Origin of the sequence: Achromobacter sp., assembly GCF_050285585.1 — a bacterium.
Taxonomy (GTDB): Bacteria; Pseudomonadota; Gammaproteobacteria; order Burkholderiales; family Burkholderiaceae_B; genus Achromobacter.
In genome coordinates, this window is the sequence record NZ_JBLZXF010000001.1 from 386093 (window position 1) to 499640 (window position 113548).

Sequence of the window (113548 nt, forward strand, 5' to 3'; positions counted from 1 at the left end):
GGGCGGCCTGCGTGGCCGGGTCCAGGGCGTCGAACGCCTTCTTGTTGACGATGATGGCGTTCTTCGGCAGCCAGGCCTGCGTGTCGTAGAACTTCTTGATGTATTCGTAGGTCTTGGTGTCGTAGCCCGTGGAGGCCGAGGACATGTAGGAATCGATGACGCCCGTGGCCATGGCCTGGGCCAGTTCCGCCTGCTGCACCGTGACCGGCTGAGCGCCGACCAGTTCGGCGATCTTGGCCGTCACCGGGCTGTATGCGCGCCACTTCAGGCCCTTCATGTCCGCGACCTTCTTGATGTCGCGGTTGGCGAACACGCCCTGGGGCGGCCACGCCACGGCGTAGAGCAGGGTCATGCCGTGCGCGTTCAGCTTTTTCTCCAGGAACGGCTTTTGCGCCTGGTAGAGCTTGAACGACGCTTCGTAGCCGGTGGCCAGGAAGGGCAGGCCGTCCAGTTCGTAGATCGGATCTTCGTTGGCGAAGTTGGTCAGCAGGATTTCGCCGATCTGGGCCTGATTGCCTTGCACCGCGCGCTTGATTTCGGGCGCCTTGTACAGCGACGCATTGTTGTGCAGGGTGATCTTCAGCTTGCCTTCCGACAGCGTGTCCACGTCCTTGATGAACGTGGTCAGGTTTTCGACGTGGAAGTTGCTGGCGGGATAGGCGCTGGGCAGGTCCCATTTCGTCTGGGCCTGCGCGCCGGCGCTGAACGCCAGGACGATGCTGCCAGCCAACAGGGAGATTTTCTTGTGCATGGGTGGTCCTTCTTTGCGAAATGGTGAAGCCGGGTTTGGCCCGATAGGCATTGCGAAAGAGAGCGCTGCGGTAATGACGCGCAGCTGAAAAGCCGTGCCATTCTATGTTGCCGTGCGGCAGAGGGGCGCGTGAAATCGCGACTTTACGGGTTATTCCTAGGGAGGCGGAGACGCGATCGATGCTTGAGGGTTCAATCTTTGCGCGAGCCCGGCAGGCGCGCGGCCGGCCGGCCTTTTTTCTTCTAAGATTGCGCTATCGAATGCATATGCCGAGGCTTGCGTGAATTTCGTTTTCCGTCGTGACGAGTTGTTGATTGAAGAGGTGTCCAGCGTGTTGCCGGACATGGCCTTGTGCGAGCGCATCGGCGTGCGGGCCGAGATCCTGCAGCCGCTCTGGGTGCAGCCCGATTCCCCGCATCGCACCATCCACGTCGAGCCCGGCGTCGACGCGCCCGAGGGCTACGCGTTCCGGAAGCTGCGTTCGCTGTTCGGCGTGCTGGACGAAGAGCGCATGGCGCTGGCCGGCCGCGCGTATCAGATTGCGGAATGGGCGCGCACGCACCGCTTCTGCGGCGTCTGCGGAACGCCGGCCGAACGGCTGCCCACGGAGTTCTGCCTGCGCTGTCCGTCCTGCGGCTTCTCGGCGTATCCGCGCATTTCGCCCGCCATGATGGTGCTGATCCGCAAGGGCGACAGCATCCTGCTGGCCCGGCACACCACGACGGCCACCTCCCGCTACACGGCGCTGGCCGGCTTCGTCGAGCCGGGGGAGAGCATCGAGCAGACCATACATCGCGAGGTCTACGAAGAGGTCGGCCTGAAGGTCGGCAACCTCCAGTATTTCGGCAGCCAGTCCTGGCCGTTCCCGCATTCGCTGATGGTCGCGTTCACGGCGGACTACGTATCGGGCGACATCCGGGTCCAGGAAGACGAAATCGCGGACGCGCGCTGGTTCGGCCCGGGCGACCCGATGCCGGAGATCGCCGCCCGGATCTCCATCGCGGGTTCGCTCATCCGGGCCAACCTGCCCATGGGCTGGTCCGCGCCTTAACCGCCACCCAACGAAACGCCGTCTAGGGGTATTCCCTCGAATGCGGGCGGCTACGCCGTATTCAGGTAATTTTTTATTGATGAAATATCGATAAATTATTAGTATTTTGCGCAGATAAACTCATCCTGCGCATTCCATGACACCCGCTTTGATCGCATCCTCGGCCCACCTCGCCGGTGGTAGCGCGCCCGATCTGTCCGAGGTGGAGTTCGGGCTGATGATCGCCAGCCACGCGTTCGACCGATGGACCGTGCGCTGCATGGCGGCGGCGGGCCTGCCCGACCTGACGGCGACCGACGTGATGGTGTTCCATCACGTCTATCACCGGCAGCGTCCCAAGAAGCTGGCGGACATCTGCTTCACCCTGAACGTCGAAGACACCCATATCGTCAACTATGCGCTCAAGAAACTGGAGCGCCTTGGCGTGGTCAAGGGCGAGCGCAGCAGCAAGGAGGTGTTCTACAGCGTCACGGACGAGGGCGCGGCCAGGCTTGCGCGCTACGCCGAGATCCGCGAGCAATGCCTGACCTCCGGGCTGGACGCGCCCGGGGGCGGCGGGCTGGAATTCAGCCGGCAACTGGCGCACACGCTGCGCGCGCTGTCCGGCCTGTACGATCAGGCGGCCCGCGCGGCCACCTCTCTCTGAACCGCATTCACCAACATCCGGGGCGCGGCCCCGTGATCCGCAACCGCCCGCGGCCGAGCGCGCCGTGGCGGCCTCTTGTTACCGAGGACACCTATGAAGTGGCAATTCTGGATTGATCGTGGGGGCACCTTTACCGACATCGTTGCGCGTCGCCCCGACGGCACGACCACCACGGCGAAAATGCTGTCGGAAAACCCCGAGCAGTACCGCGACGCCGCCGTCGCCGGCATCCGCAAGCTGCTGGGCATCGCGCCCGGGCAGCCCGTGCCGGCCGATCAGGTCGAATGCGTGAAGATGGGCACCACGGTCGCCACCAATGCGCTGCTCGAGCGCAAGGGCGAACGCACCCTGCTGGTGACGACCCGGGGCTTCAGGGATGGCCTGCGCATTGCGTACCAGAACCGGCCGCGCCTGTTCGACCGCAATGTCGTGCTGCCCGAGATGCTCTACGAATCGGTCTTCGAGGCCGATGAGCGCGTGGCGGCCGACGGCGAGGTGATCCGCGACCTGGACGAGGACGCCCTGCGCGCCGGCATGCAAGCCGCCTACGATTCGGGCATCCGCGCCGTCGCTATCGTATTCATGCACGCCTGGCATGCGCCGGAACACGAGGCGCGCGCCGCCCGCATCGCGCGCGATATCGGTTTCCCGCAGGTATCGGCCTCGCACGAGGTCAGCCCGCTGATCAAATTCGTTTCGCGCGGCGACACCACCGTGGTGGACGCCTATCTGTCGCCCATCCTGATGCGCTACGTGGACCAGGTGGCCGGGGAGTTGCCCGGCATCCGCCTGATGTTCATGCAGTCCAGCGGCGGCCTGACGGATGCGCACCGCTTCCGCGGCAAGGACGCCATCCTGTCGGGGCCCGCGGGCGGCATCGTCGGCATGGTGCGCACCAGCGAAACCGCGGGTTTTCCGAAGGTCATCGGTTTCGACATGGGCGGCACCTCCACGGACGTGTCGCACTACGCCGGCGAGTTCGAGCGCGAGTTCGAGACCCAGGTGGCCGGCGTGCGCATGCGCGCGCCGATGATGAGCATCCACACCGTCGCCGCGGGCGGCGGGTCCATCCTGCACTTCGACGGCGCGCGGCTGCGCGTGGGCCCGGATTCGGCGGGCGCCAACCCCGGTCCGGCCTGCTATCGCCGCGGCGGTCCGCTGGCCGTGACGGACTGCAACGTCCTGCTGGGCAAGATCCAGCCGGACTTCTTTCCCAAGGTCTTCGGCCCGGACGCCAACGAACCGCTGGACCGCGACGCCGTCGCCGAACGCTTTCAGGCCATGGCCGACGAAGTGCGCGCGGCCACCGGCCGCGACATGACGCCCGAGCAACTGGCCGAGGGCTTCCTCGAGATCGCCGTGGGCAATATGGCCGAGGCCATCAAGCGAATCTCGGTGCAGCGCGGCCACGACGTGACCGAGTATGCGCTGACCGTGTTCGGCGGCGCCGGCGGCCAGCATGCCTGCCTGGTCGCCGACGCGCTGGGCATGACGACCGTGTTCGCGCACCCTCTGGGCGGGGTGCTGTCGGCCTACGGCATGGGCCTGGCCGACCAGACCGACATGCGCCAGAAGACGGTCGAGAAGATCCTGGACGCGGACCTGATGCAGGCCCTGCAGGGCGAACTGGACGAGTTGGCCGGCCAGGCGGTCGGCGAGCTGCGCCGCCAGCACGTGGCCGAAAGCGACATCGGCGTGCAGCGCCGCCTGCACTTGAAGTACCGCGGCACGGATACGGCGCTGGAAGTGGCCTATTCGGACCTGGACCAGGTGCGCAGGGATTTCGAGGCGGCCTACCGCCAGCGCTATTCCTTCCTCATGCCCAACCGCGAACTGGTGGTGGAAACGATCTCGGTCGAAGCCACGGGCGGCGGCGAGCGCGTCGGCGAAGCCCCTGTCTCCCGCGTGCGCGAGGGGGCGCTTGCCGCGCGCCGCCAAGTGCGCATGTACAGCGGCGGCGCATGGCGCGACACGCCCCTGTACGTGCGCGAGGACATGGCGGGAGGCGATGTGGTGCCCGGGCCCGCCATCATTTCCGAGCCGAACCAGACGACGGTCGTCGAGGCCGGCTGGCAGGCCGAACTGACGCAGCAGGACCACTTCGTGATCCGCCGCGTCGAAGCGCGCCCGGAACGCCGCGCCGTCGGCACGCAGGCGGATCCGGTCATGCTGGAGGTATTCAACAACCTGTTCATGTCCATCGCCGAACAGATGGGCTACCGCCTGCAGAACACGGCCTATTCGGTCAACATCAAGGAGCGCCTGGACTTTTCCTGCGCGATCTTCGACGCCCAGGCCCGGCTGATCGCCAATGCGCCGCACATGCCGGTGCACCTGGGCTCCATGGGCGAATCGGTGCGCACGGTCATGAACGCCAATGCCGGCCGCATGATGCCGGGCGACGCCTACGTGGTGAACGACCCCTATCACGGCGGCACGCACCTGCCGGACGTGACGGTCATTACCCCGGTGTTCGACCGCGCAGGCAGCGAGATCCTGTTCTACGTGGGGTCGCGCGGCCACCATGCCGACATCGGCGGCACCACGCCCGGTTCCATGCCGCCCGATTCCCGGACGGTGGAGGACGAAGGCGTGCTCTTCACGAATTTCCAGCTCGTGAAGAATGGCGAATTCCGCGAGGACGCCGCGCGCGAGATCCTGGGCTCGGGCCGCTGGCCGGCGCGCAATCCCGATCAGAACATCGCGGACATGCACGCGCAGATCGCCGCCAACGAAAAGGGCGTGCAGGAACTGCTGCGCATGTGCGACCACTTCGGCCTGGACGTGGTGCGCGCCTATATGGGGCACGTGCAGGACAATGCCGAGGAGGCGGTGCGCCGCGTGATTTCGGTGCTGAAGGATGGCAGCTACGAGTATCCGCTGGACAACGGCGCGGTGATCCGCGTGGCGGTGCGGGTGGATACCGAGGCGCGCAGCGCCGTGGTGGACTTCACCGGCACGTCGGAACAGCTCGACAACAACTTCAATGCCCCAGGCGCCATCGCCGTCGCGGCGGTGCTGTATGTGTTCCGCACCTTGGTCAATGACGACATTCCGCTGAACGACGGCTGCCTCGTGCCGCTGTCCATCATCCTGCCGGAAGGCTCGATGCTGCGCCCGAATCCGCCGGCCTCGGTGGTGGCGGGCAACGTGGAAACGTCGATGTGCATCGTCAATGCGCTGTACGGCGCGCTGGGAGTTCTGGCCGCCAGCCAGGGCACGATGAACAATTTCACGTTCGGCAACGCGCGCTACCAGTACTACGAGACCATCTCGGGCGGCACGGGCGCCGGTCCCGTGCGCATCGATGCCGCGGGGCCGCGGGACGAAGGCTTTGCCGGCACGTCGGTGGTGCAGGCGCACATGACGAACTCCCGCTTGACGGACCCTGAGGTGCTGGAGTTCCGCTTCCCGGTGCGCCTGGAGTCGTACGAGATCCGCAAGGGCTCGGGCGGGGCGGGGCGCTATCCCGGCGGCGAAGGCGGCGTGCGCCGTATCCGCTTCCTGGAAGACATGACCGCGGCCATTCTGTCGAACAACCGCCTCTACGCGCCGTTCGGCCTGGCGGGCGGGCAGCCGGGCGCGATGGGCCGCAACTCGGTCGAGCGCGTGGACGGCACCATCGAGGAGCTGGGCCCGCAGGACAGCGCCCAGTTGCGCCCCGGCGACGTGTTCGTGATCGAAACCCCCGGAGGCGGCGGCTACGGGCAGGCGTAGGATGGGTGTAGCGCGAGAGTCCTTAAGCTAGAACATCGACCTCCGGCGCGCGAAACCCATGGGGCAGGGAATGGATTGTGCCGGGGATCGGCTGAAAACAATCCGCCCACGGCCGCATGGGTTGCGCGCGCTGGATACCTGGGTTTTCCCCCAGGAACTGCCGCGCTACACCGATCCTACGCCTCATCCGGGTCGGACATCACGTCCAGGACGATTTCCGCCTTGCGCTTGCGGTCGTAGACCCGCAGCGTGACCTCGTCGTCGCGGATCTCGAAGACCGCGGTGGCCAGGGTGTTTTCCTCGTCGGGATCGTCCTGCGCGGTGCGCAGGATGGGCAACTCGCCCTCGGTGTCGTGGAGGGCGTCCAGCAGGTCCTCGCTGCCGGCGCCGGTGGACCAGCCGTCCACGATTCTTTCGATGCGGTTCTGGCGGGCGCGGGACGAATCGGTGACGATCTGGGCCAGCCCGCGGGTCTCGGCATGCACCATGTGGTTGGAATGACCGTAGCGGGTGCCGGTCTCGAGGATGGAGATGGCGCCGGGAGCGGCCTCGACGCTGAACAGGCGCGGATCGCCCGCGGCCCCCAGCAGGTGGTGGAATCCGCCGGCGTGCGGCAGTTCGCTCAGCAACGAGAGCGCGTCGTCCAGGGTCGGGCAATCCAGCGCCGCGCGCGCGAGGAGCATGCGCGGCACGCCCGGATGCCGCTGGCGCGTGCGCAGGTTGTTGATGGTCTGGACCAGGCCCGCGCGGTTGGCGCCGAAAGTGTGGCCGGGCAGGGAGCCGGGGTAGTAGAAGCTGAGATAGCCCGGCGCGTCCTCCAGCGCGACGTCGACCAGGCAGCAGCGCCCGCGCAGATAAGGGTCGCCGTCTTCATTGTGCGCGATCCAGCGCGCGCCGTCCGGGGTCTTCAGGGCGACCGACGTGCAGCCGTCGGCCGTGCTGTGCAGGAGATCCCCGCGGCAGTTCCAGAGCAGCACGTCCTCGAACGGCAGGCGCAGGCCTTCGGCCAGCCCCTCGAGTTCTTCCCAGATGGCGGGAACGGCCGCCTGAGCCTGCTGCGCGAGTTCATCCAGGAAGCGGTGGCCGCGCCACGGCCGCAGGGCCTCCCATGTGCCGCTTTGCTCCAGATAGGCGGACATGATCGGGCGGGCCAGTTTGCCCAGCGCCAGGCCGACCTGGCGCCGGTTTCCGGCGATGCGTTCGTATTTGTAGGCCATGGGGAATCTCCGGGTGTCCTGCGGATTGTAATTTTTCTAAGCTCCACCGGGTGGGGACGGATGCGTTAAGATCGCCAGTAAGTTGCTCCGGAGACCCCGGCGTAGCCCAGGAATCATGCCCCTACAACAACCCCGGGGTGCCGACGGTCCCCAAGAGGAGAGTTTCATGATCAAACGCAAAGTCGCCGCCGCGCTGGTCGGCCTGTCCGTGGCCATGTTCGGCGCCGCCTCCGGCGCCCATGCCCAAGGCAAGGAATTGGTGGTGGCCACCGATACCGCTTTCGTTCCGTTCGAATTCAAGCAGGGGAACACCTACACGGGCTTCGACATCGATCTCTGGGCGGCAATCGCCAAGGAACTCAACCTGAAGTACAAGCTGCAGCCGATGGACTTCGCCGGCATCATTCCCGGCCTGCAGACCAAGAACATCGATGCGGCGCTGGCCGGCATCACCATCCGCGACGACCGCAAGAAGGTCATCGACTTCTCCGATCCCTACTACGAAAGCGGCCTGGCCATCCTGGTGGGCGAGAAGAACACCGACATCAAGGACGCCAAGTCGCTGTCCGGCAAGACCGTCGCGGTCAAGACCGGCACCGCCACGGTGGACTTCCTGAAGGCCCAGGTGCCGGACGCCAAGCTCAAGCTGTTCCCGAACATCGACAACGCCTACCTGGAGCTGGCCACGGGCCGCGTCGACGCCGCCGTGCACGACACGCCCAACGTGCAGTACTACGCCAACACGGCGGGCAAGGGCCGCGTGAAGGTGGTGGGCTCGGTCAAGAGCGGCGATTTCTACGGCATTGCCTTCCCCAAGGGCAGCGAACTGGTGCCCCAGGTCAACAAGGCGCTCGCCACGCTGAAGGCCAACGGCCAGTACGACGCCATCTACGAGAAGTGGTTCGGCAAGAAGCCCTGACCGCCGGCGCTGAATCGCTTCCGAGGCGCCCGCCGCCAGCGGGCGCCTGCCGTACTTGGCCGCAATGCCGGATCCAGGGGGGAATATCGTGGAGTTTGACTGGGCTGTAATCAAAGACGCGCTACCCAATTTGCTCGAGGGTACGCTGATGACCATCAAGATCACCTTCTGGGGCTTGTTCGGCGGCTTCCTGCTGGGGGCGCTATCCGGCGTGACGCGAGCCTACGGGCATCCCATCCTCTCGGCCATCGCGCAGATTTATGTCGCGGTCATCCGCGGAACGCCCATCGTCGTGCAGGTGATGTTCATCTACTTCGCCTTGCCGCTGCTGGCCGACATCCGGGTGGACGCGGAATGGGCAGCCATCGCCACGCTGATCATCAATTCGGGCGCCTACATTTCCGAGATCGTGCGCGGTTCGCTGTTGTCCGTGCACAAGGGCCTGAAGGAAGCGGGCCAGGCCATGGGCCTGCCGTTCCACAAGATCCTCTTCCATATCATCGGGCCGGTGGCGTTCCGGCGCATGATCCCGCCGTTGGGCAACCAGTGCATCATCAGCCTGAAGGATTCCTCGCTCTTCATCGTGATCGGGGTGGCCGAACTGACGCGGCAGGGCCAGGAGATCATGGCGAGCAACTTCCGCGCGGTCGAGATCTGGTCGGCGGTCGCCATCGTTTACCTGATCCTGACCGGCCTGATGGCGCTGACCCTGCATCTGGTGGAGAAGAGGATGCGCATACTATGAGCATGGTCGAATTTCACAACGTCACCAAGCGCTTCGGCGAATCCACGGTGCTCGACGGCATCTCGCTGAACATCGATGCGGGCGAGGTCGTGGTGGTGGTCGGCCCGTCGGGTTCCGGCAAGTCCACGTTCCTGCGCTGCATCAATGTGCTCGAGACCATCGACGGCGGCGATCTGCTGGTGGATGGCCTGAGCGTGAACGGCGGGGCGGCGCAAGTGCGCGAGATCCGCCGCGAGGCCGGCATGGTGTTCCAGCAGTTCAACCTGTTTCCGCAGATGACGGCGCTGGAGAACGTCATGTTCGGCCCCGTGCATACGCGGGGTCAGAGCCGCGCCGAGGCGCGCGAGCTGGCCGAGAGCCTGCTGGCCAAGGTGGGCCTGGCCGAGCGCATGAACCACTATCCGGCCGAGCTTTCAGGGGGGCAGCAGCAGCGCGTCGCGATCGCGCGGGCGCTGGCGATCAAGCCCAAACTGATGCTGTTCGACGAGCCCACGTCTGCCCTGGATCCGGAGCTGCGCCATGAAGTGCTCAAGGTCATGAGAGACCTGGCGGAAGAGGGCATGACCATGGTGGTCGTCACGCACGAAATGGAATTCGCCCGCAAGGTGGGCAGCCGCCTGATTTTCATCGACGCGGGCAAGATCGCCCACGATGGCCCTCCGGCCGAGCTGCTCGGCAATCCCCCGAGCCAGCGCCTGAAGGACTTCCTGCAGCACGTGGCCTGAGGCTGCCGAGGGGCCGCGCTAGCCCTTCACCCGCACGATCTTCTGCACCTGCGGCACATGCCGGATGGCGCGGATGACCTGCGCCAGGTGCTTGCGGCTGTCCACCTGGATGGTCAGGTGCAGGGATACCGTCGAGACCGCGTCATCGTGCATCGTGACGTGCATGATGTTCGCGTCCGCCGCGGTGACTTCCGCGGCCAGGCGTCCCAGCACGCCGCGCTCGTTGCGCGTGACGATGTCCAGGCGGGTGGCCAGGTGCTTGGCGGTGTGGGTGTCCCAGGCCACGTTGATCCAGCGTTCCGGTTCGCGCAGGCGCTGGCGCAGGGCGACGGGGCAGTCGGCGGTATGCACCACCAGCCCGTGGCCCATGCGCATGCCCGCGACGATCGGGTCGCCAGGCAGCGGGCCGCAGCAGGGCGCCAACTGCACGGCCTGGCCTTCGTTGCCCTGGATCAGGATGGGAGCGCTGCGCGCCGAGGTCAGCTCGTCCACGGCCGCGGCGGTGGTGGCGACGAGCTGGTGCTCGGGCGCGAAGCGGCGGGCCACGACGGCCGCCAGGCGCTTGCCCAGCCCGATGTCGGCCAGGATTTCCTCGCGGGAGCTGGCGCCGGTGCTGCGGGCCAGCTTCTGCCAGGCCGGGTCGTCCGTGGCGGGCAGCGGCATGCGCAGCTCCTGCAGCGCCTGGCCCAGCAGGCGTTCGCCGAAAGCTACGGACTCTTCGTACTTGACGGTGCGCAGGTAGTGCCGGATCTCGGAGCGGGCGCGGCCGGTGCGCACGTAGTTGAGCCACTGCGCGTTGGGGCGGGAAGCGGGCGAGGTGACGATTTCGACCGTGTCGCCGCTGTTGAGCTCGGTGCGCAGCGGCACGAACTCGCCGTTGACCTTGGCCGCCACCGCCTGGTTGCCGATGTCGGTGTGGATCGCGTAGGCGAAGTCCACCGGGGTGGCGCCGCGGGGCAGCGAAATGATCTTGCCGCGCGGTGTGAACACGTAGACCGCGTCGGGGAAGAGGTCGACCTTGACGTGCTCCAGGAACTCGCCGGAATCGCCGGTCTGGCTCTGGATGTCCAGCAGCGATTGCAGCCACTGGTGGGTGCGCTTCTGCAGGTCGTTGAGGGTCAGGTCGGCGCCCTTGTACAGCCAGTGCGAGGCGACGCCTTCTTCCGCCACGTGATGCATGTCGCGCGTGCGGAACTGGAATTCGACGGGCGTGCCGTAGGGGCCGACCAGCGTGGTGTGCAGGGACTGGTAGCCGTTCACCTTGGGAATGGCGATGTAGTCCTTGAACTTGCCGGGGACCGGGCGGTACAGCTGATGCAGCGTGCCCAGCGCCAGATAGCATTCCGGCAGCGTGTGCACGATGACGCGGAAGCCGTAGATGTCGAGCACGTCCGAGAAGGATTTCTTCTGGTCGACCATCTTGCGGTAGATGCCGAACAGCGTCTTTTCGCGGCCCGTGACCTCGGCCTCGATGCCGGCGGCCGGCAGGGCGGCCCGCACCGAATCGGCGATCTTGGTGATGACTTCGCGGCGGTTGCCGCGCGCGGCCAGAACGGCCTTGTACAGCACCTGGTAGCGGTTCGGGTACATCGCCGCGAAACACAGGTCCTGGAGCTCGCGGAACAGCAGGTTCAAGCCCAGCCGGTGCGCGATGGGCGCGTAGATGTCCAGCGTTTCGCGCGCGATGCGGCGGCGTTTCTCGGGATTGACCGCGTCCAGCGTGCGCATATTGTGCAGCCGGTCGGCCAGCTTGATGAGGATGACGCGCACGTCGCGCGCCATCGCCAGCAGCATCTTGCGGAAGCTCTCCGCCTGCTGCTCGGCCTTGGTGGCGAAGTCCAGGCGGTCCAGCTTGGACAGGCCGTCGACCAGCTCGGCGACTTCGGGGCCGAATTTCTCGGCAAGCTCGTGCTTGGCGATGCCCTGGTCTTCCATGACATCGTGAAGCAGGGCGGCGGACAAGGCGTTGACGTCGAGCTTCCAGCCCGCGCAGATTTCGGTGACGGCGATGGGGTGCGAGATATAGGGCGAGCCGCTGGCGCGGAACTGGCCCAGATGCGCCTGGTCGGCGAAGCGATAGGCTTCGCGCACGCGCTCTACGTCTTTCTTGTCGAGGTAGCTGCCGATGATTTCGGTCAGCGGCGCCAGCGAAGCAACCGGAGAGGAGGTCGCGTCCGCCGCTTCTTGAGCGGCGACGGACGGTGGCGCGGGGAGGTTCTTGTCCTTCTTGCCGGTGCGGCGCCCGAGACGGGAGCCGGCACGCAGCGCGGCAAGCAGACCAGATGAAGCATACTTCAGCCCGGGAAAAGCCATGCTTGCCGCCCCCCGGAAACGATCAGGTCGGAACTTTACGCAGCATTTCCACGCCGGTGAGGCCGCCCGCGATTTCGCGCAGGGCAGTGACCGTGGGCTTGTCTTTGCTGTCCAGGCGCGGGGCATGGCCTTGCGCCAGCTCGCGGGCGCGGTAGGTGGCGGCCAGCGTGAGCTTGAAACGATTGGGGATTTGATTCAGACAGTCTTCGACGGTAATGCGAGCCATTAGGACACCTGGTGCTGATGGAGGATAGGGAGAATGCGTTCGGCTCAGTGCTCGGCCGGGATGCCGAGTTGCGAGAACAACTGGCTGTGACGGGCGGCCTGAGACGAAAAACGCAGCCGCGCGGCGCTGACGATTTGAGTCAGTTCCGACAAGGCTACGCTAAATTCTTGATTAATAATAACATATTCGCATTCAGGCGCGTGGGCGATTTCGCCGCCCGCAGCCATCAGCCGGCGGGCGATGACTTGCGGTTCGTCCTGGCCGCGCGCCTTCAGCCGGCTCTCGAGTTCTTCGATCGAGGGCGGCAGCACGAAGACGCCGATCGCGCCCGGGAAGCGCTGCCTGACCTGGCGCGCGCCCTGCCAATCGATTTCTAGCAGCACGTCGCGCCCGGCGCGCGTGGCTTCGTCGATCCGGTCTCGCGGCGTGCCGTAGAAATTGCCGTGCACTTCCGCCCATTCCAGCAGGTTCTGCGCCTCGCGCAGGCGCTGGAATTCGTCCGTGGACACGAAACGGTACTCGCGGCCGTCTTCTTCGCCGGGGCGCGGCGCGCGGGTGGTGCAGGAAATGGAGAGCAGGATGGAAGGGTCTTGCTGCAGCAAGGCCTTGACCAGGCTGGACTTGCCGGCGCCGCTGGGCGCGACGACCATGAAGACGTTTCCGGGATTGGCGTGCATGAATTGTTATCGGGCTTGGTGCTAAGACTGAAAGGATAGCAAATCGCGCGGCCCGGCAGGAGGAAAACCCTGGCCGGGCCGCGCGGCGCATCCCGCGCGGCGTTCAGCCGCCGGTCTTGGCGGGGCCGGCGCCGAGTCTGCCGCCGGGCGCGGGAGCGCTGCTGCCGAGCAGGTGGCCGTTGACTTCGATCCCGTACAAGGAGTCGTCGGAGTCGTGGTACTTGGCCCGGGTCGCCGCGACCGATTCCGTGTAGCGCGGATCCTGCGGGCGCTCATGCGCGTTCATGAAATAGGCGACGTCCCACGCCTCCTGGTCGCTCAGCATGCCAGCCTGCCCGAGCGGCATGTTCGCCTTGATGAAGCCGGCGGCATTGCCGATCTGGTGCATGCCCGCGCCCCAGTTGAAGGAGTCCGGCCCCCACAGGGCGGGGAACACCCAGTGCTTGCCGTGCTTCTGGCCCTGGCCTTCCGCGCCGTGGCAGACGGCGCAATATTGCGCGTAGACCTCGCTGCCGCGCAGGTAGTCGGCCTTGCGGGCCGGGGGCGGCAGCTTGCGGTAGCCCTGGCCCTCCAGCACCACGCCGGTGGGCGCCTTGCTGGCCAGCCAGAACATATAGGTCTGCAGCGCGGTGAGCGTCGGATCGTCCGCCGGAGGCGCTTTGCCGTTCATGCTGAAGCGGAAGCAGCCCTGCAGGCGTTCGGCCAGGGTGTTCACGTGGCCGTTCTTGGCGCGGTATGCGGGGTACAGCACATAGGCGGCCCACATGGGCGCCGAATCGGGCCGCCGGCCGGCGTCCAGGTGACAGCTGGCGCAGTTCAGGTCGTTGCCGACGAACTTGCCGGCCAGTTGGGGAGTGTGCAGGAAGATCTGCTCGCCTTCGCGCACGGTTTTGCCGAAGGCGGTGTCGGGCAGCGAGGCGGCCGACGGCGGAGTGAATGCGGGGCGGGGCTCGGCGGCGTGGAGTGACGCGGAGGCGGCGAGGCCGGCGGCGGCGAGCAGGAGGCGCAGGCGGATGACGGTCATTGCTTGGCTCCCGCGGAGGCGTTGGCTTGCGCGGCAAGCGAATCGGCCGTCTTGGGCAGGCCGGCATAGTAGGCGGACACGGCGTCGATCTCGTCGTCGGAAAGCCGGGTGGCGACGGCCGGCATCAGGCCCAGCGGGCCGGGAGGGCGCTGGCCCTGCCGCCAGGCGCGCAACTGGCCCGCGATATAGGCGGCGGGCTGCCCGGCCAGGGCGGGGAAGTTCTCCCCCACGCCGATGCCGCCTGGCCCATGACACTGGTTACAGGCGGGGACGTTCTTGTCCCAGGCTCCGCGCGTGGCGAGCCACGCCCCGGTGTCCGCGGGCTTGGCCGGATGCATGGCGGTGGCGGCGAGCCGGTCGATGTCCAGCGCCGAGGGCTGCGCGGCGTAGTAGCGCGCCACGGCTTGGCGCTGGGCCGGATCCAGGGCCTTGGCGGTGGCGGCCATGACCGGGCTGACGCGCGAGCCATTGGCCATGGCGTTCAGCTGTTCCTCCAGGTAGCGCCCGCCCATCCCCGCCAATTGCGGAAAGCCGGCGGCCGGATTGCCTTCGCCACGGGCGCCGTGGCAGGTGACACAGGCGGGCGCGCCGTTCGCGCCCTGCGCGCTGATTTGCTTGCCGTCCGGCGCGGCTTGCGCGCCGGCCGAGGCGGCCAACAGCGCGCCTAGTATCAGCGCGCCGGGGAAGGATCGGGACATGAGACCTGCTCCGTAGATATTGGATTTTTGGTAATAAGCTAATTTCCAATAATTATATAAATAGTTGTGACGGATCAACACGAGGTTGTCCAATCGATGGCACGCGCGGCGCTCGATCCGGGGTAGAGGCGCGGCCATGAATCGCGACGTGGCGCGGGGTGTTCCCCAGGGCGCATCGCCCCGAGGTCCGGGGCGCCGGGTGGCGCGCCGCGGGCGCGGTCCGGCCCGGGTAATCTTTACTTGCGTGTGAAGGCTAGGCATATGTCACGGCTGGAACCTTCGCTTGCAGCATCGCCAGAACGATTCGGGTAGCATTTCGCCGATCGATAACAAGGAGAATCCGATGCAGACGAACGATATCGACCCCCCGCGCGTAGCGCTGGTCACCGGCGCCGGTACCGGCATAGGCCGCGCGGTGGCGCTGGAATTCCTGGCGCAGGGCTATCGGGTCGTGCTGGCCGGCCGCCGGCGCGATCCGCTGGAAGCGACCCGCACTGCCGCCGGCGAGGATGGCGTGCGGGCGCTGGTGCTGCCCACGGATGTGTCCGATGAGCAGGCGGTGCGCGATCTGTTCGATGCCACGCAGCGGGAATACGGCCGCCTGGACGTGCTGTTCAACAACGCCGGGCGCGGCGCCCCGGCGATGCCCATCGAAGAGCTGCCGGTCTCGCTCTGGCGCGAGGTGGTCGACACCAACCTGACCGGCATGTTCCTGTGCGCGCAGGCGGCCATCCGCGTGATGAAGGCGCAGAATCCGCGCGGCGGGCGCATCATCAACAACGGCTCGATCTCCGCGCATGCGCCCAGGCCGTTCTCCATCGCCTATACCGCCACCAAGCATGCGGTGACGGGGCTGACCAAATCGATTTCGCTGGATTGCCGGCCCTACAACATCGCCTGCGGGCAGATCGATATCGGCAACGCGGCGACCGACATGACCGAGCGCATGGCGGCGGGCATTCTGCAGGCCGACGGCAGCACGAAGGTCGAGCCGCGCATGGATGTGGCTCACGTGGCGCAGGCGGTCGCCGCCATGGCGCGCCTGCCGCTGGAAGCCAATGTGCAGTTCATGACCATCATGGCCACCAACATGCCGTTTGTCGGGCGCGGCTGAAGACGCGTCCAGCCTGCGGCAGCGCGCCAGTCGCGACGCGCCGCGGCAGGCTGCGGTGCCGCCCCCCGGGCCGCGCGTTGCGCTGCCCGATTCCCCGGTCAGCGGGGAGACGCCTGGGCCAGCATCTGGCCCTGTTTCGTATCCAGGTAGCGCCGGGCGCCGACGTAGCGCTTGGCCCAATAGGAATTCTGCATTTCGTCCACGCGGACCTTGGTGCCGCGGCGCGGCGCATGGACGAATCGGTTCTGGCCGATGTAGATGCCTACGTGCGAGGTCACGCCGCGGCCGCGCGTGGCGAAGAAGACCAGGTCGCCGGGGCGCAGTTCTTTCTTGTTGCCGACGGATTCGCCCGCCGTGCGCTGGGCGCGGGCGGTGCGGGGTAGCTCCAGCCCGGCGATCTCGCGGAACACGTACAAGACCAGGCCGCTGCAATCGAAACCTTCGGCGTCGTCGCCGCCCCAGCTATAGGGCGTGCCGATCGCTTCCAGGCCGGCCTGCACGACACGTTCGCGCAGGGTGGGGACGGTGGGCTCTTGCGCCAGGCGCAGGCCGTTGAGCGTCGGGCGGGCTTCGGACCGGAGCGAGGCCTGGGCGGCGTCCGGGATCCAGGAGAGGGTCAGGGCAAGGATGGGCGCTGACAGGAATACGGGAATGCGGAAATTGGCAATTCGGGCTTTTCGCGTGGGCGGCGTCATTACGTCACTTCAGAACTCGGAGTGGGCGGCATGGCTGTGCCTGGGAGGGCAAGCCGGCGGAAAGGGGGCGATTCCAGGACGCATGGACCCGGAATGCCATGACATTGTAATGGAATAAAGTTTCATTACATTTGTAGTGCAATGCAGCATTATTGTCCGGGGACGTTACGCGCCGCGGCGAGGGGAAGGCGCCCGCGCGGTGGCCGGGCCCGGGCGGGAATGTGACGCTTGTTCTGCCGCGGGCTCGGGCATAATCGGCAGGATCGGCCTCTTCGGCACGGCAAGCCGCGAGCGGCCGCTGAAACACACATAAGAAAGCGGAGCAGAGCTCGATGATGAACGCAGTACACCCGTTGTCCTCCATGAACCGGCCCGACCCCATGCCTTTCGAGCCTTTCCAGGACGCCGTGTCGGCGGTGGATCGGCTGATCGAAATCTATGCGCGCAATACCGCTTTCCTGCGCGCCGCCTTCCGAGACGTCCTGAAAGGGGCCGGCAGCAACGGCCGGGAACGCGCCCGCGCCTACTATCCGGCCATCCGCATCGTGGTCGAAACCTACGACCCGATCGATACCCGGCTTTCGTACGGCCACGTGGCCGAACCCGGCGTCTACCAGACCACCGTCACCCAGCCGGGGCTGTTTCGGGATTACCTGATCGAACAGGTGAGCCAGCTGCTGCAGAACCACCGCGTGGCGGTGGAAGTGGGCGAGTCCGATTCGCCGATCCCGCTGCATTTCGCCTTTCCCGAGGGCGCCTATGTCGAAGGCGAGCACCTCGAGGCGCTCAAGCGCCCCTTGCGCGACCTGTTCGACGTGCCGGACCTGGCGGTGACGGACGACGCGATCGTCAACGGTTCATGGCGCGGCAAGGAGGGCGAGCCCAAGCCGCTGGCGCCGTTCACGGCGCAGCGGGTGGACTATTCGCTGCACCGCCTGCAGCACTATACGTCGACCGCGCCGGCGCACTTCCAGAACTTCGTCCTGTTCACGAATTACCAGTTCTACGTCGACGAGTTCTGCGCCCGGGCGCGCGCCCTGATGGCCAGCGGCAACGAAGACTACGAAATGCTGGTGGAACCGGGCAACCGGATCACGCGGCGCGGGGAAAGCGGTCCGGGCGACGAGGATCAGGCGGTCCGCCTGCCGCAGATGCCGGCCTACCATCTGGTGCGCGGCGATCATTCCGGCATCACGCTGGTGAATATCGGCGTGGGCCCGTCCAACGCCAAGACGATCACCGATCACATCGCGGTGCTGCGGCCGCATGCCTGGCTGATGCTGGGCCATTGCGCGGGCCTGCGCGACTCCCAGCGCCTGGGCGACTACGTGCTGGCCCACGGCTACGTGCGCGAGGACCACGTGCTGGACGACGACCTGCCCACGTGGGTCCCCGTGCCGGCGCTGGCCGAAGTGCAGGTGGCGCTGGAGCAGGCCGTGGAGGAGGTGGCGGGGCTGTCGGGCTGGGACCTGAAGCGCATCATGCGCACCGGCACGGTCGCCACCATCGACAACCGCAACTGGGAACTGCGCGACCACGTGGAGCTGGTGGAGCGCTTTGCGCAATCCCGGGCGATCGCGCTGGACATGGAATCCGCCACCATCGCCGCCAACGGCTTCCGTTTCCGGGTGCCTTACGGCACCTTGCTGTGCGTGTCGGACAAGCCGCTGCATGGTGAATTGAAGCTGCCCGGCATGGCCAGCGCCTTCTATCGCCGCCAGGTGAACCAGCATCTGGAAATCGGCATCCGCGCGCTGGAGCGCCTGCGGGGCATGCCGCCGGAACGGCTGCATTCTCGCAAGCTGCGCACGTTCATGGAAACGGCCTTCCAATAGGCGCGGGGAGGGCCGGCGGCTGCGGCCGATCGATCCGTCCCCCAGATGCTTTCATTTCGCCTGTAGGCGCCTCTTGCGCTATTCTCGCCGGTTGCTTGGAAATCCCAAGGCACCCGGCGCGTCTCGCGCCCGTGCCTTCATGACCTGAAGGAATGCATTTTGGCACCATCGGAACACGATGAACGCCGCGCGGGCGGCACGCGCGGGGCGGAGGCCGGCCGGCCATCCGAGCTGCGCCGCTCGCTATCCGCGCGGCACCTGACGATGATCGCGGTGGGCGGGTCCATCGGCACCGGGCTGTTCGTGGCCTCGGGGGCGACCATCGCCCGTGCCGGTCCGGGCGGCGCGCTGCTGGGCTATGTGCTGATCGGCATCATGGTCTATTTCCTGATGACCAGCCTGGGCGAACTCGCCGCGGCCATGCCGGTATCGGGATCCTTTTCCACCTATGGCGCCCGTTACGTCGAGGACGGCTTCGGCTTCGCGCTGGGCTGGAACTATTGGTACAACTGGGCGGTGACGGTGGCGGTGGACCTGGTGGCCGCGCAGCTCGTCATGGCGTACTGGTTCCCGGACGTGCCGGGCTTCTACTGGAGCGCGCTGTTCCTGGCACTGACCTTCGGCCTGAACGCAATGTCGGCGCGCGGCTTCGGCGAGGCGGAATTCTGGTTCGCCCTGATCAAGGTGATTGCGGTCCTGGGGTTCGTCGCCATGGGCGTGATGATGCTGCTGGGCATCATCCGCGGCGGGGAAGCCGGCGGCCTGGCCAACTGGACGGTGGGCGACGCGCCTTTCGCCGGCGGCTTCGCCGCGCTGATCGGCGTGGCGATGGTGGTGGGCTTTTCCTTCCAGGGGACCGAGCTGATCGGCATCGCGGCGGGCGAATCCAAGGATCCGGCCCGCAACCTGCCGCGCGCGGTGCGCCAGGTGTTCTGGCGCATCCTGCTGTTCTACGTGATGGCGATCCTGGTGATCGGCCTGCTCATTCCCTATACCGACCCGCACTTGCTGCGCAACGAGGTCGAGGACATCAGCGTCAGCCCGTTCGCCCTGATCTTCGAACGCGCCGGCCTGCTCGGGGCGGCGTCGGTCATGAACGCCGTGGTGCTGACCTCCGTGCTGTCGGCGGGCAATTCGGGCATGTACGCGGCCACGCGCATGCTGTACAGCCTGGCCCGCGAAGGCAAGGCGCCCCGCATCTTCGGCCGCATCTCGCGCAGCGGGGTGCCGCTGTGGGCGCTGCTGGCCACGACCGCCGTCGCGGCGCTGTGCTTCTTCACCTTCGTTTTCAGCCCCAACGCCGTCTACATCTGGCTGCTCAACACGTCGGGGATGACGGGCTTCATCGCGTGGCTGGGCATTGCGATCAGCCACTACCGCTTCCGCCGCGGCTACCTCAAGCAGGGCCACAACCTGGCCGATCTGCCCTATGTGTCGCCGTTCTTCCCCTTCGGCCCGATCTTCGCGTTCGTGCTGTGCCTGATCATCACCCTGGGCCAGAACTACCAGGCGTTCCTGCGGGACAAGATCGATTGGGGCGGGGTGGTGGCGACCTACATCGGCATCCCGCTGTTCCTGCTGATCTGGGCGGGCTACCGCCTGGCGCGCGGATCGCGCTTCGTCAGCTACCGCGACATGCGGTTCCCGGATGCGCGGGCGCGCAGCCAATACCTGGATTCGGCGCTGCGCGGCGAGCCCGCGGCGGGCGAGGCGCGCTGAGCGCCGCACGGAGGGGGCAGGAGAACGAGCTGCTTTCTCCGCCCCCGGGCCTCACTCGATGTTCTGCGCCTGCTCGCGCATCTGCTCGATCAGCAGCTTCAGGTCCATCGCGGCGCGGGTGACGTCCATGCTGCCGGCCTTGGAGCCCAGGGTGTTGGCCTCGCGGTTCATTTCCTGGAACAGGAAATCCAGGCGCTTGCCGGCGCTGCCGGCGTGCTTCTTGCCGGATTGCTTGCCGCCGCCGTCGGTGAGCAGGTGGCGCAGCTCTTCCAGGTGCGAGCGCAGGCGCGACAACTCTTCGGCCACGTCGATGCGCAGCGCGAACAGATTGGCCTCCTGCGACAGGCGTTCCGAAAGTTCAGCGCCGGAAATGTGGGTGAAGCCGCCGGGGAAGGCGGATTCCACGCTTTCGCGCAGCTTGGCCGCCAGCTTGTCGCGATGGTCGGCCAGCAGCTGGGGCAGGTGGGCCTGCACGGTCTCGACAATGCGCGCCACGCCGTCGGCGCATTCGCGCATCATGCCGGCCAGGCGCTCGCCTTCGCGCGCGCGGCCTTCCTGCAACTGGGTCAACGCCTGCTGGGCGGCCTGCATGCAGGCCGCGCCCCAGGCTTGCGGGTCCAGCGAGTCGTTGGCGCGCTGGCCGGGCCAGTTGAACAGTTCCACCAGGCGGGGCGGGGCAATGTCGGGGACGATGCGGCGGGCCGCCTGCAACTGTTCGGCCAGGCTTTCCAGCCAGGAGGGATCCAGCTTGGACAGATCGGTGCTGGCGTTGCGGGTATAGGAAACGCGGATCTCGACCTTGCCGCGTCCGAGGTTCGCCGTCAGCAACTCGCGCAGCGGCGTCTCCACGTGGCGCAATTCGTCGGGCAGGCGGAAGTACAGGTCCAGGAACCGGCTGTTGACGCTGCGCAATTCGAGCGCCAGCGTGCCTTGTTCCAGGTCTGCTCGGGCGTTGCCGAAGGCGGTCATGCTGCGAATCATGGTGTGGGTGTCCTGGTGATGCATGTGTCGGGGCCGGTTGCGCCGATGCCCGCCGCGCCGGCGGAGGGCGTCGAACCGGATATATCGCGGCAGGATACTCCAAGCGGCGGTTTCCTGCGGCGCCACCCCGTACAATGCCGCCAATCAATGCCATGTCTGGAGCCTGCCTGTGACTATCGCCCCCTCCATCGCCCGTCCGTCGGGCCGCGCCGTCGACGAACTGCGGCCGTTCAGCCTCGAACGCGGCTACACGCGTTACGCCGAAGGCTCAGTGCTGGTGAAGGCCGGCAATACCCATGTGCTGTGCACGGCCAGCGTACTGGAGAAGGTACCGCCATTCCTGAAGGGCAAGGGGGAAGGCTGGGTAACGGCCGAATACGGCATGTTGCCGCGGGCCACGCACACGCGCGGGGACCGCGAAGCGGCGCGCGGCAAGCAAAGCGGACGCACGCAGGAAATCCAGCGCTTGATCGGCCGCAGCCTGCGAGCGGTATTCGACATGAAGGCGTTGGGAGAGCGCACGCTGCACCTGGACTGCGACGTGCTGCAGGCCGACGGCGGCACGCGCTGCGCCAGCATCACCGGCGCCTGGGTCGCGGCCGCCGACGCGGTGGCCCTGCTGATGAAGCGCGGCGACCTGGCCGCCAACCCGATCCGCGACGCGGTCGCGGCGGTGTCGGTCGGCCTGGTGGATGGACGCGCGGTGCTGGACCTGGATTACCAGGAGGATTCGGCGTGCGACGCCGACGTGAACGTCATCATGACGGGCGGCGGGGCCTTCGTCGAAGTGCAGGGCACGGGCGAAGGCGCGACCTTCACGCGCGCGGAGCTCGATACCATGCTGGTGCTGGCCGAGTCGGGCATCGCCGGCCTGGTGCGGGCCCAGCGGGCGGCGCTGGCCTGATTCGCCCAGGGAGCGCGGCTGGCGCGCCGCGAAAGACGGCCCGCCAACCCGTCCCGCGCGCCTTTACGCCTTGGGCAGCAGCATCCCCACTTTTTCCGCTTTTTCGAGGTTCCAGATCGTATCGATCAGGCCGCGCAGTTCCTGTTCGGTCGCGGCGCCGGCATAGCGGCCGAGGCTTAGCGTCTTGTCCTCGATCTCGGGGCGGCTGAGGGTATTGCCAGGATCGCCCTTGGGCTCGTCCACGCGGCTGTGCAGCTTGCGGCCGTCGCGCGTATGGACGGTGACCTTGCCGATCCAGCGCTGGGGATACGCGGCGTCGACTTCCGGATCCAGCTCCATTTCGACCTTGCCGCGGAACGCGGCGACGCCCGGGTCGTCCAGGCCGGCGTCGAATTCGGCCAGGCCCGCGCGCCCTTGCCGGGCGATCAGGGCCAGGACGGTGCCCATGGAAAATTTGGACTGGTGCACGGTCTGCGGATTCACGACGGGGCCGAGCACGTCGATGGCGCCCTGGTGCACGTGGGCGACGACGCGCTCGATGTCGGCCTCGGTCAGGCCGTTCTCGCGCAGCGCCTGCTGCAGCGCGTCGGCGGCCGGATGGGTGTGGCGGCACGAGGCATGGAACTTGAACGAGGTTTCGATCAGCGCCCAGCGCTCGCCCAGCCGGTCGCACAGGCGGCTCGGGTCGGCGTCGGTCGACATCCCGGCGGCCATGCCTTGAGGGCCTTCCAGGATGTGGCGCGCGCCGGTGAAGCCGTCCTGCGCCAGGTAGGCGGCGGTGATGCCGTCGGCCGCGGCCTTGGCGGTGTGCAGCTGCTTGGAGTCGGCGGCGTCGCGCAGGAATTCCCAGAGGCCCGCGGCCTGAGTGCCCGCGGAGCCCAGCGCATTCAGCATGGCTTCCGGGGACAGGTTGAGCAGGCGGCCGGTGGTGACGGCGGCGGCCAGGGTGCCGGCGGTGCCGGTGGTGTGGAAGATCTTGTAATGGGAACGGCCGAGGTACTCGCCCACGCGGATGCCTACCTCATAGCCGGCGACGGCGGCGACCAGCAGGTCGCGGCCGGAGCGGCCCAGGGCCTGGGCCACCGCCAGCGCGGGCGGGAACACGACCGCGGCGGGGTGGAACACCGAGCCGTTGTGCACGTCGTCCTGCTCGACCACGTGGGCGGCGGCCGCGTTCACCATGGCGGCGAACAGCGCAGTGGTGCGGCGGCGGGTGATCAGGACTTCGCTGGCGCCGTCGGCCGGGCCCATGGCGGCGGCGTAGTGTTCGATGGCCTGCACGGCCCGGGCGGAGGCGCCGGCCAGGATGGAGGCCAGGCAGTCCAGCAGCAGGTCTTCGGCGCGGCGCAGGACCGGCGCGGGGATGTCTTCGTAGCGCAGATTGGCGGCAAATGCCGCCAGTTCGGCGCTCAGGTGCGGGGTGTCTTTGGCTGCGGTCATGGATGGCTGGCTTGTCAGAAGGAGCGGGGCAGGCCCAGGATGTGTTCGGCGACGTAGGACAGGATCAGGTTCGTCGAAATGGGCGCGACCTGGTAGAGACGGGTTTCGCGGAACTTGCGCTCGACGTCGTACTCGTTGGCGAAGCCGAAGCCGCCATGGAACTGCAGGCAGGCGTTGGCCGCCTCCCAGGAGGCGTCGGCCGCCAGCAGCTTCGCCATGTTGGCCTGCGCGCCGCAAGGCTGGTGGGCGTCGAACAGGCGGCAGGCCTCGTAGCGCATCAGGCTGGCCGCTTCCACGTTGATATGGGCGCGGGCGATGGGGAACTGCACGCCCTGGTTCTGGCCGATGGGGCGCCCGAACACCATGCGCTCCTTGGCGTAGGCGGTGACCTTGTCCACGAACCAGTAGCCATCGCCGATGCATTCGGCGGCGATCAGGGTGCGCTCGGCGTTGAGACCGTCCAGGATGTACTTGAAGCCCTTGCCTTCCTCGCCGATCAGGTTCTCTTCGGGGATTTCCAGATTGTCGAAGAAGAGTTCGTTGGTCTCGTGGTTGACCATGTTGGGGATGGGCCGGATCGTCATGCCGTGCTTGACGGCGTGATGCAGGTCGACCAGGAAGATGGACATGCCTTCCGACTTGCGGGTGACCTGTTCCAGCGGCGTGGTGCGGGCAAGCAGGATCATCAGGTCGGAATGCTGCACGCGCGAAATCCAGACCTTCTGGCCGTTGATGACGTAGCGGTCACCGCGCTTGGCGGCTGTGGTCTTGATCTTGGTGGTGTCGGTGCCGGTGGTGGGCTCGGTGACGCCCATGGATTGCAGGCGCAGCTGGCCGGCCGCGATGCGGGGCAGGTATTCACGCTTCTGGGCTTCCGAGCCGTGGCGCAGCAGGGTGCCCATGTTGTACATCTGCCCGTGGCACGCGCCGGAATTGCCGCCGCTGCGGTTGATCTCTTCCATGATGACCGAGGCTTCGGTCAGGCCCAGGCCGGAACCGCCGTATTCCTGCGGGATCAGGGCCGCCAGCCAGCCTGCTTCGGTCAGGGCGTTGACGAACGCTTCGGGGTAGCCGCGTTCTTCGTCGACCTTGCGGAAATATTCGGAGGGGAACTGGGCGCAGAGATCGCGCACGGCTTCGCGGATGTCCTGGTAGGCGTGGGAGGCGTTGTGCATGAGGCTGTTTCTGGATGGGTAATGGTTCGGTACAGGGTTGAATGTGCCGCAAGGCGCCGCCCCTGCCAATTCACAATTGGTTAATACGGGGTTCCTGTTCGCAAAAGCGCGGTTTCATGACGGGAGTTTGTCAGCCCGGCCCCCGGGTTGTGTCAAGAAATTGCCAAACTGGGTGTCCATAATTCGCGCCAAGGCCGCCGGGGGCGGCCAGGTAACACACGGACGGATATGCGGAAAAACATCAGGGTCACGACGGCGTTGTCAGCCATTCTTGCGTTGTTTGTGGTGCTGTTCGCCGTCGCCGCGGCGGGCGGCATTGCCGTGCTGCGCGAGAACCGCGCGGATATCGAAGCGTTGGGCCGGGGCAGCATCGAGCGGGCCAGCGACCTGTCGGACATGACGAGCCGGCTGTTCCAGGCCCGCGCCGCGCTGACGGACGCCAAGACGGCCATGGAAAGCGGCCTGGAAGAAGCCCGCGACCAGTCGCTGGGCCACGCGGACGCGCTGCTCAAGCAGGCCGCGACCAGCCTGGCGCGCCTGCGCGCGAACCCCGACACGGGCGCGCGGGGCGCGCCGCTGTTCGACCAGGTGCTGGCGGCCCACGCCGCCTTCGCGGACCAGACGCTGGCGCCCATGCTGGCCGCCATCAAGGGCTGGAACGGGATCGAGGTGAACCGGCTGGTCGACAAAGCGCTGCCGGCCAGCGGCGCCAATTACATCAAGCAGGCGGACGCCTACCAGGCCTATGCCCGGCAGCAGGGACAGGCGGCGGTGGCGGGAGCCAGCCTGATGCTGGAGCGCGTGATCGTGGTCGCGGCCGGCGTGCTGGCGATGGTGGCGCTGCTGGCGCTCCTGATCCGGCTGGCGTTCCACCGCGGCATTCTGAGGCCGTTGAACGAGGCCGGCTCGCACTTCGACCGCATCGCCGATGGCGACCTGACGGGAGCGATCGCCATGCGTGGCGACAATGAGATCGGCGTGCTGTATTGCGCGATGCGGCGCATGCAGAGCGGCCTGTCGGCGGCCGTGTCGTCGGTACGGCAGGGGGTGGAGGAAATCCATACGGGCTCGGGCGAGATCGCCGCGGGCGGCGCGGACATGTCGGACCGCACCGCCCGCCAGGCGGGCTCGCTGCAGGAGGCCGCGGCCAATCTGATGCAGCTGGCGCATACGGTGCAACTGACCGCCGGCAATGCGGACCAGGCCAGCCGGCAGGCGCGGGGCGCCACGCAGCTGGCGCAGCGGGGGGGGCAGGCCGTCGAGGAAGTGGTGCAAAGCATGCGCGGCATCGCCGACAGCGCGCGCCGGATCGGCGAGATCGTTGGCGTGGTCGACAGCATTGCCTTCCAGACCAATATCCTGGCGCTCAACGCCGCCGTGGAGGCGGCCCGCGCGGGCGAGCAGGGCAAGGGCTTCGCGGTGGTGGCGGGCGAGGTGCGCTCGCTGGCCCAGCGCAGCGCGCAGGCCGCCAGGGAAATCAAGGGCCTGATCGAGGACTCGGCCTCGCGGGTCGAGGCCGGCGTGCGCCAGGTGGGCCTGGCGGGCGAGACCATGCGCGACATGGTCGTGTCCGTGGACCGGGTGACGCAGATCGTGGCCGAGATTTCCAGCGCCACGGCGGAGCAGGCCGCGGGCATCGCATCGGTGAATGACGCGGTGGCCGATATCGAACGTTCCACCCAGGAAAATGCCGCCATGGTGGAGCAGACCGCCGCGGCGGCCGCAGCCCTGGAAGCCCAGGCCCAGGGACTGCGCCGGGCCGTCGCGGTGTTCCGGATCGCCGCGCCGGGCGGCGCGGGGCGGGACTCAGCCGTCGATCTGCGGCAGGGGAGCGCCGGCGTAGCGCTCGGTCACCAGAGACAGGTTCCCGTGCTTGACCTTGTGCTTGACGTGGGCGGCGGCCGACGCGATGTCCTCCGGACGGATGCGCTCGCATAGGGAGGGCGTGACGGTGAGGGCGCCCACCCCCAGCGTCACGAAGGGAAAGAAGCGGGGCACGCCGTAGCGGTCCTCGGCCTCGATGCCGCCGTTGCGGCGGCCTTCGTCGTCATACAGGTCGATGGCGCGTTCGTTGAACTCCGCGATGATGCGGCGGACGCGGTCCATCCAGTCCGAACTGCGCAGCAGCACCACGAAATCGTCTCCGCCCACATGGCCCACGAAGTCGCGCTGCGGATCGCAGTGGCGCTTGATGACCTCGGCGGTCAGCATGATCATGTCGTCGCCGCGCCAATAGCCGTAGACGTCGTTGAACGGTTTGAAATTGTTCAGGTCGCCATAGCAGATCGTGAAATCGTCCGCGTCCTCCAGCAGGGTGGCGATGTGCCGGCTGATGGGAATGTTGCCGGGCAGCGAGGTCAGCGGATTGGCGTAGCGCGCGGCCTCGATGCGCATTTCGGTCACCGAGCGCACCAGCGTTTCGCCGGTGGCCAGGCCGTCGTAGCGGCCCTCGCGGGTGATGATCAGGCCGTCCATCAGGTAGCGCTGGTCCTCGGAGATCAGCACGTGGCTCAACTGGTCGATGGACACGTTCAGGTCCACCAGCACCGGTTCGGCGTTCATGAAGGTCGAGCAGGCGTCGCGGCCGAACAGTTCGCGCGTATAGCGTTGCGCGTAATGCTCCAGGAAGTCGCGCCGGTTGATGATGCCGACCGGGCGGTTGTCGGCATCCACCACCGCCACCGCATGCATGCCCTTGTGCTCGATGAAGAGCCGGTGCACGTCGTCGTTGGTGTGTTCGGGCAGCAAGGCGGCGGGCGCCTCGACGCGCAGGCTGGCGGCCGTGCCGCCGGCGGCGCGCTGCGGCGCGGACGCCGGCGTGCGCGCCCGCAATGAGTCGCGCAGGGGCGGGGCCAGTTCGGTCAGCAGCATTTCGTCCGGCCGGCCCAGGAACCAGCCCTGGGCATAGCGGATGTCCAGCTCGCGCACCACGGCCAGGTCTTCGGCGGTTTCGATGCCTTCGGCCACGATCGCGGTGCCCAGGTGCTGCGCCACCTTCAGGATGGCGCGCACCATGTTCTGCTTGCGTTCGTCCTGCCCGATGCCGTCGAAGAAATAGCGGTCTATCTTGACCAGGTCCGGCTGCATCTCGGACCACAGCTGGAGATTGGAATTGCCCACGCCATAGTCATCCAGCGCAACGCGCATGCCGTGCTCGCGCAGGCAGGCGAATGCGCTGGCCACTTCATCCATGTGCTCGGACAGCGGATCCTGCTCGGTCAATTCGACAATGATGCTGGACGGCGCGAGCGCGCAATCCTTCAATAGCCGCCGGGGCATCTCGTCGCCCCACAGCGTCCAGTAATGGATGAGGGCCGAGCCGGACAGGTTCAGGAACAGCATGCCGGAGGCGTCGTGGCGCTGGAAGCCTTGCGCGCCCGCGCGGAAACTGGCCAGTTCGAGCTGCGGGTGCAGCCCCTGGCGGCGCGCTTCGGCGAACAGCGCGTCGGGGAAATGCAGGGCCGTATCGGCCGGCCCGCGGATCAGGCTTTCGTGGCCATAGACCCGGCTGTGCGGCAGGTCAACGACCGGCTGGAAGCGCGGGCGCAGCAGCCGTTCGCGCAGGATCCCGGCGAGGTTCACGTGCGCGGACGCGCGGTCCGGGTTGGAGGAGGGCGCGCGGGCCGCGGCCGGCCGGGGCAAAGCGTGAAGAGGGTCCATCGCCGGTGCGTTCAGATACGATCAGTGACAAGTTGGCCATATTGACAACAAAATATGTCTGCGTTGTTGCGCCGACGACTGGCGCGCCATCTTCAGCCGCCGCCATGGGCCTGTCAACAACGGATTGGTTTTGCGCATCCGGCCCGCAGGGGTACCGGCCGGCGCGCGTGGGCCGCCGCTATACAATTTGCCCCATGACTGCTCCCAAGATTCCCGATTCCCTGCGCCGCGTCGTGCTGGCGTCCAACAATGCCGGCAAGCTGCGCGAATTCTCGGCCCTGTTCGCCCCCCTGGGCATAGAACTGGTCCCCCAGGGCGAGCTCGGCGTGCCCGAAGCCGAAGAGCCGCACGTTACCTTCGTGGAGAATGCGCTGGCCAAGGCCCGCCATGCCAGCCGCCTGACCGGGCTGCCGGCCCTGGCCGACGATTCGGGCCTGTGCGTGGCCGCGCTGGAAGGCGCGCCGGGCGTTTATTCGGCGCGCTATGCCCAGATGCACGGCGGCGAGAAGTCCGATCAGGCCAATAACGCGTTGCTGGTGAGCAAACTGGCCGGCATCGAGGACCGCAGCGCGTGGTACGTGGCGGTGCTGGCCCTGGTGCGCTCGGAGAACGATCCGCGGCCGCTGATCGGCGAGGGCCTGTGGCACGGCGAGATCATCGACCCGCCCGAGGGCGCCAACGGCTTCGGCTACGATCCGCACTTCTACCTGCCCGACCTGGCGCTGACCGCCGCCACCCTCGACCCGGAGGAGAAGAACCAGGTCAGCCACCGCGCCCGCGCGCTGCGCGAACTGCTGGGCAAGCTGAGCCAGGCTTGAGGAGGGCGCCCCAGGGCGCCGGGTCCAGGAATCACGCATGTCCATCATCATCCCCATCCGCAACGACATGGGCGCGCCTTCCTCGCGCCCGAAACCGCCGGCCGGCGCCGCGCTGACCAGCCTGCCGCCCCTGTCGGTCTATGTGCACGTGCCCTGGTGCGTGCGCAAATGCCCGTATTGCGATTTCAATTCGCACGCCGCGCCCGGTGGCGGGATTCCCGAGCGCGCCTACCTGGACGCCCTGCGCAGCGACCTGGAGCAAGCGCTGCCTTCCATCTGGGGGCGGCAGGTGGTCTCGGTGTTCATCGGCGGCGGCACGCCCAGCCTGCTGTCTTCGGCCGGGCTCGACGAGTTGCTGGCGATGCTGCGCGCCTACCTGAATCTCTGGCCCGACGCCGAGATCACCATGGAGGCCAATCCTGGAACCGCCGAAGCCGGCCGCTTCCAGGACTACGCGGCCAGCGGGGTGACCCGGTTTTCCCTGGGTATCCAGAGCTTCGACGACGCCCAGCTGAAAAAGTTGGGGCGCATCCATGACGCCGCCCAGGCCAGGGCGGCCATCGAGATGGCGCAGCGCGCCGTGCCGCGCGTGAACCTGGACATGATGTTCGCCTTGCCCGGGCAGACGCTGGACGCCTGTCTGGCCGACCTGCGGCAGGCCGTGGCGTTCGGCACGGAGCATCTTTCGCTCTATCACCTGACGATGGAGCCCAACACGGTCTTTGCGAAGTTTCCTCCGGAGGACCTGCCGGACGACGATACCAGCGCTGCCATGCAGGACGCGGTCGAGGCGGAACTGGCCGCGGCCGGCCTGGGCCGCTACGAGGTGTCGGCCTACGCCAGGCCGGGAGCGCGCTGCCGCCACAACCTGAATTACTGGGAATTCGGCGATTACCTGGGCATCGGGCCCGGCGCCCACGGCAAGCTGTCCTTCCACGACCGGATCGTGCGCGAGGCCCGGCTGCGCGGCCCGGATTCCTGGATGCAGGCCGCCATGGCGTGCGATGGGAGCCATATCTCGGAAAGCCGGCAGGTCGGCCCCGACGAGCTGCCCTTCGAGTTCATGCTGAACGCGCTGCGCCTGAAGGAAGGCGTGGCTTCGTCGAGCTTCGATGAACGCACCGGCCTCTCCCTCGCCGTGATTGCGCACCAATTGGAGGCAGCCTCGAAACGGGGCCTGCTGGACGCCGACCCCACCCGGCTGCGGGCGACGCCCCTGGGCTGGCGATTCCTCAACGACCTGCAGGAAATGTTCCTGTAGCGGCAATGCCCCAACATGGGGCATGCATGCCCCATGCTTTGCACCATAATGGTGCTACATTTCCTCCTGACCGCAGCGCCGTCCCTCGGGAATCCCTGGGGAAAAACCTGGCACGCATATTGCTTCCCTGATTTATGCCAGTCGACGGGCAAGGCCCTCGACCTTTTTATCTAATGGAGATGACATGGCAAGCCCGAAAGACGTCCTGAAAAAGATGGCCGACAACGAAGTGAAATTCGTGGATTTCCGCTTTACCGATACGGTTGGCCGCGAGCACCACGTTTCCGTGCCCACCAGCGCTATCGATGAAGACAAGCTGGAAAGCGGGCAGGCTTTCGACGGTTCCTCGATCCCGGGCTGGAAGGGCATCGAAGCTTCCGACATGCTGCTCATCCCCGATCTGTCGACGGCCAACATGGATCCGTTCCGCGAAGAGCCGACCCTGATCCTGTCGTGCGACGTGGTCGAACCCTCGGACCTGAAGGGCTATGACCGCGACCCGCGCTCGCTGGCCAAGCGCGCCGAAGCCTACCTGAAGTCCTCCGGCCTGGGCGATACCGCCTACTTCGGCCCGGAACCCGAATTCTTCGTGTTTGACGGCGTGACCTGGAACACCGACATGTCGGGCACCTTCGTCAAGATCAAGTCGGAAGAGGCCTCCTGGTCCACCGGCCTGGATTTCGAAGGCGGCAACACCGGCCATCGCCCCGCCGTGAAGGGCGGCTACTTCCCCGTGCCCCCGGTCGATTCCTTCCAGGACATGCGTTCGGAAATGTGCCTGCTGATGGAACAGATGGGCGTGCCGGTCGAAGTGCACCACCATGAAGTGGCCGGCGCCGGCCAGCTCGAAATCGGCACCAAGTTCAGCACGCTGGTGCAGCGCGCCGACTGGACGCAGATCACCAAGTACATCATTCACAACGTGGCCCACGCCTACGGCAAGACCGCCACGTTCATGCCCAAGCCCATCGTCGGCGACAACGGCTCCGGCATGCACGTGCACCAGTCGATCTGGAAGGACGGCCAGAACCTGTTCGCGGGCAACGGCTACGCCGGCCTGTCGGAATTCGCGCTGTACTACATCGGCGGCATCATCAAGCACGCCCGCGCGCTGAACGCCATCACCAACCCCGGCACCAACTCGTACAAGCGCCTGGTCCCGCACTACGAAGCCCCGGTCAAGCTGGCCTACTCGGCCCGCAACCGTTCGGCCTCGATCCGCATTCCGTACGTCGGCAACCCGAAGGGCCGCCGCGTCGAAGCGCGTTTCCCGGACCCCCTGGCCAACCCGTACCTGGCTTTCTCGGCCCTGATGATGGCCGGCCTGGACGGCGTGCAGAACAAGATCCACCCGGGCGATCCGGCCGACAAGAACCTGTACGACCTGCCGCCGGAAGAAGACGCGAAGATCCCGACCGTGTGCTCGTCGCTCGAACAGGCGCTGGAAGCGCTGGATAACGACCGCGAGTTCCTGACCCGCGGCGGCGTGTTCAGCAACGACATGCTCTCGGCCTACATCGACCTGAAGATGGGCGATGTGAACCGCCTGCGCATGACGACCCACCCGGTCGAGTTCGACATGTACTACAGCCTCTGATGCATTGAGGCTGTGCCTGGAGGCGGCGCGATGAGGTAGGCAGAAACCAGGGCCTGCATCGCGCGCTCCTCCAGGATGCGGTTCGACGGACCGTCCGCCAGGCCCCGCGCCCGGCGGGCCGCGGCCGGGCGCCGTCGCCGTCGCGTTCCGCTTTCCCCTCACATTCGGGTATGTTGAAAAATGAATGTAGAAGCTCTCGATCTGCTAGCCACGTCCGTTTTCCTGGTCAACGAGCGCGGTCATATCGAATACGCGAACGCCGCCGCCGAGGATCTGTTCGGCCGCTCGCGCAAGCAACTGGGCGGGCACTCCGCCGCCACGCTGTTCGACAGCCCGGAAAACATCCAATCGTCCATCGACCGGGCCGCCGCCGGGCGCTATGCGGACGTGAGGCAGCTTGCCTCCTTGCGCCGCGCCGCCGAGTCCGTGGAGGTGTCGGTGACGACGATAGGGCTGACCGGCCAGCGCTGGCCGGTGCTGATCGAAACGCGCGAGATCGAGCAGCGCGTGCTGGCCGACCGCAATCATCGGCTGGTCGACGAGATCGAAGCGCACCGGGAGCTGCTGCGCAACCTGGCGCATGAAGTCAAGAATCCCCTGGGCGGCTTGCGCGGCGCCGCGCAACTGCTGGAGGCCGAGCTTCCCAGCGCGGCCCTGGCCGAGTACACCCAGGTCATCATTTCCGAAGCCGACCGCCTGCAGGCGCTGGTGGATCGCCTGAGCGGCCCCCAACGCGTGCCGCTGAACGCGCGGCCGGTGAACATCCATGAGATCTGCGAGCGCGTCTGCGCGTTGATCCAGGCCGAGTTCCGCAACGAGGTCACGCTGCTGCGCGACTACGATGCGTCGATGCCGGACCTGAAGGGCGATGCCGCCCGCCTGATGCAGGCCGTCCTGAACGTGGCGCGCAATGCCGCCCAGGAACTGGTCGCGCGGCCCCAGGGGCCGCAAACCGAACCCGGTGTCGTCACCTTGCGCACGCGCGTGGCGCGGCAGGTCATGCTGGCGCACAAGCAGCATCGCCTGGCGCTGGTGCTGTCCATCATCGATAACGGTCCCGGCGTGCCGGACCACATCCGCGACCGCATCTTCCATCCGCTGGTCACGGCCCGCGCCGGCGGAACCGGGTTGGGCCTGAGCCTGGCCCAGGACTTCGTGCAGCAGCACGGCGGCATCATCGAATTCGAATCCCGGCCAGGGCGCACCGAGTTTCGCCTGGTCCTTCCGATGGAGCCTGCACACTGATGAAACCCGTATGGATCGTCGACGATGACCAGGCCATCCGCTGGGTCCTGGAAAAGGCGCTGGCCCGCGCCGGCATCCCCACCCGCAGCTTTTCGCAGGCGGCGGACGTGCTGGAAGCGCTGTCGCACGAAACGCCTGTCGCCCTGGTGTCCGATATCCGGATGCCCGGCGGCAACGGCCTCGAACTGCTGCGCCAGCTGAAGGAGCGCCATCCAGGCCTGCCGGTGATCGTGATGACGGCATTCGCCGACCTGGACAGCACGGTGTCCGCCTTCCAGGGCGGGGCCTTCGATTACCTGGCCAAGCCGTTCGACGTAAATGAAGCGGTGGCGCTGATCCAGCGCGCCGTGCAGGAGTCGGCGCAGCCCGAGAGCCCCGAAGGGCAGGGCGAGTCCGCGCAGAACAACGAACGCTGGATGATGACGCAGTCTTCGTCCACCGCTATGCAGGAAGTCTTCCGGGCGATCGGCCGGCTGGCGCAGTCCAAGGTTACGGTGTTGATCACGGGCGAGTCCGGCACCGGCAAGGAGCTGGTGGCCCGCGCCTTGCACGGGCACGGCGTGCGAGCGGGCGGTCCGTTCGTGGCGCTGAATGCCGCGGCCATCCCGCGCGACCTTCTCGAAGCCGAACTGTTCGGCCATGAGCGCGGCGCCTTCACGGGCGCCAATAACCTGCGCCGCGGCCGCTTCGAGGAAGCGCATGGGGGGACGCTGTTCCTGGACGAAATCGGCGATATGCCGATCGAACTGCAGACGCGCCTGCTGCGCGTGCTGGCCGAAGGCAGCTTCTATCGCGTCGGCGGCGCGCAGCCCGTGCGGGTGGATGTGCGCATCGTGGCGGCCACGCACCAGCCGCTGGAGCAGCGCGTCGAGCAAGGCCTGTTCCGGGAAGACCTGTTTCACCGCCTGAATGTGATCCGGCTGCGCCTGCCGCCCCTGCGCGAGCGGGTGGAAGACATTCCGGCGCTGGCCAGCCACTTTCTCGGCGCCAGCGCCCGCGCCCTGGGCGTGCCGGTCAAGCGCCTGACGCCCGAAGCGCTGGCGGTGCTGACCAAGTTCGATTTCCCGGGCAACGTGCGCCAGCTGGAGAACTTCTGCCACTGGCTGACCGTGATGGCGCCGGGCCAGACGGTCGAGCCCGCGGACCTGCCGCCGGAGATCCGCGCCATGGAGCACCAGCAGCACGCCAGCCCCGCCGCGCGTCCGGCGGCCCCGGTGGCGGGGGCTGGAACCGTCCTGAGGGCGTCCGAGCCCGTGGACGAGGATTCGCCGCGCAACTGGCAGGATTCGCTGCTGCGCGATGCGCAGTACCGCCTGGAACGCGGCGAACCCGCGGTCATGGCGACGTTGACGCGGCAGTTCGAGAAGATTCTGCTGCAGAGCGCGCTGGATGCCAGCCGGGGACGGCGGGTGGAGGCGGCCAGCCGGCTGGGGATCGGGCGGAACACGATTACCCGGAAGTTGCGCGAGCTAGGGATTGAGGACGAATGATCCTCCAGGCGCTTCCTGCCTAAGCATCATTGCCCGTCGGGCGGCGTCTTGTTTTGGGCGCCGCCCGTTCTTTTGACGCCGTCCGCGCCGAGCGCCTGGGGCGCGCGGATCGACGCTCGCGCACGCGAACGCGGCGAGGGTTCCGCTACGGTCCTTTAGTCTCCTTTTCCTCCTTCTCCTTTTTTGCGCCATCGTAATGGGACTTGATGGCGAGAAACATGCACGTGCCCAACACGAGGAGCTTGAATGCACCGAAGACGACAGGGACCCAAAAATCCATCATTTCCTCAAAACGCTGCTTCCGCAGCCACATTGCCTGCCCATCGGCCAGGCAAAGACAAACGACCGTAGCCGTCGCTATACTCCCTACAAGTTTTCGGATTTTACCGCTAAAATCCATACAAATAGTTGAAATGTTAGTTTTGTACGGCTTTTCTGCTTGGGAAAGTGGCATAAAACCCATACATAAAGATAGGACATGTCTCTCTCTCGCCGCCTGAAGAAAGCAAACGTGGCTTGGGTGCGGCCCCTTACCGCGGGCTCCGGCTCCCGGTACCAGCAAATCGCCGCGCAAATCGGTACAGCGGTGGAGGACGGGGTGCTTCGGCCTGGCGATCGCCTGCCCCCGCAGCGCGAACTGGCCCAGACACTGGGAGTCGACCTCACGACCGTCACTCGCGCGTACACGGCGGTTCGCCAGAAGGGGATCCTGGAAGCCCAGGGAGCGGGCGGAACCTATGTGGCCTATTCCGGGTTGGAAGCAGGCGGGACGATCGATCTGGGAATGAACATCCCTCCTTTGCTCGGCAGTGCGGAGTTTTCGCAAATGCTTGCGCAAGGCAGTGGCGCAACGCAGGCGGCAGCGAGCTCGATGGATCTGATGAGCTACCACGTGGGTGCCGGGGCCAACCGGCATCGCGCGGCGGGAGCGACATGGCTGCGGCCGATGATAGGCAGCGCGGACATCGAGCGGATCGTGGTTTGCCCAGGCGCCCAGACCGCTATCGCGGCACTGCTTCTGGCCAGGAGCCAGTCCGGAGACGCCATCGCCTGCGATGAGTTGACCTATCCAGGCTTCCTGGCCGCTGCCCGCTTGCTCCAGCGCCTGGCGGTAGGGGTGAAGTCGGATGAACAGGGAATGGATCCTGCCGACCTCGAACGAGTGTGCGAACAACATCGTCCCGCGCTGCTGTACCTGAACCCGACGATCCAGAACCCGACTGCGCTGACGCTCTCCACCGAGCGACGCACGGAACTGTTGCGGGTTGCAGAGAAATATGCGCTGCCAGTCATTGAAGACGATCCATACTGGCTGTTGGCCGAGCGTCCGCCGAGCACGATGTTTTCATTGGCCGCCAGCACGGCTTCGACTCCCGTTTACTACGTCTCGACGCTATCCAAATGTATAGCGCCGGGCCTGCGAACCGCTTACCTGGTCGTGCCTTCCGGCGAGCCGTTAAGCCCTGTTCTTGATGCCCTGCGTTCGCTGGCCCTGATGCCCGCGCCCTGGATGACTGAAATGGCGTCGGCATGGATAGAGTCGGGCGCCGCCAGTCAATGGCTCGCACAGATCAAGAGCGAGCTGCGGCATCGGCAAACGATCGCGGCATCGATCCTCCCGGGGAATATCCAGGCCGACCCGAATGGGCTTCATCTCTGGCTCCAGTTGCCGCACCACATCGACTTCTACCGGCTTACCCAAACGGCGCTGGAACAAGGGGTGAGCGTCACTGACTCGGAGTCATTTTCCACGGCGTCCTTCAGCCCCGTCGCGCTTCGTGTGTCATTGGGAGGAGCCATCGATCGAAACCGCCTGACGCACGGCCTGACCCGGTTGGCGGAGTTGCTCAAGGGCGATCTTGCCAGGCGGGTTTCGAACGTCGTCTGATCGGCAAGGCGCCAGCCGCACGCTGCCTTCTTGATTTCCCTGGTCCGCCGAGAGCCTGGCGGACCTAGCCCAGGCCCAGCAGGCTCTCGCACAGGCGCGGCGATTTCAGCTTCTGCAGCCACCATTTCAGGGCCTCGCCCGGCGGTTCTGCGCGCCAGGCATAGGCGACGTGCTCCGTCAGGGACATGCCTTCGTCGGTTTCGCATACGGTCAGCAGGCCTTGGGCGAGGTAGGGGGCGGCTAACGTCATGGGGAGGTAGCCGCAGCCCAGGCCGCGGATCTGGGCTTCGATCTTGGCTTGCATGGTGGGCATGACCAGGGTGGGCTGGTCGGCGAGGATGCCGCGGGTTTGCGGGGCGAGGTTGCGGGAGGTGTCGGCGACGACCACCGCGCAGTAACGGGTGAAGTCGGCGCGGCTGAGCGGTTGTGGCAGCGTGGCGAGGGGGTGGCTGGCGGCGACGCAGAATGCGAACTGGGATTGGCCTATGGCTTGCGAGCGGTAGGGGCCGGTGGGTTCGCCCGCGGCGCCCGCGCCGATGACGAGGTCGGCGCGGCCGGAGGTCAGCGCGTCCCAGTTGCCGCTCAGCACTTCGCTGGAAAAGCGCAGGGTGGTGGCGCTGTCCAGGGTCTGGAATTCCTCGATGAGATCGTAGATGGGCCGCCACGGCAGCACGGCGCTGACGGCGATGCGCAGTTCGACCTCCCAGCCGGTGGCGATGCGCTTGACGCGGCAGGCCAGGTCGTCGAGCGACTGCAAGACATGGCGGCCTTCGCGCAGCAGCGTTTCGCCGGCGGGGGTCAGCAGCGCGCGGTGGCCGGAGCGGTCGAACAGCAGGACGTCCAGGCCGTCTTCGAGCTTGCGGATGGAGTAGGTGACGGCCGAGGGCACCTTGCCCAGTTCGCGGGCGGCCTTGGCGAAGCTGCCATGGCGCGCGATGGCGTCAACAAGGATGAGCAATTCCGGGGTGATGGGCTGCATAGGGCGCCAAACGATTATTCAAAATATTTGAATGGTTCCGTCAAACTATAACGCCAAACAACGGACCCGGCACGCGCACAATATCACTCATGCCGGTGGTGCGGCGAGTTGTCTCGGGAAGAAGGCGACATTCACGGCCATGCCACCATTCACATTATTGAAACAGGAGTCCGCAATGCTTACGATTCGCCGCGCCGCAGAACGGGGCCACGCCAACCATGGCTGGCTCGATTCGTTTCACACCTTCTCTTTCGCCAACTACTACGACCCGGCCCACATGGGTTTCGGCGCGCTGCGCGTGATCAACGATGACCGCATCGCCGCCGGCCGCGGCTTCGGGACGCACGGCCACCGCGACATGGAGATCATCACCTACGTGCTGGACGGCGCTATCGCCCACAAGGACAGCATGGGCAGCGGTTCGACCATTCAGCCGGGCAACGTGCAGCGGATGAGCGCCGGCCGCGGCGTGATGCACTCCGAGTTCAATCCGCTGCCGGATGCTGAAACGCACATGCTGCAGATCTGGATCGAACCCGACGTGCGCGGCATCGCGCCCGAGTATGAAGAGCGCGAGTTCACCGACGCGCAGAAGCGCGGCCGGCTGCAAGCCCTGGTTTCGGCCGACGGGATCGATGGTTCGATGAAGATCCATCAGGATGCGCGCCTGTATGCCGGCCTGTTCGATGGGGCGGAGTCCGCCTCCCTGGACCTGGCCGCCGGCCGCCGCGCCTGGGTCCACGTGGCCCGCGGCAGCGTGGTCGTGAACGGCACCGAGCTGGCGGCCGGCGACGCGGCCGCCATCACCGGCGAAAGCCGGGTCGAGCTGTCGGGCGGCAAGAACGCCGAAGTGCTGGTGTTCGACCTTGCGTGATGAGCCCGCCGGGCGGAAATTTCCGCCCGGCAGACTTTAAGATGGTTCTTGGCCCCTTACATCCGGAGAATTCCACATGTCCACCCTATCCGAAGCAGGCGAAAGCCAGATTGAAACCGTCGTGGTTCCGCGCACGAGCGACCTGGGCGGGTTTTCCGTCCGGCGGGCGATCCCGTCGGCGCAGCGCCGCACCGTCGGCCCCTTCGTCTTTCTCGATCACATGGGGCCTGTCGAGTTCGCCCCGGGCTCCGGCATAGACGTGCGGCCGCATCCCCATATCGGCCTGTCCACGGTGACCTATCTGTACGAAGGGACGATGGTGCACCGCGACGGCGCCGGCCATACGCAGACGATCCTGCCCGGCGAGGTCAACTGGATGACGGCGGGTCGCGGCATCGTGCATTCCGAACGTTCGTCGCCGGAAAGCCGCCAGGCCGCGCAACGCCTCTGTGGCCTGCAGATCTGGGTCGGCCTGCCCAAGACGCACGAGGAAACCGATCCGGGTTTCACGCACTACGGGCTGGACGCGCAGCCCGTCATCGAAGGCGAGGGCGTGCGCGCCCAGGTCGTCGCGGGCTCGCTGTTCGGCAAGACTTCCGACGTGAAGACGCTGTCGCCGCTGTTCTACGGCGATATGCAATTGCAGGCGGGCGCCACCATGGTCCTGCCGGCCGAGCATGAAGAGCGCGCGGCCTATCTGGCCCAAGGTACCGTCGAGGTGGACGGGCAGGAATTCGAAAGCGGCCGCCTGATCGTCTTCGCCCCGGGCCGCCCCGTGCAGATCCGTGCCAAGACCGCGGCGCGCTTCGCGGTGCTGGGCGGCGAGCCCCTGGATGGCCCGCGCTTCATCTGGTGGAATTTCGTGTCCAGCAGCAAGGACCGGATCGAACAGGCCAAGCAGGATTGGCAGCGCAACCGTTTCGACCAGGTCGTGCCCGGCGACGAGACGGAGTACATCCCCTTGCCCGAGCCGCGCGCCTGAGGCCCGGCCCGCCGCGCACGCGCGGCGCGGCGGTATGATGCGCGTCCCGATCCAACAACAAACCGGGATGGAGACATCATGCATCGCTACACGCTCAACGCGCTGCGCGGCTTGGCCGCGCTGGCGCTGATCCACGGCGCCTCGTCGGCGCTCGCCGCCGGCTATCCGGCCAAGCCCATTACCTTCATCGTTCCCTACACGGCAGGCGGCACCACCGACCTCGTGGCGCGCACCGCGGGGCAGAAAGTGGCCGAGAAGCTGGGCCAGCCCGTTATCGTGGAAAACCGTCCCGGCGCGGGCGGCAATATCGGCATGGATGCCGTCGCGAAGGCCGCTCCCGACGGCTACACGATAGGCTTCGGGGCGATCTCCACCAACGCGCTGAATCCGTTCGTCTATCCGTCCATGCCTTTCGATCCCACCAAGGACTTCACGGGCGTCAGCATGCTGGGGGCGTCCACCGTGGTGCTGGAGACCGGCCCGGCCCTGAAGGTCGGCAGCGTCAAGGAACTGGTCGCGTATGCGAAGCAGCATCCGGGCACGTCCTTCGGCACGCCGGGCACGGGCACGTCCATGCACCTGGCGGGCGTAATGTTCGACCAGCTGACCGGCGCGGGCATGCAGCATATTCCCTACAAGGGCAGCGCCCAGGCGCTGAACGACCTGCTGGGCGGGCACCTGCCGGTGATGTTCGACAATCTGCCGGCCTCGCTGCCGCACATCAAGGCGGGCAAGGTGCATGCGCTGGCGGTCACCGGCAGCAAGCGCGCGCCGGCATTGCCGGACGTTCCCACGCTGGCCGAACTGGGCTATGAGGCGGCGGTGGTGGATCCGTGGTTCGCGGTCTACGGCCCGGCGAAAATGCCTCCCGAGGCGACCAGGGCATTAAGCGAAGCCTTCCAATGGGCCCTGGGCCTGCCGGAGGTGAAGAACAAGCTGGAACAGGCCGGCTTCATGCCCTACGGTTCCACGCCCCAGGAAGTAGAGCGCCTGACCCAGAGCCAGCACGAGGCCTTCAAGGCCTTGTCGCAGAAGGTGAAGCTGTCGGCGGACTGAGTCCGCGAATGATCAGCGGCCGCGGGCGAAGGCCTGCTCGCGCCGCTCTTCCAGGGCCTCGCGCCGGATGAAGTCGCGCACGAAGGCGTTGGCGGGATGATGGTGCAGGTTATAGGGGGTATCCCACTGCGCGATGCTGCCCTTGGACATGATGCCGATGCGGTCGGCGATGGCGAAGGCTTCGGCCTGGTTGTGCGTGACCAGGATGGCGGTGTGGCCGGTGGTCTTGAGGATGTCGCGGACTTCGAAGGCCAGCCGTTCGCGCGTGTCCACGTCCAGATTCGAGAACGGTTCGTCCAGCAGCAGCAGGTCGGGCGAGGGCGCCAGCGCGCGCGCCAGCGCGACGCGCTGCTGCTGGCCGCCTGAGATCTCGTGCGGATAGCTGTTGGCGGCATGCGCCAGCCCCACCAGCTCAAGCATTTCCTCGACGCGGCGGGCGCGATCGGCGCGCGCCATCTTGCGCAGCCCGAAGGCCACGTTCAACGCGACCGTCAGGTGCGGGAACAGCGCGTAGTCCTGGAACATCATGCCGACGCGGCGCAACTCGGGCGCCACCTGCACGGTGGGGGAGGAAATGACCGTGCCGTCCAGCAGGATGCGTCCGGCGCGCACCGGCTCGAAGCCGGCGATGGCGCGCAGCACGGTGGTCTTGCCGCAGCCGGATTCCCCCAGCAGGCAGCCGATATGTCCCACGGGCAAACCCAGCGTCAGGTCCTGCACCACGGGCTTGGGGCCGGCGGGGGTGTCGTAGGCGAGGGAAAGGTGGTCGAGTTCTAACAGATCGGGCACGATGATCAATGTCCCATTTTCAGATTGGTCCGCGCCAGCAGGATGACGGGCAGCAGGCCCGCCAGCACGATGGCCAGCGCCGCCACGGCGCCTTCTTCGTAGGTGCCGCGGGCGGCTTCGGCGTACAGCCAGGTGGCGAGGGTGTCGAAGTTCATGGGCCGCAGCAGCAGCGTGGCGGGCAATTCCTTCATCGCGTCCACGAATACCAGCAGCGCGCTGGCGGCCAGGGCGGGACGCAGCAGCGGCAGGTGCACGCGGCGCAGCGTGCCCGCCGAACTCTCGCCCAGCAGGCGCGACGCCTGTTCCAGCGACGGCGGAATGCGGGCCAGGCCGGCCTCCAGCGCGCCGGTGGAAATCGCGAGGAACCGGATGGCGTAGGCGCAGACCAGCGCGCCCATCGAGCCCATCAGGAACAGCCCCGCGCCGCCGAATATCTTGGCGGCCGCCGCGTCGATCCAGACGAAGGGCGTGAGCAGGCCGATGGCCAGCACCGTGCCGGGCACCGCGTAGCCCAGGCTGGCGATGCGGGCGCAGGCGCGTCCGGGATTGAAGCCGGCGCTTTCGCGCAGCGTGCGCCCGGCCCAGGCCACGATCAGCCCGCACAGCAGGGTGACCACCGTGGCGCTGAAGGCCACGATCAGCGTATTGCTCAGGCCGTTGATCAACTGGTCGGACACGCCGCCGACCAGGTGCAGGCGCTTGTAGGTTTCGACGACGAGATACAGGGCGGGGGCGGCGAATCCCACCAGCACCGGAATCCAGCCCAGCGCCGCCGCGGCCGCGGCCGCGGGGCCGCGCAGGCGGCGCGCCTGCATGGGGCGCATGCGCTGGGTGTTGGCGTAGCGCTGGCGTTTGCGTCCGTGGCGTTCGAGCAGGATCAGCCCGATCACGATCGCCAGCATGGTGAGCGCGATCTGGGCGGCGCCCGCCAGGTCCGAGCGCGTGACCCAGGTGGTATAGACGGAGACGGTCAGTGTCTGCACGCCCAGGAACTCGGATGCGCCGATGTCGTTCAGGGTTTCCAGCAGCGCGAGACTGACGCCCACTACGATGGCGGGCCGGGCCAGCGGCAGGGCGACGCGAAAGAAGACCGCCACGCGGCCGGCTCCGAGCGTGCGCGCGGCCTCGAGCAGGCTGGCGGCCTGCGTCATGAACATGACCCGGGTGCTGAGGTACACGTAGGGATACAGCACGAAGCCCAGCACGAAGATCGCGCCGTGGATCGAACGCAGGTCGGGCAGGCGGAACTGGCGCGGGCTGTCGTAGCCCAGCAGCGCGCGGATGGCGGTCTGTATGGGACCGATGGGATGGAGCAGGTCCAGGTAGGCGAAGGCGATGATGTAGGTAGGCACCGCCAGGGGCAGCAGCAGCGCCCAGGTTAGGACGCGACGGGTAGGAAAGTCGTAGGCGGTCACCAGCCACGCCGCGCCCGTGCCCAGCAGCGTGACAAGCACCCCGACGCCTGCCAGCAGCATGGCGGTATTCGCCAGCGCCTGGGGCAGCACGTAACTGGCGAGATGCTGCCAGTGCGCAAGTTCGCCGCCCAGCGCCCACCAGCCCAGCGTCAGGACGGGCGCCAATACGGCCAGCGCGATCAGGGCGGCGCCGGCCAGCCAGCCGGCCCCGCGTTCAGTCCAGCGCAGACGCAGCGGCCGGGGCAAAGAATCTGTGTGCATGCTTCAAAGTCGATTGCATCAATGGCAAGGCCTGCTTCCCGGGAAGGCGGGAAGCAGGCCCCGCGCGCGGACCGCCAAACCATCCGCGCGTCTGTCACTGCCGCATGGCGGAACCGCGCCGCAACGCGCCGCGGCCCATGGGCTTATCAGTTGTCGAAACCGACCTTGTCCACCAGTTCGCTGGCCTGCTTGCGGTGCTTGGCGATCTCGGTCAGGGGCAGCGGGTCCACCTTCAGTTCGCCGAAGCTGGCGATCACGGGATCGAGCTTCACGCCCTTGCGGACGGGGTATTCGTAGTTGGCTTGCGCGTACAGGGCCTGAGCGGGTTCGGACACCAGGAAGTCCAGCAGCTTGACGGCGTTGGCCTTGTTGGGCGCATGGGCCGCAACGGCGGCGCCGCTGACGTTCACGTGCGTGCCGCCGCTCTTGGCGTTGGCGAAGGTCGGGCGGATGACCTTGATGGCGTCGCCCCACTTGCGGGCGTCGGTGCCGGGTTCCGCGTTCTTCATGTGGCCGACGTAATAGGCGTTGGCCAGCCCGATGTCGCAGATGCCGCCCAGGATGTCGCGGGCGACGTCGCGGTCGCCGCCGGCGGCCTTGCGGGCCAGGTTGGCCTTGACGCCGCGCAGCCACTTCTCGGTGGCTTCCGCGCCGTCATGGGCGATCATGGACGCCACCAGGGCGGTGTTGTAGGGATGCTGGCCGGAGCGGATGCAGACCTTGCCCTTCCACTTCGGGTCGGCCAGGTCTTCGTAGCGGAAGCTGTCGAGCTTCAGGTCCTTTTCCACGTACAGCACGCGGTCGCGCAGCGACAGGGCGTACCACTTGCCATCGGCGCCGCGCAGGTTGGCGGGGATGACGGATTCCAGGGTCTGGGATTTGACGGATTGGGTGACGCCGCCGTCGACCAGATCCAGCAGGTTGCCGATGTCCACGGTCATGAGCACGTCGGCGGGCGACTTGGCGCCTTCGGCCTTGACGCGTTCCAACAGGCCGTCCTTGACGAAGACCGTGTTGACCTTGATGCCGCTTTCCTTCGTGAAGGCGTCGAGCAGGGGCTGGATCAGCTTGGGCTCGCGGGTGGTGTACAGGCTGACTTCCTCGGCGGCATTGGCCGACACGGCGAAGGCGGCGGCGCCTGCCAGCGCCAGGGCGCGCAGCAGCGAATTCAATTGGGGACGCTTGGTCATGACGAAGTGCTCCGGCTAGGGCTGCAGCGGAAAACGCGGCGGGGCGCGGGTTCCGCTGCTTAAAAAGCGGTCTGCTAACGAAAATGATTATCAAATTGGCATGCGACGATAACAGGAAGCCTTGCGCCGTTCAACTATTAGTAAGTCTAGGGTTCCTGCGCTTGATCCCCATCAATACGGCATAAGGGTATTACGGAATAATGAGAGCAGTTATCAACGAGACCTTGTAGAATAGGGTCAACCCTAATGCCGCCCCGCGCCTTTTTTGCGGTGCGGAACGACCTCGCGATGCGAAGCCGGTCCCGCCTGGAAGCCAGACCCGTCCGACTCTGTTTCGCCCTTACTTCATACGACATGGCTGCTTTCAACACTGAGCGCGTATTGAGCGTGCACCACTGGAACGACACCCTGTTTTCCTTTACCACGACGCGTGACGCGGCCTTGCGGTTCCACAACGGCCACTTCGTGATGATCGGCCTGGAGGTCGAAGGCAAGCCCCTGCTGCGGGCCTACAGCATCGCCAGCGCGAATTACGAAGAAAACCTCGAATTCCTCAGCATCAAGGTGCAGAACGGCCCCCTGACGTCGCGCCTGCAGCACCTGAAGGAAGGCGACACCATCCTGGTAAGCCGCAAGCCCGTGGGCACCCTGGTCGTGGACGACCTGAAGCCCGGCAAGCACCTGTTCCTGTTCGGCACCGGCACCGGCCTGGCGCCGTTCATGAGCATCATCAAGGATCCGGACGTCTACGAACGCTTCGAGAAGGTGATCCTGGTGCACGGCGTGCGCTGGGTCAGCGAACTGGCCTACGCCGACTTCATCGAGAAGGAACTGCCGAACAACGAATTCTTCGGCGACGTGGTCCGCGAGAAGCTCGTGTACTACCCGACCGTCACGCGCGAACCCTTCCGCAACCAGGGGCGCATCACGGAGCTGATGGAAAACGGCAAGCTCTGCGAAGACATCGGCATTCCGCAGATCAATCCCGAAACCGACCGCGCCATGATCTGCGGCAGCCCGCATATGCTGGCCGACATCAGCGCGATGCTGGACAAGCGGGGCTTCACGGTGTCGCCGGGCGTGGGCCAGCCGGGCGACTACGTCGTGGAACGGGCGTTCGTGGACAAATAAGGCGCCGCGCCGCCAGCAAACGGAAACCCATCGCGGATGCGATGGGTTTTTTGTTTTGGGCGCTCAGCACGCCAATGCTGTGATGCAGCTAAGGGTTAGCCCCCGCTGTCGCGGGCTCGGGACCTGTTCCTATAATCCGTCCATAACATAAACAATATGTCCATATTATGGAAGGATGACGAAAGATGCCTATCGACAGGCCGGACGCCGAGCCCTTGACCCCATACCAGTACCCGAATCCGCCCGAGGCCCTGCCCGAGATCGTGATCCCGCAAGCGGTGCCCACCGACGAAAGGCTGTGGGTGCCCCAGGCCGAGAACGTGTGGTTCCGGCCGCTCTGTCTGAACGCCAGCCAGGGCTACTGGACGAACCTGCTGCGCGTGCGCAAATCGGGCGTGCTCAGCCGCCATCGCCACCCGCAGGCCGTGCACGGCTTCGTGCTGAAAGGCCGCTGGCGATATCTGGAGCACGATTGGGAAGCCACCGAAGGCAGCTATGTCTTCGAGCCTCCCGGCGAAACGCACACGCTGTATGTGCCGCCGGAAGTCGAGGAAATGATCACGTATTTCCAGGTCAACGGGGTCATGTACTACACCGACCCCTGGGGCAAGGGCATGGGATACGAAGACGTCTTCACCAAGATCGACATGTGCCGCAAGCACTTCATCGACGCGGGCCTGGGCGAAGACTACGTCAAGCAATTCATCCGCTGACCGCGAGGCCGCGAGCGGCCCCGCAGCGGTTTCCGATACCTATCCGCAGCACAAGAACACCATACCGGAGACACAATGAAACGTCGCGCGTTCAATCGCTGCATCTTCTCTGCGCTCATCGGCGGCGCCGCCGCGCTGGCTGCCATTGCGGCGGCCCAGGCGCAGACCTTTCCCGGCCGGGCCATCGAACTCGTCGTGCCGTTTGCCGCGGGCGGGGGCACCGACGCGATGGCGCGCGCCATGAGCGATGCCTCGCGCACGCACCTGCCGCAGCCCATCGTGGTGCTCAACAAGCCGGGCGCCGCGGGCGGCATCGGCCTGACGGAGGTGGCCAACAGCGCTCCCGACGGCTACAAGCTGGCGCTGGTGACGGCGGACATGGTGATCATTCCGCATCTGGGCCTGACCAAGACGACGTACGAGAAATTCACGCCCATCATCCAGCTCAATGCGGACCCGTCGGCGATCACGGTCAGCGCGGATTCTCCTTACAACACCATCGAGGAATTCCTGGCCGCGGCGCGCGCCAAGCCTGAAAGCCTGCAGATGGGCAATGCGGGCATCGGCTCGATCTGGCACCTGGCGGCCGCCGCGCTGGAGGACAAGACCGGGGCCAGGTTCAATCACATCCCCTTCAACGGCGGCAATCCGGCGGTGCTGGCCTTGCTGGGCGGCCACATCGACGCGGTGGCCGTCAGCCCCGCCGAAGTCATGCAGTACGTGAAGGCCGGCAAGCTCAAGCCCCTGGCGGTCATGGCCGACGAGCGCGTGCCGGGGTTCGAGAACGTGCCCACGCTGAAGGAGCGGAACATCGACCTGTCCATCGGCACCTGGCGCGGCATCGCCGCGCCCAAGGGCACGCCTCAGCCCGTGCTGGACACGCTGGGCGCCGCGTTCCGCAAGGCGGCCGCGGAAGGCAGCCTTAAACGTTTCATGGCGGAGCAGAACCTGGGTTACGTCGTGGCGGACCAGCAGGCCTTCACCGCGCTGATGGAGCGGGATAATGCGACGTTCAAGGGTCTGATCGAAAAGTTCGGCATGCGCCCATAGATCGCCCGCCACACGACAAGGAGCACAAGATGGATCTGGGTATCAAAGGCAGGACCGCCCTGGTGGGAGGCGCCAGCAAGGGGTTGGGCTACGGCTGCGCGCTGGCGCTGGTGCGCGAAGGCGTAAACGTGGTGATCGTCGCCCGCGGCGCCGAAGCGCTGGATGCCGCGCGGGAGCGCCTGCTGCGGGAGCGCCCGAACGGCGACGGTTTCGTGAAGACCGTTGCCGCCGACATCACCACGCCGCAGGGCCGCGACGAGGTCTTCGCGGCGCATCGGGACTATGACATCGTGGTGACCAACGCGGGCGGGCCGCCGCCCGGCGACTTCCGCGACTGGGACCGGCAGGCCTGGCTGAGCGCGGTCGAGGCGAACATGCTCACGCCCATCGAGCTGATCAAGGCCACGGTGGACGGCATGGCGGAACGCGGCTTCGGGCGCATCGTCAACATCACGTCCAGCTCCGTGAAGTCGCCCATCGACATCCTGGGCCTGTCCAACGGGGCCCGCAGCGGCCTGACCGGCTTCGTGGCCGGGGTGGCGCGCAGCAGCATCGCGGCTCGCGGGGTGACCATCAACAATCTGCTGCCCGGCGCCTTCGCGACCGACCGCCTGACGTCGAGCCTCGCGGCCTCGGCGGCCAAGGCGGGGCAGGGCGTCGACGCGCTGCGGGCGGCGCGCGAGGCGGCCATTCCCGCCAAGCGCTTCGGCAACGCCGAGGAATTCGGCGCCATCTGCGCCTTTCTGTGCAGCGTGCACGCGGCGTACGTCACCGGCCAGAACGTGCTGGCCGATGGCGGCGCCTATCCCGGCACTTTCTGAGCGAGCAGGCATGACGTTCAAAGCGGATCTATTCGCGGGCAAGACGGCGTTTGTCACCGGCGCCACGCAGGGCATCGGGGCGGCGGTCGCCAACCGGCTCGCCTCGCTGGGCGCGCGCACCATCGCCGCCGGCCTGCAATCGCAGGGAGAAGACCTGGACCCCGGCATCGAAACGCGGTTCGGCGACGTGAGCCGCGCGGACGACGTCGAGCGGCTGCTGCAGGGCCTGGACGAGCTGGATATCGTGGTCAACTGCGCCGGCGTGATCCGCCGCGGAGCGGAGCACGATCCCGCGGTATTCGAGCAGGTGGTGGCCGTCAACCTCACCGGCACCATGCGCGTGTGCAGCGCCGCCCGCGATCGCCTGGCGCGGCGCGCGGGCTGCATCGTGAACACGGCCTCCATGCTGAGTTTCTTCGGCGGTTCGCTCGTGCCGGCCTATGCCGCCAGCAAGGGCGGGGTGGCGCAATTGACCAAGTCGCTGGCGCTGGCCTATGCCGCGGACGGCGTCCGCGTCAATGCCGTGGCGCCGGGATGGATCGCCACGCCCCTGACCCAGGCATTGCAGGACGACCCGCAGCGTTCGGGGCCCATCCTGCAGCGCACGCCGCTGGGGCGTTGGGGCCGCCCGGAGGACGTGGCGGACGGCGTGGCGTTCCTGTGCGCGCCCGCGGCCGCCTTCATGACGGGCGTGATCCTGCCGATCGACGGCGGCTACCTGGCCGCTTGAAGGCCGCCGCGTACGCCGACCCGCGTTTGCGGGGATAATGGCGAAGTCGCCCGCCAGCGCGGCGCGGCTTCGCTCATCCAGTCCGCCAGACTACGCCACGCTTTCCGCCATGCCAGAATCCCCGTCCGTCGCCAGACCGCCCGCCGCGCAGGTGGCGGGCACCGCCGCCTTTTCGAAGTTCATGCATGTGCTGCAGGTGGTGGCGGATACACCCGAATCCATGACCGTGGCCGAGCTGAGCAAGGTCAGCGGCTATCCGCGTCCCACGGTTTATCGCACGGTGGCCGCGCTGGTCGCCGAGCGGTTGCTGGCCGAGCATCCCGGCACGGGCAGGCTCACGCTGGGCCCGCGCCTGATCCAGCTGGCCAGCCGCAGCTGGGGACGGTCCGAGATGCGCCTGGCCGCGGTCGAGGACTTGAAGCGCCTGCGCGACGTCACCGGCGAAACCGTGCACCTGGCCGTGCCCAATGGGCCGCACATGGTCTATATCGAGAAGCTGGAAAGTCCCAGCGTGGTGCAGATGAATTCGCGCATCGGCACCAACGTGGCCATGCATTCCACGGCGGTCGGCAAGGCCTACCTGGCCATGCTGGACGAGGCCGGGCTGCAGGCCGCGCTCGACCTGCTGCCCCGGCCCTTTGAGCTGCACACGCCGAATACGGTCAAGGACGTGGCGGATTTGCGGCGGCAGCTCGAGGGCGTGCGCGCGCGCGGCTGGGCCGCGGACGAGGAAGAGAACGAGGCCGGTATCCATTGCTTCGGCGCGCCCATCTACGGCCAGAACGGGATGCCGGTGGCGGCCATCAGCGTCAGCACGCTGCGCTTCCGCCAGAAGCCGGATCCCCATGCGGCCTACGTCGCGCCGCTGCTGGAGGCCTGCCGTTCCATCACGCAGCGCATCGCCCGCAGTCCGATGCTGTCGGCGAGCGACGTGCTGTAGCGGGACCCTCCGGCTGCCGCCTACTCCGGCTGGATCCCGGCCTTCTTGATGATGTCCCCCCATTTCTTCGATTCCGCCTGCTGGAACTGCGCGAGTTCGGCGGGCGTGGAAGTGGCGGGGTCGGTGCCCGTCTGCGAGTAGAACTGCCTGGCGGGCGCGGTCTGCGTGGCTTTCACCAGCAGTTCGTTCAGGCGCTTGACCACGTCGGGCGGCGTGCCGGCGGGCGCGTAGGCGGCAAACCAGTAGCCCATCTCGTAGCCCGGCACGCCTGATTCGGCGATGGTGGGAACGTCCGGCGCCAGCGCCGACCGTGCCTGGCCGGTCACGCCCAGGGCGCGCAGCTTGCCCGACTTGACCTGGGGCAGGCCGGTGGCGGTATCGGTGATCATCATGTCGATCTGGCCGCCCAGCAGGTCGGTGATCGCCAGCGGATTGCTCTTGTACGGCACGTGCAGCAGTTGGATGTTGGCCATCTGCTGCAGCAGTTCCCCCGCAATGCGGCTGCTGGAACTGCCGCTGCCGAAGCTCAGCTTGCCCGGCTGTTGCTTGGCTTGCGCCAGGAATTCGCCCACGGTCTTGGCCGGCGAATTGGGGTTGACCACCATGATCTGGCCGCCTTTGCCCAGCAGCGTCAACGGCGCGTAATCCTTGACGGGGTCGTACGTCAGGCTTTTGTACAGGTGTTCGTTGGCGGCGTGCGTGGTGTTGGTGGTGATCAGCACCGTATAGCCGTCCGCAGCCGCTCGGGCGCCCGCGGCCGCGCCGATCATGGCGCTGGCGCCGGGCTTGTTCTCGATGACCACGGCCTGGCCTGTCTGTTCGGTCACGCCCTGGCCGATCGCGCGCCCGATCTGGTCGGTGGCGCTGCCGGCCGCGAAGGGCACGATGAAGGTGATGGGCTTGTTGGGGAACTGGGCCAGCGCCGGCAAGGGAAGGGCGGCAGCCAGCAGCAGGGCCAGCCGGCCCTTGAAAGCGATGCGCATGTGTGTCTCCTGTGGTGTTTTTTATGGGGAACTGAGATCAGGCGGCCGCGGGGCGGTCGCCGGGTATGTCTGGCAGCCGGCTGGCCAGCGCGGGGCTGACTTCCACCGTCATGTCCAGCAATCTGAAGGACAGGCTCTTGCCGTGCGTATCGAGGTTCAGGGCGTCGTTCACGCCGCCGTCCAGCACGCCGTCGAGCACGAAGTTCATGGCGTGCAGCATCGGCAGCGCGTAGCGTGTTACGCGCCGCGGGCGGCGGTAGGCGAACCAGGCCGCGACGCGCGCCTCGGTTACCTGCGCCGCCAGCACTTCGTAGCATTCCGGATCCCAGGCGATGAGGCTCAGGTTCGAGATGTCGCCCTTGTCTCCGGAGCGGCTGTGGCCAAGGCGGTAGAGCGGGACGGAGATCGATTGGGGACTCATTGCGGGGCATCCTCCAGGAAGGTCCAGCCGCCGGGCACGGCGGCGCGGGGCAGGGTGCAGGACATCATGTTCAGCCGGGGACGCAGCGCCGTGCGCACGCCGCCGCCGCCGGCCGGGCCGCAGGTGTAAAGCGCGTTGACTTCGCGCAGCACGCTCTCGGCCAGCCTGCGGTCCTGGTGTTCCGTGGCGATCCGCAGCCGCACGTCGCGCGCAAGTCCTGCGGGCAGGGCGCGGCGCATTTCGCCGGCATCGTCGGCCAGGATGCTGATGGCGCCGATCAGGTCCGCGCGCAGGCGCAGCGCCGGGTCCACGCGCTTGCGCACGATGTCTGCCGCCAGGCGGGCTCGCGCCTCGGCCTGCACTCCGGCATACGAGATCTCGGCTTCGGCCAGCCAACCTCCGTGGTAGCAGACATTGACCTTGAGTTCGTCGGGGCGGGCATGGCCGGTGACGCCGCGCACCGCCACGCGGTCCGCGCCCAGTTCGGCCACGCTGGCCTGGCTGAGGTCCGCGACCACGTCCGGCGTCAGGTAGCGCGCGGGGTCATGCACTTCATACAGCAGTTGTTCCTTGACGGTACGCGCATCGACCATGCCGCCGGTGCCGTCGGCCTTGCCGATGACGAACTCACCGTCTTCCTGGATCTCGGCGATGGGAAAGCCGGCGGCATGCACGTCCGGCACGTCCTTCAGGCCCGGCACGCAGAAATAGCCGCCCGTGACCTGCAGGCCGCATTCCAGCATATGGCCGGCCATGGTGGCGCGTCCCAGGCGCGGCCAGTCATCCAGCCGCCAGCCGAAATGGGCCAGCGCGGGGCCCAGGGTCAGCGAGGGATCCGCCACCCGGCCCGCCACCACGACCTGGGCGCCCGCGGCCAGGGCCTCCGCGATCTCGGCCGCGCCCAGGTAAGCGTTGGCGCTCACCACGTCCAGCCCGTCCAGCGACCCGCCCAGGCGCTGCCGCAGCAGGTCCCGCTGCGACGCGCTGGTCAGCGCATCTCCGTGGATCACGGCTATGCGGGGAGCGGGCAGGCCCTGCTGGCGGGCGAGTTCGGCAACGCGCCGGGCCGCGCCGGAAGGGTTCGCGGCGCCGAAGTTGCCGACGATGCTGATGCCGTGGCGCAGGCAGTCTCCCAGCACCGGCCCGATCAATTCGTCCAGCAGCGGCTCATAGCCGCGCGCCGGATCCTGATTGCGGGCCAGTTGCGCCAGGGCCAGCGTGCGTTCGGCGAGGGTTTCGAAGATCAGCGCGCCACCGCCGCGGGCGGCCAGCGTGCGTACCACGGCCGCGGCGCCGTCGCTGCGGTCTCCGGAGAAGCCGGACGCGCAGCCGATGAGCAGGGGAGATTGGGGCATGAAGAGCCTGGGTCTGTGCTTGGAGAGGTGTCGGAAACCACTATAGGCACAGCCGGATGATCAGTAAAATAGAAAGATCGGATCAATTCATAGATAAAACCCATGAATCTTTCTGCCCGCCAACTGCGCGCGTTCGTGGCCCTGGCCGAGGAAAGGCACTTCACCCGGGCGGCCCAGCGCTGCCACCTGACGCAGCCCGCCTTCAGCGCCTTGATCCGGCAGCTGGAAGACAGCGCGGGCCTGCGGCTCTTCGACCGCAACACCCGGCACGTGGAGCTGACGGCCGAGGGCAGGGTCCTGGACGCCACGGCCCGACGGCTGCTGGCCGACATGGAACTGGTCATGGGCGACCTGCGCGACCATGCGGCCCGCAGACGCGGGCGCGTGGCGCTTGCGGCCCTGCCGTCCCTGGCCGCCGGCTGGCTGCCCGGGCTGCTGGCCCGCTTCCGCGACGCCCACCCCGGGATCGCGGTCGACCTGCGGGATGCCTTGCTGGACCCCTGCCTGGACATGGTGCACGGCGGCCAGGTGGACTTCGCCGTCGCGTCCCGGCGTCCGGACATGAGCGAGCTGGAAAGCGAGTTCCTGCACGCGGACCGCTATTTTCTCGTGTGCCGGGCGGACCATCCCCTGGCCGGCGCGGGCAAGGTCCGGCTGCGCGATATCCTGCGCTATCCTGTGATACAGCTTGCGCGCGGCAGCAGCGTGCGCAAGCACCTGGACGAAGCGTTCGGAGCGGATGCGCCGGCGCCGTTGTTCGAGGTGGAGCACCTGGCCACGGCGACCGGGCTGGTGCGGGCGGGGCTGGGCATTTCGGTGGTGCCGGCGATGACGCTGTTCCATTTCGGCGGCCCGGACCTGCGCATCGTGCCCCTGGCCGGCAAGGCGCTGACGCGGCCGCTTTACCTCGTGCGGCGCAAGGGCCGCACGCTGTCGGTCGCGGCGCAGGCCTTGTACGACCTGCTGCGGGAGCATCGCGCAGACATGGATGGCCGGTAACCGGGGTGGTGCGCGCCATCTGTCCTACGGCTTCCCGCTACTTTCGCAAATGTCTATTGCTGATTAAACTCCGATAGTTGTAGCTTCTATCCGTCATCTGAAGGATTCCGCCCATGAGCAAGCAAATCATCCATACCGACGCCGCGCCCGCCGCGGTCGGCCCTTACTCGCAAGCGGTTGCCGCAAGCGGCACCAAGACTGTCTACCTGTCGGGCCAGATCGGCCTGGAGCCGGGCACCGGCGACCTGGTTTCCGAGAACTTCGACGCCCAGGTGCGCCAGGCGTTCGCCAACATGCAGGAAGTCATCACCGCCGCGGGCGGCACGCTGGACAACGTCGTCAAGCTGACGCTGTTCCTGACCGACCTGGGCAAGTTCACGGCGGCCAACGCCATCATGGCGGAGATCATTCCCCAGCCGTTCCCGGCGCGCTCCACGATCGGCGTGGCCAGCCTGCCCAAGGGCGCCCAGTTCGAGGTCGAGGCCATCCTGGTCCTCTAGGGCGCACGCGGGGACGTTTCGAACCAGGGGTTCGTTCTTTCATGCCGGCCGCGGCCGCGGCTTCCAAGCGACCCGGCGCCGACACCAAAGGCGCCGGCAAGGCCATGACGGATACGGAGCGCAAGCTCCGTAACCTGGGCCTGGTGCAGCCCGAGGATTTCGTGCTGCACCTGCCGCTGCGCTACGAGGACGAAACCCGCGTCGTCCCCATCAGCTCCCTGAGGCCGGGTTTTGCCGCCCAGGTCGAAGGCGAGATCACCAAATCCGAGGTGCTGTATCGGCCCCGGCGCCAGCTCACCGCCACCTTGGCGGACGACAGCGGCGAACTCCAATTGCGCTGGCTGAATTTCTATCCCAGCCAGCAGAAGCAGGTCAGCGTGGGCAGGCGCCTGCGCGCCCGCGGCGAGGTCCGCGGCGGTCTTTTCGGCCGCGAGATGGTCCATCCCCGCATGACCAACGCGGATGCGCCGTTGCCCACCGCGCTGACTCCCGTCTATCCGAGTACGGAAGGGCTGCCGCAGCTGACCCTGCGCCGCGCCATCGCGCAGGCGCTGGATCGCGCGGACCTGTCCGACACCTTGCCCGACGAAGCGCGCGCGCGTTACGACCTGCCGCCTTTCGAGCCGGCCATCCGCGCCCTGCACACGCCGGCCCAGGGAGAATCCGAAGCGGCCCTGCTGGATCGCGTGCATCCGGCCTGGCGCCGCATCAAATTCGACGAACTGCTGGCGCAGCAGCTGTCGCTGGCGGCCGCGCGGGCGGCGCGCCGCGTCAAGGAGGCCGAGCCGCTGCCGGTGCGCAACGAGCCCGGCGGACTGGTCGCGCGGCTGTATGAGGCCCTGCCGTTCACGCTGACGGGCGCGCAGGAGCGCGTGGTCCGGGAAGTGTCCGCCGACCTCGCCAAGCCGTACCCGATGCATCGCCTGCTGCAGGGCGACGTCGGCAGCGGCAAGACCGTGGTGGCGGCAATCGCCGCGGCGCAGGCCATCGCGGGCGGCGCCCAGGTCGCGCTGATGGCCCCCACCGAAATCCTGGCCGAGCAGCATTTCCGCAAGCTGGTCTCCTGGCTGCAGCCGCTGGGCGTGAACGTGGCCTGGCTGAGCGGCAGCCTGAGCGCCAAAGCGCGCCGCGAAGCCGCCGCCGCGGCCGCCGACGGCAGCGTGCAGTTGGTCGTCGGCACGCAGGCGTTGATCCAGGACCACGTCGAATTCCACCGGCTGGGCCTGTCCATCGTCGACGAACAGCACCGTTTCGGCGTGGGGCAGCGCCTGGCCCTCACCCGCAAGGGCGAGACCGTGCGGGGCCGCATCGTGCCGCACCAGCTCAACATGAGCGCCACGCCGATCCCCCGCACGCTGGCCATGACCTTCTTCGCCGACCTGGACGTGTCCGTCATCGACGAACTGCCGCCGGGACGCACGCCGGTCGTCACCAAGCTGGTGTCCGACGCGCGGCGCGAAGAAGTCATCGCGCATATCGCCCAGGCCGCCCGTGGCGGGCAACAGGCCTACTGGGTCTGTCCGCTGGTCGAGGAAAGCGAGGCGCTGGAGCTCCAGACCGCCGTGGACACTTATGAAGGCATGCAGGCGGACCTGCCCGACCTGCGCATCGGATTGGTGCATGGCCGCTTGCCGCAGGCGGAGAAAGCCGCCGTGATGCAGGCTTTCCGCGACGGAGAAGTGGACCTGCTGGTGGCCACTACCGTCATCGAGGTCGGCGTCGACGTGCCGAACGCCTCGCTCATGGTGATCGAGCACGCCGAGCGTTTCGGGCTGGCCCAGCTGCATCAGCTGCGTGGGCGGGTCGGGCGCGGCACCGCGGAATCGGTCTGCGTGCTGCTGTACCAGACGCCGCTGTCGCAGGTGGCCCGCGAACGCCTGCGGGCCATGTTCGAAACCTCCGACGGCTTCGAGATCGCCCGGCGCGACCTGGAGCAGCGCGGCCCGGGCGAATTCCTGGGCACCCGGCAATCGGGCATGGCGCTGCTGCGCTTCGCCGACCTGGAAACCGACGCAGCCATCGCGGAGGACGCGCGCGATGCGGCCGTGTGGCTGCGCGCCGAGCATCCGGCGGCCGTCGAGGCCCATCTGGCGCGCTGGATGCGCGGGCGCGAGGACTTCCTACGCACATGAGCATGCGGCCAGCCATGAACTTCCATCTATCGAGCGCCGGCGGTCTTGCCGGCGCACAACCCGCGGGGGCGTAGTCCACCATGACTCTCACCGAACTCAAGTACATCGTCGCGGTTGCGCGAGAGCGGCATTTCGGCCGCGCGGCCGAGGCCTGTTTCGTCAGCCAGCCCACGCTCTCGGTGGCGATACGCAAGCTGGAAGACGAACTGGGCGTTACCCTGTTCGAGCGCGGCGGCGCCGAGGTGGGCGTTACGCCCATCGGGCAGCGCATCGTCGCCCAGGCGCAGAAGGTGCTGGAAGAGAGCGCCAGCATCAAGGAAATCGCGCGCCAGGGGCATGATCCGCTGGCGGGGCCGCTGCGCGTCGGCGTCATCCACACCATCGGTCCGTACCTGTTGCCCAGGCTGGTTCCCGTGCAGATCAGCCGCACCCCGCAGATGCCGCTGCTGCTGCAGGAGAACTTCACCGTCCGCCTGGTAGAGCTGCTGCGCCAGGGCGAGATCGACTGCGCCATCATGGCCTTGCCGCTGCCCGAAGCCGGGCTGGTGATGCAGCCGCTGTACGACGAACCCTTCGTCGTCGCCGTCCCCAACGACCACGAGCTGGCGCGCCGCCAGGCGATCGACGCGCAGGACCTGAAGCAGCAGACCATGCTGTTGCTGGGCAGCGGCCATTGCTTCCGGGACCAGGTGCTGGAGGTCTGTCCGGAGCTGTCGCGATTCTCGGCCGCCAGCGACGGCATTCAGCGCACGTTCGAGGGGTCCTCGCTTGAAACCATCCGCCACATGGTGGCGGCGGGCATCGGCGTCACCGTCCTGCCCGTGACGGCGGTGCCCGAGCAGCCGCCCGCCAACAGCCTGCTGCGCTACCTGCCGTTCGAAGGGCACGTGCCCGAACGGCGAGTGGTCCTGGCCTGGCGCCGCAGCTTCCCGCGGCTGGCCGCCATCGAGGCCTTGGCGCAGGCGGTCTATGCCTGCGAGCTGCCTGGCGTCAGGATGCTGACGGAAGAGGTCGCGGCGGTTCAGGATTGATTGTTTTTGAGCGCCGTCAAAAACCCGCGCCCTCGTTGACGCGAGCCGCGGGCAGGCCCTCAGTTCCAAGCATTTGCAGTGGTATCCTTGTTTTGCACTTTCATCCATAGGAGCTAGCAATGGCCAAGTCCCCCAAGAAGACCTCAAGCGTTCCGCGCATCAATATCGGTATCTCGGACAAGGACCGCGCCGCCGTCGCCGGTGAACTGTCCAAGCTGCTGGCCGACTCGTACACGCTGTACATGATGACGCACAATTTCCACTGGAACGTCACGGGGCCCATGTTCAACACGCTGCACCTGATGTTCATGACCCAGTACACGGAAGCGTGGAACGCACTGGACAGCATCGCCGAACGCATCCGCGCCCTGGGCCACTACGCGCCCGGCACCTATCGCGAATTCGGCAAGCTGTCGTCCATCTCCGAGCCGGACTCAGTGCCGGAAGCCCTGGAGATGGTGCGCCTGCTTGTGACCGCGAACGAGTCGGTCGCCAAGACCGCCCGCGCCGCGTTCGAGAAGGCCGACGCCGCCAACGACCAGCCCACCGCCGATCTGCTGACCCAGCGCCTGGACGTGCACGAAAAGAACGCCTGGATGCTGCGCAGCCTGCTGCAGTGACCGGGGCCGCGGCCCTGGCATGAAAAAAGCCGGAACCCCAAGGTTCCGGCTTTTTTTTGAGGCGCGAGAGGGAAGGCTCCCAGCGGGGGCCTTCCGTCAGGCCGCTCAGGCGGGGTTGCTTTGCAGGAAGCGGTCCAGGATGCGGCGGCTTTCCGCGACATTGCCGTTCTTCAGATTGTGCATGGCCAGCTCGATGTTGGCCTCGCGGTCCATCGGCGAGGTCTGGATCACGCGCTGCGCGCTGGCAATGACGTCGTCGGCGTTGGCGGAGTTCGAGCGGCGGGCCAGGAACTCGCGCTTGTGCGCGTCCGCCAGCGAGCGCTGCAGGGAAATCAGCCCCTGATACGACGGATCGATCGACTGGATGCCGTTGAGGGCGTCCTCCGCGTCGCGCAGGCGTTCTTCCGTCAGGCATTTGCGGAAGTTGCGGGCCAGCGCGCGCAGGCACTTGTCGATGTGGTCATGGGCCGTATTGAGGTCCATGGCCCCGCTCTGCGAGAGTTGCGCATAGACGCGGGCGGCCGCCTGGTGGGCGCCCAGCTGCGACAGCTTCACCGCGGCCAGGGCGACCGTATCGCGTTCGGCGGGCAGGGCGGCGCCGGCCAGGCGCTGCCAGCATTCGACCGCGGCGCGGGCGTGGCCTTGCGCCTGGAGCTGTTTGGCTGCGCGCTGGACATAGCGCGGATCGACGGGCGCCAGTTGGGCCAGGCGGCCCAGCAGGGTCACGGTCTCGGTGCTGTTCCGGTATTCCGGATAGGTCTCGTAGGCCTTCAACAGGCGCCGGTAGGCCTGGTTGATCTGGTCATCCCGGTCTTCCAGGCCGTCCTGCGGCAGCGATTGCAGCGCGTAGAAGGCACTGAGCGTGGGCAGCAGGGCGCCGATGCGGCCCGTGCGCTTGACTTCGCGCGTGGCGCGCTTGAGCACCGCGGCGCGGGCGGCGTCCAGGCCGGCCTGGTCCACGCCCGGCGTGTTGGCCAGCGCATTCACCATGTTGGCGGCGTCGGCCAGCGGGGTATGCGCGCGCGAGGCAAAGCGCAAGGCGCGCTCCGCGTTGCCGCTGGCATACTTCCGGAAGGCCTGTTCGGCTTGCGAATTCTGGCCCAGCTTGGAATGGATGCGGCCCAGCAGCAGGGCGGTTTTTTCGTCGCCTTCCTTGCGCAGCGATTCCGAGGCCCAATCGCGGGCCTTGTCATATTCGCCCACTTCCATCGCGCCTTCGGCCGCCTGGCGCAGGATGTTCGCGCTGCGGTTGCTTTCGATGGACAAGGCGATGGACCACGCGTCCAGGATGTCGTCGGTCTGATCCAGCGCGGTCACGGCGCGGGCGCGCAGCACGTACGCGGTGGGGCTGCCGTTCTTGAGTTCGATTGCGCGGTTGGTCAGCAGCAGGGCGTTGTCCCACTCGTGTTCGCGGGCCGAGGTCTTGGCGCGCTCGATGCATTGCTTCCAGTCGAGGGGCTCGGTGGATTCGACCGGGTTCTGCTCGGTCGCGCCCAGCAGCTTGTCGCAGATCGAGCGGCCTACCAGCTTGGCGAAGGCCGGCGTGTAATGCGCCGTGTCGCGGCCCTCATCGGGCATGCCGCGGCTTTGGCCGAAATGCGCGAGCAGCGCGCCGGGTTCGATGACGGGGATTCCCAATGTGCTTGCCGCCAGCTTGACGGTTTCCACCATCTGGGCGCGGTCGGCAATGGGCTGGCCCTCGGCGTTGATCGCGTTGCAGTGGGTGACGAGCACGAAGGTGTTGCCCAGCAGTTGCTGGATCGACTTCAGGTCGTCCAGGATTTCCTGCGCGTTCTGCACGTGCATGACCGTGTTGCTCAGGGCGTGCTGCACGTGTTCCGGCACGTGGGCGAAGCTGGGCGCTTCCTGCAGCGCGGCGCGGCGCTTGGCCAGCGCCTCGCGCGAGGCGTTGTCGAAGAAGATCTTGAGCAGTTCGGGGCAGAAGTTCAGGGCTTCCTTGAAGCGCACCAGCTGCAGGTACTTGCCGTCCAGTTCCAGCACTTTGGTGGAGCTGATCTCGACAACGTAGCGCGAGTCGGCCGGCAGGGCGTTGGCGGGATTGGATTCGCGCAGAGGCTCGCTCGAAATGAAAGACCAGGCGCTTTCCGGCAGCGCGATCTCTCCGCGCATATAGCGGATGGCCTGAATGGTTTCCTTCGTATTGTGCGTGAAACCGTAAAGAAGGCGATTATCCAGAACGAAGTTCCGCTGCGCCTGGAGTTTTGTCATGGGGCCTGCCACGCGGCAGGATCCAATCGTTGAGATAATCATTGTTCGATACTCCTTCGTTACATCAGGGCGAAAATATATAGGAAGAAATTGCCCTTCCGGCTGCGGCGGGTGAGTATGAGTAACCAATTTTCCGCCCGTTCCGGGGGAAAGGGCGTCGCCGCGGGATGAGAAGAAACAATATAAAAAGAACTGCTGCAAATGAAATTGCGGAATAATCAAATTCCGTGAGGTTATTTTCAGCGAGTATGTTTCGGCATTATTCAGGATATTTTCATGTGCAGGAGGCGGGGCTCCGCGCGCACGCCGGAATGCGCGGCGGGCTGGGGCTTCGCGGCCTGCATGAGAAAATCGTCCAAAGCCTGTTCCAGGGGCGGATATTCGTGAGCCAGCCGCTCCCGGGCGCGTTTGCCCATGGCGCGCACAGCTTCCTGGTCCTCGAGCGAATCCAGGAGGGAATGCGCGATTTCGGCGGGGCTGCGCGAATAATCGACATGCAGACCTTCCCGTCCAGGCTCCACCAGGTCGGTATATGCGGGATTCAGGCCGACGGCGGGGCAGATGCCGTGGGCCATGCTCTCGAGCAGGCTGGCGGTCTGCGGCAAGGCCGCGATTTCGGCGCGCGTCGGAATATAGGGAAACAGCGCCAGTTCCACGCGCGACAGCAACTGCTCGCGGGAGGGCAGATCGCTTATTTCGGGCAGGAATACCAACTGGTCGTCGTGCAGGCCGATGGATACCGCATGGCGGTGCATGAGGGCGGCGGATTTCGGATCGCCCAGGACCAGCAGCACGCTGTCCGGGCGGCGCAAGGCGATCTCGGCAAAAATATCGATCATGGCGCGCGCGATGATCGGATCGGGATGGTCGTCGGTCAGGGCCAGCACGTGCTTGCCCTGCATCGCGGCAAGCGCGGCTTCGACTTCCGGGGCGGCGGCCTTGCGCGCCTTGGCCGAAGGCAGGGGCAGCGGCGGAAGAATGGTGGCTTCCTGGGTTCCGCCCAGCAGCTGCTGGGCCGCATCGTGCATCGCACGCGAGCCGAGCGCAACGAGGTCGGCGTCGACGAGCGCCTCCGATACCAGCTTCAATTCCAGGCGGCCGCGTTCCGACAGCTTGTGATTGGCAGTGGCCTTCTGGAAGTATTCCAGCCCGAGCAGAACCAGGCCGTAGGGCACGCGCAGCGTCTGCGCGGCGGTATTCGCCGCGATGGCGCAGCGCAGGCTGTTCCAGGCCAGCACGGCTCGCGGAGGTTTGCCCACCGTTGCGGCCAGCACGGCCTCCGACAGCGCGACCGCGGCGTCCTCGATGGCCTGGGTGCGTCCGGGTTCGGCGTGGACCGCTTTGTAGACCACGCCATCCAGCACGATGTCCGTCTGCGGCAACTCGGCGCGCAGATTCGCGTCGGCACGCGCCGCGTCGTCGGAGGCCAGGCTGATCACGCACACGGAGCCGTGCCGCTTGTGCAGCAGCGCCGCATGGCGATGCAGGGCGTTGCTGGCCGCGTTGCGGCCGTGCAGCAGGGACACGGGCGACACGATCACGATCGGGCCGGCGCTGTTGAAGTCGAAGGCCTGGCGGGCGCGGGGCGCGCGGCGCCTGGCGCGGTTCATCAGTTCGTGCGCGTTGCGCACCCGCCGCGCGCGGTGCTGTTCTGCCGTGCTGAATTCCGCGCCCGCGTCCTGCGCGCACGCGAGCAGTTTCGCCGGAGCGGTCACCAGGCCGGCGTCGTACAGGCTGAAGGCCAATTGCCGGACGTGCGGCGCGGTCGGCCCGAGCGTCAGGAGTTGCTCGGCGATCTGCTCGGAGATATGCGGATAGCTGCTGCGGGCCCATTTGGCGACCTCGCAATAGACCTTGACCTTGGTCTGGGCCGGCCACGGCTGCTTGGATATCCACAGGATGACCTCGGCGTCGCGGACCCGGCGGGCGTAATCCAGCGCTTCCTTGATGGCGCTGGAGGTTTCCGCGGGCAGGGCGGCCGGGACCTGGCGCTTGGCGGGCGCCGCATGGTGCCGCTCGCGCTTGTGGGCCCCGGAAAGCCTGTACAGCCGCAGCGGGAGCATGACGTAGTCGGCAAGGCTGCGCGCGCGCGTCACTTCCTGGCCGAAGCGCCAGGTCAGCGTGCGTTCCTGGCGCGCGAGCTGCTGGTTCGATTCGCGCAGCAGGGCCTTTACGCCGGCCAGGTCTTTCTCGGCCTGGAGCCGCGCGGCGCGCTCCTGCTCGAGGCGCGCGTACATCAATTCATTTTCCTGCGCGAGCTGGCGCAGCCGGTCAGGCTGCGCGGGCGGACGCCGCGTGGCGGCGTCGGCAGTGGGTGCGGGGGTGGCGAGTGCAGTGCTGGGAGGCATGGTCGTCCGGTAGTGAATGTTCAACGGGCCTGCGTGGCTTCATGTAGGTGGCCGCGCACCCACGATTCGCGGTAGGCGGTCCGCGCGCGCCGGCCTTCGGCGCTCGCAAGGCCCGAGCGCGGGGATTGCGTCAGCGAATCGGCACGGTGCAGCGCCAGCGTCTGGATGTCCGGCGTGCGCAGCAGGGCGTTCCTGCCCAGGCGCAACGCGATGCGGTGTTCGTACTCTTCGTCGGCGCCGTAGCGGGTTTCGTCGAAGTCGCCGACATCGCGCAGGACCGAGCGCCGCATCATGAGCGAGCAGGGGTTGTGACGAACAAAGGGAAAGATCCGTGGTGCTGCAAGGTGTCCATCCTCCGTGATGCGTATGAGTCTGCTGACCGTGGCGGACGCGCCGGAAAGCGCCAGCGCGCGCAACTGGGACGCGACACGCTGCGGCAACATAATGTCGTCCGCGTCCAGGAAGGTTATGAAGCTGCCACGGGCGTGGCGCATACCTATATTCCTGGAAGCGTATGCCCCATTATTCGGAAAGCGAAGTGCAGTTATACGCGGATTTTCGGACGCCAACTGCCGCATATGTTGGAATGTGTGATCCTGCGATCCGTCATCGATGGAAATAATTTCAATATTAGGATAGGTTTGGCTCAGCACGGAGCGCAGGGCGGTTCCCACGTAGGGCGCGGCATTGTACGCACAGATAATGACGGAAATAAGAGGCGGCTCCTCCCCCGGATAGGGCGCCAAGTCCCCGTTTTCCTCAATGAAATCGGCCAATCTCAACGGAGAGCCGGGGGCATTCTCCGAATTGCGAGTATTTGTCAGAATCTCGTTCAATAAATTTCTGGATTGGGAGAAATTGCCGGCCCGGCTATGCAATGCTGCAAGAATTGCATGCAAATCCTTTGATTTCCTTATCTCTGGGCGGCAGCGACGAACCGCCTCGAAGCCCGCCTCGAGGTTTCCCTCCGCCAGGGCGAACGCCGCCTTCAGCGCCCATTCTCCCGGGGCGAGCCACGCGGCCGCGGCGCGCGGATCCCAGCGCGCCAGCGTGAGGGCGTACTGGCGGCGCTCGAAGTCCGAAACGCGGCCCAGGTAGCGCCTGGGGTCGGCCGCGGCCTCGGGGCCATGGAGCTCCAGCCGGGCCCTCGCGCGCGCGAGGCCAAATTCGGAAAAATACGGCGCGGATGTATCAAGGCTTGTCTGAAATAAGCCAATTCTGTTCAAAACGACGGCATTATCCGGGGCTTTTTCATAGAGCTCATGGGCCCGCAGGCGCCGCGTAAGCCGATGTACTTTTTTTTGATAAATATTGAACAGGTGCTTGAGCAATGGCTGATCCGTTGTCGCGGGTTGGGGGCGGCGGCGCGCCCGGTCTGTCCCTGAAAAGGCGGGGATTTTGAGGGGAGAGACGCGTTGATTATAGGGCTGCATATACCGCACTTATTTTTCATTTCGGAAACGGGGCACGTTTGATTGGATTTGATAAATATTGAAATCAACGCCCAATCGCGCGCCCCGTATCATTCGTTCCGATTTTCCGGATCGCCAGTCGGTCCGTTCCACGAATATTCGCAGCCCCGGCCTGGAATATGGCTGATTATCGGGAGAGGACTACATGATTCAAGGCGGAGCAGCCGGGTGAGCACGACGGCGCTGCAAGTGCAGCTGAGGGTGGTGCTGTCCCTGATCTTCCGCGAGACGCGCGTGCGTTTCGGCGGAACGCGGCTGGGCTACCTGTGGGCGCTCATCGAGCCGATCCTGCACGTTGCCGTGCTGTCGGCGATCTACGTCGTTTGGGGCAGGATCGCGCCGATGGGAAACCTGCAGATGTTCTTCATCACCGGGATCATGCCGTTCTTCCTGTTCAGCCATACCTCGTCGCAGCTGTCGCGGGCCATCTCGTCGAATGCTTCGCTGCTGCGCCTGCCGCCCATCACGAACATGGACATCGTGTTCGCCAAGGCGCTCCTGCAAGGCCTGACCTGGATCATCGTCTTCTTCACGTTGCTTTTCATCGTGATGCTCGGCGGCAAGCTGGTGCTGCCGGAGCATGTGGAAGAGTGCGGCGCGGCGGCGTTGTTCACGTTTCTGCTGGGCTTCGGCTTCGGACTGAACAATGCCGTGCTGAACGTGATGTTCAAGTCGTGGGAGCGCATCTACAGCTCGGTCACCCGGCCGCTGTACCTGTTGTCCGGCGTGTTCTACATGGTGGATTCGCTGCCCGATCCCGCGCGGCGCGTGCTGGTCTGGAACCCGCTGGTGCACGCGATCGAGTGGTTCCGCGAAGGCTACTTCGCGAACTTCAGTTCGCTGACGCTGGACAGGTCCTATCTCATCAAGTGGTCGATCGCCAGCGTGGTGCTCGGACTGTGCATGGAGCGCGCGTTCCGCCGCCGCCTGCACTCGCGCTGATCCGCGCCTAGACCCGGTTTATGGAGGGGCATTTGCTCGAACTCAGGCATATCTCGAAGGGATTTCGTTCCAAGAAGGGCATCAAGCGCGTGCTCGACGATATTTCCTTCACGTTTCGCCAAGGCGAAAACATCGCCATCCTTGGCGGCAACGGCTCGGGAAAGTCGACGCTGGTCCGCATGATCTGCGGCATGGAGCTGCCCGATTCCGGCGGTATCCGGCGCGAAGGCACGGTGTCGTTCCCGCTGGGGTTCGCGGGAGCGATCAGCCCCAACATGACGGGCCGCGACAACGTGCGCTTCGTTGCGCGCATCTACGGCGCCAACGTCGGACAGGTCGAGCGGTTCGTCTACGAATTCTCGGAACTGGGCAGGGCGTACGACCTGCCCGTGGTGACCTACGCCAACAGCATGCGGGCGCGCCTGTCGTACGGCATATCCATGGCGCTCAAGTTCGATATGTATGTGGTCGATGAAATGGTCGCCGTGGGCGATCCGGCGTTCAAGCGCAAATGCCTCGAGGTGTTTGCCGAACGTTCCAAGGACGCGACGGTGCTCATCGTGTCCAGCGTAACTACCTCGCCGGCACGGTTCTGTTCGACCGGCATGATCCTCAAGGACGGCAAGCTCGGCGAGCTCATGCCGTTGTCCGACGCCATCGCGGCCTACAGCGGCACGGCGGAAAAGGCCGCCGTCGTCGCCTGATTCCACGCCGCCCGCGGGCGCCGCAAGCTGAAATTCTAAGAGTAGCGAAATGACGAGTACGGAGAAAGTCTATACGGGGCCCCGTTTGCCCGATAACACCACGCCGCCCACGATGAGCCGGCTGAAGTGGTCGGCGGTCCTGGTCATCGGCGTGCCTGCGGTCCTGCTGGCGATCTATCTGTTTTTCATCGCGGCGGGGCAGTACGTCTCGGAAGCGCGCTTCGGCCTGCGGGCCGGCTCGCAGACCCAGGTGGCCGGCGCGGGTTCGCAGAGCCATCCCATGGCGGGCGCGGCCGGCATTACCACGGAACTGTTCGTCGACGCCTTCGCGGTGGTCGATTACGTGAAATCGCGCCAGATCGTGCAGGAGTTGGACAAGACGCTGGACCTGCGCAAGATGTGGTCTCGTCCGGCGCTGGACTTCTGGTACAGCATGGACGAGGACGATACCGAAGAGGGCCTGTGGCGCCAGTGGAACCGAATGGTCGACATCCAGTTCGACATTTCCACGGGGGCCATCATCCTGAAGGTTCGGGCGTTCTCGCCCGAGGATTCGCTGGCGCTCGCGCAGGCCATCCTCGAATCCAGCGAAAAGCTGGTGAACAGGATGTCGGCGAAATCCCGTGAAGATAGCGTGAGGTTCGCTACCGAAGAAGTCAAGTTGGCGGAGAAGCGCCTGGTCGAAGCCCGCGTGGGCGTGCAGGAACTGCGGGCCCGGACGGGCGTGCAGGATCCGTTCAAGGAGGCGGAAGCCAACCTGGCGCTCGCAGCCAAGGTGCGCGGCGACATCGCCACGCAGGCCGCCGAACTAGAAGCGCTGCGCCGCGGCGGGCTGTCCAGCGGCCCTGCCTACGACCGGGTGAAGGCTCGCCACGACGCGCTCAAGCGCCAGCTGGCCGACCTGAACGATCACCAGATCAGCGGCGGGGGCGATCGGGACGGCAAGAATGCGTTGTCCGGGCTGCTGCGCGAGTACGAAGGGGCCGAGACGCAGCGGCAGTTCGCGGAAGCCTATTACACCGGCGCGCTCAAGGCGCTGGAGGACGCGCGCGCGCTCGCCTCCCGCCAGGTCCTGTACACCGTTATCGCGTCGCAGCCGCAGCTGGCCGATGAGTCGCTCTATCCGCGCCGTTTCGTCGATACCGCCCTGGGAGTGCTCACGTTGTTCATCCTGTGGATCGTCGGCGTGCTGGTGACCTACGCGATCAAGGACCACGCCTGACCGGGCGGCCATAACGAGGAACCAAGCCATGTTCTCCCTGCTTTCCAAATTGCGGCGGCCCAGGCGCGCCGAGAGCGGCGAAAAGTCGGCGGGCGGCACCCCGCGGGAGCGCGCAGCTGTATCCGAACTGCTGGCCGCGGCGCTGGCGGCGGGCGGCGTCGAGGGCGCGGAACCCGAGCGCGACCTGCTGCAGCGGGCGCGCCATGCGCTGGAGTCGCGCATCAAGGCCAACGATCCGCTGGGCGCGGTGCCCGAGCTGCTTGGCTATGTGCAGCAGTATCCGCAGGTAGAGCTGTTCCAGGTGCTGGTGGCGCGCTGCCTGGAGGCCGCCCACCGGCCGGACGACAGCCTGATCGTGTGGCGCGGCATCCACCAGCGCTTTCCCGATTCTTCCGACGCATTCATCCTGATGTTGCGCGGTGTCAAGCGCCAGCTGGGCGTCGAGGCCGGCCGCAAGGAAATGGAGCTGTATTTCTCCGGCGGCAGCGCGGCGGCCAAGGACATCCTGCTGGAAGCCAAGAGCTGGGACGAACTCGGCGATGCCGAGCAGGCCGCGGCCTGTTTCGAGCGGCTGACCCAAACGCATCCGAAGTTCGAGACGGGCTACGCGGCCTGGTCGCAATCGCTGGTCCGGCGCGGCTACCCCTGGCGCGCCCGACAGGTGTTGGAGCAGGGCATCGACGTCCTGGGCGAGGGCGCGCGCAAGTTGACGCGCCGCCTGAGCGACCTGAACGGCGACCTGATCGCCTTGCGGCGGCTCGGCGTGGAGGGCGAAGACAGCGACACGCCGGTCAGCATCCTGGTGCTGGAAAAGCTGTTCGAGGAGATCGGGCGGCGGCGCAATGCCGAGTACGAGCCGGCGGACGAATCCTTCCTGGGACCCGTGCTCATGATCAACGGTTCGCTGGGCGCCGGCGGCGCCGAGCGGCAGTTCGTCAATACCGCGGTGGCGTTGCAGTCCGCCATCCAGGAAGGGCGCTCGATCGCCGGCTATCCCGTGCTGGGCCCCGTGCAGGTCGTATGCCGTTCGCTGCGCAGCCGCGAGGGCGCCGACTTCTTCGCCGCGACCTTGAAGGAAGCCGGCATTCCCGTGTCGGTCTATTCGGACATGGCGGAGTGGGGCGGCTGCGAGGTTTCGTCGCTGCTCAGCCCCTACCGCGATTACCTGCGGTTCCTGCCTAAGCAGATCGTGGAAGGCACGACGAAGCTGACCGACGTGATGCGCGTGTCCGTGCCGTCGGTGGTCCATATCTGGCAGGACGGCTCGATCTTCGCGACCGCGCTGGCCGCGCTGCTGGCAGGCGTGCCGCGCATCGTGCTGTCGGTGCGCACCATGCCGCCGGTGGACCGGCCGGACCGCTACCGCGTCGAATACGACACGATCTACCGCGCGTTGCTGAGCATGCGCGGCGTTGCGCTCAGCTCCAACTCGGGCTTCGCCGCCCGGCGCTACGCCGACTGGCTGGGCCTGGACGAACGCAGCATCCCGGTGGTCTACAACGGACTGGCGCCGCTGCCCGCCACGCAGGACGAGGATTGCAAGCGCATGTGGGAGAAGTTCGCGGCCGGCAGTCCGGCCGGCGCCTTCACCATCGGCACGGTCATGCGGGTGGACGACAACAAGCGGCCGTTTCTCTGGGTGGAGGCGGCGCACCGCTATGCCCAGAGCAATCCCGAGGCGCGCTTCGTCATGGTGGGCGGCGGCCCGCTGCTGGAGCCCGTCAAGGAGTTCGCGCAGCGGCTGGGCCTGGATGGCCGCATGCTGTTCACCGGCATTTCGCGGCGCGTGGGATTCTGGCTGTCGCATTTCGACGCCTTCATGCTGCTGTCTCGCTTCGAGGGCCTGCCCAACGTGCTCATCGAAGCCCAGTTCTCGGGCGTGCCGGTCGTCACGACGCTGGCCGGCGGGGCCGGCGAGGCGGTGCAGGAGGGCGTGACCGGCGTAACCCTGCCCACGGGCGAGATCGAGGCGCCGGAAGTGGTCCGCGCGATGGAGACGATACGCGAGATGTGCCGCAACGATCCCGACATCGGCTCGAAGGCGCGCACGTGGGCAACCGCGCGCTTCTCGCTGGACCAGATGATCGGGTCCACCGTCAATTGCTATGTCAGCGCTTGAGGGCGCCGGGCCCCGGCCTGCATTCTGGAACGGAGTTATGAATACACGAGTTTTACGATTTACCGCGGTCTTCGCGCTGGTGCTGCTGTCCGGCTGCAGCGTGCTGTCCGGATCCGGCCCGACGCGGTCGGCCATTCTCAGCGGCCCGTCCGATGCGGGCGCCGCGAAATACGACGTGGTGGACCTCCAGGCGGGCACCATCGCGCCTTATCTGCTGGACAAGACCCGCAAGGATGACGGCGGCACCTCCGAGGGATACGCGGGGAACATCCGCGTGATGCCGGGCGACGTGCTGCGCATCCTGGTGGCCGACAGCGTCGAGGGCGGCCTGTTCGCGCCGCTGGCGGCCGGAGGCACGGTCTTCGAAGCGGTTCGTGTGGACGCCAATGGCGCGATTTCGCTGCCCTACGCCGGGCGGCTGAAGGTCCAGGGCAAGTCTCTGCCCTCTATCGAGGAAATGATCAAGGGCAGCCTGCAGCATTCGGCGGCCGTGAAGCCGCAGGTGATGGTGGACCTGGCCGACGACCGCAGCAACTCCGTCCTGGTGGCCGGCGCCGTGCCGCGTCCCGGACGTTTCGGCGGCATCAAGGCGCCCTTGACCGCCCTGGACGCCATCACGCTGGCGGGCGGCTCCACGCTGCCGTCCTACCAGGCCGACGTGGTCATCCGCCACGGCCGCGACGTGAAGCGGATTCCGTACTACCAATTGCTCAATGGCAGGAACGTGGCCGTCGAGCCGCGTTCGGAGCTGGTGGTGGAACCCAACCTGAAGCGCTTCGTGGCCATGGGCGCCCTGACCAAGCCCGGACTGCATGAGCTGCCTTCCAACCAGACCAATCTGCTGGACGCGCTGGGCGTGGCCGGCGGGCTGAACGATCGCGCCGCCGACGCCACCGGCGTATTCGTCTTCCGCCTGGACGGCAAGACGGCGGACGGTTCGCCCAAACCCATTGTGTTCCGCCTGAACATGCGCAACCCCGAATCCATGTTCCTGGCCAAGCAGTTCGAACTGCTGCCGGAAGACGTCGTCTACGTCAGCAACGCGCCGATGTACGAGTGGGAAAAGATCATCACGCCGATCGTGCAGGTCCTGATCGTGGGCCAGCGCGTGGGCACGTATTAATTCATTGCTGGAGATGTGAAATGAATCAGAAACTGCGAACCCTGCAGGACGTTAAGCTGGCCGTCGTCGGCCTGGGCTATGTCGGCTTGCCGCTGGCGGTCGAGTTCGGCAAGCGCTTGCCGGTCATCGGCTTCGACATCAACCGCCGCCGCGTGGACGGCCTGATCTCGGGCTTCGACCAGACGCTGGAAGTCAGCGACGCCGAGCTGGCCGAGGCCAAGCAGCTGACGTACACCGCCGACCGCGCGGAACTGGGCAAGGCCAACGTGTTCATCGTGACCGTGCCGACCCCCATCGACGAATACAAGCAGCCCGACCTGACCCCGCTGGTCAAGGCCAGCGAAACGATCGGCGCGGTGCTCAAGCGCGGCGACATCGTCATCTACGAATCCACGGTCTATCCGGGCGCCACGGAAGAGGACTGCGTGCCGGTGCTGGAGCGGGTGTCGGGCCTGAAGTTCAACGTGGACTTCTACGCCGGCTACAGCCCCGAGCGCATCAATCCGGGCGACAAGGAGCACCGCGTCAGCACGATCAAGAAGGTGACTTCGGGCTCCACGCCCGAGGTGGCCGAGCTGGTCGACCAGCTGTACAAGCAGATCATCACCGCCGGCACGCACAAGGCGTCCAGCATCCGCGTGGCCGAGGCCGCCAAGGTGATCGAGAACACGCAGCGCGACGTGAACATCGCGCTGATCAACGAACTGGCCCTGATCTTCAACAAGATGGGCATCGACACCGAGGCCGTGCTGCAGGCGGCCGGCACCAAGTGGAACTTCCTGCCGTTCCGTCCAGGCCTGGTGGGCGGGCACTGCATCGGCGTGGATCCGTACTACCTGACCCACAAGGCGCAGTCTATCGGCTACCACCCGGAGATCATCCTGGCGGGCCGCCGCCTGAACGACTCGATGGGCGGTTACGTGGTGTCGCAGCTGGTGAAGGCGATGACCAAGCGCCGCATCCATGTGCAGGGCGCGCGCGTGCTGGTGATGGGCCTGACGTTCAAGGAGAACTGCCCGGACCTGCGCAACACCCGCATCGTGGACATCGTGAAGGAGCTGGGCGACTACAACGTGGACGTGGACGTCTACGACCCGTGGGTCGACCCCGCGGAGGCCGTGCACGAATATGGCATCAAGCCGGTGGCCGAGCCGGAGGCGGGCAAGTACGACGCCGTGATCCTCGGCGTGGCGCATCACCAGTTCGTCGAACTGGGCGCGGCAGGCATCCGCAAACTGGGCAAGCCGGAACACATTCTTTACGACCTGAAGTACGTGCTGTCGGCGGAACAGTCCGACCTGCGCCTGTGAGCCATGTCCTCGACGCAGAGCGGGCGCCGACCTGACGCATGATAGAGATCCATTCCGCGGGCATCGCCCGCATTCCTTTCCTGGAGGCCTTGCTGGGCGCGCCGGTCCGCCGCGGGAACGCCCTGACGGGCCTGAACGGCAAGCGGCCCGACGCCGTGGCCGGCTGGGGGCTGCGTCCTTCGGCGCAGACCGCGCGCAAGCGGGCCGCCCAGTGGGATGTCCCGTATCTGGCGCTGGAGGACGGCTTCCTGCGCTCGTTCGGCACGGGCGCGGACTATCCGGGGATTTCGATGGTGGTGGATCCGGAAGGCATCTACTACGACGGGACCCGGCCGTCCGCGCTTGAAAGCATGCTGGCCTCGGACCGCGACCTGCTCGACGGGATCGAGGACGACGTGGACGAGGCCATGGCGCTGGTGAAAACCCATCGCCTCAGCAAGTACAACCACACGGGCGCCGATTGCCCGCCGCTGGCCACCGGCGGCCGCAAGTGCGTGCTGGTTGTGGACCAGACGATGGGCGACATGAGCGTCACGCTGAGCGGAGCCAGCGCCGCCACTTTCGCGGATTTGCTCGCGACCGCGCGCCGCGAGCACCCCGACGCGCTGTGCATCGTCAAGACGCACCCCGAGGTCAGCTCGGGCAAGAAGGCCGGGTATCTGACGCACACGGCCGAAGACGAGCGCACGCGGGTGCTGCGCGAGGACGTGAATCCGCTGGCGCTGCTGGAACAGGTGGACCACCTGTACGTGGTCAGCTCGCAGATGGGATTCGAGGCCTTGCTGCTGGACAAGCCGGTCACTTGCCTGGGCATGCCCTGGTATGCGGGCTGGGGCCTGACGCGCGACCGCCAGCGCTGCGAGCGGCGGCAGCGCCAACGCAGCGTCCGGGAGCTGTTCGCAGCCGCCTATTTTCACTACAGCCGCTATCTGGACCCGGTCAGCCACCGGCAGGGCAGCATCTTCGACGCGATTTCGTGGCTGCTGCGCCAGCGCACCATGGCCGAACGCCTGCCGCGCCGGATGATATGCGTGGGGTTCCGGCGCTGGAAGGCCGCCAACGTGAGGCCGATGCTGTCGCTGCGGCCCGACCGGGTGATGTTCGTGCCGGACGCGCGGCGCGCGCAAGCGCTGGCGCCGGGCCCCGGCGATGCGCTGGTGCATTGGAGCGCGCGGGCGCCGGAGGGCCTGCAGCGGCTGGCGGCCGAAGCGGGCTGCCCTTTGCTGCGCATGGAAGACGGCTTCGTGCGGTCGGTGGGGTTGGGATCGGACCTGATACGGCCGCTGAGCCTGGCGCTGGACGGGCAGGGTATGTACTTCGACCCGGGCCGCCCCAGCGACCTGGAGCAGACCCTGAACCACGCGCGCTTCACGGCGGGGGATCTGGCCGCCGCCCGCCGGGTGCGGGCCTTCATGGTCGCGCACGGCATCACCAAGTACAACCTTGAACCGGCGCGCCGGGTGGCTTGGCCCTCACAGGGGCGGACCGTGATCCTGGTGCCGGGGCAGGTCGAGGACGACGTGTCCGTGCGGCTGGGCTGCGGCCCCGTCGCGAGCAATGTGGCGCTTCTGCGCCGGGCCCGGGAAGAACACCCCGACGGCTTTATCGTCTATAAGCCGCATCCCGACGTTGCGTCGGGGAACCGGCGCGGCGCGGTGACCCGCGGCGAACTGGCCGGGCTGGCGGATTACGTCGAGACCGAGGCGTCGGTGGTGTCCTGCATCGAGGCCTGCGACGTGGTGCACACCATGACTTCGCTTTCCGGCTTCGACGCCCTGTTGCGGGGCAAGCGCGTGGTGACGCACGGCAGGCCGTTCTACGCCGGCTGGGGCCTGACCGACGACCGCATGGCCATGCCGCGGCGCGGCCGGACCCTGACGCTGGACGAACTGGTTGCCGGGGCCCTGCTGCGCTATCCGATCTATTGGGACTGGGAGCTCAAGGGCTACACCACTTGCGAGGCCGTCCTGAACCGTATCGTCGAAACGCGCGACGCGCTGGAGCGCGAAGGCAGGCTGAACAGCCTGCGGGTCGGCTATGCGCGGCGCCAGTGGCGCAAGCTGGACACGCTGCTGCGCGCGCGGTTTGCCCCATGAAGCGGTCCTATCTGTTCTTGCAAGGCGTGTGCTCCCCGTTTTTTTCGCAGCTGGGCGCGCGTCTGCGGGCCGACGGGGCCGCGGTATCCAAGGTGAATTTCACGGCGGGCGACGCCGCGTACTGGCGCAACGGCGCGGCCCGCGCATTCCGCGGGCGCGCGCAGGCCTTGCCGGACTTCTACAAGCGCCTTTTCGCCGAGCGCGGCGCCACCGACATCGTGTTGTTCGGCGACCGGCGGCCAGTGCACCGGCCGGCGATCGAACTGGCGCGCCAGGAAGGGTTGCGGGTGCACGTGTTCGAGGAGGGTTACTTCCGGCCCCATTGGATCACGCTGGAGCGCGGCGGCGTGAACGCGCATTCGGCGCTGCCGCGCGATCCCGCCTGGTACCGCGAAGCGGCGCGCCGGACGGGCCCCGCTCCGGAGCCGCGCCCGTTCCGGGCGCCGTTCTGGAACCGGGCGGGGCACGACGTGGCCTACCATCTCTGCGGCGCGTTGAACGCCGTCTGCTTTCCCCGTTACCGCAGCCACGCGCCTTATGGCGCAGCGCGCGAATACACCGCCTACCTGAGGCGCGCGGCGGCATTGCGCTGGCGCGGCCAGGCCGATGCGCTGGCGGTGGCGCGAGTGACCTCCGGATCGCGGCCGTACTACCTGCTGCCGCTGCAGCTCGAAGGCGATGCGCAGATCAGGGACCATTCTCCATTTCACGGCATGCGTCAGGTCGCGGCGCTGGCGATCGCATCATTCGCGCGGTTCGCGCCGGCGGACAGCCTGCTGGTGGTGAAGAACCATCCGCTGGATCCCGGCGTGGCGCGCCACGAGACGGGCGTGCGAGAATTGGCGCGTACCTACGGCGTGGCGGAGCGAGTGATCTACCTCGAGCGCGGCCATCTGCCCAGCCTGCTGGCGCGGGCGGCGGGCGTGGTGACGGTCAACAGCACGGTCGGCGCGGCGGCGCTGGAGCAGGGCTGCCCGACCATGGCGCTGAGCAGCGCCATCTATCATCTGGAAGGGCTCACGTTCCAGGGCCCGCTCGACGAGTTCTGGCGTGAGGCCGAACCGCCGGACCGGTCGCTGTTCCGATCGTTCAAGGCGGCGGTGGTCCACGCCACGCAGGTCAATGGCGGCTTCTACAGCGAACCGGGGATTACGCTGGCCGTGGAAAGCGCGGCCGAGCGGATGCGGCGGCCGCGCTCCCCGCTCGAGGAGATGATATGACGCAGACAGCCCTGACCGTGCTGATCACGGGCGCAACGGGCGCCATCGGCCAGGCGCTGGCCGAAGAGTATGCCGCGCCCGGCGTGTCGCTGGCCTTGCTGGGCCGCCGGGCGGACGTGCTGCGCGACCTGGCTGCGCGCTGCGAGGCGCGTGGCGCCCGCGCGCGCACGGCCGTGCTGGATTTGCGCGACCGCGAGTCGCTGCGGGCCTGGCTGGATTCCCAGGCGGACGAGGCGCCGCCGGATCTCGCCATCATCAATGCGGGCGTCAATATTTCCGCGCCGCGTCCTGGAAGCGGGGAAGACTGGGATGACGTGGAGGGCCTGCTGGAAGTCAATGTGCGGGCATCGATGGCGCTCGCCCACGCGCTGGGCGAGCGGATGCGGCGCAGGGGAGCCGGCCAGATCGCCCTCATGAGTTCACAGGCGGCGTGGCGCGGCCTGCCCGCCACGCCCAGCTATAGCGCCAGCAAGGCGGCGCTGAAGGCGTACGGCGAGGCGCTGCGGGACGCCATGGCCTCGCAGGGCGTGCGCATCAACGTGGTGATGCCCGGCTACGTGACGTCGCCGATGTGCGCGGCCATGCCCGGGCCCAAGCCTTTCGAATGGGATGCCGCCCGGGCCGCGCGCCATGTTCGCCGCGGGCTTGCGGCCAACCGCGCGCGTATCAGTTTTCCGTTTCCGCTGAACCTGGGGTGCTGGCTGCTGGCGGGCCTGCCGCCCGGCCTTTCCGGGCGCATACTGAACTGGCTGGGTTATGGCGCCTGAGGAGTTCGCCATGGCCGCCGGCGCGCCGCTGGCGGGAGGGCTGGCGCTGTCCTGGGCGCTGGAGGCCTGCCTGTCGCTGCGCCCGAGGCCTCCCTGGCGCAGGCCGGCCAGCGCCGTGTTCCTGCATGCGGGATTGTGGATGCTGGCGTTTGCCCTGGCGTGGGCGCTGGTGCGCCGTCCGTACTTCGCGGCGGCGCTGGCGCTGGCCGCCGCGGGCCTGATCGTGGCAGTGAACAACGCCAAGTACCAGGCGCTGCGCGAACCCTTCGTGTGGGCGGATTTCGAATATTTCACGGACGCCTTGCGCCATCCCCGCTTGTATCTTCCCTTCCTGGGGCTCTGGCGGGCGCTGGCGGCTGCGGCGGGGGCCGGCGGGGCCCTGGCCGCGGGCCTGCTGCTGGAGGCCCCCGCGCCTTCCTGGGAGGGCGCCGTGGCGGTGGGTCTGGGCGGCGCGGCGATGGCCGGCGCGGCCGGCAGCCGGAAGGTGCGCATCAGCTTCGACGCGCGCAAGGACCTGCGCCGTCTGGGCCTCGCCATGGCCCTGTGGCGCTATGCCCGCAGCGAGCGGCGCGCGCAGGCGCCGCCGGCCACGCCGTTCTCCATTCCGCCCGCGGAAAGGCCGGAGACGCTGCCGGACCTGGTTTCGGTGCAGAGCGAGTCCTTCTTCGATCCGCGCGGGCTGTATCCGCAGCTGCGCCCGGAACTGCTCGGGGAGTTCGACGCCTTGCGCGCGCAAGCATGCGCGCACGGGCCGCTGCGGGTGGCGTCGTGGGGCGCCAATACCGTGCGCACGGAGTTCGCCTTCCTGTCGGGACTGGACGCCGGCCGGCAGGGCGTGCACCGCTATCAGCCGTACCGGCGCCTGGCGCGCAGCGGGGTGGCCTCGCTTGCGGGCTACCTGCGGGATCTGGGCTACCGCACGGTCTGCGTGCATCCCTATCATGGCGGGTTCTATGGGCGCGACCGGGTGCTGCCCTTGCTCGGGTTCGACGAGTTCATCGATATTTCCGCCTTCGAGGGCGGGGCGCCCGGGACACCCTACGTGGGCGACCGGGAGGTGGCGGCGCGGGTGATCGGACTGCTGCGGCAGGAAAGGGATCAGCCGTTGTACGTGCACGTCATCACCATGGAGAACCATGGGCCGCTGCACTGGGAGCACGTGGAGGCGGCCGATGAAGCCGCCGTCTGCCGCGAGCCCTTGCCGGCGGACTGCCGGGATCTCGTGGCCTATTGCCGCCACCTGCGCAACGCGGACGCCATGTTCGCGATGCTCGCGTCGGCACTGGCCGCCTTGCCGCGTCCCGCGGGCCTTTGCATTTACGGCGACCACGTGCCCATCATGCCCACCGTGTACCGGAGGCTGGGCGCGCCCACGGGAGAAACCGAGTATGTGATCTGGCGTTCCGACCGCGCGGCGGGATCGCCGGCCGCGCCCCTGGCGGCCAGCGATCTCGGGCAGGCCTTTCTTGCTCGCATGGGATTGATGCCCGCGGCTTGAGCCGCGGGCGGCGCCTACAGGCGTTCCATCTCCTCGGCCAGGGTGTCCACCGCGCAAGCGATGTCGGCCTCGCTGTGCTCGCTGCACAGGAAGAAGCGCAGGCGCGCCGATTGCTCGGGGACGGCGGGGTACAGGATGGGCTGTGCGTTGATGCCGCGCGCGAACAGCGCGGCGGAGAGCCGCGCGGCCCGGAGCGAATTGCCGACGATGGCCGGCACGATGGCCAGCCCGGCGCTGGTGCCCGTGTCGATGCCGGCGCGCCGCGCCCGCTCGAGAAAGCTGGCGCCGCGGGCCTGCAGCGCGGCCACGCGCTCGGGCAGTTCGCGCATGCGGCGCAGCGCGGCCAGGCTGGCCGCCGCAACGGGAGGCGGCATGCCTACGCTGTAGAGAAAGCCCGGCGCCAGGAACTTCAGGTGCTCGACCAGCGCGCTTTCGCCCGCGATGTAGCCCCCGCAGCCCGCCAGCGTCTTGCTGAGGGTCCCCATCCAGATATCCACGTCGGAGCCGTCCAGCCCGAAATGTTCGCGTATGCCATGGCCGCGCGGCCCCATCACGCCCAGCGAGTGAGCTTCGTCCACCATCAGGAAGACCCGATGGGCGCGCTTGATCTCGACGTAGCGGGGAAGGTCGGGATAATCGCCGTCCATGCTATAGAGGCCTTCCAGGACGACGAGCACCCGTTCGAAGTCGCGCCGATGGGCGCGCAGCAGCGCGTCGAGCGCACCGGGGTCGTTGTGGGGGCAGGACAGGCGCTTGGCGCCGGAAAGCTGGATGCCCTGCAACACGCTATTGTGGATCAGCTCGTCATGGACGATCAGATCGTTCGGCCCGAACAGCATGCCCAGCGTCGATACGTTCGTGGCGTGGCCGCTCACGAAGGTGACGGCGGCATCCACGCCGTACAGCGCGGCCAAGGCCTCTTCCAGCTCCCGGTGCACGGGGCGCTCGCCCGAGACGAGGCGGCTGGCCGAGACCGACGTGCCGTAGCGGTCGATGGCGAGCCTGGCTGCTTCGTTGACGGCAGGGTCGCCCGACAGGCCCAGGTAGTTGTAGCTGGCGAAGTTGAGATAGGCGTCGCCCGCGATGCGGGTCGAGGCGCCGGCGTTGCCTTCGTGCAGCTTGAAGAAGGGGCTGCTCACGCCCAGCCTGGCGGCCCCTTCGCTGATGATGCGCAGTTGCTGGTAGCCCGGATGCAGGGCGAAGCGGTAGTGCTGTTCAGGGACGTCCTGGCCGCTGGCGGCCGCGGCGGCGGGCTGCCGGCCCGCGCTCTTGAGCTTGCGTTGCAGGGCGTCCTGGATGAGCCGTTGCTTGATGCCGGCGGCGAGGCCGGGACGGCGCTTGTCCGTGGTGGCGTCGCGCGTCATTGGGCCAGTCCTTGCCCGGCTTCGGCCTGGCTTGCGCGGACGCGGCGGGTGATCGCGTCGATATCCTCGGGCGCCACCTCCTGGGCGTGCTGGGTCGCGAGGCGCTCGATGTGGGTGGCGATGCCGTCGGCGTCGCCGCCATCGTGGCGGGCGTCGCCGCGCAGGGCGAGGATCAGGCGGGCGCTCAGCTTGTCCAGCGTCGGGCTTTCGCTCAGCGCCATGACCGGCAGGCGAATGCCGAAACGGCCTTCCAGCGCCACCACCAGTTCGACGCCCATCAACGAATCCAGCCCGATATCGTACAGCGAGCGGCCGGGATCGATCCTGTCGGCGGGAACCCGGAGGATCTCGCTGACCTCCTGCTTGAGGAGCTCGATGATGCGCGGCGCGAGTTCGGCGTCGTCCAGTTCGGCGAGCTGCGCCAGCAGGTCGTCGGCGGAACTGCCTTCGTCGCGGGCGTCGCCCGCGAGGCGGGCCAGATCGGCGTAGCGAGGCGCCGCCGAGGAGGGCAGATGGCGGGCCAGCGCATGCCAGTCCAGCTCCAGCACGCCCAGGTCGCCGGCTCCGGAGAGCAGCATGTCCTCGAGGGCCGCTAACGCGACCTCGGCCGAGGTGGGGGAGCCGCCCATGCGGTGCTGGAGCGCCTGCTTGATCTGTTCGTTGCGCGCCAGGTAGCCGGCGTCGTCGATGGCGCCCCATCGCGGGCAGGTGGCGGGCAGGCCTTGCGAACGGCGCAATCTGGCCAGCGCCTCCAGGCCGGCGTTGGCGGCCACGTAGGCGCTCTGGCCGGGGTTGCCGAACAGCGTGGTGGCGGACGAGAACATTACGAAGCAGTCCAGCGGGTCATCGCGGGTCAGTTCGTGCAGCAGGACCGCGCCGCGCAGCTTGGGCGCGAGCACCCTCGCGATCCGGGCTTCGTCCGCGCCCTGCGCAAGCCCGTCCTCGATGACGGCCGCGGCATGGATTACGCCCCGCAGGGGCGGAAGCGCTGCGCGCACCGTCGAGAGCAGGGCCTCCAGCGCGCCCGCGTCGGTGACGTCGCAGGCTTGGGCCATGACCGAGACGCCGCGCGCGCGCAGCGCGGCCACGGCCTGTTGCGCCTCTTCGGAGGCCGGGCCGGCGCGCCCGATCAGCACCAGGTGGCGCGCGCCCTTGTCGGCCAGCCATTGCGCGGCGCGCAGCCCGAAGCCGGACAGGCCCCCCGTGACGAGATAACTGCCATCCGCTCCGAGCGCCAGGGCGGCGCGCGGGCCGTCCTCTATCGCTTCGGGCAGGCCGCGGCGGTAGGTCACGACCACCTTGCCGATCTGCCGCGATTGCTGCATGTAGCGGAAGGCGTCGACGATGTCGCGGGCGTCGAAGATGCGCTGCGGCAGCGGGCGCAGCGCGCCTTCGCCGAACAGCGCCATCATCTCGCCGTAAAGCGTGCGCGCGAGTTCGGGGCGCCCGGCCAGCAACTGGTCCGCGTCGATGCCGAAGTAGCTGATGTTGTTGCGGAAGGGGCGCAGCCCGATGCGGGTGTTCTCGTAGAAGTCCCGTTTGCCCAGCTCGAGGAAACGGCCGAACGGCGCCAGGACGTCGAGGTTGCGGCGCACGGCTTCGCCCGCGAGCGAATTGAGCACCACGTCCACGCCGCGTCCGCCGGTCTGCGCGAGGATCTCCTCCGCGTACGAGAGCGTGCGGGAATCATAGACGTGCTGAACGCCCATCAGGCGCAGGAAATCGCGTTTTTCCTCGGTGCCCGCGGTGGCGTGGATCTCGGCGCCGCGCCATTGCGCGTACTGGATGGCGGCAATGCCGACACCGCCCGCGGCGCCGTGTATCAGGACCTTCTCGCCCGGCGCGAGCCTGGCCAGGTGGTGCAGCGCGTAATAGACGGTGAAGAAGGTGCTGGGGATGGTGGCGGCGGCTTCGAAGGATACTCCCTCGGGGATCGGAGCCACGGCGGTGGTCCCGGTGGTGACGTGGTCGCCGAAGCTGGCGGGGCCGAAGCCCAGCACCGTGTCGCCCGGGGCGTAGCCGGCGACCGCGGCGCCGCAGCGCACGATCGTGCCGGCGAACTCCAGTCCCAGCGTCGGTCCCGCGTAGCCGTTTTCCAGCGCTTCGTCGGCGAGCAGGCCTAGGGCGTACATGACGTCGCGGAAGTTCAGGCCCGTGGCGTGCACGCGCACTTCGACTTCGTCATCGGCCGGCGGCCGGCGGTCGTGGGATTCCCAGCGCAGATTGCGCAACTGGCCCGGCAGTTCGAAACCCAGTCTGCGCGCGCGAAGGTCCGGCGCGGACGCCGATGCGGGCAGGGGCCGCGGCGCCACGCGCAGGCGCGGCGCGTAGCGCGCCCCGTCCTGCGCGAGCACGAGTTCCTGTTCCGTGTCGGGCTCGCGCAATTCGCTCATGATTGCGTCCAGCGGCGCGGCGTCGGCGGCGGCCGGCAGGTCCAGCAGGCGCACCGTGACGGAGGACGCTTCGTTCATCAGGCTTCGCCCGTAGCCGGCCAGCGCCGCGCCGGTGGCATTGGGTATGCCGCCCGCGGGCGCGCCCGGCGGGGGATGGGCGCCGGCGGTCAGCAGCCACAGCGTGGCGGGCTGGCCCTGGCGTTCGCAAGCGCGCAAGGCCGCCGCGGCCAGCGCGCAGCGGCGCGCGGGCGCGCCGTCCTCCGCGTACAGCCCGGCGGCGTGCACCACGTGCTCATACGTGCCCGACAGGGCCAGCGCGGGCAGCGTGTCGGCGGAGGCGTCAGCATCCAGTGGCAGGTGCGTCGCCTCGTAGCCGCTGTCGCGCAGGGCTCGGGTGAGCGAGGTCGCCAGCGCGGCGCCCGGCGCCGACCTGTCCGCCAGCAGCAGCCAGCGCTCGGCCCGGACGGACGGCCGCGGATCGGCGGGCGCCGTCTCGGGCAGTTCGCCGGCACGGGCATGCAGCACATAGGCGCCGGCCATCGCGCCCGGCGTCAGTTCCAGCGCCGGTTCGCAGGCGCAGCCCAGGGCCTGCAGCTCCTGGCGCCAGAACGCCGGAGGTTGCTGCATGGAGAGCTTGCCGCCGTCCACGGCGTCGATCCACCAGGAGGGACTCGTGCCGAAGACAAAGTCGGCCCAGCGCGCGGGATGGTGAGCCACCAGGATCAGCGCGGCGCCGGGAGCGAGGCGGGCGCGGGCGTCATGCAGCGCGGCGCGCGCGTCCGCCAGGCTGCCGAAATTGCATTGCACGATGGCCAGGTCCACCGTCGCATCCGCGGCGCCGGCGTCATCGTCCGGATCGCCGATCAGCCGGATCGACGCATCCGGATAGTCCGCGAGCCGGGCGGCCGCGGCCTCGCGGCTATCGTCGTCCGCCGCGGCATAGCGGTAGTCGGCGCGCCTGAAGTCCAGGGCGGCGCAGCAATCGGCGCCGAACCACGGGGCATGGGCGCCGACCTCCAGGAGCCGCAGGCGGCGCCCGGGGGGCAGGGCGTCCTGCGCGGCCGAGATGATGCCGCCCAGCGCGCGGGCGAGCTGCTGGCGGGCGGGCGCGGCGAGAAGGTGTCGGGCGAGGTCGCGGTGGGTGAACTGGGAAGCCGCGGCATCATCCGCCGCGCGCAGCCCTTGCAGCATCGCGGGCAGGTGCAGCCCGATCCGGCCTGCCGCCAGGGCCGGCCCGAAGTGTTCCGGATACTCGCGCGCAAGCGTGTTCCAGATGTCGGCGGCCGTGGGTTCGCCCGCGAGCTCGGGAGCCAGCGACCAGCCGGCCTCGGCGCGGGTCGCGAGACCCGAGCTTTCCGCGCGCTGGAGCAGCATGTCCAGGAAGGGCGAAAGCGCCGGCGCGCGGGCGCGTTGCGGCGCCAGCGCGGCATCGTCCAGCCGGCCCTGTCCGTCAGCCAGCGCGCGCAGGGCTTCGATGCCGTAGCGTTCGCAGAGGGCGTCCAGCAGGGGCTCCGCTTCTTCGGCGTAACGCGCGTAGCCGGGATCGGACGAGGCTTGCTCCAGGGCGTCGGACAGGGCTTGTCCCAGCCCGCGGAGCGGCGTGCCGGAGGCGGCGCCGGCGCGCGGGCGCGGCGTCAGGGCCTCTTCCACGAAACCAAGGCGGTCCCCGGCGGCCTTCAGGAGGCGCACGCTGCGCAGGCTGACTTCGGAGAGCGCCGCCACGGGTTCCCCGCCATCGGCGTACAGCGAGATATCGACCGTCAGGGCGTGGACGGACCGGCGCCGCAGCCGCAGTTGCGCATAGCGCGGGGCTGGCGCATCCGCGTTCAACGACAGCCTGCCGATGCGGACCGGCACGAATGCCAGCCCCAGGCGGGCGGCGGCGTCGTCCTTCAGCAGGTGCGCGGCCAGCTGAAACGCGCTGTCCAGCCGCGCCGGGGCCAGGTGGAAGGCCTCCTCGCCATCGGCCGGCCGCAGCACGGCCAGCACGGTGCTGGCGTCCACTCGCCAGCCCCGCTCGATCAATTGGTAGGCGGGCCCATAGTTCAGGCCCACGGCGCGCGTGAGCATCTGGTGTTCGGCGGCCAGGAAGTCCGGCGCGCGGTCGGGCGGCGCGGCCAGCGGGGAGCGCAGCCGCGAATCCGAAGGCTCGGATAGCAGCCTCGCGCTGGCGTGCAGGGTCCAGGAGTCCTCGCTGCCCAGCTCGCGCGCGCGGATGCGCACGCGGCCGTCGTCGAGTTCGATCGAGGTGCGCGCCAGCTTGGAGGGCGAGGCCGCCAGCAGCAACGGCGCATGGATTTCGAGATTCTCCAGTTCGGCGTGCGCGGCGGGATGCCGCTGCAGCGCGGCGGCCAGCGCCAGTTCCGCGAAACCCGCGCCGGGGAACACGACGGCGTCGCCCACCACGTGGTCCGCGAGAGCCGGATGGGCGTGCGTGTCGAACTGGCTTTCCCAGGCGGCCTCGTGCTGGACCAGACGGTAGCCCAGCAATGGATGCACGCGATGGCGGTGGAGCAGGCCCAGCGACTCGGGCGTTTCCGGGTGCCAGTGCCGTTCGCGCTGCCACGGGTACGCCGGCAGGGCGTGGAAGCGTCCCGGGCGGGGGAACAGCTTGTCCCAGCGCGGTTCCGCGCCCGCCAGCAGGGCTTGCGCGGCGGCGGCGCGGATCTTGGCGGGATCGTCTTCCCCGCGGGTCGCCGTGGCCAGGACCCGCCCGGCGCGCTCGGCGCACTTCAGCGCGTCATTGACGTAGCCGCGCAGCACGGCATGGGGGCCGACTTCGATGAATAGGTTATTGCCCTGCCGGACGGCCCGCGAGGCCGCCTGCTCGAAGCGCACGGGCTGGCGGATGTTGCGCCACCAATAGCCCGGGTCCAGCTGCGTTCCGGCCAGTTCGGCGCCTTCCACCGCCGAGTAGAACGGGCAGCGGGCGGGGCCGGGGCGCAGCGCGCCCAGCGCGGCGATCAGGTCCGCGTGCAGCGCGTCCATGGCCGGACTGTGGAACGCGTACTCCAGGTCCAGGCGCTTGCTGGCCACGCCGCGAGCCTGCAGCGCGGCTTCCAGGCGGGACAACGCCGCTTTGTCGCCCGCGATCGTGGCGCCGCGCGAACTGTTGTAGCCGGCCACGAACAACTCGGACGCAAGCCCCAGTTCGGCGAGCAATGCCTGCGCGCTGGCGCCGTCGACGCCCACCGCGCTCATCTGGCCGCTGCCCAGGGTCGTGCCCTGCAAACGGCTGCGGTGATGGATCACCTGCACCGCGTCGGACAGCGAAAGCGCGCCGCAGGCCCACGCCGCCGCGACTTCGCCGACGCTGTGTCCCATGACCGCGGCGGGCTCGATGCCTTGCCGCGCAAGCATGCGGGTGACGCCGACCTGCAGGGCGAAAAGCGCGGGCTGGGCGTATTCCGTGCGCGCGAAGCGCGCGCCGTCCAGGCTGCCCGCCAGTTCGTCCGCCAGGCGATAGCCGGCCAGCGGCGCGAACAGGGCGTCGACGTCGTCTACGGCGGCGCGGAAGTCCGCGTCGGCGAGAAGGCGGCGCCCCATGCCGACCCATTGCGAGCCGTTGCCGGAATAGACGAAAACCGGCCCTTGGGCATCGGGCAGCTGCTCGCCGATATAGATGTCCGGCCCGGTTTCGCCGTCGGCGTAGCGCCGCAGCCGCCGCGAGGCATGCTCTCCATCGTCGCGGCAGACGATCAGGGCGCGGTGCTCGTGCCAGTCGCGCCGGCGCGCCGACTGATAGGCGGCGTCGTAGAGCGACTCGCGATCAAGTCCTTCGAGATGGCGCGCCATGTCGCGCGCGGCCGCGCGCAGCGCGTCGGAGCTGCGGCCCGACACGATGAGCGGAAATGCGGCGGCCTCGCCGGGGCCGGCAGCGTCTGCCGGCGCATGGGATCCGGTTTCGGGGCTGCTGAGAATCACGTGCGCGTTCGCGCCGCCGAAACCGAACGAGTTCACGCCGATCACGAGGCGGCCCGCGGCCGGCAGCGCCTGCGTCTGCGTCACGACGTCGAGATTCCATTCCTGCGCGCGTATCGCCGGGTTGAGTTCCCGGATGCCGATGGTGGCGGGCACGCGGCGATGCATCAGGCTGTACACGGCCTTGACCAGTCCGGCCACGCCGGACGCGGCTTCCAGGTGGCCCATATTGCTTTTCACGGAGCCGATGGGCAGCGGCCGGCCCGCGGAGCGGTGGCGTCCCAGGGCTTCGCCGATGGCGCGCGTTTCGATCGGATCGCCGACCGGGGTGCCCGTCCCGTGGGCCTCCAGGTAGTCGATCTCGTCGGGGCTGATGCCGGCCCGGGCATAGGCGCTGCGCAGCAGGTCGGCCTGCGCGTCGACGCTGGGCACGGTCAGGCCGGACTTGCGGCCGTCGGTGTTGATGGCGGTGCCGGCCACCACAGCCAGGATGGGATCGCCGTCCGCGATCGCGCGGTCGAGATCCTTGAGCAGGAACAGCCCGCCGCCTTCGGAGCGGACATAGCCGTCGCCGGACGCGTCGAACACGTTGCAGCGGCCCTGGCGGGACAGCATCGAGGCCTTGGAAAAGACCAGGAAGCCGTAGGGATGGAGATGCAGGCTGATCCCGCCGGCCAGCGCCTGCGAGATCTCGCCCGATTCGATGGCGCGGCAGGCGTGGTGGAACGCCACCATGGAAGACGAGCAGGCGGTGTCCATGGCCAGGCTCGGGCCGCGCAGGTCATAGAAGTATGAAATGCGGTTGGCGGCGATGCTGGTGGCGTTGCCGGTGGCGAACGAGGCGTCGACCACGCCGAGGTCCTCGGACACGCGGTGCGAGTAGTCGGCGCTGGCGATGCCGATGTAGACGCCGCAATCGCTGCCGCGCAGGCTGGAAGGCTTTACGCCCGCGTTCTCCATGGTTTCCCATGCCAGTTCCAGCAACATGCGCTGTTGCGGGTCCATGAGGGCGGCCTCGCGCGGAGAGATGCCGAAAAATGCGGCGTCGAAGCCGGATAGGTCGCCGAGCGAGCCCGCGGCGCGCGAATAGGACGTGCCGGGGTGTTCGCGCAGGGGATGGTGATAGGTGTCCGTGGCCCACCGGCCGGGGTCGATCTCGGTGACGAGGTCGCGGCCCTGCAAAAGATCGGGCCAGTAACGGGCGGAGTCGGTGCTGGGAAATCGGAACGAAAGTCCAATGAGAGCAACACGCTTTGCCATGTGAAATCCTTCTAGCAAGAGCTGGTTGACAGCGTAGTGAGGCGCCTCTGCTGCAAGAGGGAAGGCCGGCGGGCGGGCCCGCGGACGGATAGGCGCTGGGCATGCGAAGGCCCCGGTGCATACCGGGGCACGGCCGTGGCAGGCTGCGGCGCCCGCCGGCAGCGTTCAAGTCGGGGGGATTCTAGGGGCCATGTGGCCCCTAAATATTTCAAGTCCCGACATTATTAATACCAACGTTGCGTCGGCCGGGGCGGGACCAGGACGCGCACGGAGGAGCGCCGGCAAGGCGCGCGCCGGGCTGGAACGGCTTATTACATGGTTGTCAGGTCGTTTACACGTCATGATCGGCCTTGCGGGCGCGGGATCACGCGTGATGCGGCAGCGGACGCGCCGGAATCGGCGCGATACGTTCGGGCGGCGGCGACACCCGCCAGGCTGCGCGGCGGCGCAGGGCGCCCAGGAGCTTGAGGCCCTGGGGCCAGTCGTCCAGGCCGCTGTCGGCGTTGATGTGGCCCGCGCCCGCCAGCACCACGAGCCTGCTGCCCCAGTCCCGGGCGAAGCCGCGGGCGCGCTCGAGCTGGCAGTACGGATCGTTGTCGCTGGCCACCACCACGCTCTGAAAAGGCAGCGACTGGCGCGCGATGGGCGCGAAGGCCCGGAGCGGCGGCGGCGCGCCCTCGCGTTCGACGTCGGCGGGCGCCACCAGCAGGGCGCCGGCGACCTTGGCGCGCAGCGGCACGGGCAGCGATGCGCTGATCAGGCAGCCCAGGCTGTGAGCGATCAGGAGGACCGGGCTGCGCGCCTGGTTGACTTCGGCGGCCAGCGCCGCGATCCATTCCGCGGGCGCCGGATGCTCCCAGTCGCTCTGTTCGACGCGGCGCGCGTGGGGCAGCAGCGCCGCCCAGCGGGATTGCCAGTGTTGGGGTCCGGAGTTTTTCCATCCGGGAACGATGATCGGTTGGAGTCTCATGGCGGCCATGATGCCGCGGCGCCTTAGTAACGCAAACGAATAAATCGTCTTTTGCATATATGGCGCCGGGTATAAGCCGATGAGCGCGCGATTGCGGCGGCGCAATAAGAAAATGGCCGCAAAGTCGGCGTGGAACCGGCCCGAAAACCGTTATTTTTCAGTGTATGCTTGCCGTGCAATCACAATGCAACCGGGCGTGACCAGGGCCGAACCACCGTGCAATGGGCAGTCCTGCAGGCGTGCTGGGCCTGGAAACGATCCGGCGTCCGCTCGGTGCACAAACTAACGATTACAAATCATTAGAGGAGTCCAACATGAAGCCAGTATTCCGTCTGACCCCGGTCATCGCCGCGCTGGGCGTCGCCGCAGGTTTGGCGTTTGCCGCGGGAGCGCAGGCGCAGACCATCAAGATCGGCGTCGTCGGTCCCACCACCGGCGCGGTCACGCAGTATGGCGATATGGTCCGCGAGGGTGTCGACACGGCGATCGAGCGCATCAACGCCGCCGGCGGCGTCAATGGCAAGAAGCTGGAAACCGTGGTGATCGACGACGGCTGCGAGCCCAAGCAGGGCCCGGTCGCCGCCAACCGCGTCGTGAACAGCAAGATCGGTTTCGTCGTGGGCCACGTGTGCTCGGGCGCCACCATCGCCGCCGCGGACGTCTACAACAACGAAGGCGTGGTCATGGTGACCCCGTCGGCCACGTCGCCGGCCCTGACCGACGGCAAGAACTACGAGTTCATCTTCCGCACCATCGGCCGCGACGACCAGCAAGGCCCCGCCGCCGCCAAGTTCATCCTGGACAAGATCAAGCCCAAGAAGGCCGCGGTGCTGCACGACAAGCAGTCTTACGGCCAGGGCATCGCCACCGCGGTCAAGAACGACCTGGAGAAGGGCGGCGTGCCCGTCGCGATCTTCGAAGGCATCAACGCGGGCGACAGCGATTACTCCGCCGTCATCACCAAGCTGAAGAGCCAGGGCGTGGATTTCGTCTATTACGGCGGCTACCACCCCGAAATGGGCCTGCTGCTGCGCCAGGCCGCGGAACAGGGCGTGAAGGCCAAGTGGATGGGTCCGGAAGGCACGGGCAACCCGGACATCAACGCCATTGCCGGCGACGCCGTCGAAGGCATGCTGCTGACGCTGCCGGCCGACTTCACCCAGAACGCCGCCAACGCCGACATCGTCAAGGCATTCGAAGCCAAGAAGCGCAACGCCAGCGGCGCCTTCCAGATGACGGCCTACACGGCCACCCAGGTCATCGCGGACGGCATCAAGGGCGCGGGCACCGACGACCCGACCAAGGTCGCCAAGTACCTGCACGCCAATTCCTTCGATACCCCGATCGGCAAGGTGTCCTGGAACAAGCAGGGCGACCTGACGAACTTCCAGTTCGACGTGTTCGTCTGGCACAAGGACGGCTCCAAGAGCGTCTACAAGTAATCCCAGGCGGGCTCGGGGCCCGTGGCGGCGGCGCGAGCCGCCCGCCGTCGAACATCTGGCCGGGCCGGAAGCGACTGTCTTCCGGCCCGGCTTTTTCATTGCGCGCGCGTAGAATGCGGCGCCATCGATCTTTTTTGTCCGGACTCCCATGACCAAGGCCTTGTTAGTCGAAGATGATCCGAAACTGTCGCGGCTGATCGCGCAGTTCCTGGAGCAGCACGGGTTCAACGTCGCCCAGGCCTATCGGGGCGACCAGGCCGTCGGGGCGTTCCGCCGGCACGAGCCCGCCATCACCATCCTGGACCTGATGCTGCCGGGGCGCGATGGGCTGCAGGTCTGCCGGGACCTGCGCGCATTTTCCTCGGCTCCCATCCTGATGCTTACGGCGCGCGAGGACGACCTGGACCAGATCCTGGGCCTGGAGTCGGGCGCCGACGACTACGTCATCAAGCCGGTCGAGCCGCGCGTGCTGCTGGCGCGGGTCCGCGCGCTGCTGCGCCGGCACAGTCAGCTGGACGAGCCGCCGGAACGCCTGGAGTTCGGCCCGCTGGCGATCGACCGGCGCGCCCGCGCGGTGTTCCATGCCGGGGCCGAGGTCGACCTGACCACGATGGAGTTCGAAATGCTGTGGGCGCTGGCCAGCCAGGCCGGCCAGGTGCTCACGCGCGACGATCTGCTCAACGCGGTGCGCGGGATCGAGTTCAATGGGCTGGACCGCAGCGTGGACGTGTGCGTCAGCAAGCTGCGCCGCAAGCTGGACGACGACCCGCGGGATCCCGCGCGCATCAAGACCGTGTGGGGCAAGGGTTATCTGTTCTCGCCCACGGCGCACGAGGGCGGCGATGCTTAGGTTCGTCCTGCGGCTGTTCGTGGTGCTGGCGGTGGGTTTCGTCATTTCGAACGAAGTGGTGGACCGGTCCGCCAACTACTTTTTCGAGCCGGTCAGCGACGCCTACACGCGCGAAGCCGTGCGAGGCCAGATCCACAGCCTGGTGCAGGAGCTGGGGCGCGTCGCGCCGGCAGAGCGCGCGGCGTATGTCCGCGATCAGTTGGCGCCCCATTACGGGCTGGCCCTGAAAGTGGCCCCGGCCGGCAGCTACGGCGCGAACGAAGAGGAGCGCGCCCAGATCGCCGCGGGCTCGTTCTTCGTGCGCGACAAGATGCAGACGTTCGTCGCGGCGCTGCCCGGCCCAGGCGAGCAATGGCTGGAGGTCAGGCTGCCGCCGGAGCCGCCCGTGGGGCCCTGGGTGATGGCCGCCGTGTATTCGGCGCTGGCGCTGCTGCTGTGCGCATTCATGCTGGTGTGGGCATTGCCCACCTGGCGCGACCTGGAGGCCCTGAAGACGGCGGCGCAGCGCATGGGGCAGGGCGACCTGCAGGCGCGCGCGCGCCTGTCCCGCCATTCCAGCATCCGCAACCTTGGCGACACGTTCAACCAGATGTCCGACCGGATCGGCGCGCTGATCGGCAACCAGCGGGACCTGACCAACGCCGTCTCGCATGAGCTGCGCACGCCGATCGCGCGCCTGTCGTTCGAACTGGACATGATCGACCGGGAAGGAGACCCGGCGGCGCGCAAGCGCCTGGTCGAGGAAATGAAGAGCGACGTGGCCGAGCTGGACGCAATGGCCTCGGAGCTGCTGATGTACGCCCGCCTGGAGCCCAAGGGCGACGGGGTCGCGCTGCAGCCGCAGGACGCGCGCGGCTGGCTGGACTCGGTGGTGCAGCATGCAGGGTTCGAGGCCGAAGTCTCGGGCGTGCGCTGCGAGGTGGCGCTGTGCCAGGTGCGCGAAGTGCACGTGCATCAGCGCTACATGACGCGCGCCTTGCTGAACCTGCTGCAGAACGCGATCCGGCATGCCGACGGCCTGGTCCAGGTCAGCCTGATCGGCGCCTCGGCGCGCGAGTACGTGCTGATCGTGGACGATGATGGCCCAGGCATTCCCGCCTCGGACCGCGAACGCATCTTCGAGCCCTTCATCCGCCTGGACGAGAGCCGCGACCGGGGCACGGGCGGCGTCGGCCTGGGGCTGGCGATCGTGAGCCGCGTGGCGCGCTGGCACAACGGCTCGGTGCGGGCTGCCGACAGCCCGCTGGGCGGGGCGCGCTTCGTGATGACGTGGAAAACCGCCTGAGGGCGCGCGCGGCGCGGCCCTCGGAAATGCGGGTCCCTACAGCCCTTGCACGCGGCGGCCGGTGTCGGGCTCGAACCAGTGCAGGGGGTGGCGGCCGTCGGAGCCGACGTTCACGCGGGCGCCCACCTTGGCCGACGATTCCGACAGCTGGCGCGTCGTGCAGCGCACGACCAGAGTCGCCTTGCCGCAGCGGCAGTGGACCAGTTGCTCGGAACCCAGCGTTTCGACCATCTCCACCTCTGCCGGCACGCCTTGCGTGTTCAGCAGCATGTGTTCGGGCCGCATGCCCATGATGATCTTGCGGCCGCGGACCTGCGCAGGCACTTCCAGCGGCGAAATATCCAGCGCGATGCCGTCCAGGCTCTGGACCGTGCCGTCGCCGGCCACGTTCACTTCCATCAGGTTCATGGGAGGCGAGCCGATGAAGCCGGCCACGAAGGTCGAGGCGGGCTTTTCGAAGACTTCCATCGGGGTGCCGATCTGCTCGGGCACGCCCTGGTACATGACGATCATGCGGTGGGCCAGCGTCATGGCCTCGACCTGGTCGTGGGTCACGTACAGGCTGGTGGTGCCCAGGCGGCGGTGCAGCTTCATGATTTCCAGGCGCATCGCCACGCGCAGCTTGGCGTCCAGGTTCGACAGCGGTTCGTCGAACAGGAAGACCTTGGGTTCGCGCACGATGGCGCGGCCCATGGCGACGCGCTGACGCTGGCCGCCGGACAGCGCTCGGGGACGGCGGTCCAGCAGATGGCCCAGTTCCAGGATCTGCGCGGCCGCGTCCACGCGCTTCTTGATCTCGTCCTTGGAGAACTTGCGGATCTTCAAGCCGTAGGCCATGTTCTCGAACACGGTCATGTGCGGGTAGAGCGCGTAGTTCTGGAACACCATCGCGATGTCGCGCTCGGCGGGTTCCAGCGTGTTGACGACCTTGTCGTCAATGACGATGTCGCCGCTGGTCACGGTTTCCAGGCCGGCGACCATGCGCATCAGCGTGGACTTGCCGCAGCCCGAGGGGCCGACGATGACGATGAATTCACCGTCCTTGACGTCCATGTCGATGCCATGGATGACCGGCACGTTGCCGGCATAGGTTTTCTTGACGTTGCGGAAGCTGAGAGTAGCCATGTGTTATTCGTGTTCGGAGTCGTGTTCGGGGAGCGGCCGGCGCCCGGGCGCGGCCTGGGGGGACGTCATTTTTCAGTGTCGACGAGACCCTTGACGAACCATTTCTGCATCAGGATGACGACAAGCGCCGGCGGAATCATGGCGAGCATGGCGGTGGCCATGGTGATGTTCCATTCGGTCACGCTGTCGCCGCCGCTGATCATCCGCTTGATGCCGATGACGACGGGATACATGTCTTCCTGCGTGGTGATCAACAGGGGCCAGAGATACTGGTTCCAGCCGTAGATGAACTGGATCACGAACAGCGCGGCGATGCTGGTCTTGGACAGCGGCAGCAGCACGTCGCGGAAGAAACGCACGGGGCCGGCGCCGTCGATGCGCGCGGCTTCGATCAGCTCGTCCGGCACGGTCAGGAAGAACTGCCGGAACAGGAAGGTGGCCGTGGCCGAGGCGATCAGCGGCAGGGTCAGGCCGGCGTAGCTGTTGAGCAGCCCCAGGTCGGCCACCACCTTGTAGGTGGGCGCGATGCGCACTTCGACGGGCAGCATCAGCGTGACGAAGATCATCCAGAAGAAGAACATGCGGCCGGGGAAGCGGAAGTACACCACCGCGAAGGCCGACAGCAGCGAGATGGCGATCTTGCCGATGGAAATCGCCAGCGCCATGATCAGGCTGACGTACATCATGCGGCCCACGGGCGCGCCCGAGGAGCCGCCGGACGAGCCGCCGAACAGCGCCTGCATGTAGTTGTCGACGAAATGCTTGCCGGGAATGAGCGACATGGGCGCTGACGCCACTTCCTGCGCGGTCTGGGTGGACGCGACGAAAGTGACGTAGAGCGGAAATGCCACCATCGCCACGCCGCAAAGCAGAATGAAGTGGGCCAGAATATCCAGCCAGGGACGGCGTTCAACCATTGTTTTTAGCCTCGGACAAAATCAATACTGCACTTTGCGGTCGACGTAGCGGAACTGCACGACCGTCAGGGCAATCACAATGAACATCAGCACCACCGACTGGGCCGCGGACGAGCCGAGATCCAGGCCGCGGAAGCCGTCGCTGTACACCTTGTAGACCAGGATTGAGGTCGCGGTGCCCGGACCGCCCTGCGTCGTCGTGTCCACGACGGCGAAGGTATCGAAGAAGGCGTAGATGATGTTGACCACCAGCAGGAAGAACGTGGTGGGCGAGAGCAGCGGAAAGACAATGCTCCAGAACCGGCGCGAGGGGCTGGCGCCGTCGATCGCGGCGGCTTCGATGAGCGAGCGCGGGATGGACTGGAGGCCGGCCAGGAAGAAGAGGAAGTTGTACGAGATCTGCTTCCATACCGCGGCGATCAGCACCAGCAGCATCGCCTGGTTGCCGTCCAGGCGCGGATTCCAGTCGACGCCGGCTTGGCGCAGGGCCACGGCCAGGATGCCGACGGAGGGCGAGAACAGGAACAGCCACAGCACGCCGACCACGGCGGGCGCCACGGCGTAGGGCCAGATCAAAAGCGTCTTGTAGAGCCCGGCGCCGCGGATGACGCGGTCGGCCATGACGGCCAGCAGCAAGGACACGCCCAGGCCGACGACCGCCACCAGGACGGAGAAGACGGCGGTGACGCGGAAGGAATCCAGGTAGGCCTGTTGCGAGAACAGGTCGATGAAGTTGTCCAGCCCGACGAATTCGGAGGACAGGCCGAAGGCGTCTTCCAGGCGCATGGACTGCCACATGGCTTGTCCGGCGGGCAGGAAGAAGAAGACCACGGTAATGATGATCTGCGGCAGGAGCAGCAGATAGGGCAAGGTCTTGTGCCCGAATACAACGCGTTTTTCCATAGGGGGAACCCAAGGTACAGAAAAGCGGCGGTTGAATCACCGCCGCCTGAAACCGCCTTCGCAAAATACGATAGGCTTAAAGCCCCAAAAAAACCAGGGCCTTAAGCCTTGCGCTGAACATGCCAAGTCCTTGTCACAGCATGGAAAATGCCGATTGACAAGGACGCTTCAGCGTAACGGGAAGGGCGTTACTTTACACTCTTCTCGAACTTTTCCAGCAGCTCGTTGCCGCGCTTGACGATGTTCTCGGCGCCGTCCTTGGCCGAGACCTTGCCCGAAACGATGCGTTCGATTTCAGCGTCCTCGATTTCACGGATCTGCGGCAGGAAGCCCAGGCGCAGGCCGCGCGACTGCGCGGTGGTTTCAACGTTCAGCTGCTTGACGCCGACTTCGGTGCCCGGGTTCTTGTCGTAGAAGCCTTCCTTCTTGGTCAGCTCGTAGGCGGCCTTGGTGACGGGCACGTAGCCGGTCTGCTGGTGCCAGCGGGCGGCGATTTCCGGGCTGGCCAGGAACTTGAAGAACGCGGTCACGCCCTTGTAGGTTTCCGGCTTCTTGTTGGCGAAGACCCACAGCGAGGCGCCGCCGATGATGGTGTTCTGAGGAGCGCCCTTGACGTCGGCGTAGTAGGGCAGGGTCGAGGTGCCGAATTCGAACTTGGCGTTCTTGGCGATGTTGGCGCGCAGGCCGGACGAGCCCGTGATCATGGCGCACTTGCCGCTGATGAACAGCGAGTTCGGTTCGTCGCCGCGCCCGCCGTACATGAAGATGCCGTCCTTGGCGAGCTTGGCCAGGTTGTCGAGGTGGCGCACGTGCAGCGGGGTGTTGATGGCGATGCGCGCGTCCAGGCCGCCGAAACCGTTGTCCTTGGTGGCGTACGGCACGTTATGCCAGGCCGAGAACGTTTCCAGCTGCACCCACGACGGCCACGAAGTGGTGTAGCCGCATTCCTGGCCCGCGGCCTTCAGCTTCTGGCCGGCGGCGGCCAGCTCTTCCCAGGTCTTGGGAGGATTGTCGGCGTCCAGGCCGGCCTTCTTGAAGGCGTCCTTGTTGTAGTAGAACACCACGGTCGAGCTGTTGAAGGGCATCGACACCAGCTTGCCGTCGGCCGAGGAGTAGTAGCCGGCCACGGCGCCGATGAATTCCTTCGGATCGATCGGGTTGCCGACTTCCTCGGACATCTGCTGCACCGGCTTGATGGCGCCCTTGGCGTACATCATGGTGGCGGTGCCCACTTCGAAGACCTGCAGGATGTCGGGCGCGTTGCCGGCGCGGAACGCGGCGATGCCGGCGTTCATGGATTCACCGTAGTTGCCCTTGTAAACTGCCTTGACCTGGTAATCGGGGTTCTTCTTGTTGAACTCGTCGACCAGCCCGTTCACGCGGTCGCCCAAGGCGCCTTCCATCGAATGCCAGAACTGGATCTCGGTGGCGGCATGCGCGGAGGCGCCTGCGAAAGCCGTCATGATGGCGGCAAAAGTTAAGGCAATACGGTGGGATCGCATAGTGAGGTTCCTCCAGGTTGGGCGTGTTGCAGCCGGGGTGTCCGGGCGCGGAAAACACGACACCTTATGAATTGTTTGTGACAAAACCGTGACTTTCACATCAGTCTAAACGCCTGTCAAATTGCGCGTTTTAGGCGCGAACGAACATTTTTCCTTTTTCTCCCTACGGGAACTACCGTTTACAATCGCTGGCTATGAAAAACGAACTTTCGATTGCGTTCATTGGTGGCGGCAATATGGCGGCCGCCCTGGCATCGGGTCTGGCGGGCAAAGTATGCGCCGCCGGCAACATTCATGTCATTGACATTAACCAGGATGCGCACGCCGCCTGGAAGACCCGCGGCATGACCACCGCCACGGCCCCGGACGAGGCCCTGGCGCGCTGCCGGGTATGGGTTTTCGCTGTCAAGCCACAGAACATGAAAGACGTTGTGGCTTCCACGCGTCAGTGGTTGCGCGAAGACACCTTGGTGGTAAGCGTGGCGGCAGGTATCCGGGCCGACACGCTGGCCGCCTGGCTGGGCACGCCCGAAGCGCCGTTCAACCGCCTGGTGCGCTGCATGCCCAACACGCCGGCCCTCGTGGGCGCCGGCATGACGGGCCTGGCCGCGCTGGATGGCGTGGGCGAGGCCGACCGCGAACTGGCGGCCAGGCTGCTGTCCAGCGTGGGCAGCGTGGTCTGGGTGGACGGGGATGCCGCGCTGGACGGCGTTACGGCCCTGTCGGGCAGCGGTCCGGCCTATGTGTTCCTGTTCCTCGAGGCGCTGGTCGCCGGCGGCCAGAAGGTCGGCCTGACGGCCGAGCAGGCCAAACAGTTGGCGCTGGGCACGCTGGCCGGCGCGACGCGCCTGGCGGCGGAGTCCTCGGAACCGCTGTCGACCTTGCGCGAACGCGTCACTTCCAAGGGCGGCACCACCGCCGCCGCGCTGGACTCGTTCGGCGCCGCGGGCTTTGCCGGCATCGTGGAGGAGGCCATGGCCGCCGCCGCGCGGCGTTCCCGCGAGCTGGCGGAGGAGTTCGGCAAATGATGGCGGCGGCAAGACGCTATCAGCCGATGAGCCGCGCGCAGTTCGGCATCGCCGTGCTGTGCATGCTTCTGGTGGTGGTGGGCTCCAACATCCTCGTCCAGGTGCCGCTGAACGATTGGCTGACCTGGGGCGGGCTGTCGTATCCAGTCGCTTTCCTGGTAACCGACCTGCTGAACCGCCGCTTCGGGCCGGCGGCCGCCCGCCGGGTCGCCTGGTTCGGCTTCGCCGCCGCGCTGGTTGTGTCGGTGTGGGTGGCCTCGCCGCGCATCGCGCTGGCGTCCGGCCTTGCCTACATCTGCGCGCAACTGGTGGATATCCAGGTATTCGACCGCCTGCGCGACCAGCGCTGGTGGCGCGCGCCGCTCGTGTCCGGCACGCTGGGCGCGGTGCTCGACACGGCGGTGTTCTTCAGCGTGGCCTTCGCCGCCACGGGCGCGCCGTGGGTGACCTGGATGATGGGCGACCTGGCGATCAAGCTGGCCGTCAACGTGAGCATGCTGGCGCCGTTCCGGGCGCTGATGTGGAACCTGGCCAAGCCGGCCAGCGTTTGATGCCGCGCGCATGCCCGGGGCAACGCGCCCGGGCGTCCGGCGCAAGGCGATGCCGGGGCCGGAAAACAAAACGTCTGGCACGCATACCCGCAGGCAAATAATGATTATCCGTAAGGCCTGCGTAAGTACTGTATTTAAATGCGTACTTAAACGGCGTATTAATGCCCGCGCATATAAATCGCCAAGCACAAGTCCTTGTGGCGCGCCAGCGCGGAATTAAGGTTTATTTGCGAATTCTCCAGTGATTTCACGGGCTTGCGGAGGCAATGCGTCACGATTAAAGGCGGTCTTCAAAATATTGGGGATTACACGCAGTGACAGTATGGCGCCTTGCTTCCAGAATACCGCCCACACCGTATTTTTGCCCAAGAAGCCGGCGACGGGCGATACGGATTACGGGATACCCACCCGATAAGCCGCGTCGAACAGAGCCGCTCAAAACCTCGCTGGAGAACTCCGCATGAAGTTTCTGCATCGTCTTACCCCGGTAGCCGTCGCGCTTGGGGCGCTTGCCCTGGCCGGCGCCGTGCACGCAGCCGACACGATCAAAATCGGCATTCCCCAGCCCATGACGGGTCCCAATACGCAGTACGGCGACCAGATCCAGGCCGGCGCGCTGACCGCCATCGAAACCATCAACGCGAAGGGCGGCGTCAAGGGCAAGAAACTCGAGCCCATCCTCATCGACGATGGTTGCGAACCCAAGCAGGCCGTGCCCGCCGCCAACCGCGTGGTCAACTCCGGCGCCAAGTTCGCCGTGGCCCATGCGTGCTCCGGCGTGACCGTGGCCGCCGTCAAGGTCTACGAGGAAGAGGGCATCGTGGGCATCACCCCTGGCGCCACCTCGCCGCTGGTCACCGACACGATCAAGCCGCACTTCTTCTTCCGCACCATCGGCCGCGACGACCAGCAAGGCCCGTACGCCGCCAACTACATCGCCAAGACGCTGAAGCCCAAGAAGGTCGCCGTGCTGCACGACAAGCAGACCTACGGTTCGGGCGTCGCCACCCAGGTCAAGGACACCCTGGCCAAGGACGGCGTGAACGTCGCGATGTTCGAAGGCATCAACGTCGGCGACAGCGACTACTCGGCCATCATCACCAAGCTGAAGTCGGCGGGCGTGGACCTGGTCTATTTCGGCGGCTACCACCCCGAGCTCGGCCTGCTGCTGCGCCAATCGCGCGAGCAGGGCCTGAAGGTCCAGTTCATGGGCCCCGAAGGCACTGCCAACCAGGACCTGGTGGCGATCGCCGGTCCGGCCATCGAAGGGCTGCTGGTTACGCTGCCCGCCGATTTCACCAAGCTGCCCGGCAACGAAGGCATCGTGAAGGCGTTCAAGGACGCCAAGCGCGATCCGGATGGCGCCTTCCAGATGCCGGCGTACGCCGCCGTGCAGATCCTGGCGGACAGCATCAACGCGGTGGGCGAGGACCCCGCCAAGGTGGCCGACTACATGCACAAGACGGCCTTCAACACCGGGATCGGCAAGGTCGAGTACGACGCCAAGGGCGATCTGAAGAACTTCGAGTTCGCGGTCTACAAGTGGGATAAGAACGGCAAGAAGACCCAGCTGTAAACTCGCGATCCCGCCGGCGGCTCGCCGGCGTGTAGGGCCTGTCGTCCTCGTTCTGCCGTAATCCGCGTAGCGATGCGCCAAAAGCGCTGTGCGGCCGGCAGGAGCCGGTGACAGGCCCTTATAAAATACGCCCAGGTTTCCGGCTCCGGGTCTCTCTACCGGAGCCGGAACTATTTGGAGCAAGAGAAATAATGTCTGACCTCATACCCCAACTTACCCAGCAATTCTTCAATGGATTGTCTCTGGGCGCGATCTACGCGTTGATCGCCATCGGCTACACAATGGTCTACGGCATCATCGGTATGATCAACTTCGCTCACGGCGAAATCTATATGATCGGCGCCTATGTCGGCCTGGTCACCCTGACCGCCATCGGCACCAACAGCGGGTTGCCGATGCCGTTCATCATTGCGGCGATGCTGGTCGTGGCCATCGTGGTTACCGGCATCTACGGCTTTTCCGTCGAGCGCGTCGCCTATCGCCCGGTGCGGGGCAGTCCGCGCCTGGTGGCGCTGATCTCGGCCATCGGGATGTCGATCTTCCTGCAGAACTGGGTGGCCCTGGGCCAGGGCGCGCGCGACATGGCCGTGCCTTCGCTGGTATCGGGCGCCTGGCAGTTCCACATGGGCTCCGATTTCGATGTCACCGTGCCGTATTCGCGCATCATGATCATTCTGGTCACGGTGGCGCTGATGATCGCGCTCACGCTCTTCATCAAGTATTCCCGCATGGGCCGCGCCTCGCGCGCCTGCTCGCAGGACATGCACATGGCGAACCTGCTGGGCATCGACACCAACCGCGTGATCTCGTTCACGTTCGTGATGGGCGCGATCCTGGCGGCGGTGGGCGGCGTGCTGATCGCCATCACCATCGGCAAGCTCAATCCCTTCATCGGCTTTCTGGCCGGCATCAAGGCCTTCACGGCGGCGGTGCTGGGCGGCATCGGCAGCATCCCCGGCGCCATGCTGGGCGGCGTGCTGCTGGGCCTGGCCGAAACGTTCGCGGCAGCCTATATCTCGTCGCAGTACAAGGACATCGTGGCGTTCTCGCTGCTGGTCCTGATCCTGCTGTTCCGTCCCACCGGGCTGTTGGGCAAACCTGAGGTGGAAAAAGTCTGATGTCGAACAACAACCTGAAAAACGCCGCGATGGCGGCCGTGCTGACGGCGGTCATCGTTACCCCGGTCTTCGGTCTGCAACTGATCCGCCAGGGCGCGCGCACCAGCATGGAGACGAACTGGTCGCTGGTGGCCATCGCCGCCGCGATCGTGTTCGTGTTCCAGCTGTTGCGGCCCTGGATCGCCAAGCCGTTCCAGAAACTGAAGACGGGCCTGCCCACCTTGCCGGCCGCGCCGGTCAAGACCCACAAGCCGCTGGCGCTGCTGCTCCTGGCGATCGCGGTGATCTGGCCGTTCTTCGCCGGCCGCAGTTCGGTGGACATCGCCACGCTGGTGCTGATCTACGTGATGCTCGGCCTGGGCCTGAACATCGTCGTCGGCTTCGCCGGCCTGCTGGACCTGGGCTTCGTCGGCTTCTATGCCGTGGGCGCCTATACCTACGCCTTGCTGTACCACTGGGGCGGCTGGAGCTTCTGGGAGGCGCTGCCGTTCTCGGGCGCGATGGCGGCGCTGTTCGGCTTCATCCTGGGCTTTCCGGTGCTGCGGCTGCGCGGCGACTACCTGGCCATCGTGACGCTGGGCTTCGGGGAGATGATCCGGCTGCTGCTGATCAACCTGAACACGCTGACCGGCGGCCCCGACGGCATCTCCGGCATTCCCAAGCCTACGGTGTTCGGCATGGAAATGACGCGCCGCGCCAGCGAGGAGGGAGGCACCACGTTCCATGAATTCATGGGCTGGACCTTCCAGAACCAGCACATGGTGATCTATCTGTACCTGATGGCATTGCTGCTCGCGCTGGTGACGCTGTTCGTGTCGACGCGCCTGATCCGCATGCCGGTCGGCCGCGCCTGGGAAGCCCTGCGCGAGGACGAGATCGCCTGCCGTTCGCTGGGCCTGAACCCCACGCGCATCAAGCTGTCCGCGTTCACGCTGGGCGCCATGTTTGCCGGCTTTGGCGGCGCGTTCTTCGCGGCGCGCCAGGGCATGGTGAATCCGGAGTCCTTCACGTTCATCGAATCCGCGCTGATCCTGGCCATCGTGGTGCTGGGCGGCATGGGTTCTCAGGTAGGCGTGATCCTCGCTGCCATCCTGCTGACCGTGCTGCCCGAGCTGGCGCGCGAGTTCGCCGAGTACCGGATGCTGATGTTCGGTCTGGTGATGGTGTTGATGATGATGTGGCGTCCGCAGGGGTTGTTGCCCATGAAGCGTCCCCACGTGGAGCTGGCCAAATGAGCGAGGCATTGCTGAAAGTTTCCGGGCTCACCATGCGGTTCGGCGGCCTGCTGGCCGTGGACAGCGTGGCGTTCGAAGTCAAATCCGACGAGGTCTTCGCCATCATCGGCCCCAACGGGGCCGGCAAGACCACGGTATTCAACTGCGTGGGCGGCTTCTATTCGCCGACGGCGGGCGAGATCATCATGGACGGCCAGGCCATCACCGGCCTGCCCAGCCACAAAGTGGCGCGCCATGGCCTGGTCCGCACGTTCCAGAACGTGCGGCTGTTCAAGCAGCTGACCGTGCTGGAGAATCTGCTGGTGGCCCAGCACACCCAGGTGGAATCGCGCCTGCTGCCGGGGCTGCTCAAGCTGAAGTCCTATCGCCAGTCAGAGGCCGACGCGCTCTCGCGCGCGGCCCAATGGCTGGATTTCATGGGGCTGCGCGAGTTCGCCAACCGCGAGGCGGGCAACCTGGCCTACGGGCACCAGCGCCGGCTGGAGATCGCCCGCTGCATGATCACCAAGCCGCGCCTGCTGATGCTGGACGAGCCGGCCGCCGGCCTGAATCCCCAGGAGAAGCGCGACCTGCAATCGCTGATCGACCAGCTGCGGCGCGAGTTCGGCGTGGCGGTCCTGCTGATCGAACACGACATGAGCCTGATCATGGGTATTTCCGACCGCATCCTCGTCATGGAGCACGGCAAGCCCATCACTACCGGCACCCCCGAGCAGGTGCGCAACGACGAGCGCGTCATCAAGGCGTACCTCGGGGAGGAATGATGCTTAAGCTGGAGAACATACATACCTACTACGGCGCCATCCAGGCGCTCAACGGGGTGTCGGTGGACGTGAACCAGGGCGAGATCGTCACGCTGATCGGCGCCAACGGCGCCGGCAAGACGACCTTGCTGATGACGGTCTGCGGGAACCCCCGCGCGAAGGAAGGCCGGATCACGTTCGAGGGCGAGGACATCACCCACAAGGACACGCACCACATCATGCGCAGCGGCATCGCCATTTCGCCCGAAGGGCGGCGGGTCTTCAAGGACCTGACGGTGGCCGAGAACCTGAAGATGGGCGGCTTCTTCTCGAAGCGCGAAGAGATCGAGGCGGGTATCGACCACGTCTACGGCCTGTTCCCGCGCCTGAAGGAGCGGGCCAGCCAGCGGGCCGGGCTGATGTCGGGCGGCGAGCAGCAGATGCTTGCGATCGGCCGCGCGTTGATGACGCGTCCGCGCCTGCTGCTGCTGGACGAGCCCACCCTGGGCCTGGCGCCGCTGGTGATCGCGCAGATCTTCGACATCATCCGCGAGATCCGCGAGCAGGGCGTGACGGTATTCCTGGTGGAACAGAACGCGAACAAGGCGCTGGGCGTGGCCGACCGCGGCTACGTGCTGGAGAACGGCCGCGTCGTGCTGCAGGACACGGGCGCCAACTTGCTGGTCAACGACCAGGTGCGCAAGGCGTACCTGGGCGGTTGACCGCTATCCCCGCGAAGGGATATTGGGGCGCATCGCAAGATGCGCTTTTTTTTCGGCGCCCCTCAGGCGGCGATCAATTCCCGGGGCGCGTCAGTCAGATAGTGCGCGATCGCCGCGCGGGCCAGCGCATCGATGGAGTCCGTCAGCGTCACCCCGAGGCCAGGGCGCAGGGCGTGCGGCACGGCCAGCGGCAGCTCGGTGCAGCCCAGCACCACCGCGTCGGCCCCGCGCGCGCGCAGGCGGGCGATGCATTCGGCGGCCGGGGCGAAGGCCTCTTCCAGCAGGTTGCCCTTGACGGCGCGGATCGAGCCCATGCAGTAGCGCTCGACCTCTTCGTCGTCGGGCACGATGCATTCATAGCCCTGCGCTTCGAGGTGCCGCTGGTAGAGGCCGAGCTTGAGCGTGGCCGCCGTGCCCATCAGGCCGATGCGGCCCTTGGGCAGGCCCAGGCGGCGCAGGTCTTCGATGACCGCCTGGATGATGTGCAGCACGGGCAGGCCCGTGGACGCGGCGATCTGGTCGTACCAGAGATGGGCCGTGTTGCACGGGATTGCGATGAGTTGCGCGCCGGCCCGTTCGAGGAAGCGCACGCCCTCCACCATGTGGGGCAGGGGATTCTCGCCGCCCGCCATGTAGGCGCTGGAACGGTCGGGAATGCGGGGATCGTTGCGCAGCAGCGTGGGGATGTGCTGCTGGTCGACATCGGCGGGCGTCAGCGCCGCCAGGCGCAGGGCAAAGGCCGCTCCGGCCATGGGACCCATACCGCCCAATACACCCAGGTAACAACCCTGGGAATAGGTATTCACGTTATTCACTCCGAGATAATGCGGCGCCGGGCGCCAGAACCTGGCCCGGGCGTTCGGCGCCCGTCCGTTCCCCATCCCATACGCGCCTGCCATTGACCCATACCGCCTGGATGCCTTGGCTTGCCTGAACGGGAGCTGAAAAAGTGGCCACATCCGTTACCGTGGCGGGATCGAACAGCACCAAATCAGCATGATACCCCTCGCGCAGCCGGCCGCGCTCGGCGATGCCGTATTGGTCCGCGGCCAGGCCGGTCATTTTGTGGATGGCGGCCTCCAGCGACAGCAGCCGCCGTTCGCGCACCATCGTGCGCAGCACATTGGTGAAGGTGCCCCATTGGCGCGGGTGCGGATGCGGATCGAAGGGCAGGCCGTCCGAGCCCACCATCGTCAGCGGATGCGCGAAGATGCGATCGACGTCCGCGGGGGCCATCAGGAAATAGATCGCGCCGGCCGGGGCCAGGCGCGCGATGGCCGCCTCGTCGTCCAGCCCCAGTTCGGCCATGACCTCGCTGAAATCGCGGCCCGTGGCTTGCGGATATCCCTTGGACCAGGTGATCATCGTGCGGCTCGCCAAACGGGCCCGGTCCAGCCGCAGCATCGTCGAGGTGGCGGGGTAGGGGTGGCAGTCCAGGCACACGGGCTGCGTGGCGGCGGCGCGGCGGATCAGGTCCAGCGTTTCGCGGCTGCGGCCGTGATTGCGTTCCCCCGCCAGCTTGTGGTGCGAAAACACGACCCGGCAGCCCAGCTCGCGGCCAATCGTCAGGGCTTCCTCCATCGCCGGAACGATATGGTCCGCCTCGTCGCGCAAATGGGTGGCGTAGAGACCCGCGCGCCCGCGCAGCGGCGCGCAGACGTCGATGATCTCCGCCGTGGGCGCGGCGCTGGCCGGCGGATAGAACGTTCCTGTCGAGACGCCGAAGGCGCCGGCATCCAGCGCTTCCTCCAGGAGCGCGCGCATGGCGGCGCGCTCGCGGTCGTCGGCCGCGCGGGACGTGTCCCGCATGACGGCCACGCGCAGCGTGGTGTGGCCCACCAGGGGCACCACGTTGACCGCCGCGGGAGTCTGCCGCAAGGCGTCCAGCCAGGCGCGGAATGTGCCGTAGCGGAACAGCGCCGCGGGTCCCAGCAGGTCCAGGGGCTGGGGGACCTCGGCGCGCGCCAGCGGGGCCAGGCTGATGCCGCAATTGCCCGTGACGACCGTGGTGATGCCCTGCGACACCTTGGGCAGCATGTCCGGATGCGCCAGCAGGTAGCCGTCATCGTGGGTGTGGGAGTCGATGAAGCCCGGCGCCAGGACCTGGCCCCGGGCATCGATCACCGGCACGGCGGCCGGATGGTCGAAGTCGCCCACGGCCACGATGCGCGCGCCCAGCACCGCCAGGTCTCCCTGGCGGGCGGGCCCGCCCGAGCCGTCGATGAGCGTGGCGCCGGCCACGATGAAGTCAGCCTGCAAGCGGGACATGGTCATTTCAGTCGAGTTTCTCGATGCCGGCGGATTCGATGATCTGGCGCCACTTGGCGGTTTCGCGGTCGATCAGCTGCTTGAACTGGGCGGGCGAGCCGCTGGCGGGTTCGGCGCCCAGCGTGGCCAGGCCGGCGCGCACGTCGGGGGCCTGCAGCGCCTTCTGGATGGCGGCGTTCAGCGTGGCGACCACGTCGTCGGGCGTGCCCTTGGGCGCGACCACGCCGCCCCAGGAGATGGTTTCATAGCCCTTCACGCCGGCCTCGTCGAGAGTCGGCACGTCCGGCATCATCGGCAGGCGCTTCAGGCTGCTGACGCCGATGGCGCGCACCTTGCCGCTCGTGACCAGCGGCGCGGCCTCCGAGGTGTTCACGAACAGGTAGTCCAGGCGCCCGCCCAGCAGATCCTGGATGGCGGCGGGGCCGCCGTTGTACGGGATGAACATCACGTCGACCTTGGCCATGCTCTTGAAGAGCTCGCCGCCCATGTGGCCGGTGGTGCCGACGCCGGAGGCGCCGTAGGACAGGCGGCCCGGCTCCTTGCGGGCGCGCTCGATCAGGTCCTGCACGCTCTTGATGGGCGAGTCGGCCGGCACGATCAGCGCGTTGTACAGGTCGAACAGATGGGCGACGGGCGTCAGGTCCTGGTCCACGTCATAGGGCAGGCGCTTGAACAGCGAGCGGTTCACCGCCAGCGTGTTGATGTTGCCATAGCCCACCGTGTAGCCGTCCGCGGCGGCGCGTTTCACCAGCGCGATCCCGATGTTGCCGGCCGCGCCGGGGCGGTTTTCGATCACCAGCGTGGCGCCGGTGTCGCGCGCGAGCTGCGTCGTGATCAGGCGCGACAGCACGTCGGGCGAGCCGCCGGCGGCGGAAGGCACCACGAAGGTGATGGGCTTGTCGGGATAGGCGCCGGCGGAGGCGGTGGCCGACAGCGCGGCGCCGAGCGCCAGCGCGGACAGGCCGCGGAAGAAGCGGTTGCGCATGATGATTCCCCTGTTCTGTTGTGGTGGAGGCCGGCAGGTTACACCCGGGGCCGCGCCGGGCCGTCATCGAAAAATGTCGAAAACCTATAATCGGCCGTTATCGATTCGTGCGGTTGGCGCGGGGGAAAAATGGATATGCACGCCTATGCGGACGAGGTGGGGCCTACGGCCGGCCGGCCCTTGAACCTGAGGCAGATCGAAGTGTTCCGGGCGATCATGATGTCCGGTTCGATCAGCGGCGCGGGGCGTATGCTGCACGTGTCGCAGCCCGCCGTCAGCCGGGTGCTCGCGCTGACCGAAAGCCGCCTGGGCTACCGGCTGTTCGAAAGAGTGAAGAGCCGCCTGTCTCCCACCGCCGAGGCGCGGCGGCTGTATGCGGAGGTGGAGCAGGTGTATGGCGGCATCCAGCGGGTGAACGACCTGGCCGCGAGCCTCGGGCAGTCGGGCGCCGGCATGCTGAAGATCGTCGCCAGCGCCAGCTTCGGCCAGCGCCTGATCCCGATGGCGCTGGACCGCTTCCGCAACCGCAACGCGGACGCGCGGGTGGACTACCGCAGCGTGACCTTCGACGAGCTGGCCGCCTACTTCCTGTCGGGGCAGGCCGACATCGGCATTTCGATGCAGCCGCCGGATCATCCCAACCTGACCTCGCTGCGGCTGGCGCAGGTGCCGGTGATCTGCGCGCTGCCCGCCGCGCATCCGCTGGCGGGCCGCGAGGTGGTGCGCCCGGAGGATTTCTCGACGGCGGCCTGGATAGGCTATCCGCGCGATACGCCCCTGGCGCGGGCCTTAAAGCCGTTTTTCGGCGAGCGGGGGGGCTGTCCGGCCGCGGTGGAGGTGCATTCTCCGGTGACCGCATGCTCGTTCGTGCAGCAGGGGCTGGGGCCGGCCCTGGTGGACGCCTGGTGCGTCACGCCGGATCAGGCCGCCCACATGGTGCTGCGGCCGATACTGCCGGCGGCCTGCGTGGATATCTGGGCCACCCATTCGAACCTGAGCGCGCCGCCGCTGCTGGCCAGACGCTTCCTGGCGGCCGTCAAGAAGACGCTGGAGGACGGGGCGCCGCCGGACCTGGCGGGAATGCCCGCCAGCCCCGGCTGACGCCGGACGGCGGCCGCGCCCGGCATGCCGCTTACAGGCCTTCCGCAGCCAGCGCGGCCTGCACGCCTTTGTCGGCTTCCATGCGCTTGAAGAAGGCGGCGAGGTTGTCTTGCCCCGTCAGGTCTACTTCCTTGGCGCGGGCCCAGCGCAGCACCACGTAGAGATAGGCGTCGGCGATCGAGGGCGCGTCGCCGGTCAGGTAGGGCTTGCCGGCCAGTTGCGCGTCCAGCTGCGAGAAAAGCTTGGTCAGCAGCCGGGAGGCGGAGCCGGCCAGCTCCTTCTGGGCGCCTTCCTCCGACACGAAGCGCGGCGCGCCGAAAATCATCGAGAAAGTCTTGTGGACGTCGGAATTGACGAATCCGAGCCAGCGGCGGACTTCGGCGCGCCCGCGGGCCGAGCCATCGCCCATCAGTTTGGACTGCGGGGCCTGCTCGGCGAGGTACTCCAGGATGGCCGCGTTCTGGGTGACCGTCCAGTCGCCGTCCGACAGCGCCGGCACCGCGCCCAGCGGATTGACCTTCAGGAACTCGGGGCCTTTCAGTTCATCGCGGCTGAGCTTGTGCGTTTCGTAGGGCTTGCCGATCCATTCGAGGACGATGTGGGAGGCGAGCGAGCACGCGCCGGGCATGTAGTACAGTTTCATGTGATGGAGTCTCCTGGAAGGAAGGACGGGAGCCCCCGTCCTTGGCCGATATGGTACGCCACCCGCGCGTCCGCCCGCGGGGCTTGCGGCGCGCCGGGCCATGGGTTGCGCCCGCCACGACGCATTCAGACCAGTTGCCGCCGGAGATGACCATGCCGCCACGCCCCGCCGCGAGCACGCGCGCTTTCTTCCTGCTCCTGTCCCTGTCCACGGCATTCGCCGCGCCGACGCAGGCGGCCCCGGAGCCGCCCTCGGTGGAGGCCCGGGTCACCCTGGTCGCGGGCGGGCTGGATCATCCCTGGTCGATGGCGTTCCTTCCTGGCGGAGGCATGCTGATCACCGAGCGTTCCGGCAGCCTGCGGCTGCTGAGCGCGGCGGGCGGCCTGTCCAAGCCCCTGGTCGGGCTGCCGAAGGTGGCGGCGCAGGGGCAGGGCGGCTTGCTCGATGTCGCGCTCTCTCCCGATTTCGCCGACGACCGCTACGTCTACCTGTCATATGCGGAAGCCGACGGCTCCCGAAGCGGCACCGCCGTGGGGCGCGCGCGCCTGTCGGACGACGGCACGGCGCTGGAGGGCTTTCGCGTGCTGTTCCGCCAGGAGCCCAAGCTCTCGTCCGGCCTGCACTACGGATCGCGGCTGGTGTTCGACCGCAAGGGCTATCTGTACATCTCGCTGGGCGAGAACAACCAGCGGCCAACCGCGCAGGACCTGGACAAGCTGCAAGGCAAGGTGGTGCGGCTGAAGGCCGATGGCTCGGTGCCGCCGGACAATCCCTTTGCGGGCCGGGCCGGCGCCCGCCCGGAAATCTGGTCCTACGGGCACCGGAATCCCCAGGGCATGGCGCTGAATCCCTGGTCCGGCGAGCTCTGGGAGAACGAGCACGGGCCGCGGGGCGGCGACGAAATCAATCTCGTCCGGCCGGGCAGGAACTACGGCTGGCCGCTGGCGACCCACGGCATCAACTACTCGGGCCAGCCCATCCCCGAAGCCAAGGGCGGCACGCTGCCGGGCATGGAGCCGCCGCTGTTCTGGTGGCCCAAGTCGCCCGCGATCAGCGGGATGGCGTTCTACGACGCCGACCGCTTCCCGGCGTGGCGCAATTCCCTGTTCATCGGCGCGCTGGCCAACCAGAACCTGATCCGCCTGACCCTGGACGGCGACCGCGTGGTGGCGCAGGAGCGCCTGCTGGTGGACCGAAAGAGCCGCATACGCGATGTGCGGCAAGGGCCGGACGGCTACGTGTACGTATTGACCGATGCTTCGCCCGGCGAACTGCTGCGGGTGGCGCCGGCGGATTCCGGAGGATGAATGCCATGAAACCATATGAGCTGATCGGGTCGGCGGGCTGCGGGTCCGCCATCGTCGAAATGGCGCTGGTGCTGGCCAATGTGCCGCACATGCTGACGGACATTCCCTACCTGAGGCCCGGTTCGGAGCGCGACCGGCTGCTGCAGCTGAATCCGCTGGGCCAGGTGCCGACCCTGGTGATGCCGGATGGCGAGGTCATGACCGAGAGCGCGGCCATGATTCTGCACCTGAACGACGTGGCGCCGCAGGCCGGGCTGGCGCCGCCGGCCGACAAGCCGGAGCGGGCGCGTTTCCTGAACCTGCTGATCCGGCTGGTAGGCGCGATCTATCCCACGTTTACGTACGGCGACGATCCGCCGCAATGGACGACGGCGGGCGCGCCCGCGGACCTGCTGCGCGAGCGCGTGCACATGCGGCGGGCCGAGCTGTGGCAGGAATTGGAACGCCAGGCCGGCGCGCCGCACATGCTCGGGCGGCGGTTTTCGGCGCTGGATCTGTACGTCACCGTGATGACGCGCTGGCGTCCGGGGCAGGCGTGGTTCGAGTCCATCTGCCCGGCCTTGGCCGCGGTGGCCCGGGAGGCCGCGCTGGAGCCGAACGTGGCGCGCGTGCTGCGCCGGCATTTTCCGGCGCCCACGGAGTAGCGGTGCGTCAACCCGCGGCGGGCCGGCGGGGACGGGCCTTGGCGCGCGCTTCGCGCACGGCGATGTACACCCCGCTGCCGGCGATGAACAGGGCGCCCAGGTAGGCGTAGGCGTCGGGCGCCTCCCGCCAGAATATCCAGCCCAGGATCGTGGCCCAGATCAGCCCCGTGTAATCGAAGGGCGCGACCACCGAGGCGGGGCCGATGCGAAAGCCCTGCGTGATGAGGGCCAGGCCCAGCGTGCTGAAGAGCGCCACGGCGCCGAAATAGGGCAGATCTTCCATGGCGGGCGCGCGCCAGACCCAGGGCAGGGCGACCGCGCTGCACACCAACTGGCCCAGCACGATGTAGAAGGTGGTCGTCAGCATGCCTTCGCCGCGGCTGATGCCGCGCGCGGTAATCATCATGACTGCGTAGAGGAAGGCGGTGGTCAAGGGCAGCAGGGTGGCCGCCTGGAAGGCCGCGGTGCCGGGACGCACCACGATCAGCACGCCGGCGAAGCCCGCCAGCACCGCCAGCCAGCGCTTGCCGTCCACGCGCTCCTTCAGGATCAGTACCGACAGTGCCGTCACGAACAGCGGGGCCGCGAACGCGATGGCCGTGGCCTCTGCCAGCGGCAGCGCGCGCAGTCCCAGGTAAAAGCAGCAGGCGGACACCACATTGATGGCGCCGCGCGTCAGGTGCAGGCCAGGGTGAGTGGTCCGCAGCACGCGGCGTCCGCCCAGCCACAGCGCCAGCGTCATGACGAATGGCAGCGCGATGAGGGCGCGCAGGAACAGGATCTGCAGCGGGTTGTAGGCGGAGCCCAGCCATTTGGCGTTGGCGTCGCTCAGGGTCAGGAAGAAAATGCCGCCCACCACGCAGGCGATGCCTGCGGCAGCGGAATGATTCTGGGTGGAGGGCAATGCGGTCGAGGTGGACATCTACAGCCTGGAAAAGCGGCGGTTCCTGCCGCCGTAGGGGGGATGAAAAAATGCGGCCGGTTCGGGGCGGGTCAGCCCCGGGCGGGTCAGCCCCGGGCGGGTCAGCCCCGGGCGGGTCAGCCCCGGGCGGGTCAGCCTTGGGCGCGATAGGCGGCCAGCGCCACCATGGCCCATGAGGCCAGGAAGGCGGCTCCGCCGAACGGCGTAACGGCGCCCAGCCAGTGCGTGCCCGTCAGGGACAACACGTACAGGCTGCCGGAGAACAGCACGATGCCCACGAACATCACCACGCCGGCCGCCGACAGCAGGGGCGAGCCATAGCGGGCGCCCAGGAGCGCGACGGCGAACAGGCCCAGCCCGTGGATCAGGTGGTACAGGACCCCAGTTTGCCAGACGGCCAGCAGTTCGGGCGTGATCATGCGCTTGAGCCCGTGGGCGCCGAAGGCCCCCGCGCCGACCGCCACCATGAGGTTCAACGCCGCGAGTATCGTGAGCTGCCGGTCCGTCATTGCCTGTCCTTGTCGTAGAGTCTGATGAATCGTGTTACAGCCGCCTATGATAGGCCCAAATCCGGCACATGCCCGGCGCGCGATGGCTGTTGCGGCCGTGACCCCGGTCTTGCCGCGGAACTACCAAATGGGATATTATGAATTCAATTTGGTATTGCCCGTGGCCCGGGGCCGCGGCCTTCCAGGAGGATGCCATGACCATCGCCATCGTCGAAAAATCCCCCGCCAAGCGCGGCGCGACCGCCAAGCGCCCGCCCCGGCACCCGGCCGCGCGGGCCAAGCAACTGTTCCGCGGGCTGGTGGACAGCCCCTTGATGGAAATGGCGCGCGACGTGAGCCGCGGCTTGCCGGCGCAGATGGTCGACGACGCCGCCGACTATCTTCAGGTGCCCAAGTCGGAGATCATGGCGATCACCGAGGTCAAGGCGGCTTCGCTGTCGCGCTGGACGCGCGAAGGCCATATGCTGCCCCTGGGAGAGTCCGACCGCCTGGCCCGCGTGGCGCGGGTGGTCCGGGTGGCCCGCCAGGTGCTGGGCAGCGAGGAAGAGGCGGTGCAGTGGCTGAATACGCCGGTGCCCGCGCTGGGCAACGTCAAGCCGCTCTCGCTGCTGACGTCGGACGCCAGCAGCCGCATCGTCGAAGACACCCTGGCCCGCGCGGCGGCCGGCGTCTACGCCTGAGCCGCCAAAAGCCCGGACGGCGCACCATGAAGGCAGCCCCGTGACCGGCAACGTTTCGCTATGGCGCATCGGCACGACGGCCGGCAAGTACCGGGCGGATGACCTGAGCGGGGCGGGCGCGGCCGCCGTGGGCGGCCGCTACAACAGCCCGGGCACCGCCGTGGTCTATGCCTCGTCGTGCGTGTCGCTGGCGGTGCTGGAGACGGTGGTGCATTTCGCGGCGCGGGCCTCCGAGCAGGCCAACCGCTACCTGATCGAGCTGTCGGTGCCGCGCGCGCTCTACGACGCCAGGCAGATCCTGACCCTGGACCAGCTGCAGGACGACTACCCGTTCTGGGACGCGGTCCCGTTCGCCGAGGCGGCGCAAGGCGTGGGCGACAACTGGGCCGCCTCGGGCGTATCGGCGCTGTTGCAGGTTCCCAGCGCGATCGTGGCCTGTGCCGGCGTGCCGGATTTCAACCTTCTCTTGAATCCCGCGCATCCCGACGCCGCCCTCATCGAGGTCGTGCGGCGGGAGCGCTTCATCTACGATCCGCGGTTGAAGAGCAAATAGCCGGAAGGCCTCAGCTGGTCAGCACCGCGCGGCCCACGACCTTGCCCGCCCGCAGGGAGGCCAGCACGCTGTCGGCTTCCGACAGGGCGTAGCGGTGCACCGGGATGGGAGGCACCTTGCCGGCGCGCACCAGCTCCATCAGTTCCTGCAATTCGGCCAGGTTGCCCACGTAGCTGCCGATGATCGACAGGGCCTTCATCGGGATCAGCGCGATCGGCCACGACGAGGCGCCGCCGAAGAGGCCCACGATGATCAGCTTGCCGCCCTTGGTCAGGAAATCGAAGGCGAGCGAGGTGGTGGCGGGCGCGCCCACCAGGTCGATCGCGGCTTGCGCGGGTTTGCCGCCGGCGGCCTTGATGATCTGCTGCGCGGCATCGGGCGCGGCACCGTCGATCGCGGCCAGCGCGCCGGCTTCCAGCGCGGCCTGGCGCTTGGCCGGGTCGATGTCGACCACGATGGCGCCGGCGCCGCCCAGCGCCTTGATCAACGTCAGGCACATCAGGCCCAGGCCGCCCGCGCCGAAGATCACGACCGGATGCTCGCTGTAGATATTCGCGCCGATCTTCTTCAGGGCGGAATAGGTGGTGAGGCCAGAGCAGGCGTACGGCGCGATCTGCGCCGGTTCCAGGTCGCCGATATCGATCAGGTAGCGCGGGTGCGGCACCAGGATGTGGTCGGCGTAGCCGCCGGCGCGGTGCACGCCCAGGCAGGCGGGGGCGGAGCAATGGTTCTCCATGCCCGCCAGGCAGGACGGGCAGTTGCCGCAGCCGATCCAGGGATAGACCAGGTAGTTGCGGTCGGACGCCAGCCCCTGCGCCTGCGGGCCGGCCGACACTACCGAGCCGACCGTTTCGTGGCCCATGGTCAGCGGCAGCGAGACGCCGCGGTCCTTCAGGGACAGGGTGCGGCCCTGGCCCAGGTCGTAGCCGCCTTCCCACAAGTGGATATCGCTGTGGCAAACGCCAGCCGCGCGGACCTTCAGCAGCACCTGCGACCCTTGCGGCGTGGGCGTGGGCGGATTCATTTCCTGCAGGGGCTCGCGGAAGTTCACGACGCAATAGCACTTCATGGGTTGTCTCCTTTGGGGTGTCGTTGCTGCCGGGCCGCCGCCCCGCGTAACGGGCGCGGCGCCGGAAGGGCATTACTTCTTTACGGTCGGGCACTCGCTGTCCGCCAGGGACACGAAGACCTTTTCACCCGGCACCGTGGACAGGATGCGGTAGAAGTCGCCGGAGTACTTGGATTCGGCGGGTTTCTTCACTTCGACCAGGTACAGGTCCATGATGACGCGGCCGTCTTCGGGACGTACCCGCGCATTCTTGATCAATTTCGTGGTGATGGGCAACTCGCGCATCTTCTGGTTGACGGCGGCGCCGTCGAACGAGCCGACCGCCTGCGCCGCCTGCAGGTAGTGCGTGGTTGCGACGTAGCTCAGCGCCTGCACGATCGAGGGCGCGCGGGTCACGCCCATCTTCTTCTGCCAGCGTTGCGTCCAGGCGCGGGTATCTTCGTCGGCGTCCCAGTAGAAGCCGGTGGGGAACGTCAGGCCCTGGGCGACGGGCAGGCCCATCGCCTGGACGTCGTTGATGAAGGTCAGGAAGGTCAGCATGCGCTGATTGCCGCCGGTGAGGCCGAACTCCTGCGCCTGCTTGATGAGATTGACCAGGTCGCCGCCGGCGCTGGCCAGGCCCACGACGTTGGCCTTGGACGATTGCGCCTGCACCAGGAACGAGGCGAAGTCCAGCGCGCCCAGCGGATGGCGCGTGCTGCCCAGCACGGTGCCGCCCGCGTTCTGCACGAAGCGCGTGGCGTTGCTCTCCAGGGACTTGCCGAAGACATAGTCGGTGGTGATGAAGTACCAGGATTTGCCGCCGTTCTCGACCACGCTCTTGACCACGGCGTTGGCCAGCGCGTAGGTGTCGGGCGCCCATTGCGTGCTGAGGTTGCTGCATTGTTTGCCGCTGAAGTCGCCGGCGAAGCCGCCGCTGATGAGGGCGGTGCCGCCTTTCTCGCGGGCGACGCCCTGGGCGGCCAGGCCGGCCGAACTGGCGCCGCCGTCCACCACGGCCACCAGATTCTGCGTGTCGAACCAGCGGCGCACCAGGGCCGAGGCCACGTCTGCCTTGTTCTGGTTATCGGCGCCGACGACTTCCACGGTCTTGCCGGCGACCTTGCCGCCGAAATCCTCGACGGCCATGCGAACGGCCATTTCCGAACCCAGCCCGCCGAGGTCGGAATAGATCCCGGAACGGTCATTGGATACGCCGAGGCGCACCACGTCGGATTGGGCATGGGCCGCGGTCGCGGCCAGCGCGGCGGCCAACGCCGCCAACAGGGGTTTGATACGCATCTGCTTTGTCTCCCAGCCCGCTCGGGGCCGAATTATCGATGTTCGTTTGGACGCGGTGTATCTGGCCTGGCCGCCGGTTCTCCAGCCGGTTGAAAATTATTTCTAGTTGGTGAATAAAAATTCCTGTG

General features: G+C 67.3%; 92 protein-coding genes and 1 pseudogene (1 of these 93 only partly in view). 56 read left to right on the forward strand and 37 right to left on the reverse strand.

The window, feature by feature from the left end; all coding sequences use genetic code 11:
- Positions 1-751, reverse strand: partial view of a TRAP transporter substrate-binding protein gene (locus tag ACN6PJ_RS01895; RefSeq protein WP_427994199.1) — the 5' portion only. It extends 224 nt beyond the left edge of the window; only the first 751 of its 975 coding nucleotides appear in the window; it begins with the start codon at positions 749-751; the stop codon falls past the left edge of the window.
- 280 nt (positions 752-1031) lie between these two features.
- Between ACN6PJ_RS01895 and nudC the strand changes: the two genes are divergently transcribed.
- The 3 genes from nudC to ACN6PJ_RS01910 all read left to right on the forward strand — a co-directional run bounded on the left by nudC (position 1032) and on the right by ACN6PJ_RS01910 (position 6165).
- Positions 1032-1802 carry an NAD(+) diphosphatase gene (gene nudC / locus ACN6PJ_RS01900; protein ID WP_427994200.1) on the forward strand — a complete coding sequence of 257 codons (771 nt, stop codon included), beginning with the start codon at positions 1032-1034 and terminating at the stop codon, positions 1800-1802.
- A 136-nt stretch (positions 1803-1938) separates the two neighbouring features.
- The gene (locus ACN6PJ_RS01905; RefSeq protein WP_427994201.1) at positions 1939-2448 is read left to right on the forward strand and encodes a winged helix DNA-binding protein; all 510 of its coding nucleotides are present in this window, start codon (positions 1939-1941) and stop codon (positions 2446-2448) included.
- Positions 2449-2541: 93 nt separating this feature from the next.
- Positions 2542-6165, forward strand: a complete 3624-nt coding sequence (locus tag ACN6PJ_RS01910) for a hydantoinase B/oxoprolinase family protein (protein WP_427994202.1) — start codon at positions 2542-2544, stop codon at positions 6163-6165.
- 176 nt (positions 6166-6341) lie between these two features.
- On the opposite strand, the gene ACN6PJ_RS01915 is transcribed toward ACN6PJ_RS01910, so the two are convergent.
- A complete protein-coding gene (locus ACN6PJ_RS01915; protein ID WP_427994203.1) occupies positions 6342-7382 on the reverse strand; it encodes a C45 family autoproteolytic acyltransferase/hydolase in 1041 nt (346 codons plus the stop codon).
- Positions 7383-7548: 166 nt separating this feature from the next.
- On the opposite strand from ACN6PJ_RS01915, the gene glnH reads away from it, so the two are divergent.
- The 3 genes from glnH (at position 7549) to glnQ (ending at position 9771) form a co-directional block, all read left to right on the forward strand.
- Positions 7549-8301 carry a glutamine ABC transporter substrate-binding protein GlnH gene (gene glnH, locus ACN6PJ_RS01920; RefSeq protein WP_427994204.1) on the forward strand — a complete coding sequence of 251 codons (753 nt, stop codon included), beginning with the start codon at positions 7549-7551 and terminating at the stop codon, positions 8299-8301.
- An 88-nt stretch (positions 8302-8389) separates the two neighbouring features.
- Positions 8390-9046 carry a glutamine ABC transporter permease GlnP gene (gene glnP, locus ACN6PJ_RS01925; RefSeq protein ID WP_427994205.1) on the forward strand — a complete coding sequence of 219 codons (657 nt, stop codon included), beginning with the start codon at positions 8390-8392 and terminating at the stop codon, positions 9044-9046.
- Positions 9043-9771, forward strand: coding sequence for a glutamine ABC transporter ATP-binding protein GlnQ (gene glnQ / locus ACN6PJ_RS01930; protein ID WP_427994206.1), 729 nt, complete (start codon positions 9043-9045; stop codon positions 9769-9771). The genes glnP and glnQ overlap by 4 nt, the downstream gene beginning before the upstream one ends.
- An 18-nt stretch (positions 9772-9789) precedes the next feature.
- On the opposite strand, the gene ACN6PJ_RS01935 is transcribed toward glnQ, so the two are convergent.
- The 5 genes from ACN6PJ_RS01935 to ACN6PJ_RS01955 all read right to left on the reverse strand — a co-directional run bounded on the left by ACN6PJ_RS01935 (position 9790) and on the right by ACN6PJ_RS01955 (position 14709).
- The gene (locus ACN6PJ_RS01935) at positions 9790-12084 is read right to left on the reverse strand and encodes a RelA/SpoT family protein (protein WP_427994207.1); all 2295 of its coding nucleotides are present in this window, start codon (positions 12082-12084) and stop codon (positions 9790-9792) included.
- A gap of 22 nt (positions 12085-12106) precedes the next feature.
- Entirely contained in the window at positions 12107-12310 is a 204-nt protein-coding gene (gene rpoZ, locus ACN6PJ_RS01940) for a DNA-directed RNA polymerase subunit omega (RefSeq protein WP_006219679.1), read from the reverse strand.
- Between the two features lie 44 nt (positions 12311-12354).
- Positions 12355-12987, reverse strand: a complete 633-nt coding sequence (gene gmk / locus ACN6PJ_RS01945) for a guanylate kinase (protein WP_427994208.1) — start codon at positions 12985-12987, stop codon at positions 12355-12357.
- 103 nt (positions 12988-13090) lie between these two features.
- Positions 13091-14011, reverse strand: a complete 921-nt coding sequence (locus ACN6PJ_RS01950) for a c-type cytochrome (RefSeq protein WP_427994209.1) — start codon at positions 14009-14011, stop codon at positions 13091-13093.
- Entirely contained in the window at positions 14008-14709 is a 702-nt protein-coding gene (locus ACN6PJ_RS01955; RefSeq protein ID WP_427994210.1) for a c-type cytochrome, read from the reverse strand. Before ACN6PJ_RS01955 ends, ACN6PJ_RS01950 begins: the two co-directional genes overlap by 4 nt.
- A 343-nt stretch (positions 14710-15052) precedes the next feature.
- On the opposite strand from ACN6PJ_RS01955, the gene ACN6PJ_RS01960 reads away from it, so the two are divergent.
- Positions 15053-15823, forward strand: coding sequence for an SDR family oxidoreductase (locus ACN6PJ_RS01960; RefSeq protein WP_427994211.1), 771 nt, complete (start codon positions 15053-15055; stop codon positions 15821-15823).
- 98 nt (positions 15824-15921) lie between these two features.
- Here ACN6PJ_RS01960 and ACN6PJ_RS01965 read toward each other — a convergent pair whose 3' ends face one another.
- Entirely contained in the window at positions 15922-16518 is a 597-nt protein-coding gene (locus ACN6PJ_RS01965) for a C40 family peptidase (protein WP_427994212.1), read from the reverse strand.
- Positions 16519-16850: 332 nt separating this feature from the next.
- On the opposite strand from ACN6PJ_RS01965, the gene ACN6PJ_RS01970 reads away from it, so the two are divergent.
- Together ACN6PJ_RS01970 and ACN6PJ_RS01975 are read left to right on the forward strand one after the other, a co-directional pair.
- Entirely contained in the window at positions 16851-18353 is a 1503-nt protein-coding gene (locus ACN6PJ_RS01970; protein WP_427994213.1) for an AMP nucleosidase, read from the forward strand.
- A gap of 231 nt (positions 18354-18584) precedes the next feature.
- On the forward strand, positions 18585-20072 hold the full coding sequence (locus ACN6PJ_RS01975; RefSeq protein ID WP_427994458.1) for an amino acid permease: 1488 nt from the start codon (positions 18585-18587) through the stop codon (positions 20070-20072).
- A 51-nt stretch (positions 20073-20123) separates the two neighbouring features.
- Here the strand turns inward: ACN6PJ_RS01975 and ACN6PJ_RS01980 are convergent, their stop codons facing one another.
- Positions 20124-21053 carry a YicC/YloC family endoribonuclease gene (locus ACN6PJ_RS01980; RefSeq protein WP_427994214.1) on the reverse strand — a complete coding sequence of 310 codons (930 nt, stop codon included), beginning with the start codon at positions 21051-21053 and terminating at the stop codon, positions 20124-20126.
- Between the two features lie 169 nt (positions 21054-21222).
- Here ACN6PJ_RS01980 and rph point away from each other — a divergent pair, with 169 nt between their 5' ends.
- Positions 21223-21957, forward strand: a complete 735-nt coding sequence (gene rph, locus ACN6PJ_RS01985; RefSeq protein ID WP_427994215.1) for a ribonuclease PH — start codon at positions 21223-21225, stop codon at positions 21955-21957.
- A 63-nt stretch (positions 21958-22020) separates the two neighbouring features.
- Here the strand turns inward: rph and ACN6PJ_RS01990 are convergent, their stop codons facing one another.
- Both ACN6PJ_RS01990 and ACN6PJ_RS01995 read right to left on the reverse strand, forming a co-directional pair.
- The gene (locus ACN6PJ_RS01990; protein WP_427994216.1) at positions 22021-23397 is read right to left on the reverse strand and encodes an MmgE/PrpD family protein; all 1377 of its coding nucleotides are present in this window, start codon (positions 23395-23397) and stop codon (positions 22021-22023) included.
- A gap of 14 nt (positions 23398-23411) precedes the next feature.
- Entirely contained in the window at positions 23412-24572 is a 1161-nt protein-coding gene (locus tag ACN6PJ_RS01995; protein WP_427994217.1) for an acyl-CoA dehydrogenase family protein, read from the reverse strand.
- Between the two features lie 228 nt (positions 24573-24800).
- Here ACN6PJ_RS01995 and ACN6PJ_RS02000 point away from each other — a divergent pair.
- Positions 24801-26234, forward strand: a pseudogene (locus ACN6PJ_RS02000) (methyl-accepting chemotaxis protein); the annotation flags it as partial.
- A gap of 144 nt (positions 26235-26378) precedes the next feature.
- Here ACN6PJ_RS02000 and ACN6PJ_RS02005 read toward each other — a convergent pair.
- Positions 26379-28232: an EAL domain-containing protein gene (locus ACN6PJ_RS02005; protein ID WP_427994218.1), complete on the reverse strand. Its 1854-nt coding sequence runs from the start codon at positions 28230-28232 to the stop codon at positions 26379-26381.
- Between the two features lie 194 nt (positions 28233-28426).
- On the opposite strand from ACN6PJ_RS02005, the gene rdgB reads away from it, so the two are divergent.
- The 6 genes from rdgB (at position 28427) to ACN6PJ_RS02035 (ending at position 36531) form a co-directional block, all read left to right on the forward strand.
- Entirely contained in the window at positions 28427-29050 is a 624-nt protein-coding gene (rdgB, locus tag ACN6PJ_RS02010; RefSeq protein ID WP_427994219.1) for an RdgB/HAM1 family non-canonical purine NTP pyrophosphatase, read from the forward strand.
- Between the two features lie 37 nt (positions 29051-29087).
- Entirely contained in the window at positions 29088-30311 is a 1224-nt protein-coding gene (gene hemW, locus ACN6PJ_RS02015) for a radical SAM family heme chaperone HemW (protein ID WP_427994220.1), read from the forward strand.
- 184 nt (positions 30312-30495) lie between these two features.
- On the forward strand, positions 30496-31908 hold the full coding sequence (gene glnA / locus ACN6PJ_RS02020) for a type I glutamate--ammonia ligase (protein ID WP_427994221.1): 1413 nt from the start codon (positions 30496-30498) through the stop codon (positions 31906-31908).
- A 180-nt stretch (positions 31909-32088) separates the two neighbouring features.
- The gene (glnL, locus tag ACN6PJ_RS02025; protein WP_427994222.1) at positions 32089-33153 is read left to right on the forward strand and encodes a nitrogen regulation protein NR(II); all 1065 of its coding nucleotides are present in this window, start codon (positions 32089-32091) and stop codon (positions 33151-33153) included.
- Positions 33153-34643: a nitrogen regulation protein NR(I) gene (gene ntrC / locus ACN6PJ_RS02030; RefSeq protein WP_427994223.1), complete on the forward strand. Its 1491-nt coding sequence runs from the start codon at positions 33153-33155 to the stop codon at positions 34641-34643. The genes glnL and ntrC overlap by 1 nt, the downstream gene beginning before the upstream one ends.
- Positions 34644-35121: 478 nt before the next feature.
- The gene (locus ACN6PJ_RS02035; RefSeq protein ID WP_427994224.1) at positions 35122-36531 is read left to right on the forward strand and encodes a PLP-dependent aminotransferase family protein; all 1410 of its coding nucleotides are present in this window, start codon (positions 35122-35124) and stop codon (positions 36529-36531) included.
- A gap of 64 nt (positions 36532-36595) precedes the next feature.
- Here the strand turns inward: ACN6PJ_RS02035 and ACN6PJ_RS02040 are convergent, their stop codons facing one another.
- Positions 36596-37510: a LysR family transcriptional regulator gene (locus tag ACN6PJ_RS02040; RefSeq protein WP_427994225.1), complete on the reverse strand. Its 915-nt coding sequence runs from the start codon at positions 37508-37510 to the stop codon at positions 36596-36598.
- A 175-nt stretch (positions 37511-37685) separates the two neighbouring features.
- On the opposite strand from ACN6PJ_RS02040, the gene ACN6PJ_RS02045 reads away from it, so the two are divergent.
- The 3 genes from ACN6PJ_RS02045 (at position 37686) to ACN6PJ_RS02055 (ending at position 40422) form a co-directional block, all read left to right on the forward strand.
- Positions 37686-38384 (forward strand): pirin family protein, encoded by a 699-nt coding sequence (locus tag ACN6PJ_RS02045; protein WP_427994226.1) that lies wholly within the window; start codon positions 37686-37688, stop codon positions 38382-38384.
- 76 nt (positions 38385-38460) lie between these two features.
- Complete coding sequence (locus ACN6PJ_RS02050) at positions 38461-39366, forward strand: pirin family protein (RefSeq protein WP_427994227.1); 906 nt, start codon at positions 38461-38463, stop codon at positions 39364-39366.
- Positions 39367-39444: 78 nt separating this feature from the next.
- The gene (locus ACN6PJ_RS02055) at positions 39445-40422 is read left to right on the forward strand and encodes a Bug family tripartite tricarboxylate transporter substrate binding protein (RefSeq protein ID WP_427994228.1); all 978 of its coding nucleotides are present in this window, start codon (positions 39445-39447) and stop codon (positions 40420-40422) included.
- A 12-nt stretch (positions 40423-40434) separates the two neighbouring features.
- Here the strand turns inward: ACN6PJ_RS02055 and ACN6PJ_RS02060 are convergent, their stop codons facing one another.
- The 3 genes from ACN6PJ_RS02060 to ACN6PJ_RS02070 all read right to left on the reverse strand — a co-directional run bounded on the left by ACN6PJ_RS02060 (position 40435) and on the right by ACN6PJ_RS02070 (position 44077).
- Positions 40435-41211, reverse strand: a complete 777-nt coding sequence (locus ACN6PJ_RS02060) for an ABC transporter ATP-binding protein (protein ID WP_427994229.1) — start codon at positions 41209-41211, stop codon at positions 40435-40437.
- 5 nt (positions 41212-41216) lie between these two features.
- A complete protein-coding gene (locus tag ACN6PJ_RS02065; protein ID WP_427994230.1) occupies positions 41217-42887 on the reverse strand; it encodes an ABC transporter permease in 1671 nt (556 codons plus the stop codon).
- Positions 42888-43033: 146 nt separating this feature from the next.
- Positions 43034-44077 carry a Fe(3+) ABC transporter substrate-binding protein gene (locus tag ACN6PJ_RS02070; RefSeq protein ID WP_427994231.1) on the reverse strand — a complete coding sequence of 348 codons (1044 nt, stop codon included), beginning with the start codon at positions 44075-44077 and terminating at the stop codon, positions 43034-43036.
- A 354-nt stretch (positions 44078-44431) separates the two neighbouring features.
- Here ACN6PJ_RS02070 and ACN6PJ_RS02075 point away from each other — a divergent pair, with 354 nt between their 5' ends.
- The 6 genes from ACN6PJ_RS02075 (at position 44432) to ACN6PJ_RS02100 (ending at position 49462) form a co-directional block, all read left to right on the forward strand.
- Entirely contained in the window at positions 44432-45208 is a 777-nt protein-coding gene (locus ACN6PJ_RS02075) for a ferredoxin--NADP reductase (protein WP_427994232.1), read from the forward strand.
- 185 nt (positions 45209-45393) lie between these two features.
- A complete protein-coding gene (locus ACN6PJ_RS02080; RefSeq protein ID WP_427994233.1) occupies positions 45394-45921 on the forward strand; it encodes a 2,4'-dihydroxyacetophenone dioxygenase family protein in 528 nt (175 codons plus the stop codon).
- 75 nt (positions 45922-45996) lie between these two features.
- Positions 45997-46971, forward strand: a complete 975-nt coding sequence (locus ACN6PJ_RS02085; protein ID WP_427994234.1) for a tripartite tricarboxylate transporter substrate binding protein — start codon at positions 45997-45999, stop codon at positions 46969-46971.
- A 29-nt stretch (positions 46972-47000) separates the two neighbouring features.
- Entirely contained in the window at positions 47001-47792 is a 792-nt protein-coding gene (locus ACN6PJ_RS02090; RefSeq protein ID WP_427994235.1) for an SDR family oxidoreductase, read from the forward strand.
- Positions 47793-47802: 10 nt separating this feature from the next.
- The gene (locus ACN6PJ_RS02095; RefSeq protein WP_427994236.1) at positions 47803-48522 is read left to right on the forward strand and encodes an SDR family NAD(P)-dependent oxidoreductase; all 720 of its coding nucleotides are present in this window, start codon (positions 47803-47805) and stop codon (positions 48520-48522) included.
- A 109-nt stretch (positions 48523-48631) separates the two neighbouring features.
- Complete coding sequence (locus ACN6PJ_RS02100; RefSeq protein WP_427994237.1) at positions 48632-49462, forward strand: IclR family transcriptional regulator; 831 nt, start codon at positions 48632-48634, stop codon at positions 49460-49462.
- Between the two features lie 20 nt (positions 49463-49482).
- Here the strand turns inward: ACN6PJ_RS02100 and ACN6PJ_RS02105 are convergent, their stop codons facing one another.
- The 3 genes from ACN6PJ_RS02105 to ACN6PJ_RS02115 are packed head-to-tail and all read right to left on the reverse strand — an operon-like array spanning position 49483 to position 52221.
- Positions 49483-50445 carry a Bug family tripartite tricarboxylate transporter substrate binding protein gene (locus tag ACN6PJ_RS02105; protein WP_427994238.1) on the reverse strand — a complete coding sequence of 321 codons (963 nt, stop codon included), beginning with the start codon at positions 50443-50445 and terminating at the stop codon, positions 49483-49485.
- Positions 50446-50482: 37 nt separating this feature from the next.
- Entirely contained in the window at positions 50483-50866 is a 384-nt protein-coding gene (locus tag ACN6PJ_RS02110; RefSeq protein ID WP_427994239.1) for an AtuA-related protein, read from the reverse strand.
- Entirely contained in the window at positions 50863-52221 is a 1359-nt protein-coding gene (locus ACN6PJ_RS02115) for an acyclic terpene utilization AtuA family protein (RefSeq protein WP_427994240.1), read from the reverse strand. Before ACN6PJ_RS02115 ends, ACN6PJ_RS02110 begins: the two co-directional genes overlap by 4 nt.
- Before the next feature lie 102 nt (positions 52222-52323).
- Between ACN6PJ_RS02115 and ACN6PJ_RS02120 the strand changes: the two genes are divergently transcribed.
- The 5 genes from ACN6PJ_RS02120 (at position 52324) to ACN6PJ_RS02140 (ending at position 57503) form a co-directional block, all read left to right on the forward strand.
- Entirely contained in the window at positions 52324-53220 is an 897-nt protein-coding gene (locus ACN6PJ_RS02120) for a LysR family transcriptional regulator (RefSeq protein WP_427994241.1), read from the forward strand.
- Between the two features lie 113 nt (positions 53221-53333).
- Positions 53334-53720 carry a Rid family detoxifying hydrolase gene (locus ACN6PJ_RS02125; protein WP_427994242.1) on the forward strand — a complete coding sequence of 129 codons (387 nt, stop codon included), beginning with the start codon at positions 53334-53336 and terminating at the stop codon, positions 53718-53720.
- A gap of 41 nt (positions 53721-53761) precedes the next feature.
- Positions 53762-55852 (forward strand): ATP-dependent DNA helicase RecG, encoded by a 2091-nt coding sequence (gene recG / locus ACN6PJ_RS02130; RefSeq protein WP_427994243.1) that lies wholly within the window; start codon positions 53762-53764, stop codon positions 55850-55852.
- Positions 55853-55932: 80 nt separating this feature from the next.
- Entirely contained in the window at positions 55933-56883 is a 951-nt protein-coding gene (locus ACN6PJ_RS02135; RefSeq protein ID WP_427994244.1) for a LysR substrate-binding domain-containing protein, read from the forward strand.
- 119 nt (positions 56884-57002) lie between these two features.
- Positions 57003-57503: a Dps family protein gene (locus ACN6PJ_RS02140; RefSeq protein WP_427994245.1), complete on the forward strand. Its 501-nt coding sequence runs from the start codon at positions 57003-57005 to the stop codon at positions 57501-57503.
- Positions 57504-57608: 105 nt separating this feature from the next.
- Here ACN6PJ_RS02140 and ACN6PJ_RS02145 read toward each other — a convergent pair whose 3' ends face one another.
- The 3 genes from ACN6PJ_RS02145 to ACN6PJ_RS02155 form a co-directional block, all read right to left on the reverse strand.
- Positions 57609-59774, reverse strand: coding sequence for a capsular biosynthesis protein (locus ACN6PJ_RS02145; protein ID WP_427994246.1), 2166 nt, complete (start codon positions 59772-59774; stop codon positions 57609-57611).
- Between the two features lie 221 nt (positions 59775-59995).
- Positions 59996-62080, reverse strand: coding sequence for a glycosyltransferase (locus ACN6PJ_RS02150; RefSeq protein ID WP_427994247.1), 2085 nt, complete (start codon positions 62078-62080; stop codon positions 59996-59998).
- 20 nt (positions 62081-62100) lie between these two features.
- Complete coding sequence (locus tag ACN6PJ_RS02155) at positions 62101-63411, reverse strand: glycosyltransferase family 2 protein (RefSeq protein ID WP_427994248.1); 1311 nt, start codon at positions 63409-63411, stop codon at positions 62101-62103.
- A 309-nt stretch (positions 63412-63720) separates the two neighbouring features.
- On the opposite strand from ACN6PJ_RS02155, the gene ACN6PJ_RS02160 reads away from it, so the two are divergent.
- The 10 genes from ACN6PJ_RS02160 (at position 63721) to ACN6PJ_RS02205 (ending at position 76553) form a co-directional block, all read left to right on the forward strand.
- Positions 63721-64494 (forward strand): ABC transporter permease, encoded by a 774-nt coding sequence (locus tag ACN6PJ_RS02160; RefSeq protein ID WP_427994249.1) that lies wholly within the window; start codon positions 63721-63723, stop codon positions 64492-64494.
- 20 nt (positions 64495-64514) lie between these two features.
- Positions 64515-65198 (forward strand): ABC transporter ATP-binding protein, encoded by a 684-nt coding sequence (locus tag ACN6PJ_RS02165; RefSeq protein ID WP_427994250.1) that lies wholly within the window; start codon positions 64515-64517, stop codon positions 65196-65198.
- A gap of 85 nt (positions 65199-65283) precedes the next feature.
- Positions 65284-66420 carry a capsule biosynthesis protein gene (locus ACN6PJ_RS02170; protein WP_427994251.1) on the forward strand — a complete coding sequence of 379 codons (1137 nt, stop codon included), beginning with the start codon at positions 65284-65286 and terminating at the stop codon, positions 66418-66420.
- A gap of 28 nt (positions 66421-66448) precedes the next feature.
- Positions 66449-68539 carry a glycosyltransferase gene (locus ACN6PJ_RS02175; protein WP_427994252.1) on the forward strand — a complete coding sequence of 697 codons (2091 nt, stop codon included), beginning with the start codon at positions 66449-66451 and terminating at the stop codon, positions 68537-68539.
- A 37-nt stretch (positions 68540-68576) separates the two neighbouring features.
- Positions 68577-69662 carry a polysaccharide biosynthesis/export family protein gene (locus tag ACN6PJ_RS02180; protein ID WP_427994253.1) on the forward strand — a complete coding sequence of 362 codons (1086 nt, stop codon included), beginning with the start codon at positions 68577-68579 and terminating at the stop codon, positions 69660-69662.
- A 20-nt stretch (positions 69663-69682) separates the two neighbouring features.
- A complete protein-coding gene (tviB, locus tag ACN6PJ_RS02185) occupies positions 69683-70972 on the forward strand; it encodes a Vi polysaccharide biosynthesis UDP-N-acetylglucosamine C-6 dehydrogenase TviB (RefSeq protein WP_427994254.1) in 1290 nt (429 codons plus the stop codon).
- A gap of 38 nt (positions 70973-71010) precedes the next feature.
- Positions 71011-73068, forward strand: a complete 2058-nt coding sequence (locus ACN6PJ_RS02190; RefSeq protein ID WP_427994255.1) for a capsular polysaccharide biosynthesis protein — start codon at positions 71011-71013, stop codon at positions 73066-73068.
- Positions 73065-74288 carry a capsule biosynthesis protein gene (locus ACN6PJ_RS02195; RefSeq protein WP_427994256.1) on the forward strand — a complete coding sequence of 408 codons (1224 nt, stop codon included), beginning with the start codon at positions 73065-73067 and terminating at the stop codon, positions 74286-74288. Before ACN6PJ_RS02190 ends, ACN6PJ_RS02195 begins: the two co-directional genes overlap by 4 nt.
- Positions 74285-75055: an SDR family NAD(P)-dependent oxidoreductase gene (locus ACN6PJ_RS02200; RefSeq protein ID WP_427994257.1), complete on the forward strand. Its 771-nt coding sequence runs from the start codon at positions 74285-74287 to the stop codon at positions 75053-75055. Before ACN6PJ_RS02195 ends, ACN6PJ_RS02200 begins: the two co-directional genes overlap by 4 nt.
- Before the next feature lie 10 nt (positions 75056-75065).
- Positions 75066-76553, forward strand: coding sequence for an LTA synthase family protein (locus ACN6PJ_RS02205; RefSeq protein WP_427994258.1), 1488 nt, complete (start codon positions 75066-75068; stop codon positions 76551-76553).
- Between the two features lie 14 nt (positions 76554-76567).
- Here ACN6PJ_RS02205 and ACN6PJ_RS02210 read toward each other — a convergent pair whose 3' ends face one another.
- From ACN6PJ_RS02210 to ACN6PJ_RS02220, 3 genes are all read right to left on the reverse strand, one after another.
- Positions 76568-77917 (reverse strand): aminotransferase class I/II-fold pyridoxal phosphate-dependent enzyme, encoded by a 1350-nt coding sequence (locus ACN6PJ_RS02210; protein WP_427994259.1) that lies wholly within the window; start codon positions 77915-77917, stop codon positions 76568-76570.
- Positions 77914-85491, reverse strand: coding sequence for an SDR family NAD(P)-dependent oxidoreductase (locus tag ACN6PJ_RS02215; protein WP_427994260.1), 7578 nt, complete (start codon positions 85489-85491; stop codon positions 77914-77916). Before ACN6PJ_RS02215 ends, ACN6PJ_RS02210 begins: the two co-directional genes overlap by 4 nt.
- A 364-nt stretch (positions 85492-85855) precedes the next feature.
- Positions 85856-86461 carry an RBBP9/YdeN family alpha/beta hydrolase gene (locus ACN6PJ_RS02220; RefSeq protein WP_427994261.1) on the reverse strand — a complete coding sequence of 202 codons (606 nt, stop codon included), beginning with the start codon at positions 86459-86461 and terminating at the stop codon, positions 85856-85858.
- A gap of 314 nt (positions 86462-86775) precedes the next feature.
- Here ACN6PJ_RS02220 and ACN6PJ_RS02225 point away from each other — a divergent pair, with 314 nt between their 5' ends.
- The 3 genes from ACN6PJ_RS02225 (at position 86776) to ACN6PJ_RS02235 (ending at position 90038) form a co-directional block, all read left to right on the forward strand.
- Positions 86776-87903, forward strand: a complete 1128-nt coding sequence (locus tag ACN6PJ_RS02225) for a branched-chain amino acid ABC transporter substrate-binding protein (protein WP_427994262.1) — start codon at positions 86776-86778, stop codon at positions 87901-87903.
- Between the two features lie 148 nt (positions 87904-88051).
- Positions 88052-88753, forward strand: a complete 702-nt coding sequence (locus ACN6PJ_RS02230; RefSeq protein ID WP_427994263.1) for a response regulator — start codon at positions 88052-88054, stop codon at positions 88751-88753.
- Positions 88746-90038 carry an ATP-binding protein gene (locus ACN6PJ_RS02235; protein ID WP_427994264.1) on the forward strand — a complete coding sequence of 431 codons (1293 nt, stop codon included), beginning with the start codon at positions 88746-88748 and terminating at the stop codon, positions 90036-90038. Before ACN6PJ_RS02230 ends, ACN6PJ_RS02235 begins: the two co-directional genes overlap by 8 nt.
- Before the next feature lie 36 nt (positions 90039-90074).
- Here ACN6PJ_RS02235 and ACN6PJ_RS02240 read toward each other — a convergent pair whose 3' ends face one another.
- From ACN6PJ_RS02240 to ugpB, 4 genes are all read right to left on the reverse strand, one after another.
- Positions 90075-91163 carry a sn-glycerol-3-phosphate import ATP-binding protein UgpC gene (locus ACN6PJ_RS02240; RefSeq protein WP_427994265.1) on the reverse strand — a complete coding sequence of 363 codons (1089 nt, stop codon included), beginning with the start codon at positions 91161-91163 and terminating at the stop codon, positions 90075-90077.
- Positions 91164-91228: 65 nt separating this feature from the next.
- Complete coding sequence (gene ugpE / locus ACN6PJ_RS02245) at positions 91229-92080, reverse strand: sn-glycerol-3-phosphate ABC transporter permease UgpE (RefSeq protein WP_427994266.1); 852 nt, start codon at positions 92078-92080, stop codon at positions 91229-91231.
- Between the two features lie 21 nt (positions 92081-92101).
- Positions 92102-92983: a sn-glycerol-3-phosphate ABC transporter permease UgpA gene (gene ugpA, locus ACN6PJ_RS02250; protein ID WP_427994267.1), complete on the reverse strand. Its 882-nt coding sequence runs from the start codon at positions 92981-92983 to the stop codon at positions 92102-92104.
- A 188-nt stretch (positions 92984-93171) separates the two neighbouring features.
- Positions 93172-94485 (reverse strand): sn-glycerol-3-phosphate ABC transporter substrate-binding protein UgpB, encoded by a 1314-nt coding sequence (gene ugpB, locus ACN6PJ_RS02255; protein WP_427994268.1) that lies wholly within the window; start codon positions 94483-94485, stop codon positions 93172-93174.
- A 194-nt stretch (positions 94486-94679) separates the two neighbouring features.
- On the opposite strand from ugpB, the gene proC reads away from it, so the two are divergent.
- The 7 genes from proC (at position 94680) to ACN6PJ_RS02290 (ending at position 101458) form a co-directional block, all read left to right on the forward strand.
- Positions 94680-95513, forward strand: coding sequence for a pyrroline-5-carboxylate reductase (gene proC, locus ACN6PJ_RS02260; RefSeq protein WP_427994269.1), 834 nt, complete (start codon positions 94680-94682; stop codon positions 95511-95513).
- Positions 95510-96064, forward strand: a complete 555-nt coding sequence (locus ACN6PJ_RS02265) for a queuosine precursor transporter (protein ID WP_427994270.1) — start codon at positions 95510-95512, stop codon at positions 96062-96064. The genes proC and ACN6PJ_RS02265 overlap by 4 nt, the downstream gene beginning before the upstream one ends.
- A gap of 460 nt (positions 96065-96524) precedes the next feature.
- Positions 96525-97640 carry a high-affinity branched-chain amino acid ABC transporter substrate-binding protein gene (locus ACN6PJ_RS02270; protein WP_427994271.1) on the forward strand — a complete coding sequence of 372 codons (1116 nt, stop codon included), beginning with the start codon at positions 96525-96527 and terminating at the stop codon, positions 97638-97640.
- A 191-nt stretch (positions 97641-97831) separates the two neighbouring features.
- Positions 97832-98758, forward strand: coding sequence for a high-affinity branched-chain amino acid ABC transporter permease LivH (livH, locus tag ACN6PJ_RS02275; protein ID WP_427994272.1), 927 nt, complete (start codon positions 97832-97834; stop codon positions 98756-98758).
- Positions 98758-99993, forward strand: a complete 1236-nt coding sequence (locus tag ACN6PJ_RS02280) for a high-affinity branched-chain amino acid ABC transporter permease LivM (RefSeq protein ID WP_427994273.1) — start codon at positions 98758-98760, stop codon at positions 99991-99993. Before livH ends, ACN6PJ_RS02280 begins: the two co-directional genes overlap by 1 nt.
- Positions 99990-100757, forward strand: coding sequence for a high-affinity branched-chain amino acid ABC transporter ATP-binding protein LivG (gene livG / locus ACN6PJ_RS02285; protein ID WP_427994274.1), 768 nt, complete (start codon positions 99990-99992; stop codon positions 100755-100757). The genes ACN6PJ_RS02280 and livG overlap by 4 nt, the downstream gene beginning before the upstream one ends.
- Complete coding sequence (locus ACN6PJ_RS02290) at positions 100757-101458, forward strand: ABC transporter ATP-binding protein (RefSeq protein WP_427994459.1); 702 nt, start codon at positions 100757-100759, stop codon at positions 101456-101458. Before livG ends, ACN6PJ_RS02290 begins: the two co-directional genes overlap by 1 nt.
- A gap of 62 nt (positions 101459-101520) precedes the next feature.
- Here ACN6PJ_RS02290 and ACN6PJ_RS02295 read toward each other — a convergent pair whose 3' ends face one another.
- The 3 genes from ACN6PJ_RS02295 to ACN6PJ_RS02305 are packed head-to-tail and all read right to left on the reverse strand — an operon-like array spanning position 101521 to position 104711.
- Positions 101521-102264: an aspartate/glutamate racemase family protein gene (locus tag ACN6PJ_RS02295; RefSeq protein WP_427994275.1), complete on the reverse strand. Its 744-nt coding sequence runs from the start codon at positions 102262-102264 to the stop codon at positions 101521-101523.
- Between the two features lies 1 nt (position 102265).
- A complete protein-coding gene (locus ACN6PJ_RS02300; RefSeq protein WP_427994276.1) occupies positions 102266-103732 on the reverse strand; it encodes an N-acyl-D-amino-acid deacylase family protein in 1467 nt (488 codons plus the stop codon).
- A gap of 1 nt (position 103733) precedes the next feature.
- Complete coding sequence (locus ACN6PJ_RS02305; RefSeq protein ID WP_427994277.1) at positions 103734-104711, reverse strand: Bug family tripartite tricarboxylate transporter substrate binding protein; 978 nt, start codon at positions 104709-104711, stop codon at positions 103734-103736.
- A gap of 129 nt (positions 104712-104840) precedes the next feature.
- On the opposite strand from ACN6PJ_RS02305, the gene ACN6PJ_RS02310 reads away from it, so the two are divergent.
- On the forward strand, positions 104841-105812 hold the full coding sequence (locus tag ACN6PJ_RS02310; RefSeq protein WP_427994278.1) for a LysR family transcriptional regulator: 972 nt from the start codon (positions 104841-104843) through the stop codon (positions 105810-105812).
- Positions 105813-105843: 31 nt separating this feature from the next.
- On the opposite strand, the gene ACN6PJ_RS02315 is transcribed toward ACN6PJ_RS02310, so the two are convergent.
- Positions 105844-106455, reverse strand: a complete 612-nt coding sequence (locus ACN6PJ_RS02315) for a glutathione S-transferase family protein (RefSeq protein WP_427994279.1) — start codon at positions 106453-106455, stop codon at positions 105844-105846.
- A gap of 152 nt (positions 106456-106607) precedes the next feature.
- Here ACN6PJ_RS02315 and ACN6PJ_RS02320 point away from each other — a divergent pair, with 152 nt between their 5' ends.
- Both ACN6PJ_RS02320 and ACN6PJ_RS02325 read left to right on the forward strand, forming a co-directional pair.
- The gene (locus ACN6PJ_RS02320; protein WP_427994280.1) at positions 106608-107762 is read left to right on the forward strand and encodes a PQQ-dependent sugar dehydrogenase; all 1155 of its coding nucleotides are present in this window, start codon (positions 106608-106610) and stop codon (positions 107760-107762) included.
- A 5-nt stretch (positions 107763-107767) separates the two neighbouring features.
- Positions 107768-108406 (forward strand): glutathione S-transferase family protein, encoded by a 639-nt coding sequence (locus ACN6PJ_RS02325; protein WP_427994281.1) that lies wholly within the window; start codon positions 107768-107770, stop codon positions 108404-108406.
- 7 nt (positions 108407-108413) lie between these two features.
- On the opposite strand, the gene ACN6PJ_RS02330 is transcribed toward ACN6PJ_RS02325, so the two are convergent.
- The gene (locus tag ACN6PJ_RS02330; protein WP_427994282.1) at positions 108414-109328 is read right to left on the reverse strand and encodes a DMT family transporter; all 915 of its coding nucleotides are present in this window, start codon (positions 109326-109328) and stop codon (positions 108414-108416) included.
- 131 nt (positions 109329-109459) lie between these two features.
- Complete coding sequence (locus ACN6PJ_RS02335; RefSeq protein WP_427994283.1) at positions 109460-109837, reverse strand: DUF423 domain-containing protein; 378 nt, start codon at positions 109835-109837, stop codon at positions 109460-109462.
- A gap of 194 nt (positions 109838-110031) precedes the next feature.
- On the opposite strand from ACN6PJ_RS02335, the gene parS reads away from it, so the two are divergent.
- Together parS and ACN6PJ_RS02345 are read left to right on the forward strand one after the other, a co-directional pair.
- Positions 110032-110517, forward strand: a complete 486-nt coding sequence (gene parS, locus ACN6PJ_RS02340; RefSeq protein ID WP_427994284.1) for a type II RES/Xre toxin-antitoxin system antitoxin — start codon at positions 110032-110034, stop codon at positions 110515-110517.
- Between the two features lie 40 nt (positions 110518-110557).
- Positions 110558-111070: an RES family NAD+ phosphorylase gene (locus ACN6PJ_RS02345; protein ID WP_427994285.1), complete on the forward strand. Its 513-nt coding sequence runs from the start codon at positions 110558-110560 to the stop codon at positions 111068-111070.
- Between the two features lie 10 nt (positions 111071-111080).
- Here the strand turns inward: ACN6PJ_RS02345 and ACN6PJ_RS02350 are convergent, their stop codons facing one another.
- Together ACN6PJ_RS02350 and ACN6PJ_RS02355 are read right to left on the reverse strand one after the other, a co-directional pair.
- Positions 111081-112139 (reverse strand): alcohol dehydrogenase, encoded by a 1059-nt coding sequence (locus ACN6PJ_RS02350; protein ID WP_427994286.1) that lies wholly within the window; start codon positions 112137-112139, stop codon positions 111081-111083.
- A 72-nt stretch (positions 112140-112211) separates the two neighbouring features.
- Positions 112212-113420, reverse strand: a complete 1209-nt coding sequence (locus ACN6PJ_RS02355) for an ABC transporter substrate-binding protein (RefSeq protein ID WP_427994287.1) — start codon at positions 113418-113420, stop codon at positions 112212-112214.
- Positions 113421-113548 lie beyond the last annotated feature (128 nt).

What these genes read in the sequence shown, in the direction of transcription:
- ACN6PJ_RS01905 (WP_427994201.1), top strand. Translation starts at nt 1,939, where the DNA reads ATGACACCCGCTTTGATCGCATCCTCGGCCCACCTCGCCGGTGGTAGC.
- ACN6PJ_RS01910 (WP_427994202.1), top strand. Translation starts at nt 2,542, where the DNA reads ATGAAGTGGCAATTCTGGATTGATCGTGGGGGCACCTTTACCGACATC.
- ACN6PJ_RS01915 (WP_427994203.1), bottom strand. Translation starts at nt 7,382, where the DNA reads ATGGCCTACAAATACGAACGCATCGCCGGAAACCGGCGCCAGGTCGGC.
- glnH (WP_427994204.1), top strand. Translation starts at nt 7,549, where the DNA reads ATGATCAAACGCAAAGTCGCCGCCGCGCTGGTCGGCCTGTCCGTGGCC.
- glnQ (WP_427994206.1), top strand. Translation starts at nt 9,043, where the DNA reads ATGAGCATGGTCGAATTTCACAACGTCACCAAGCGCTTCGGCGAATCC.
- ACN6PJ_RS01935 (WP_427994207.1), bottom strand. Translation starts at nt 12,084, where the DNA reads ATGGCTTTTCCCGGGCTGAAGTATGCTTCATCTGGTCTGCTTGCCGCG.
- rpoZ (WP_006219679.1), bottom strand. Translation starts at nt 12,310, where the DNA reads ATGGCTCGCATTACCGTCGAAGACTGTCTGAATCAAATCCCCAATCGT.
- gmk (WP_427994208.1), bottom strand. Translation starts at nt 12,987, where the DNA reads ATGCACGCCAATCCCGGAAACGTCTTCATGGTCGTCGCGCCCAGCGGC.
- ACN6PJ_RS01950 (WP_427994209.1), bottom strand. Translation starts at nt 14,011, where the DNA reads ATGACCGTCATCCGCCTGCGCCTCCTGCTCGCCGCCGCCGGCCTCGCC.
- ACN6PJ_RS01955 (WP_427994210.1), bottom strand. Translation starts at nt 14,709, where the DNA reads ATGTCCCGATCCTTCCCCGGCGCGCTGATACTAGGCGCGCTGTTGGCC.
- ACN6PJ_RS01960 (WP_427994211.1), top strand. Translation starts at nt 15,053, where the DNA reads ATGCAGACGAACGATATCGACCCCCCGCGCGTAGCGCTGGTCACCGGC.
- ACN6PJ_RS01965 (WP_427994212.1), bottom strand. Translation starts at nt 16,518, where the DNA reads ATGACGCCGCCCACGCGAAAAGCCCGAATTGCCAATTTCCGCATTCCC.
- ACN6PJ_RS01970 (WP_427994213.1), top strand. Translation starts at nt 16,851, where the DNA reads ATGATGAACGCAGTACACCCGTTGTCCTCCATGAACCGGCCCGACCCC.
- ACN6PJ_RS01980 (WP_427994214.1), bottom strand. Translation starts at nt 21,053, where the DNA reads ATGATTCGCAGCATGACCGCCTTCGGCAACGCCCGAGCAGACCTGGAA.
- ACN6PJ_RS01990 (WP_427994216.1), bottom strand. Translation starts at nt 23,397, where the DNA reads ATGACCGCAGCCAAAGACACCCCGCACCTGAGCGCCGAACTGGCGGCA.
- ACN6PJ_RS01995 (WP_427994217.1), bottom strand. Translation starts at nt 24,572, where the DNA reads ATGCACAACGCCTCCCACGCCTACCAGGACATCCGCGAAGCCGTGCGC.
- ACN6PJ_RS02005 (WP_427994218.1), bottom strand. Translation starts at nt 28,232, where the DNA reads ATGGACCCTCTTCACGCTTTGCCCCGGCCGGCCGCGGCCCGCGCGCCC.
- rdgB (WP_427994219.1), top strand. Translation starts at nt 28,427, where the DNA reads ATGACTGCTCCCAAGATTCCCGATTCCCTGCGCCGCGTCGTGCTGGCG.
- hemW (WP_427994220.1), top strand. Translation starts at nt 29,088, where the DNA reads ATGTCCATCATCATCCCCATCCGCAACGACATGGGCGCGCCTTCCTCG.
- glnA (WP_427994221.1), top strand. Translation starts at nt 30,496, where the DNA reads ATGGCAAGCCCGAAAGACGTCCTGAAAAAGATGGCCGACAACGAAGTG.
- glnL (WP_427994222.1), top strand. Translation starts at nt 32,089, where the DNA reads ATGAATGTAGAAGCTCTCGATCTGCTAGCCACGTCCGTTTTCCTGGTC.
- ntrC (WP_427994223.1), top strand. Translation starts at nt 33,153, where the DNA reads ATGAAACCCGTATGGATCGTCGACGATGACCAGGCCATCCGCTGGGTC.
- ACN6PJ_RS02035 (WP_427994224.1), top strand. Translation starts at nt 35,122, where the DNA reads ATGTCTCTCTCTCGCCGCCTGAAGAAAGCAAACGTGGCTTGGGTGCGG.
- ACN6PJ_RS02040 (WP_427994225.1), bottom strand. Translation starts at nt 37,510, where the DNA reads ATGCAGCCCATCACCCCGGAATTGCTCATCCTTGTTGACGCCATCGCG.
- ACN6PJ_RS02045 (WP_427994226.1), top strand. Translation starts at nt 37,686, where the DNA reads ATGCTTACGATTCGCCGCGCCGCAGAACGGGGCCACGCCAACCATGGC.
- ACN6PJ_RS02050 (WP_427994227.1), top strand. Translation starts at nt 38,461, where the DNA reads ATGTCCACCCTATCCGAAGCAGGCGAAAGCCAGATTGAAACCGTCGTG.
- ACN6PJ_RS02055 (WP_427994228.1), top strand. Translation starts at nt 39,445, where the DNA reads ATGCATCGCTACACGCTCAACGCGCTGCGCGGCTTGGCCGCGCTGGCG.
- ACN6PJ_RS02065 (WP_427994230.1), bottom strand. Translation starts at nt 42,887, where the DNA reads ATGCACACAGATTCTTTGCCCCGGCCGCTGCGTCTGCGCTGGACTGAA.
- ACN6PJ_RS02070 (WP_427994231.1), bottom strand. Translation starts at nt 44,077, where the DNA reads ATGACCAAGCGTCCCCAATTGAATTCGCTGCTGCGCGCCCTGGCGCTG.
- ACN6PJ_RS02075 (WP_427994232.1), top strand. Translation starts at nt 44,432, where the DNA reads ATGGCTGCTTTCAACACTGAGCGCGTATTGAGCGTGCACCACTGGAAC.
- ACN6PJ_RS02080 (WP_427994233.1), top strand. Translation starts at nt 45,394, where the DNA reads ATGCCTATCGACAGGCCGGACGCCGAGCCCTTGACCCCATACCAGTAC.
- ACN6PJ_RS02085 (WP_427994234.1), top strand. Translation starts at nt 45,997, where the DNA reads ATGAAACGTCGCGCGTTCAATCGCTGCATCTTCTCTGCGCTCATCGGC.
- ACN6PJ_RS02090 (WP_427994235.1), top strand. Translation starts at nt 47,001, where the DNA reads ATGGATCTGGGTATCAAAGGCAGGACCGCCCTGGTGGGAGGCGCCAGC.
- ACN6PJ_RS02095 (WP_427994236.1), top strand. Translation starts at nt 47,803, where the DNA reads ATGACGTTCAAAGCGGATCTATTCGCGGGCAAGACGGCGTTTGTCACC.
- ACN6PJ_RS02100 (WP_427994237.1), top strand. Translation starts at nt 48,632, where the DNA reads ATGCCAGAATCCCCGTCCGTCGCCAGACCGCCCGCCGCGCAGGTGGCG.
- ACN6PJ_RS02105 (WP_427994238.1), bottom strand. Translation starts at nt 50,445, where the DNA reads ATGCGCATCGCTTTCAAGGGCCGGCTGGCCCTGCTGCTGGCTGCCGCC.
- ACN6PJ_RS02110 (WP_427994239.1), bottom strand. Translation starts at nt 50,866, where the DNA reads ATGAGTCCCCAATCGATCTCCGTCCCGCTCTACCGCCTTGGCCACAGC.
- ACN6PJ_RS02115 (WP_427994240.1), bottom strand. Translation starts at nt 52,221, where the DNA reads ATGCCCCAATCTCCCCTGCTCATCGGCTGCGCGTCCGGCTTCTCCGGA.
- ACN6PJ_RS02120 (WP_427994241.1), top strand. Translation starts at nt 52,324, where the DNA reads ATGAATCTTTCTGCCCGCCAACTGCGCGCGTTCGTGGCCCTGGCCGAG.
- ACN6PJ_RS02125 (WP_427994242.1), top strand. Translation starts at nt 53,334, where the DNA reads ATGAGCAAGCAAATCATCCATACCGACGCCGCGCCCGCCGCGGTCGGC.
- recG (WP_427994243.1), top strand. Translation starts at nt 53,762, where the DNA reads ATGCCGGCCGCGGCCGCGGCTTCCAAGCGACCCGGCGCCGACACCAAA.
- ACN6PJ_RS02135 (WP_427994244.1), top strand. Translation starts at nt 55,933, where the DNA reads ATGACTCTCACCGAACTCAAGTACATCGTCGCGGTTGCGCGAGAGCGG.
- ACN6PJ_RS02140 (WP_427994245.1), top strand. Translation starts at nt 57,003, where the DNA reads ATGGCCAAGTCCCCCAAGAAGACCTCAAGCGTTCCGCGCATCAATATC.
- ACN6PJ_RS02145 (WP_427994246.1), bottom strand. Translation starts at nt 59,774, where the DNA reads ATGATTATCTCAACGATTGGATCCTGCCGCGTGGCAGGCCCCATGACA.
- ACN6PJ_RS02150 (WP_427994247.1), bottom strand. Translation starts at nt 62,080, where the DNA reads ATGCCTCCCAGCACTGCACTCGCCACCCCCGCACCCACTGCCGACGCC.
- ACN6PJ_RS02165 (WP_427994250.1), top strand. Translation starts at nt 64,515, where the DNA reads ATGGAGGGGCATTTGCTCGAACTCAGGCATATCTCGAAGGGATTTCGT.
- ACN6PJ_RS02175 (WP_427994252.1), top strand. Translation starts at nt 66,449, where the DNA reads ATGTTCTCCCTGCTTTCCAAATTGCGGCGGCCCAGGCGCGCCGAGAGC.
- ACN6PJ_RS02180 (WP_427994253.1), top strand. Translation starts at nt 68,577, where the DNA reads ATGAATACACGAGTTTTACGATTTACCGCGGTCTTCGCGCTGGTGCTG.
- tviB (WP_427994254.1), top strand. Translation starts at nt 69,683, where the DNA reads ATGAATCAGAAACTGCGAACCCTGCAGGACGTTAAGCTGGCCGTCGTC.
- ACN6PJ_RS02190 (WP_427994255.1), top strand. Translation starts at nt 71,011, where the DNA reads ATGATAGAGATCCATTCCGCGGGCATCGCCCGCATTCCTTTCCTGGAG.
- ACN6PJ_RS02195 (WP_427994256.1), top strand. Translation starts at nt 73,065, where the DNA reads ATGAAGCGGTCCTATCTGTTCTTGCAAGGCGTGTGCTCCCCGTTTTTT.
- ACN6PJ_RS02200 (WP_427994257.1), top strand. Translation starts at nt 74,285, where the DNA reads ATGACGCAGACAGCCCTGACCGTGCTGATCACGGGCGCAACGGGCGCC.
- ACN6PJ_RS02205 (WP_427994258.1), top strand. Translation starts at nt 75,066, where the DNA reads ATGGCCGCCGGCGCGCCGCTGGCGGGAGGGCTGGCGCTGTCCTGGGCG.
- ACN6PJ_RS02210 (WP_427994259.1), bottom strand. Translation starts at nt 77,917, where the DNA reads ATGACGCGCGACGCCACCACGGACAAGCGCCGTCCCGGCCTCGCCGCC.
- ACN6PJ_RS02215 (WP_427994260.1), bottom strand. Translation starts at nt 85,491, where the DNA reads ATGGCAAAGCGTGTTGCTCTCATTGGACTTTCGTTCCGATTTCCCAGC.
- ACN6PJ_RS02220 (WP_427994261.1), bottom strand. Translation starts at nt 86,461, where the DNA reads ATGAGACTCCAACCGATCATCGTTCCCGGATGGAAAAACTCCGGACCC.
- ACN6PJ_RS02225 (WP_427994262.1), top strand. Translation starts at nt 86,776, where the DNA reads ATGAAGCCAGTATTCCGTCTGACCCCGGTCATCGCCGCGCTGGGCGTC.
- ACN6PJ_RS02230 (WP_427994263.1), top strand. Translation starts at nt 88,052, where the DNA reads ATGACCAAGGCCTTGTTAGTCGAAGATGATCCGAAACTGTCGCGGCTG.
- ACN6PJ_RS02235 (WP_427994264.1), top strand. Translation starts at nt 88,746, where the DNA reads ATGCTTAGGTTCGTCCTGCGGCTGTTCGTGGTGCTGGCGGTGGGTTTC.
- ACN6PJ_RS02240 (WP_427994265.1), bottom strand. Translation starts at nt 91,163, where the DNA reads ATGGCTACTCTCAGCTTCCGCAACGTCAAGAAAACCTATGCCGGCAAC.
- ugpE (WP_427994266.1), bottom strand. Translation starts at nt 92,080, where the DNA reads ATGGTTGAACGCCGTCCCTGGCTGGATATTCTGGCCCACTTCATTCTG.
- ugpA (WP_427994267.1), bottom strand. Translation starts at nt 92,983, where the DNA reads ATGGAAAAACGCGTTGTATTCGGGCACAAGACCTTGCCCTATCTGCTG.
- ugpB (WP_427994268.1), bottom strand. Translation starts at nt 94,485, where the DNA reads ATGCGATCCCACCGTATTGCCTTAACTTTTGCCGCCATCATGACGGCT.
- proC (WP_427994269.1), top strand. Translation starts at nt 94,680, where the DNA reads ATGAAAAACGAACTTTCGATTGCGTTCATTGGTGGCGGCAATATGGCG.
- ACN6PJ_RS02265 (WP_427994270.1), top strand. Translation starts at nt 95,510, where the DNA reads ATGATGGCGGCGGCAAGACGCTATCAGCCGATGAGCCGCGCGCAGTTC.
- ACN6PJ_RS02270 (WP_427994271.1), top strand. Translation starts at nt 96,525, where the DNA reads ATGAAGTTTCTGCATCGTCTTACCCCGGTAGCCGTCGCGCTTGGGGCG.
- livH (WP_427994272.1), top strand. Translation starts at nt 97,832, where the DNA reads ATGTCTGACCTCATACCCCAACTTACCCAGCAATTCTTCAATGGATTG.
- ACN6PJ_RS02280 (WP_427994273.1), top strand. Translation starts at nt 98,758, where the DNA reads ATGTCGAACAACAACCTGAAAAACGCCGCGATGGCGGCCGTGCTGACG.
- livG (WP_427994274.1), top strand. Translation starts at nt 99,990, where the DNA reads ATGAGCGAGGCATTGCTGAAAGTTTCCGGGCTCACCATGCGGTTCGGC.
- ACN6PJ_RS02290 (WP_427994459.1), top strand. Translation starts at nt 100,757, where the DNA reads ATGCTTAAGCTGGAGAACATACATACCTACTACGGCGCCATCCAGGCG.
- ACN6PJ_RS02300 (WP_427994276.1), bottom strand. Translation starts at nt 103,732, where the DNA reads ATGACCATGTCCCGCTTGCAGGCTGACTTCATCGTGGCCGGCGCCACG.
- ACN6PJ_RS02305 (WP_427994277.1), bottom strand. Translation starts at nt 104,711, where the DNA reads ATGCGCAACCGCTTCTTCCGCGGCCTGTCCGCGCTGGCGCTCGGCGCC.
- ACN6PJ_RS02310 (WP_427994278.1), top strand. Translation starts at nt 104,841, where the DNA reads ATGGATATGCACGCCTATGCGGACGAGGTGGGGCCTACGGCCGGCCGG.
- ACN6PJ_RS02315 (WP_427994279.1), bottom strand. Translation starts at nt 106,455, where the DNA reads ATGAAACTGTACTACATGCCCGGCGCGTGCTCGCTCGCCTCCCACATC.
- ACN6PJ_RS02320 (WP_427994280.1), top strand. Translation starts at nt 106,608, where the DNA reads ATGCCGCCACGCCCCGCCGCGAGCACGCGCGCTTTCTTCCTGCTCCTG.
- ACN6PJ_RS02325 (WP_427994281.1), top strand. Translation starts at nt 107,768, where the DNA reads ATGAAACCATATGAGCTGATCGGGTCGGCGGGCTGCGGGTCCGCCATC.
- ACN6PJ_RS02330 (WP_427994282.1), bottom strand. Translation starts at nt 109,328, where the DNA reads ATGTCCACCTCGACCGCATTGCCCTCCACCCAGAATCATTCCGCTGCC.
- ACN6PJ_RS02335 (WP_427994283.1), bottom strand. Translation starts at nt 109,837, where the DNA reads ATGACGGACCGGCAGCTCACGATACTCGCGGCGTTGAACCTCATGGTG.
- parS (WP_427994284.1), top strand. Translation starts at nt 110,032, where the DNA reads ATGACCATCGCCATCGTCGAAAAATCCCCCGCCAAGCGCGGCGCGACC.
- ACN6PJ_RS02350 (WP_427994286.1), bottom strand. Translation starts at nt 112,139, where the DNA reads ATGAAGTGCTATTGCGTCGTGAACTTCCGCGAGCCCCTGCAGGAAATG.
- ACN6PJ_RS02355 (WP_427994287.1), bottom strand. Translation starts at nt 113,420, where the DNA reads ATGCGTATCAAACCCCTGTTGGCGGCGTTGGCCGCCGCGCTGGCCGCG.